The sequence below is a fragment of the Mucilaginibacter sp. genome (genome assembly GCF_964263795.1).
In the GTDB taxonomy this organism is placed as follows: domain Bacteria; phylum Bacteroidota; class Bacteroidia; order Sphingobacteriales; family Sphingobacteriaceae; genus Mucilaginibacter.
In genome coordinates this window covers 1-115,343 of the sequence record NZ_CAXVWK010000020.1, presented here as the reverse complement: position 1 = coordinate 115,343, position 115,343 = coordinate 1, and the positions used below count along the sequence as shown (strand labels likewise).

Annotated in this window: 109 protein-coding genes and 2 tRNA genes (1 of these 111 running past the window's edge); 57 read left to right on the top strand and 54 right to left on the bottom strand. The window is 43.6% G+C overall.

The genetic code is table 11. The features are described 5' to 3' along the window. Positions 1–814, top strand: partial view of a cyanophycin synthetase gene (cphA, locus tag ACE5CV_RS04415; protein WP_374948950.1) — the 3' end only. It extends 1,814 nt beyond the left edge of the window; the window shows 814 of its 2,628 coding nt (coding positions 1,815–2,628); its start codon lies beyond the left edge, outside the window; its stop codon occupies positions 812–814. A gap of 63 nt (positions 815–877) precedes the next feature. On the opposite strand, the gene ACE5CV_RS04410 is transcribed toward cphA, so the two are convergent. The 4 genes from ACE5CV_RS04410 to ACE5CV_RS04395 all read right to left on the bottom strand — a co-directional run bounded on the left by ACE5CV_RS04410 (position 878) and on the right by ACE5CV_RS04395 (position 2,977). Beyond that, positions 878–1,522: a DNA-3-methyladenine glycosylase family protein gene (locus ACE5CV_RS04410; protein ID WP_374948949.1), complete on the bottom strand. Its 645-nt coding sequence runs from the start codon at positions 1,520–1,522 to the stop codon at positions 878–880. 11 nt (positions 1,523–1,533) lie between these two features. Then, positions 1,534–2,466, bottom strand: a complete 933-nt coding sequence (locus tag ACE5CV_RS04405) for an NAD(P)-dependent oxidoreductase (RefSeq protein ID WP_374948948.1) — start codon at positions 2,464–2,466, stop codon at positions 1,534–1,536. 80 nt (positions 2,467–2,546) lie between these two features. Next, positions 2,547–2,738, bottom strand: coding sequence for a hypothetical protein (locus tag ACE5CV_RS04400; protein ID WP_374948947.1), 192 nt, complete (start codon positions 2,736–2,738; stop codon positions 2,547–2,549). Between the two features lie 2 nt (positions 2,739–2,740). Next, on the bottom strand, positions 2,741–2,977 hold the full coding sequence (locus ACE5CV_RS04395) for a hypothetical protein (RefSeq protein WP_374948946.1): 237 nt from the start codon (positions 2,975–2,977) through the stop codon (positions 2,741–2,743). 168 nt (positions 2,978–3,145) lie between these two features. Here ACE5CV_RS04395 and ACE5CV_RS04390 point away from each other — a divergent pair, with 168 nt between their 5' ends. Then, on the top strand, positions 3,146–3,703 hold the full coding sequence (locus ACE5CV_RS04390) for a hypothetical protein (protein ID WP_374948945.1): 558 nt from the start codon (positions 3,146–3,148) through the stop codon (positions 3,701–3,703). Here the strand turns inward: ACE5CV_RS04390 and rsmA are convergent. Further along, positions 3,700–4,479 carry a 16S rRNA (adenine(1518)-N(6)/adenine(1519)-N(6))-dimethyltransferase RsmA gene (rsmA, locus tag ACE5CV_RS04385; RefSeq protein WP_374948944.1) on the bottom strand — a complete coding sequence of 260 codons (780 nt, stop codon included), beginning with the start codon at positions 4,477–4,479 and terminating at the stop codon, positions 3,700–3,702. The genes ACE5CV_RS04390 and rsmA overlap by 4 nt on opposite strands. 201 nt (positions 4,480–4,680) lie before the next feature. On the opposite strand from rsmA, the gene pdxA reads away from it, so the two are divergent. The 13 genes from pdxA (at position 4,681) to ACE5CV_RS04320 (ending at position 17,187) form a co-directional block, all read left to right on the top strand. Further along, entirely contained in the window at positions 4,681–5,736 is a 1,056-nt protein-coding gene (gene pdxA / locus ACE5CV_RS04380; RefSeq protein ID WP_374948943.1) for a 4-hydroxythreonine-4-phosphate dehydrogenase PdxA, read from the top strand. Positions 5,737–5,816: 80 nt separating this feature from the next. Next, on the top strand, positions 5,817–7,001 hold the full coding sequence (locus ACE5CV_RS04375; RefSeq protein ID WP_374948942.1) for a DUF5009 domain-containing protein: 1,185 nt from the start codon (positions 5,817–5,819) through the stop codon (positions 6,999–7,001). A gap of 177 nt (positions 7,002–7,178) precedes the next feature. After that, positions 7,179–7,700, top strand: a complete 522-nt coding sequence (locus ACE5CV_RS04370) for a DUF177 domain-containing protein (protein ID WP_374948941.1) — start codon at positions 7,179–7,181, stop codon at positions 7,698–7,700. A gap of 17 nt (positions 7,701–7,717) precedes the next feature. Beyond that, positions 7,718–7,909, top strand: coding sequence for a 50S ribosomal protein L32 (rpmF, locus tag ACE5CV_RS04365; RefSeq protein ID WP_374948940.1), 192 nt, complete (start codon positions 7,718–7,720; stop codon positions 7,907–7,909). A 17-nt stretch (positions 7,910–7,926) separates the two neighbouring features. Beyond that, the gene (gene plsX / locus ACE5CV_RS04360; RefSeq protein WP_374948939.1) at positions 7,927–8,865 is read left to right on the top strand and encodes a phosphate acyltransferase PlsX; all 939 of its coding nucleotides are present in this window, start codon (positions 7,927–7,929) and stop codon (positions 8,863–8,865) included. 4 nt (positions 8,866–8,869) lie between these two features. Next, the gene (locus tag ACE5CV_RS04355; RefSeq protein WP_374948938.1) at positions 8,870–9,859 is read left to right on the top strand and encodes a beta-ketoacyl-ACP synthase III; all 990 of its coding nucleotides are present in this window, start codon (positions 8,870–8,872) and stop codon (positions 9,857–9,859) included. Positions 9,860–10,021: 162 nt separating this feature from the next. Then, positions 10,022–10,492 (top strand): acetyl-CoA carboxylase biotin carboxyl carrier protein, encoded by a 471-nt coding sequence (accB, locus tag ACE5CV_RS04350; protein ID WP_374948937.1) that lies wholly within the window; start codon positions 10,022–10,024, stop codon positions 10,490–10,492. Between the two features lie 88 nt (positions 10,493–10,580). Beyond that, on the top strand, positions 10,581–11,915 hold the full coding sequence (accC, locus tag ACE5CV_RS04345) for an acetyl-CoA carboxylase biotin carboxylase subunit (protein ID WP_374948936.1): 1,335 nt from the start codon (positions 10,581–10,583) through the stop codon (positions 11,913–11,915). A gap of 79 nt (positions 11,916–11,994) precedes the next feature. Further along, positions 11,995–12,855 (top strand): twin-arginine translocase subunit TatC, encoded by an 861-nt coding sequence (gene tatC, locus ACE5CV_RS04340; protein ID WP_374948935.1) that lies wholly within the window; start codon positions 11,995–11,997, stop codon positions 12,853–12,855. 57 nt (positions 12,856–12,912) lie between these two features. Next, positions 12,913–13,350, top strand: a complete 438-nt coding sequence (gene rpiB, locus ACE5CV_RS04335) for a ribose 5-phosphate isomerase B (protein ID WP_374948934.1) — start codon at positions 12,913–12,915, stop codon at positions 13,348–13,350. 19 nt (positions 13,351–13,369) lie between these two features. Beyond that, positions 13,370–14,935: a M28 family peptidase gene (locus tag ACE5CV_RS04330; protein ID WP_374948933.1), complete on the top strand. Its 1,566-nt coding sequence runs from the start codon at positions 13,370–13,372 to the stop codon at positions 14,933–14,935. 308 nt (positions 14,936–15,243) lie between these two features. Next, entirely contained in the window at positions 15,244–16,629 is a 1,386-nt protein-coding gene (locus tag ACE5CV_RS04325; RefSeq protein ID WP_374948932.1) for a LutB/LldF family L-lactate oxidation iron-sulfur protein, read from the top strand. A gap of 9 nt (positions 16,630–16,638) precedes the next feature. Next, complete coding sequence (locus ACE5CV_RS04320) at positions 16,639–17,187, top strand: dihydrofolate reductase family protein (protein WP_374948931.1); 549 nt, start codon at positions 16,639–16,641, stop codon at positions 17,185–17,187. Positions 17,188–17,220: 33 nt separating this feature from the next. Here ACE5CV_RS04320 and ACE5CV_RS04315 read toward each other — a convergent pair whose 3' ends face one another. Then, a complete protein-coding gene (locus ACE5CV_RS04315) occupies positions 17,221–18,075 on the bottom strand; it encodes a DUF4198 domain-containing protein (RefSeq protein ID WP_374948930.1) in 855 nt (284 codons plus the stop codon). 47 nt (positions 18,076–18,122) lie between these two features. Between ACE5CV_RS04315 and ACE5CV_RS04310 the strand changes: the two genes are divergently transcribed. From ACE5CV_RS04310 to ACE5CV_RS04300, 3 genes are read left to right on the top strand one after another with little or no spacing between them, the layout of a single operon-like run. After that, complete coding sequence (locus ACE5CV_RS04310; RefSeq protein WP_374948929.1) at positions 18,123–20,099, top strand: thiamine pyrophosphate-dependent enzyme; 1,977 nt, start codon at positions 18,123–18,125, stop codon at positions 20,097–20,099. 12 nt (positions 20,100–20,111) lie between these two features. Then, positions 20,112–20,366, top strand: a complete 255-nt coding sequence (locus ACE5CV_RS04305) for a hypothetical protein (protein WP_374948928.1) — start codon at positions 20,112–20,114, stop codon at positions 20,364–20,366. Then, a complete protein-coding gene (locus ACE5CV_RS04300) occupies positions 20,366–20,929 on the top strand; it encodes a zeta toxin family protein (RefSeq protein ID WP_374948927.1) in 564 nt (187 codons plus the stop codon). Before ACE5CV_RS04305 ends, ACE5CV_RS04300 begins: the two co-directional genes overlap by 1 nt. Here ACE5CV_RS04300 and ACE5CV_RS04295 read toward each other — a convergent pair. The 5 genes from ACE5CV_RS04295 to gcvH form a co-directional block, all read right to left on the bottom strand. Next, a complete protein-coding gene (locus ACE5CV_RS04295; protein ID WP_374948926.1) occupies positions 20,926–21,537 on the bottom strand; it encodes a SprT-like domain-containing protein in 612 nt (203 codons plus the stop codon). The two genes, ACE5CV_RS04300 and ACE5CV_RS04295, sit on opposite strands and share 4 nt — an antisense overlap. A gap of 133 nt (positions 21,538–21,670) precedes the next feature. Further along, positions 21,671–23,782, bottom strand: coding sequence for a ferrous iron transport protein B (gene feoB, locus ACE5CV_RS04290; protein WP_374948925.1), 2,112 nt, complete (start codon positions 23,780–23,782; stop codon positions 21,671–21,673). 10 nt (positions 23,783–23,792) lie between these two features. Beyond that, entirely contained in the window at positions 23,793–24,008 is a 216-nt protein-coding gene (locus ACE5CV_RS04285; protein WP_374948924.1) for a ferrous iron transport protein A, read from the bottom strand. 177 nt (positions 24,009–24,185) lie between these two features. Beyond that, complete coding sequence (locus ACE5CV_RS04280) at positions 24,186–24,581, bottom strand: VanZ family protein (protein WP_374948923.1); 396 nt, start codon at positions 24,579–24,581, stop codon at positions 24,186–24,188. Continuing rightward, complete coding sequence (gene gcvH / locus ACE5CV_RS04275) at positions 24,581–24,961, bottom strand: glycine cleavage system protein GcvH (protein WP_374948922.1); 381 nt, start codon at positions 24,959–24,961, stop codon at positions 24,581–24,583. The genes ACE5CV_RS04280 and gcvH overlap by 1 nt, the downstream gene beginning before the upstream one ends. Positions 24,962–25,105: 144 nt before the next feature. On the opposite strand from gcvH, the gene ACE5CV_RS04270 reads away from it, so the two are divergent. The 4 genes from ACE5CV_RS04270 to ACE5CV_RS04255 all read left to right on the top strand — a co-directional run bounded on the left by ACE5CV_RS04270 (position 25,106) and on the right by ACE5CV_RS04255 (position 29,799). After that, positions 25,106–25,687 carry a DUF4142 domain-containing protein gene (locus ACE5CV_RS04270; RefSeq protein ID WP_374948921.1) on the top strand — a complete coding sequence of 194 codons (582 nt, stop codon included), beginning with the start codon at positions 25,106–25,108 and terminating at the stop codon, positions 25,685–25,687. A 114-nt stretch (positions 25,688–25,801) separates the two neighbouring features. After that, the gene (locus tag ACE5CV_RS04265) at positions 25,802–28,243 is read left to right on the top strand and encodes a zinc-dependent metalloprotease (RefSeq protein WP_374948920.1); all 2,442 of its coding nucleotides are present in this window, start codon (positions 25,802–25,804) and stop codon (positions 28,241–28,243) included. Positions 28,244–28,252: 9 nt separating this feature from the next. Further along, on the top strand, positions 28,253–29,269 hold the full coding sequence (locus tag ACE5CV_RS04260; protein ID WP_374948919.1) for a Gfo/Idh/MocA family oxidoreductase: 1,017 nt from the start codon (positions 28,253–28,255) through the stop codon (positions 29,267–29,269). A gap of 35 nt (positions 29,270–29,304) precedes the next feature. Further along, positions 29,305–29,799: a TlpA family protein disulfide reductase gene (locus ACE5CV_RS04255; protein WP_374948918.1), complete on the top strand. Its 495-nt coding sequence runs from the start codon at positions 29,305–29,307 to the stop codon at positions 29,797–29,799. Between the two features lie 72 nt (positions 29,800–29,871). Here the strand turns inward: ACE5CV_RS04255 and ACE5CV_RS04250 are convergent, their stop codons facing one another. The 5 genes from ACE5CV_RS04250 to ACE5CV_RS04230 all read right to left on the bottom strand — a co-directional run bounded on the left by ACE5CV_RS04250 (position 29,872) and on the right by ACE5CV_RS04230 (position 36,023). Continuing rightward, on the bottom strand, positions 29,872–30,663 hold the full coding sequence (locus tag ACE5CV_RS04250) for a succinate dehydrogenase/fumarate reductase iron-sulfur subunit (RefSeq protein ID WP_374948917.1): 792 nt from the start codon (positions 30,661–30,663) through the stop codon (positions 29,872–29,874). Between the two features lie 74 nt (positions 30,664–30,737). Beyond that, the gene (locus tag ACE5CV_RS04245; protein ID WP_374948916.1) at positions 30,738–32,672 is read right to left on the bottom strand and encodes a fumarate reductase/succinate dehydrogenase flavoprotein subunit; all 1,935 of its coding nucleotides are present in this window, start codon (positions 32,670–32,672) and stop codon (positions 30,738–30,740) included. A gap of 97 nt (positions 32,673–32,769) precedes the next feature. Beyond that, the gene (locus ACE5CV_RS04240; protein WP_374948915.1) at positions 32,770–33,555 is read right to left on the bottom strand and encodes a succinate dehydrogenase cytochrome b subunit; all 786 of its coding nucleotides are present in this window, start codon (positions 33,553–33,555) and stop codon (positions 32,770–32,772) included. Between the two features lie 144 nt (positions 33,556–33,699). Then, positions 33,700–34,359, bottom strand: coding sequence for a ligase-associated DNA damage response endonuclease PdeM (gene pdeM, locus ACE5CV_RS04235; protein ID WP_374948914.1), 660 nt, complete (start codon positions 34,357–34,359; stop codon positions 33,700–33,702). Positions 34,360–34,484: 125 nt separating this feature from the next. Further along, a complete protein-coding gene (locus ACE5CV_RS04230; RefSeq protein ID WP_374948913.1) occupies positions 34,485–36,023 on the bottom strand; it encodes a Do family serine endopeptidase in 1,539 nt (512 codons plus the stop codon). Between the two features lie 192 nt (positions 36,024–36,215). On the opposite strand from ACE5CV_RS04230, the gene dapF reads away from it, so the two are divergent. Next, positions 36,216–37,001 carry a diaminopimelate epimerase gene (gene dapF / locus ACE5CV_RS04225; protein ID WP_374948912.1) on the top strand — a complete coding sequence of 262 codons (786 nt, stop codon included), beginning with the start codon at positions 36,216–36,218 and terminating at the stop codon, positions 36,999–37,001. Positions 37,002–37,036: 35 nt separating this feature from the next. On the opposite strand, the gene ACE5CV_RS04220 is transcribed toward dapF, so the two are convergent. Continuing rightward, complete coding sequence (locus ACE5CV_RS04220; protein ID WP_374948911.1) at positions 37,037–38,590, bottom strand: glycoside hydrolase family 10 protein; 1,554 nt, start codon at positions 38,588–38,590, stop codon at positions 37,037–37,039. Positions 38,591–38,852: 262 nt separating this feature from the next. Here ACE5CV_RS04220 and ACE5CV_RS04215 point away from each other — a divergent pair, with 262 nt between their 5' ends. Continuing rightward, positions 38,853–39,770 carry a hypothetical protein gene (locus tag ACE5CV_RS04215; protein ID WP_374948910.1) on the top strand — a complete coding sequence of 306 codons (918 nt, stop codon included), beginning with the start codon at positions 38,853–38,855 and terminating at the stop codon, positions 39,768–39,770. 251 nt (positions 39,771–40,021) lie between these two features. Here ACE5CV_RS04215 and ACE5CV_RS04210 read toward each other — a convergent pair whose 3' ends face one another. The 4 genes from ACE5CV_RS04210 to ACE5CV_RS04195 form a co-directional block, all read right to left on the bottom strand. Continuing rightward, positions 40,022–43,762, bottom strand: a complete 3,741-nt coding sequence (locus ACE5CV_RS04210; RefSeq protein WP_374948909.1) for an ATP-binding protein — start codon at positions 43,760–43,762, stop codon at positions 40,022–40,024. Between the two features lie 73 nt (positions 43,763–43,835). Beyond that, positions 43,836–44,717 (bottom strand): ACP S-malonyltransferase, encoded by an 882-nt coding sequence (gene fabD, locus ACE5CV_RS04205; RefSeq protein ID WP_374948908.1) that lies wholly within the window; start codon positions 44,715–44,717, stop codon positions 43,836–43,838. Positions 44,718–44,800: 83 nt separating this feature from the next. Beyond that, entirely contained in the window at positions 44,801–45,439 is a 639-nt protein-coding gene (folE, locus tag ACE5CV_RS04200; RefSeq protein WP_374948907.1) for a GTP cyclohydrolase I FolE, read from the bottom strand. A gap of 9 nt (positions 45,440–45,448) precedes the next feature. Further along, on the bottom strand, positions 45,449–45,865 hold the full coding sequence (locus ACE5CV_RS04195; protein ID WP_374948988.1) for a 6-pyruvoyl tetrahydropterin synthase family protein: 417 nt from the start codon (positions 45,863–45,865) through the stop codon (positions 45,449–45,451). Positions 45,866–45,942: 77 nt separating this feature from the next. On the opposite strand from ACE5CV_RS04195, the gene mqnB reads away from it, so the two are divergent. Both mqnB and ACE5CV_RS04185 read left to right on the top strand, forming a co-directional pair. Next, positions 45,943–46,608 (top strand): futalosine hydrolase, encoded by a 666-nt coding sequence (gene mqnB, locus ACE5CV_RS04190; RefSeq protein ID WP_374948906.1) that lies wholly within the window; start codon positions 45,943–45,945, stop codon positions 46,606–46,608. Between the two features lie 60 nt (positions 46,609–46,668). After that, the gene (locus tag ACE5CV_RS04185; RefSeq protein ID WP_374948905.1) at positions 46,669–47,520 is read left to right on the top strand and encodes a menaquinone biosynthesis family protein; all 852 of its coding nucleotides are present in this window, start codon (positions 46,669–46,671) and stop codon (positions 47,518–47,520) included. Between the two features lie 100 nt (positions 47,521–47,620). Here ACE5CV_RS04185 and ACE5CV_RS04180 read toward each other — a convergent pair whose 3' ends face one another. Together ACE5CV_RS04180 and ACE5CV_RS04175 are read right to left on the bottom strand one after the other, a co-directional pair. After that, a complete protein-coding gene (locus ACE5CV_RS04180) occupies positions 47,621–48,928 on the bottom strand; it encodes a peroxiredoxin family protein (RefSeq protein ID WP_374948904.1) in 1,308 nt (435 codons plus the stop codon). 56 nt (positions 48,929–48,984) lie between these two features. Continuing rightward, positions 48,985–50,124 (bottom strand): acyl-CoA dehydrogenase, encoded by a 1,140-nt coding sequence (locus ACE5CV_RS04175; protein WP_374948903.1) that lies wholly within the window; start codon positions 50,122–50,124, stop codon positions 48,985–48,987. Positions 50,125–50,591: 467 nt separating this feature from the next. Between ACE5CV_RS04175 and ACE5CV_RS04170 the strand changes: the two genes are divergently transcribed. The 7 genes from ACE5CV_RS04170 (at position 50,592) to ACE5CV_RS04140 (ending at position 57,450) form a co-directional block, all read left to right on the top strand. Continuing rightward, positions 50,592–52,649 (top strand): M13 family metallopeptidase, encoded by a 2,058-nt coding sequence (locus ACE5CV_RS04170; RefSeq protein WP_374948902.1) that lies wholly within the window; start codon positions 50,592–50,594, stop codon positions 52,647–52,649. 128 nt (positions 52,650–52,777) lie between these two features. Continuing rightward, positions 52,778–53,386 (top strand): nicotinamide riboside transporter PnuC, encoded by a 609-nt coding sequence (pnuC, locus tag ACE5CV_RS04165; RefSeq protein ID WP_374948901.1) that lies wholly within the window; start codon positions 52,778–52,780, stop codon positions 53,384–53,386. Positions 53,387–53,418: 32 nt separating this feature from the next. Continuing rightward, on the top strand, positions 53,419–53,973 hold the full coding sequence (locus ACE5CV_RS04160; protein WP_374948900.1) for an AAA family ATPase: 555 nt from the start codon (positions 53,419–53,421) through the stop codon (positions 53,971–53,973). Between the two features lie 37 nt (positions 53,974–54,010). Beyond that, positions 54,011–54,676 (top strand): RNA polymerase sigma factor, encoded by a 666-nt coding sequence (locus tag ACE5CV_RS04155; RefSeq protein WP_374948899.1) that lies wholly within the window; start codon positions 54,011–54,013, stop codon positions 54,674–54,676. After that, positions 54,673–55,254, top strand: coding sequence for a hypothetical protein (locus ACE5CV_RS04150; RefSeq protein WP_374948898.1), 582 nt, complete (start codon positions 54,673–54,675; stop codon positions 55,252–55,254). The genes ACE5CV_RS04155 and ACE5CV_RS04150 overlap by 4 nt, the downstream gene beginning before the upstream one ends. Beyond that, positions 55,235–56,572: a hypothetical protein gene (locus ACE5CV_RS04145; RefSeq protein ID WP_374948897.1), complete on the top strand. Its 1,338-nt coding sequence runs from the start codon at positions 55,235–55,237 to the stop codon at positions 56,570–56,572. The genes ACE5CV_RS04150 and ACE5CV_RS04145 overlap by 20 nt, the downstream gene beginning before the upstream one ends. Before the next feature lie 86 nt (positions 56,573–56,658). Continuing rightward, positions 56,659–57,450 (top strand): TerC family protein, encoded by a 792-nt coding sequence (locus tag ACE5CV_RS04140; protein WP_374948896.1) that lies wholly within the window; start codon positions 56,659–56,661, stop codon positions 57,448–57,450. A 168-nt stretch (positions 57,451–57,618) separates the two neighbouring features. Here ACE5CV_RS04140 and ACE5CV_RS04135 read toward each other — a convergent pair whose 3' ends face one another. Both ACE5CV_RS04135 and ACE5CV_RS04130 read right to left on the bottom strand, forming a co-directional pair. Beyond that, positions 57,619–59,892: a Tex family protein gene (locus ACE5CV_RS04135; RefSeq protein ID WP_374948895.1), complete on the bottom strand. Its 2,274-nt coding sequence runs from the start codon at positions 59,890–59,892 to the stop codon at positions 57,619–57,621. A gap of 236 nt (positions 59,893–60,128) precedes the next feature. Beyond that, positions 60,129–62,591: a TonB-dependent receptor gene (locus tag ACE5CV_RS04130; RefSeq protein ID WP_374948894.1), complete on the bottom strand. Its 2,463-nt coding sequence runs from the start codon at positions 62,589–62,591 to the stop codon at positions 60,129–60,131. 118 nt (positions 62,592–62,709) lie between these two features. Here ACE5CV_RS04130 and ACE5CV_RS04125 point away from each other — a divergent pair, with 118 nt between their 5' ends. Then, complete coding sequence (locus ACE5CV_RS04125; RefSeq protein WP_374948893.1) at positions 62,710–63,366, top strand: metal-dependent transcriptional regulator; 657 nt, start codon at positions 62,710–62,712, stop codon at positions 63,364–63,366. Between the two features lie 52 nt (positions 63,367–63,418). Here the strand turns inward: ACE5CV_RS04125 and ACE5CV_RS04120 are convergent, their stop codons facing one another. The 3 genes from ACE5CV_RS04120 to ACE5CV_RS04110 form a co-directional block, all read right to left on the bottom strand. Beyond that, positions 63,419–64,522, bottom strand: a complete 1,104-nt coding sequence (locus ACE5CV_RS04120) for an NADH:flavin oxidoreductase (protein ID WP_374948892.1) — start codon at positions 64,520–64,522, stop codon at positions 63,419–63,421. Positions 64,523–64,534: 12 nt separating this feature from the next. Continuing rightward, on the bottom strand, positions 64,535–64,834 hold the full coding sequence (locus tag ACE5CV_RS04115; RefSeq protein WP_374948891.1) for an ArsR/SmtB family transcription factor: 300 nt from the start codon (positions 64,832–64,834) through the stop codon (positions 64,535–64,537). Positions 64,835–65,081: 247 nt separating this feature from the next. Then, positions 65,082–66,065, bottom strand: coding sequence for a pyruvate dehydrogenase complex E1 component subunit beta (locus ACE5CV_RS04110; RefSeq protein WP_374948890.1), 984 nt, complete (start codon positions 66,063–66,065; stop codon positions 65,082–65,084). Positions 66,066–66,191: 126 nt separating this feature from the next. Here ACE5CV_RS04110 and ACE5CV_RS04105 point away from each other — a divergent pair, with 126 nt between their 5' ends. Beyond that, positions 66,192–68,072 carry a DUF4153 domain-containing protein gene (locus ACE5CV_RS04105; protein ID WP_374948889.1) on the top strand — a complete coding sequence of 627 codons (1,881 nt, stop codon included), beginning with the start codon at positions 66,192–66,194 and terminating at the stop codon, positions 68,070–68,072. Positions 68,073–68,080: 8 nt separating this feature from the next. Here ACE5CV_RS04105 and ACE5CV_RS04100 read toward each other — a convergent pair whose 3' ends face one another. The 7 genes from ACE5CV_RS04100 to ACE5CV_RS04070 form a co-directional block, all read right to left on the bottom strand. After that, entirely contained in the window at positions 68,081–68,767 is a 687-nt protein-coding gene (locus tag ACE5CV_RS04100) for a peptidoglycan DD-metalloendopeptidase family protein (protein WP_374948888.1), read from the bottom strand. An 8-nt stretch (positions 68,768–68,775) separates the two neighbouring features. After that, positions 68,776–69,153, bottom strand: a complete 378-nt coding sequence (gene rbfA / locus ACE5CV_RS04095) for a 30S ribosome-binding factor RbfA (protein ID WP_374948887.1) — start codon at positions 69,151–69,153, stop codon at positions 68,776–68,778. A gap of 108 nt (positions 69,154–69,261) precedes the next feature. After that, complete coding sequence (locus tag ACE5CV_RS04090) at positions 69,262–70,491, bottom strand: FtsX-like permease family protein (protein WP_374948886.1); 1,230 nt, start codon at positions 70,489–70,491, stop codon at positions 69,262–69,264. A gap of 31 nt (positions 70,492–70,522) precedes the next feature. Beyond that, positions 70,523–71,158 (bottom strand): MBL fold metallo-hydrolase, encoded by a 636-nt coding sequence (locus ACE5CV_RS04085; protein WP_374948885.1) that lies wholly within the window; start codon positions 71,156–71,158, stop codon positions 70,523–70,525. A gap of 72 nt (positions 71,159–71,230) precedes the next feature. Continuing rightward, positions 71,231–71,830 carry a gliding motility lipoprotein GldD gene (gene gldD / locus ACE5CV_RS04080; protein ID WP_374948884.1) on the bottom strand — a complete coding sequence of 200 codons (600 nt, stop codon included), beginning with the start codon at positions 71,828–71,830 and terminating at the stop codon, positions 71,231–71,233. Continuing rightward, entirely contained in the window at positions 71,812–72,603 is a 792-nt protein-coding gene (locus tag ACE5CV_RS04075; protein ID WP_374948883.1) for a shikimate dehydrogenase family protein, read from the bottom strand. The genes gldD and ACE5CV_RS04075 overlap by 19 nt, the downstream gene beginning before the upstream one ends. A gap of 86 nt (positions 72,604–72,689) precedes the next feature. Next, a complete protein-coding gene (locus tag ACE5CV_RS04070; protein ID WP_374948882.1) occupies positions 72,690–74,897 on the bottom strand; it encodes an ATP-binding protein in 2,208 nt (735 codons plus the stop codon). 447 nt (positions 74,898–75,344) lie between these two features. On the opposite strand from ACE5CV_RS04070, the gene ACE5CV_RS04065 reads away from it, so the two are divergent. After that, on the top strand, positions 75,345–76,553 hold the full coding sequence (locus ACE5CV_RS04065; RefSeq protein ID WP_374948881.1) for a glycosyltransferase: 1,209 nt from the start codon (positions 75,345–75,347) through the stop codon (positions 76,551–76,553). Here ACE5CV_RS04065 and ACE5CV_RS04060 read toward each other — a convergent pair. The 6 genes from ACE5CV_RS04060 to ACE5CV_RS04035 form a co-directional block, all read right to left on the bottom strand. After that, positions 76,540–77,388: a transglutaminase family protein gene (locus ACE5CV_RS04060; RefSeq protein ID WP_374948880.1), complete on the bottom strand. Its 849-nt coding sequence runs from the start codon at positions 77,386–77,388 to the stop codon at positions 76,540–76,542. The genes ACE5CV_RS04065 and ACE5CV_RS04060 overlap by 14 nt on opposite strands. 3 nt (positions 77,389–77,391) lie before the next feature. Further along, a complete protein-coding gene (locus ACE5CV_RS04055; RefSeq protein ID WP_374948879.1) occupies positions 77,392–78,111 on the bottom strand; it encodes a peptidase in 720 nt (239 codons plus the stop codon). Between the two features lie 17 nt (positions 78,112–78,128). After that, positions 78,129–79,103: a transglutaminase domain-containing protein gene (locus tag ACE5CV_RS04050; protein WP_374948878.1), complete on the bottom strand. Its 975-nt coding sequence runs from the start codon at positions 79,101–79,103 to the stop codon at positions 78,129–78,131. Positions 79,104–79,113: 10 nt separating this feature from the next. After that, a complete protein-coding gene (locus tag ACE5CV_RS04045) occupies positions 79,114–80,049 on the bottom strand; it encodes an alpha-E domain-containing protein (protein ID WP_374948877.1) in 936 nt (311 codons plus the stop codon). A gap of 116 nt (positions 80,050–80,165) precedes the next feature. Beyond that, entirely contained in the window at positions 80,166–81,614 is a 1,449-nt protein-coding gene (locus ACE5CV_RS04040) for a circularly permuted type 2 ATP-grasp protein (protein ID WP_374948876.1), read from the bottom strand. A 242-nt stretch (positions 81,615–81,856) separates the two neighbouring features. Then, positions 81,857–83,059 (bottom strand): glycosyltransferase family 87 protein, encoded by a 1,203-nt coding sequence (locus ACE5CV_RS04035; RefSeq protein ID WP_374948875.1) that lies wholly within the window; start codon positions 83,057–83,059, stop codon positions 81,857–81,859. A gap of 151 nt (positions 83,060–83,210) precedes the next feature. On the opposite strand from ACE5CV_RS04035, the gene ACE5CV_RS04030 reads away from it, so the two are divergent. The 7 genes from ACE5CV_RS04030 (at position 83,211) to ACE5CV_RS04000 (ending at position 89,290) form a co-directional block, all read left to right on the top strand. Then, positions 83,211–84,170, top strand: a complete 960-nt coding sequence (locus ACE5CV_RS04030) for a glycosyltransferase family 2 protein (RefSeq protein ID WP_374948874.1) — start codon at positions 83,211–83,213, stop codon at positions 84,168–84,170. Then, positions 84,151–84,933 carry a polysaccharide deacetylase family protein gene (locus ACE5CV_RS04025; RefSeq protein ID WP_374948873.1) on the top strand — a complete coding sequence of 261 codons (783 nt, stop codon included), beginning with the start codon at positions 84,151–84,153 and terminating at the stop codon, positions 84,931–84,933. Before ACE5CV_RS04030 ends, ACE5CV_RS04025 begins: the two co-directional genes overlap by 20 nt. A 59-nt stretch (positions 84,934–84,992) precedes the next feature. Continuing rightward, a complete protein-coding gene (locus tag ACE5CV_RS04020; protein WP_374948872.1) occupies positions 84,993–85,370 on the top strand; it encodes a nuclear transport factor 2 family protein in 378 nt (125 codons plus the stop codon). A 33-nt stretch (positions 85,371–85,403) separates the two neighbouring features. After that, positions 85,404–86,135 (top strand): GDSL-type esterase/lipase family protein, encoded by a 732-nt coding sequence (locus tag ACE5CV_RS04015; protein ID WP_374948871.1) that lies wholly within the window; start codon positions 85,404–85,406, stop codon positions 86,133–86,135. A gap of 78 nt (positions 86,136–86,213) precedes the next feature. Then, on the top strand, positions 86,214–87,818 hold the full coding sequence (locus ACE5CV_RS04010) for a Na+/H+ antiporter (protein ID WP_374948870.1): 1,605 nt from the start codon (positions 86,214–86,216) through the stop codon (positions 87,816–87,818). 73 nt (positions 87,819–87,891) lie between these two features. Next, the gene (gene xth / locus ACE5CV_RS04005; protein ID WP_374948869.1) at positions 87,892–88,668 is read left to right on the top strand and encodes an exodeoxyribonuclease III; all 777 of its coding nucleotides are present in this window, start codon (positions 87,892–87,894) and stop codon (positions 88,666–88,668) included. 88 nt (positions 88,669–88,756) lie between these two features. After that, positions 88,757–89,290: a lipocalin family protein gene (locus ACE5CV_RS04000; RefSeq protein ID WP_374948868.1), complete on the top strand. Its 534-nt coding sequence runs from the start codon at positions 88,757–88,759 to the stop codon at positions 89,288–89,290. A gap of 73 nt (positions 89,291–89,363) precedes the next feature. Here the strand turns inward: ACE5CV_RS04000 and ACE5CV_RS03995 are convergent, their stop codons facing one another. Then, positions 89,364–89,732, bottom strand: a complete 369-nt coding sequence (locus ACE5CV_RS03995) for a hypothetical protein (protein ID WP_374948867.1) — start codon at positions 89,730–89,732, stop codon at positions 89,364–89,366. 157 nt (positions 89,733–89,889) lie between these two features. Between ACE5CV_RS03995 and ACE5CV_RS03990 the strand changes: the two genes are divergently transcribed. The 5 genes from ACE5CV_RS03990 to ACE5CV_RS03970 are packed head-to-tail and all read left to right on the top strand — an operon-like array spanning position 89,890 to position 93,487. Then, positions 89,890–90,969, top strand: a complete 1,080-nt coding sequence (locus ACE5CV_RS03990; protein ID WP_374948866.1) for an acyltransferase family protein — start codon at positions 89,890–89,892, stop codon at positions 90,967–90,969. Between the two features lie 4 nt (positions 90,970–90,973). Continuing rightward, positions 90,974–91,345: a hypothetical protein gene (locus tag ACE5CV_RS03985; protein WP_374948865.1), complete on the top strand. Its 372-nt coding sequence runs from the start codon at positions 90,974–90,976 to the stop codon at positions 91,343–91,345. Positions 91,346–91,384: 39 nt separating this feature from the next. Continuing rightward, a complete protein-coding gene (locus ACE5CV_RS03980; protein ID WP_374948864.1) occupies positions 91,385–92,290 on the top strand; it encodes a class I SAM-dependent methyltransferase in 906 nt (301 codons plus the stop codon). Between the two features lie 51 nt (positions 92,291–92,341). Then, positions 92,342–92,923: a YdeI family protein gene (locus tag ACE5CV_RS03975; RefSeq protein ID WP_374948863.1), complete on the top strand. Its 582-nt coding sequence runs from the start codon at positions 92,342–92,344 to the stop codon at positions 92,921–92,923. A gap of 12 nt (positions 92,924–92,935) precedes the next feature. Next, positions 92,936–93,487: a DUF4256 domain-containing protein gene (locus ACE5CV_RS03970; protein ID WP_374948862.1), complete on the top strand. Its 552-nt coding sequence runs from the start codon at positions 92,936–92,938 to the stop codon at positions 93,485–93,487. A 45-nt stretch (positions 93,488–93,532) separates the two neighbouring features. Here the strand turns inward: ACE5CV_RS03970 and der are convergent, their stop codons facing one another. Next, positions 93,533–94,834 (bottom strand): ribosome biogenesis GTPase Der, encoded by a 1,302-nt coding sequence (gene der / locus ACE5CV_RS03965; RefSeq protein WP_374948861.1) that lies wholly within the window; start codon positions 94,832–94,834, stop codon positions 93,533–93,535. Positions 94,835–94,958: 124 nt separating this feature from the next. Beyond that, on the bottom strand, positions 94,959–95,834 hold the full coding sequence (gene era / locus ACE5CV_RS03960) for a GTPase Era (protein ID WP_374948860.1): 876 nt from the start codon (positions 95,832–95,834) through the stop codon (positions 94,959–94,961). A gap of 145 nt (positions 95,835–95,979) precedes the next feature. Between era and ACE5CV_RS03955 the strand changes: the two genes are divergently transcribed. Continuing rightward, a tRNA-Met gene (locus ACE5CV_RS03955) sits at positions 95,980–96,056 on the top strand. A gap of 124 nt (positions 96,057–96,180) precedes the next feature. Continuing rightward, positions 96,181–96,253, top strand: a tRNA-Met gene (locus ACE5CV_RS03950). 196 nt (positions 96,254–96,449) lie between these two features. Here the strand turns inward: ACE5CV_RS03950 and ACE5CV_RS03945 are convergent. Together ACE5CV_RS03945 and ACE5CV_RS03940 are read right to left on the bottom strand one after the other, a co-directional pair. Further along, positions 96,450–97,106, bottom strand: a complete 657-nt coding sequence (locus tag ACE5CV_RS03945) for a hypothetical protein (RefSeq protein WP_374948859.1) — start codon at positions 97,104–97,106, stop codon at positions 96,450–96,452. A gap of 296 nt (positions 97,107–97,402) precedes the next feature. Next, positions 97,403–98,572, bottom strand: a complete 1,170-nt coding sequence (locus ACE5CV_RS03940) for a hypothetical protein (RefSeq protein ID WP_374948858.1) — start codon at positions 98,570–98,572, stop codon at positions 97,403–97,405. A 451-nt stretch (positions 98,573–99,023) separates the two neighbouring features. Here ACE5CV_RS03940 and ACE5CV_RS03935 point away from each other — a divergent pair, with 451 nt between their 5' ends. After that, complete coding sequence (locus ACE5CV_RS03935) at positions 99,024–99,566, top strand: GDSL-type esterase/lipase family protein (protein ID WP_374948857.1); 543 nt, start codon at positions 99,024–99,026, stop codon at positions 99,564–99,566. A 123-nt stretch (positions 99,567–99,689) separates the two neighbouring features. Here ACE5CV_RS03935 and ACE5CV_RS03930 read toward each other — a convergent pair whose 3' ends face one another. Both ACE5CV_RS03930 and ACE5CV_RS03925 read right to left on the bottom strand, forming a co-directional pair. Continuing rightward, entirely contained in the window at positions 99,690–100,790 is a 1,101-nt protein-coding gene (locus ACE5CV_RS03930; RefSeq protein ID WP_374948856.1) for a medium chain dehydrogenase/reductase family protein, read from the bottom strand. A gap of 140 nt (positions 100,791–100,930) precedes the next feature. Continuing rightward, the gene (locus ACE5CV_RS03925) at positions 100,931–101,791 is read right to left on the bottom strand and encodes a helix-turn-helix domain-containing protein (protein WP_374948855.1); all 861 of its coding nucleotides are present in this window, start codon (positions 101,789–101,791) and stop codon (positions 100,931–100,933) included. Positions 101,792–101,916: 125 nt separating this feature from the next. On the opposite strand from ACE5CV_RS03925, the gene ACE5CV_RS03920 reads away from it, so the two are divergent. Next, positions 101,917–102,072, top strand: coding sequence for a hypothetical protein (locus ACE5CV_RS03920; RefSeq protein WP_374948854.1), 156 nt, complete (start codon positions 101,917–101,919; stop codon positions 102,070–102,072). Between the two features lie 8 nt (positions 102,073–102,080). Here ACE5CV_RS03920 and ACE5CV_RS03915 read toward each other — a convergent pair whose 3' ends face one another. Further along, the gene (locus ACE5CV_RS03915) at positions 102,081–103,175 is read right to left on the bottom strand and encodes an adenylate/guanylate cyclase domain-containing protein (protein WP_374948853.1); all 1,095 of its coding nucleotides are present in this window, start codon (positions 103,173–103,175) and stop codon (positions 102,081–102,083) included. A 136-nt stretch (positions 103,176–103,311) separates the two neighbouring features. Between ACE5CV_RS03915 and ACE5CV_RS03910 the strand changes: the two genes are divergently transcribed. The 3 genes from ACE5CV_RS03910 to ACE5CV_RS03900 are packed head-to-tail and all read left to right on the top strand — an operon-like array spanning position 103,312 to position 108,991. Continuing rightward, a complete protein-coding gene (locus ACE5CV_RS03910; protein WP_374948852.1) occupies positions 103,312–106,485 on the top strand; it encodes an ATP-dependent helicase in 3,174 nt (1,057 codons plus the stop codon). A 16-nt stretch (positions 106,486–106,501) separates the two neighbouring features. Continuing rightward, complete coding sequence (locus tag ACE5CV_RS03905; protein ID WP_374948851.1) at positions 106,502–107,596, top strand: WG repeat-containing protein; 1,095 nt, start codon at positions 106,502–106,504, stop codon at positions 107,594–107,596. 51 nt (positions 107,597–107,647) lie between these two features. Beyond that, positions 107,648–108,991 (top strand): M20/M25/M40 family metallo-hydrolase, encoded by a 1,344-nt coding sequence (locus tag ACE5CV_RS03900; RefSeq protein ID WP_374948850.1) that lies wholly within the window; start codon positions 107,648–107,650, stop codon positions 108,989–108,991. On the opposite strand, the gene ACE5CV_RS03895 is transcribed toward ACE5CV_RS03900, so the two are convergent. From ACE5CV_RS03895 to ACE5CV_RS03880, 4 genes are all read right to left on the bottom strand, one after another. Continuing rightward, positions 108,992–109,228 (bottom strand): PLD nuclease N-terminal domain-containing protein, encoded by a 237-nt coding sequence (locus tag ACE5CV_RS03895; RefSeq protein ID WP_374948849.1) that lies wholly within the window; start codon positions 109,226–109,228, stop codon positions 108,992–108,994. A 125-nt stretch (positions 109,229–109,353) separates the two neighbouring features. After that, positions 109,354–110,151, bottom strand: coding sequence for an ABC transporter permease (locus ACE5CV_RS03890; protein ID WP_374948848.1), 798 nt, complete (start codon positions 110,149–110,151; stop codon positions 109,354–109,356). Positions 110,152–110,155: 4 nt separating this feature from the next. Further along, complete coding sequence (locus ACE5CV_RS03885) at positions 110,156–111,055, bottom strand: ABC transporter ATP-binding protein (protein WP_374948847.1); 900 nt, start codon at positions 111,053–111,055, stop codon at positions 110,156–110,158. Next, positions 111,049–111,255 carry a hypothetical protein gene (locus ACE5CV_RS03880; protein WP_374948846.1) on the bottom strand — a complete coding sequence of 69 codons (207 nt, stop codon included), beginning with the start codon at positions 111,253–111,255 and terminating at the stop codon, positions 111,049–111,051. Before ACE5CV_RS03880 ends, ACE5CV_RS03885 begins: the two co-directional genes overlap by 7 nt. A gap of 218 nt (positions 111,256–111,473) precedes the next feature. On the opposite strand from ACE5CV_RS03880, the gene ACE5CV_RS03875 reads away from it, so the two are divergent. Continuing rightward, entirely contained in the window at positions 111,474–112,484 is a 1,011-nt protein-coding gene (locus ACE5CV_RS03875; protein ID WP_374948845.1) for a sensor histidine kinase, read from the top strand. 2 nt (positions 112,485–112,486) lie between these two features. Further along, positions 112,487–113,215: a LytR/AlgR family response regulator transcription factor gene (locus ACE5CV_RS03870; protein WP_374948844.1), complete on the top strand. Its 729-nt coding sequence runs from the start codon at positions 112,487–112,489 to the stop codon at positions 113,213–113,215. Positions 113,216–113,289: 74 nt separating this feature from the next. Here the strand turns inward: ACE5CV_RS03870 and ACE5CV_RS03865 are convergent, their stop codons facing one another. Beyond that, the gene (locus ACE5CV_RS03865; RefSeq protein ID WP_374948843.1) at positions 113,290–114,672 is read right to left on the bottom strand and encodes an RNA methyltransferase; all 1,383 of its coding nucleotides are present in this window, start codon (positions 114,670–114,672) and stop codon (positions 113,290–113,292) included. Positions 114,673–115,343: the final 671 nt, after the last annotated feature.

Below are 115,343 nucleotides of genomic sequence, written 5' to 3'. Positions count from 1 at the left end.
AGATGGCTGGGCGGTCTTAAACGCAGATAATAAGTATTGCTTAGAGATAGGCAAAAAGGCTGATTGCAACGTGGCCTATTTTAGCCGGGATGAAAAGAACCCGGTAATTGTAGCGCATTGCAAAAAAGGCGGCATAGCCTGCGTGCACGAAAATGGGTACATCACTATTCAAAAAGGGGATTGGAAGATCCGCGTACAGCGTACCATTGTTATCCCGCTTACATTTGGCGGCACCGTTGCCTTTATGATAGATAATGTGATGGCGGCAACGCTGGCAACATTCCTTCATGGGTTTAAAACCGAGGATATAAAAATGTCGCTGGAGACCTTTATCCCGTCGGCAGCGCAAACGCCGGGTAGGATGAACATCTTTGAGTTTAAAGATTTCCGTTTCATGATCGATTTTGCGCACAACCCGGATGGCTACAACGGAATTAAACAATTCCTGAGCCATATCGACTCACCGCTGAAGATCGGTATCATAGCCGGTACCGGCGACAGGCGCGACGAGGATATCAGGGAGCTGGGTAAGATCGCGGCAGAGATGTTCGACTATATTATCCTCCGCCAGGAAAAACACCTGCGCGGCCGTACTGAAGAGAACATCCTCGACCTGTTGATAGATGGCATCAAATCTGTCGACCATCAAAAATCTTTCGAAGTGATACCTAAAGAGATCGATGCGATTAAGCATGCAATGGGGCTGGCTAAACCGGGTGCATTTATTGTAGCGCTAAGCGATGTGATAAGCAACGCTATAGAAACCGTCCAAAACTACCAGGAGCAAGAACGCAACGGGTTGTTTAACGTATAGCGTTTTATTAACCCATACATTTTAGAAAGTTTAAAAGCCTGCCTTATTGAGGCAGGCTTTTTTTTATAATTTTTTTAAGGCGCCAGTTTTTGGTTTGCTCAGATAATAATGCCAAAGCATCATACTGGCAACGGTACGGTATGGTGACCATTGTTGGGCAATTACAACCAGATCTTCTTTGGGTGTTTCTTTTGGTAAGCCTTTAAGGATCTTTATGGCGTTGACGATTGCAAGGTCGCCAACTGGGAAATGATCCGCGCGCTGCAAGGCAAACATCAGGTAAACATCAACGGTCCAGTTGCCGATGCCTTTAAGCGCAATAAGTTGCTTGCGGATCTCATCATCGGTCATCTGCTCAAACGCTGCCAACTCTATTTGCCCGCTAATGATAGCTTCTGCGAGGTAACGCGTGTAGGCCGATTTTTGCCTGCTGAAATAGCACTCCTTTAATTCAGCATCGGTAAGTAATAGCACGCGTGTGGGCGTGATCAGTTGTACACGCTCGCGCAGTTTGTTTAATGCAGATAGGGCTGATGCCAGGGATACCTGCTGCTCCAGGATAATGTGCACCAGGCTCTCGAAAGTATTGGGCCGGCTCCACATGGGCGGGTAGCCATAAGTTTGTATGATATGGGCCAGGTTGGCATCCATCGCTGCCAGCTTATCGCAAATGGCTTCGTAATTTACTTTATCAAAGGTGTGGATCATCGGCTATCGGCTTACAGTAGCGCAACATCCTTTAATTTGAATGCCATTACTTCGCTAATTTTGCGGTAACTGTCAAAGGTCCAGCCCGCAACATGGGGGCTCAGTATTACCTTACCGCTTTGGCGTAATTCATCGAACCAGGGCTGCTCTCTAAGCGCCGGGAATTTTTCTGTTTCCAGCACATCAAGGCCGGCACCTAAAATTTTCCCTTGCTTTATGGCATTTAACACAGACTGTGTTTTAACCACCTTACCGCGCGATGTGTTGATTAAAAATATTGGCTTTTTAAAGTGGAACAGGTATTCGTCGTCCACAAGTCCGTTCGTTTCTTTGGTAAGCGGCACATGCAGGCTCAGCACATCACTTGTCCTCACAATCTCTTCCATACTCACTTCCCGTACGTATTGGTCGCTAAAGCCGGTTTTGTACTTATCATAAGCGATAATTAATACACCAAAGCCGGATAATTTTTTAGCCAGGCTTTTACCCATATGGCCGTAGCCAACAATGCCTACCGTTTTACCTTTTAGCTCGTGCCCGCGGTTGGCTTCACGCTGCCAGCTTCCCTTGCGGATCTCGGCATCGGCAGCATTTAGGTTATTCATGAGGCTAAGCAGCAAACCAATGGCATGCTCTCCTACGGCGTCCATATTCCCTTCGGGCGCGTTAATGAGCGTTATGTTTTTTGATAAAGCGTAATCTTCATCAATATTATCCATACCGGCACCTGCCCGGCAGATAAAGCGCAGGTTGGTTGCCAGGTCAAGCACCTGTTTATCTACCTGAAATTTAGAGCGGATCACCAACCCATTGTAATCAGGCAAAATACCGAATGCGGCATCGGCTTTAAGGGTTGGCTGGTAATCGCAGGTAAAACCCAGCGCCCGGGCCTGTTCTATAAAAATGGGGTGTATATCGTCAACTATTAGGATGCTGTTTTTCAAGGGCTGTTATATCTGATCAGCGCAAATCTAATAAAAGCGCTAACATACCTAAAGAGGTATTGCGCCGATAGTTCGGTTGTTTAACCGGTTGTGATCTTGTCGCCATTATATTCCGGCGGGGTTTCTGGTATCTCGGTTGTTTGCGGTTTGTTTATTTCCGGCCCTTCAACAAAACCCGTATCTGCACCCTCACCCGGTTGTTGCACTTCGGGTTGTGGCTCATAGCCCGATTCACCTGTTTCAGGTTTTTCTTCTTCGTGTTGCTTTCCCATAATTATAAAATTTTATCTAAAAGAGTTTTGATCGTTTTTTGGGAAAAAGGCGTCTTTTTACTGCCAAATTCCGATGCGTGGTTTTTCAACGCCTCTTTTAACGCATGTTTTGCCTTGTCGCGCGATTCCTGTCCCGATTTGGTCAAATATAAATAAGCAATTGCGCCAGACACCAGGGCACCTGCTGTAACCACGGCAATAAGGCCGGTATGCTTTTCATTTTTTAGTAGCTTATTCATCGTTATCTAATTAAGTTATGCAGCTGTAATACAGCCGCTATTATACAACTGCATGTAGTTGGTTTTGTTTCTGATGGTTTAAAGCTGTAGTGAGTGGTTATTTATAGGGTAATTGCCATTTTTAAAACTGGCACGTAAATAGCAATGCATTACCCATATTGTAAACCGATGATAATCCCCTTTAAAAAAGCCCGTACCAATATCAAGCAATTCACCGGTAAGTTATCACATGATGGCTTCCGTCAGATCTTTGACCATATAGACCAGCTCAGCATTAAAAAAGGAGTCGATAAGATGGGCATCGACCGGTTCATTAATCAGTGCGCTTACCTGGCTGCCGGTTCGGGCGCCATTGCAGGTACCGGCGGCATTATCACTATGGTGGTAGGCATGCCGGTTGATTTTGTGAATCTGATAACCCAGCAATTCCGCGTTACTATGGCTATTATGTATTACAATAAAGGCAATTATCAGATTGGGTTTGATGAATTTATGGGACTTGTAGCTACCTCGTTTAAAGTAGAGGCCGGTGTAGCCATGAGCAAAACCATGATGGAAGGCATTGCCGAAAAGCTGCTGCTTGCGTTTGGCGTACGTACTGCAGAGCGTTTAGTGCCCGTTATTGGCGCTGTAATAGGCGGCACAGCCAATTATATGTTTGTAAAACGCATGGCCGAAAAAGTAAAGGACCTGTACCCAGGCGGAAGGGTGTTACAGGTGAGTTAACGGTTAGCCGCAATCTCATTAGTTAGTTTCACAAAATCAGCAACGCTCAGGCGCTCGGCACGTAGATCGAGCGTTTGGTTATCGGTCATTTTCTCTTTGTTGATAAGTGATGATACCGCATTGCGCAGGGTTTTACGGCGTTGATTAAATCCGGCCTTTACTACCTGCCAAAATAATTTCTCGTCACAACCTAATTCCTGGTTTTCGTTACGCGTCAACCGTATCACTGCCGAAAGTACTTTTGGTGGCGGATTAAAAACACCGGCCTTTACGGTAAATAGATACTCTACCTTGTAATAAGCCTGCAAAAATACGCTCAGGATGCCGTACTCTTTGCTGCCCGGTTTCGATGCGCAACGTTCTGCAACTTCCTTCTGGAACATCCCTACAACCTCCGGTACCTGCCGGCGGTTATCTAATATCTTGAAAAGGATCTGCGAGGATATATTGTAAGGAAAGTTGCCGATCACGGCCAGGCTATCGCCAAAGGTTGCCTTAAAATCCAGCTCTAAAAAATCAGCGTTAAGTAAACGGTCACCTAACTGCGGGTATTTTTTCTTCAGGTAAATGGTCGATTCGGTGTCGATATCGATCAAATAAGTTTCGTAATCCGGCTTTTGCAGCAGGAAGTCGGACAAGATCCCCATACCCGGGCCAACCTCCAAAACCTGCTTATACTTGCCCTCGGGGCGCAGGCTATCCACAATTTTTGAGGCGATATTTTTATCAGTAAGAAAATGCTGACCTAAATGCTTTTTTGCCCTTACTAATGTCATTATCCGTTTTTATTTAAGCAAATTAAGGCATATTTGCGCTTTAATCGGGAATTATAACCTTAAAATCTTTTAATTTGCACTTTAAGCTATAGGCTAAAAGCCTAAAGCACAATGGTAAACGAAAAGAGCCGGCAAGGTTCGCTAAACACTTAAAATAAGTGCTAACCGCGGTAGCCGGCAAAACCAACATCAATAAGCATCATGAGCGATAAACCTAAAATAGGCATAAGTATTGGCGACATTAACGGCATCGGGTTAGAGATCATCATCAAAACCCTGGCTGATAGCAAAATATATGAGTACTGCACCCCCATTGTTTACGGGCATACTAAAGTGGCATCATTCCACCGCCGCTCTACCGAGGTAGCCGAACTTAACTTTAACGTAATCGGCCATGCCGGCGAAGCCTTGTTCCGCCGGGCCAATATGATCAATTGCTGGGAAGAAGATGTACGCATAGACCCTGGCCAGGTTACTGCCGAAGGCGGGAAATACGCATACCTGTCTTTACAACGCGCTACAGACGATCTGTTGGACGGCTTGATAGATGGCCTGGTTACCGCGCCTATTAATAAGGACAACATACAGAACGACGAGTTTAGCTTTCCGGGCCATACCGAATATTTGCAACATCGGGACAGTAAGCCCGACTCATTAATGTTTTTAGTGAGCGATACCTTGCGCGTGGGGGTGGTTACAGGGCATATCCCTATTTCAAAAGTTGCTGAAAGTGTTACTACAGATAAGATCATCAGCAAGCTAAAATTAATGAACGCCAGTTTACAGGACGATTTTTGGATCCGTAAACCTAAGATAGCCGTGCTGGGCCTTAACCCTCATGCCAGTGACAACGGGCTGATTGGTAATGAAGAGAAAGAAGTGATCATCCCGGCAATTGAAGAAGCACGTAATAATGATGTGCTGGCCTTTGGCCCTTACCCTGCCGATGGCTTTTTTGCCAATGGTACCTACCTGCAATTTGATGCCGTACTGGCTATGTATCACGATCAGGGGCTGATCCCTTTCAAACAGATCGCGTTTGAATCGGGCGTTAATTACACAGCGGGTTTAAGCTTTGTGCGCACTTCGCCAGATCATGGTACCGCTTACGATATCGCCGGTAAAAACCTGGCTTCAGAAGTGTCTTTCCGCGAGGCTTTGTTCACCGCAATACATGTAATCAAACATCGTAAAGAAACTTTAGAGTTAAACGCTAACCCGCTTGTATTCGCCAAATTAAGCCGCGACAGGGACTAATACTACCATTTGGAATACTGTTTTAAAATAATCACCGTTAAATTAAAACATTTATTTCTTAAAATACATTTGCCTGTTTGATGAGTAATTTAATTAACCGCATTAGGTCAATTGATGCGTTTCGTGCGGTTACCATGTTCCTGATGATCTTTGTAAATGATCTTGACGGAATGCCAAATACCCCTCAATGGCTTAAACATGCTGCCGTAGATGCCGATGGATTAGGCCTTGCTGATACTATATTTCCTGCCTTTTTATTTATTGTTGGCTTATCAATTCCCTATGCCTTTGAAAAGCGGTTGCGTAAGGATGATGCTAAAATTCCGTTACGCATTATTACCCGCTCGTTTGCGTTAGTTTTCATAGGGTTTTTCCACGCCAATATGGAAACCTATGATGATGTGCACACACTTTTACCAAAACCTGTTTGGGACAGCCTGGCAACCTTCAGCTTCTTTTTCATCTTCCTGGATTATAACCGGTGGACATCCTTAGCAGGCCGTTACCTTTTACAGGGCTTTGGCATAGTGCTGCTGATAGCAATGTGTGTGCTGTACAAAAGTACCGACCCCGGGCACTCCTGGCTGCACCTTACCTGGTGGGGTATACTAGGCCTTATAGGGTGGGCATATCTGCTTTGCGCGTTTATCTATTATTACAGCAACGGCATTTTATGGGTGCAGGCAGCAGCATGGCTGTTCTTTATGTTCTTTAACATCGATTTCCATTTTGGGATGCTGGGCTTTTTAAGCAACGTGCAAAAATATGTTTGGATAGCCGGCAACGGCGCCATGCAGGCCTTTACCATGGCAGGGGTGTTTGTATCTGTGCTCTACATCCGCCTGCGGCAAAACAATGAGCTTAAAATGCTTTGGGTGGCCATGATATTAATGGCAGTTATACTGTTTAACCTGGGCTTTATTGTTCGCTATTTTAGCGGCGGTATTTCAAAAGCGCGCGATACCCCTTCATGGGTATTGATATGTACGGGTATTAGCCTGGTCATTTATTCGGGTTTTGTATTTCTGGTAGATCTGAAGCAAAAGTACAACTGGTTTAAAATCATCGAGCCGGCGGGTACAGGTACGTTTATGTGTTACCTTATCCCGTTTTTGATATACCCCCTTTACCAGATGACAAATTTTGCCTACCCCGATTTTATGGATCAGGGCACGGGTGGGCTTATCCGGTGTTTCCTGTTCTCGTTCGTTATTGTATGGTTAACCGGCCTGCTGCAAAAAATCAATATCAGGCTAAAGATTTAAGTAGTAAAGAGCGGTTATAAAGTTAGAAGGGACAGGAAAATTCGTAAACGAAAAGTGTTAAAGTTTAATTGCCAGTCAGCGCTGACTTTTCAACCGTTTAACCCCTTAACTCAATATAAAAAAAACACTTTCCACATTTAGGAAAATTACCTACATTTGCGGGCTAATTGTTGCTCATTGAAATCGCTAAAGACATATTCAATCCCTTTCACCGGCCTTAAGCTGGGTAAGCATTATTTTGAATACGAAATAACGGATGCTTTTTTTGGTGAATTTGATTATTCGCTGGTTAAAAAAGCCAATCTTGTTTGCAAGGTTGAACTTGAAAGACAGGAAACAATGCTTATCCTGAACTTTGATATTACCGGCACTGTTACCGCTAACTGCGACAGGTGCCTGTCTGAATATCAACAGCCGCTGGATATTCATGAGCAGCAGATTGCCCGCTTTACCGAAGAGGAAATGGGCGAGGATGATGAAATTATTACCTTGGGCAAGAACGATCATGAGATTGATATTGCCGGGTTGATATACGAATATGTTAATGTTGCTATGCCATTTATTGCCAACTGCAGTAATGAGAGCGACAGCCGACAGTGTGACGAGGAGATGCTTGACAGCTTGAATAAGCTACAGGCTAATGATGAACAGGAAGAGAAAACGGACCCGAGATGGGACGCTCTTAAAAAATTTAAGTAACATTTAATAACAGGATTATGCCACATCCAAAACGGAAAATTTCGAAATCGAGAAGAGATAAACGCAGAACGCATGATAAAGCGTTAGCGCCTACTTTAACTACTTGCCAAACCACTGGTGCTGTGCACTTGCCACACCGTGCTTACACTGTTGATGGTAATGTATACTTCAACGGTAAAGTACTAATAGAAAAAGCAGTAGCAGTATAGTAAGTTAATTTTCTATTATGAAGATTGGCTTAGATATTATGGGTGGCGATTATGCCCCCAAAGCAACTGTTTTAGGGGCAATTGAAGCTTTTAAAGTTTTACCTGCCAACCAAAAACTGGTGCTTATAGGCGATAAAGACATTGCGCTTTCTATTCTTCAGGAAAATAATTTTAGTCCCGATCACTTTGAGTTTGTACACACAACCGAAGTGATTGGCATGGGCGAACACCCTACAAAGGCGATAGTTCAAAAACCTGATTCAAGCATTGCCGTTGGCTTCAAACTGCTTAAAGAAGATGCTATTCAGGCGTTTTCATCTGCAGGTAATACCGGTGCAATGCTGGTTGGTTCTATGTTCAGCGTAAAAACCATACCGGGCGTTATACGGCCGGCTATGACAGCCATTGTACCCAAACTTAAAGGCGGTTTGGGTATTATTTTGGATGTAGGTGCCAATGCCGATTGTAAGCCCGATGTGTTGCTGCAATTTGGCGTTTTGGGCAGCCTGCTTGCCGAGTCGGTTTACCAGATCAATAACCCCCGCATTGCGCTGATGAATATTGGCGAAGAGGAAGAAAAAGGCAACTTGCTTTTACAGGCCACTTACCCTTTAATGCGCGATACCAAGCTGTTTAACTTTGTTGGTAACATTGAGGGTCGCGACCTTTTTGAAGATAACAACGATGTTGTTGTATGCGATGGTTTTACGGGTAACGTAATACTTAAGCTTGCCGAGTCGTTTTATGTTATCTCTCTTAAGAAAAAATTTAATGACGAATTTTTTGACCGTTTTAACTACGAGCAATACGGCGGCAGCCCCATCCTGGGTGTAAACGCACCGGTTGTTGTAGGGCACGGCATATCTAATCCGGAGGCTATCAAAAACATGGTATTGCTATCTAAAAACATGATAGAAACCAAGCTGATAGATAAAATTAAACAGGCTTTTCAGTAAAAATATGAGTAAAATTCATGCTGCTATTACCGCTGTTAATGGTTACGTGCCCGATTATGTGCTAACTAACCAGGAGCTGGAAACAATGGTTGATACGAATGACGAGTGGATAACCACCCGCACCGGTATCAAAGAGCGCAGGATACTAAAGGGCGAAGGCCTTGGCACGTCAGATATGGCGGTACCCGCTGTTGAAGGTTTGCTTAAAAAACGTGGCATTAGCGCCCAGGAAATTGACCTGATCATTTTTTGCACTACCACACCCGATCTTCCTTTCCCGGCTACGGCAAACCTGCTAGCGCATAAAATTGGCGCTACAAATGCCTGGGGATATGATTTGCAGGCAGCCTGTTCGGGCTTTTTGTTTGGTTTAGCTACCGGCGCTCAATTTATTGAAAGTGGTAAGCACACCAAGGTGCTGGTTGTGGGCGGTGATAAAATGTCGTCGATCATTAACTATGAAGACCGCGCTACCTGTATCATATTTGGCGATGGCTGCGGCTGCGCCCTTCTTGAACCTAATACCGAAGGCTACGGCATCCTGGATTCTGTATTGAAAAGTGACGGATCGGGATCGCACCTGCTGTTCCAAAAATCGGGCGGATCAGTTAGCCCTGCCACGCATGAAACCGTTGCTGCCAAAGAGCATTATGCCTACCAGGAAGGCCAGGCGGTATTTAAATTCGCCGTTACCAATATGGCGGATGTTGCTGCCGAAGTAATGGACCGCAATCACCTTACTGCCGATGATATTGCCTGGCTGGTGCCGCACCAGGCCAACAAACGTATAATTGATGCAACAGCAAACCGTACCGGCGTTAGTGCCGATAAGGTAATTGTAAACATTGAGCGTTATGGCAACACTACAAACGGTACTATACCCTTATGCCTGTGGGAGTGGGAAAGCAAATTTAAAAAAGGAGATAACCTTATCCTTGCTGCATTTGGCGGTGGCTTTACCTGGGGCTCTATTTATTTAAAGTGGGCGTATTAACGGATGTACACATTATAAATGTGCAGATATGCAGATTTTTAATTAAAACATCTTAAAATTGTACCTGTTAAGTAATTAATTCATTTTAAATCAGCTGCATATTTGCATACCTGCACATTTGCATATTTATAAATACTTTTATCCAAACCAATTATCGCTATTATGGATATTAAACAGATTCAGGATCTTATTCGCTTTGTCTCCAAATCGGGAGTGAACGAAGTTTCTATTGAACAGGAAAACTTTAAGATCACTATCAAAACCAATGAAGCGCCAACCTACGTTAATGCGAGTATACCGGCACCATTGGCACAGGCAGCTGCCCCACAGCCTGCGGCTTTACCATCAGTGGCCCCAGCAGAACCTGTAACTGCAGTTGCAGATACCAGCAACTATATCACTATAAAATCGCCTATGATCGGTACTTTTTACCGTTCATCATCACCTGATAAACCTTTGTTTGTTAACGTTGGCGATGAAATAAGCACCGGCAGCGTACTATGCATTATTGAGGCAATGAAACTGTTTAATGAGATCGAGTCTGAAGTATCGGGCCGTATTGTTAAAGTGCTGGTTGATAACGCATCGCCGGTTGAGTACGATCAGCCTTTATTTTTAGTTGAACCTAAGTAATTGTTAGTTGATTAAGTTGAATGGTTACTGGTGAGTGGTTTCAACTCAATCAACCACTTAACCTAATCAACCACTAACTAAAACAAACATGTTTAAGAAAATATTAATAGCTAACCGAGGTGAAATTGCCCTGCGAATCATTCGCACCTGTAAAGAAATGGGCATTAAAACCATAGCTGTATACTCCACTGCCGATCGCGACAGCCTCCATGTGCGTTTTGCCGACGAAGCTGTTTGTATTGGGCCCCCTCCAAGCCGCGACTCATATCTTAACATTCCGAACATCATTTCTGCTGCCGAATTAACCAATGCCGATGCGATACATCCGGGTTACGGTTTCTTGTCAGAGAATGCAAAGTTTAGCGCTATTTGTGCCGAATACGGTATTAAATTCATTGGCGCCACTGCAGATCAGATCAATAAGATGGGTGACAAGGCTTCGGCTAAAGAAACCATGAAAAAAGCAGGCGTACCAATCGTTCCGGGTTCGGAAGGGTTATTGGCTGATATCAAATCCGGTATCGCAATCGCCAATAAAATCGGTTACCCGGTTATACTTAAGGCAACCGCCGGTGGTGGTGGCCGCGGTATGCGCATTGTTTGGAAAGACGAAGAATTTGAGAACGCCTGGGACAGCGCACGTGCCGAATCGGGCGCGGCCTTTGGTAACGATGGCCTGTACCTGGAAAAATATGTTCAAGATCCCCGCCATATCGAAATACAGGTAGTGGGCGATCAGTATGGCAAAGTTTGCCATCTGTCAGAACGCGACTGCTCTATCCAGCGGCGCCACCAGAAATTGGTAGAAGAAGCACCATCACCTTTCATGACCGAAAAACTGCGCAAGCGCATGGGCGAAGCCGCTATCAAAGGCGCTAAAGCCGTTAAGTATGAAGGTGCGGGCACGGTAGAGTTTTTGGTTGACAAAGACCGCAACTTTTACTTTATGGAAATGAACACCCGTATCCAGGTAGAGCACCCGGTTACCGAAGAGGTGATCAATTTTGATCTGATTAAAGAGCAGATCAAGGTGGCCGCGGGTATCCCAATTTCAGGTAAAAATTATGAGCCAACCATGCATGCCATTGAGTGCCGTATCAATGCCGAAGACCCTGCAAATAATTTTCGTCCGTCGCCGGGCCGTATAACCAACTTCCATTCGCCGGGTGGCCACGGGGTGCGTGTAGATACGCATGTTTACAGTGGTTACGCTATACCGCCTAATTACGACTCGATGATTGCAAAGGTGATTTGCATGGCGCAAACCCGTGAAGAAGCATTGGCTACCATGGAGCGTGCCCTGAGCGAATTTGTAATTGAGGGTATTAAAACTACTATTCCATTCCATTTAAAGCTGCTTAAAGACCCTAACTTTAGGGCCGGCAACTTTACTACCAAGTTTATGGAAACTTTTGAATATTAAGATTTATAAAACTTTCACGGATAAAAAGAACGTACATAGCATCGCGCAGCAAAATGCGCGGTAACGTTTAAAACAAGCAATGAGCGAAAATAAATTAATTAAGGCTATTAAAGAGAAAGGCCAGACCATGGAGGCCGAAATGTCGTTCTTTGACCACCTCGAAGCCTTAAGATGGCACCTGGTACGCTCGGCTATCGCTATTGTGATTTTTACCTGTGCTGCGTTCTATTTTTACGACTTTATTTTCGATACCGTTATCATGGGCCCGTCAAGGCCCGAGTTTTGGACGTATCGTATGCTGTGCAAACTGGGCGATTACCTGCACCGTGACGGTTTTTGTATCAATAAAATCAACATCAGCCTGCTTAACACCGATATGGCTGGTCAGTTTACTTTGCAGATCAACTCAGCCCTGCTAATAGGCATTACTGCCGGGTTCCCTTACCTGCTTTGGGAGATTTGGCGGTTTATTAAGCCTGCCCTGCATGAAAAAGAGCGCAAGGCAGCAAGCGGTTTTGTAATATATGCATCTGCATTATTCATTATTGGTATCTTGTTTGGATATTACGTCATCACGCCCGAATCAATAAACTTCCTGGCTGGGTACACCATCAGTTCTAAAATTCAAAATTTATTTACGGTAGATTCTTACCTTTCCTCCGTAGCGACGTTAACGCTGGCAACAGGTGTGGTTTTTGAATTACCTATTATCGTATACGTACTTTCATCTTTGGGTATCCTTACTCAAAAATTCATGCGCGAAACCCGGCGTTACGCGGTCGTAGTTATCCTGATCATAGCGGCCGTAGTTACACCAACACCCGATATGATGACCATGACTGTGGTAAGTATCCCGCTATTCATCTTATATGAAGTTGGTATTATGGTTGCCGGTGTTGTTGAGAAAAGAAAATTAGCGCGCGAGAACGCCGCTGTTTAGGCTTATCCAACAAAATCTTTACCTTAGTCAATTCATAATATTTATACATTTGAATTGATGAAAAAGGGATTAAAGATTGCCATTGGTGCAGATCACGCAGGGTTTGATTACAAACAGGCCATTTTGAGCATGTTTGGCGATGACCTGAGTTTTCATGACTTTGGTACCTATTCTACCGAATCTGCCGATTACCCCGATTTTGCCCATCCTGTAGCATTAGCTGTTGAAAATGGCGATGTAGACTTTGGTATTTTGCTTTGCGGCAGCGCCAATGGCGTTGCTATGACGGCTAATAAACACCAGGATATCCGCGCAGCTATTTGCTGGAAGGCAGAACTGGCTATCCCGGCACGCACGCACAACAACGCTAATGTATTATGCCTGCCTGCCCGCCATATGAGCATCGAAGAGGCGAAAAAAACTATCGAAACATTTTTGAGTGAAGAATTTGAGGGTGGCCGCCACGGTCGCCGTGTTGATAAAATAAGCTGTTAATTAACCCAATAGAAAATAAATGAAGAGATTACCATTATGGATTACTGCACTGGGCTTTGCAATGAACGCCTGCGCTCAGCAAAATCCAACCGCAGTAAAATATGCTAAGCTGATAACTGCCGATGATGCTAAAAAGCACCTGAGCATACTAGCATCCGACGAATTTGAAGGCCGCGAAACCGGTAAGGCCGGTGCCGAAAAAGCCGCTAACTACATTGCCGGCGAATTTAAAAAATTAGGTTTAGAAGCTCCGGTTAACGGATCATACTTTTTTGATGTACCGCTTTCAGAGAATACATCTAAAATAACTGCTTTTAACGTTAACGGCCAGAATTTTACCGCATGGAAAGATTTTTTTGTACAGGGTTTACTGCCGGATAAGCGCCTTACTGTCGCTAACATTGTGTTTGTAGGTTATGGTACGTCCGAAGAAATAGCAGGACTTGATTTAACTAACAAAATTGTTGTGCTTATCAATGAAGACAAATCTGTTGAGGGCCAAAAAGCAAATGTAAGCTACCGCGCAACACCGGCGCGCCGTGCCATTGTTAAAGAACTGCGCGATAAGAACCCAGCCCTTATCATTGCTGTAAACGGCGAACTGGGCCCGATCTTGAAACGTTATGGTGCAAGCCAGGGCGGTGCAAGCCTGGCAATCAAAAAAGATGCTGCTGCTACACCTGCGCCGATGTTTAACGTGACAACCGAGGTTGGCGATGCCTTTTTAAAACCATCAGGTAAAACTTACGAGCAGTTAAAAGCTGCCGCCGCAACTGCAAAGCAAACACAGGTAGTGCAAACTATTGCAACCATTGCGTTCAATACCGAGAAAAAAGACGTAAAGGCGGTTGATGTAGTTGGCTTTATGCCCGGATCAGACGCTAAGTTGAAAAGCGAGATCCTGGTGATATCTGCACATTACGATCACATTGGTTTAAACACCCGCCCTGGTGCAACCGATAAAGTAAATAATGGGGCTGATGACGATGGATCGGGCACTACCGGCGTATTGGAAATCGCCCGTGCATTTGCCCAGGCTAAAAAAGACGGCCACGGCCCTAAACGCAGTGTGTTGTTTTTAGGTAACGTAGGCGAAGAGAAAGGCCTTTTAGGTTCGGAGTATTATACCGATCATCCTATCTATCCGCTGGCTAACACTATCGCCGATTTGAATATCGATATGATTGGCCGCATTGGCGACGAGTACAAAAACAACCCGGATTCTGCCAATTACGTTTACCCTATCGGCTCTAATATGCTAAGCAGCGACCTGCACAAAATTGGCGACGATGCTAACAACACTTACACTAAGTTAAAGCTGGATTATAAATATGATGATCTGAATGATCCTAACCAGTTCTACTACCGGTCAGATCATTATAACTTTGCCCGTTACGGCGTACCGATTATTTTTTACTTTAACGGAGTACACCCGGATTACCATCAGCCTGGCGACGAAGTAAGCAAAATTAACTTCCCGCTGTTGGCTAAACGTGCACAGCTGGTATTTTTTACCGGTTGGGAACTGGCTAACCGTGCAACCCGCCCGGTGGTTGATAAGCCGGTATCAAAGGCAACCCGGTAAAAATTAACCATAAAAACATTGTAAAAAAGGCTCCATTAGGGGCCTTTTTTGCGTTACCGGGAACGGCATTTTATGTTAACCCACTATTTTCATAAAATACTAATAGTCAATTATTTAAGTTGTTTTTTCTTTAAAAAGTGTAAACCTTTGTTAACCTTTGTTACGTTTTTTAACCTGAAAAGGTCATTTGCCGCTTGCATGAGAGTGGTAAGCCATGCAGCGTTCATTGCCTGCAACCGATTCTATCAAACAGCCAAAAACAGCAGCATTTTTAACTTGGTATTAAAAACTTGTTTAATTTCGCGTAGATGGGAAACACCGCAGCCGAATTTCTGATCACCTCAGAGCATAAAGCCTTTGAGGTGGATCACCGCCGCATTATCAATTACAATATTGATAAATACAGTACAGCTGTAGAGCGGGGCCTGTCGCGTGTCATCAATCTGGACAACAATAAAAAGAAAGGCCACGTCATCAAATGGAAAGTGATGGAAAACCTGGACAAGTACCTGCCCGAGTTTGAAGCCAACTTTCAGCGCCGTGGCGGTAAGGTTATCTGGGCTAATGATGCCGAAGAAGCCAACCGCGAAATTCTGAATATTATTAACAAGGCAGGGGCAAAAACGGTCATCAAATCCAAATCAATGGCTACCGAAGAAATTCATTTAAATGAGTTTCTGAAGAGCCACCATATCGAATCGTTAGAAAGCGACCTGGGCGAATACATTGTGCAGTTGCTGGGCCAAAAGCCTTATCATATTGTAACGCCGGCAATGCATTTATCTAAAGAAGATATAGCCCGGCTATTTAATGAGCGTTTCGGCACGCCGTTAGATGCCACCCCCGAACAGCTCACCCAAAAAGCGCGCGAGCTGCTGCGGGAAAAATATCTTGCAGCGGATATTGGCGTTACCGGTGCCAACTTTATCATAGCAGATACAGGTAGCATTGCCATAAGCGAAAACGAAGGCAATGCCAGGTTAACCACATCATTCCCTAAAATACAGATCTCGATTGTCGGCATCGAAAAACTGATCCCATCTATTACCGACCTCGACCTGTTTTGGCCGATGCTTTCTACACATGGCACAGGGCAAAACCTTACCGTATACAATACCATTTTAAGCGGCCCCCGCCAGCCCGGCGAAACGGACGGGCCGGAAGAAATGTATGTGATACTGCTGGATAATGGCCGCACTAACCTGCTTGCTCAAAAAGACCAGCGGCAGGCGCTATACTGCATCCGTTGCGGGGCATGCCTTAACGTTTGCCCGGTTTATAAGAACATAGGAGGCCACACTTATGAAACCACATACAGCGGCCCTATTGGCTCCATCATTACCCCGCATATGCGCGGTATGGACGAATTTAAGCACCTGAGCTATGCATCGAGTTTGTGCGGCAGGTGTACCGAGGTTTGCCCGGTCAAGATAGATCTGCACAAACTACTGCTGCTTAACCGACGCGATGCAGTGCGCGAAAACCTGGTAACCGCCAAAGAAAAATGGGGCTGGGCCGCCTGGAAAAAGGGTATGCTAAAACGCAACGTTACCGATTTTTTTGGGGGTAAAGCCAAAAACTTTTTTGTGCGCACGTTCTTCAAAAGCACATGGGGGCATTTTAAAGAAATGCCGGAAGTAGCGCAAAAATCATTTAGCCAGCAATGGAAAGAGCAGGAGAAGACTGCCGAATAACCTAACACAATGCGAAAGATCATACTGAACCTGGCGGTAAGCCTTGATGGATTTATTGAAGGCCCTAACGGCGAATACGACTGGTGCCTTACAGATCAGGATTACGGCATGGGCGATTTCCTGGAGAATGTAGATACCATTTTTATAGGCCGTAAAAGTTATGACATGATCAGCGCCGATACCAGCATGCTGCCGGTAGAGAAGATCTATGTATTCTCGGACACACTGGCGGACGAGAGCCGTAACCCAAACGTACAACTGGTGCCTTCGGCAAAATTTAATGAAGTAGTTAATGATGTGATTAACCAGCCTGGTAAAAATATCTGGCTGTTTGGCGGCGCGCAGATCGTATCCGAGTTATTAAACAAAGGCTTGATTAATACGCTGGTGCTGTCTATCCACCCGATTATCTTAGGTGATGGAAAACCACTTTTCAAAAACATCACAGAACGGGTAGAACTGATCCTTTTAGACCAGCAAGCTTACCCATCCGGATTGTTGCAGGCTACCTACACACTAAAGCCCCGGTTTGATATGGAGATGATGAAGCTGCTTTAACCGGCCAACGTTATAAATCAACGGTTAGCTATATTAGTGCTTATCACCGAACCCAAACTCTTTATAAGTATTAGGCATTTCGTTTCTGTTGCTGAAAGCAAAGGTGAAGGATGTGCTGGTAGTTTCGTAATCGGCATCTTTAGTGGTCGATTCTTCGATATGCACGCAACGGATCATGTAAATACCATCGCGGCTCAATGTAAAGTATATTTGCCCCGAAGCGTCAGTATCTAATTTCTGAGGGTATACATTCCCGGATGCGGTTTTAATATACAGGTAAGCAGCGCTGTTTTTCAAAGGCTTGCCCTTGTAGTTGATCACCGCAGTAATATCCTCGCCGTAATTTTTCTTATATGGGTTTTGCTTCAGCATTATTTCAAAATCGTTGCCCATAAGTTTTTCATAAATGCTGCCACCAGGGTTATCAACCGTAAAAAGCGTTTTAAGGTAACGGGTAGATTTTTCAGTAAAATAAAGGCTGTTACTGTTCTTCAACTTGTCGGCCAGCGTTTCAAAACCCTGGTCGGTTAGGTAGGTGATAAACTGGTCGCGCGGAACATCATTGCTCTCCGCTTTGGTATTCAATTCAACCAGTGCAAGTCCGCTACTATTTAAAGGGTAGGTAGCCAGCGGGGAATCGTTTTCCCTGGCCGTTTTGGTCAGGTCAGTTTTCTTCGATCCCTCGTAGATGTTAAATTTAATGGTTTTGGCAGCGCTGTAACCAGCCTCACCTTCTTTTGCAAAGTTGGTACCTGTTAACAGGTGCAGGTTCAATTTTTCGCCTTTGTGTAAATAAAAGCTTTCGGGTAGCAGGAATGTATCGGGTGCAAACGCAAAAAGCGCCACTGCAGATATCATCAAAAATATTTTGGCGACGTTGTGCTTCATGATAGCTCAAACATACAAAGTTTTAAAAACTTCTTAGCTTTACAGGGATGATTTTTGACAGGAAAACGATAGATAACGATGGTTTGATCAATTTTTACAAGAAATTGCTGCTGCCTCGTCTTGTCGAAGAAAAGATGCTGATACTGCTGCGTCAGGGCCGCATTGGCAAATGGTTTAGTGGTATAGGGCAGGAAGCCATTGCTGTGGGTGCTACGATGGCTATGCATGCCGATGAGTATATTTTGCCCATGCACCGTAACCTGGGCGTATTTACGGCCCGTAACATCCCTGTAGCACGATTAATGGGGCAATGGCAGGGCAAAGCATCAGGCTTTACCAACGGCCGCGACCGCTCATTCCATTTTGGTACGCAAGACTATAAGATCATAGGTATGATATCGCACCTGGGCCCGCAAATGGCCCTGGCAGATGGTATTGCACTGGCCGATAAGATAAGTGGTAAAAAGAAGGTAACATTGGTATTTACCGGTGAGGGCGCTACGAGTGAGGGCGACTTTCATGAGGCGTTGAATATAGCCGCTGTTTGGGGCCTGCCGGTTATCTTCCTGATAGAGAACAACGGGTACGGCCTCTCTACTCCGGTAAGCGAGCAGTACCGCTGCGCAAACCTGGTTGATAAAGCAATTGGCTATGGTATGGAGGGACGGCAAATAGATGGCAACAACATCCTTGAGGTTTATCATACCATTAGCGAACTGGCTGCGGATATGCGCGAAAACCCGCGCCCCGTTTTAGTAGAATGTATGACCTTCCGGATGCGCGGGCACGAGGAAGCATCGGGCACTAAATACGTTCCTGCGCACCTGTTTGAGGAGTGGGCGAAGAAAGATCCGCTGGATAATTTTGAGCAGTTTTTGTTGCAGGAAAACGTGTTACGGCCCGAGTGGATCCCTTACCTGCGAAAAGAGTTTGCTACCCTGATAGATGCAGAAATAGAGAAGGTTTTTAATGAGCCGGAGATCATCCCGGATATAGCTACCGAAGTTGACGCTATGTACCGCCGGTACAGCATGCCGAGGCACGAACACTCGGGCATACTAAGCCATAAGCGTTACATAGATGCTATTAGCGACGCATTGCGACAAAGCATGCGTAAGCACAGCAACCTTATTATAATGGGGCAGGACATTGCCGAATATGGGGGCGCCTTTAAAATTACCCAGGGTTTTTTAGCCGAATTTGGTAAAGACCGGGTGCGCAATACGCCTATATGCGAATCGGGCATTGTTGGTGCGGCTATGGGGCTGGCCATAAACGGTTACAAGGCTGTGGTTGAGATGCAGTTTGCCGATTTTGTAAGCAGCGGTTTTAACCAGGTGGTAAATAACCTTGCTAAAACGCACTACCGATGGGGCCAGGCAATAAACGTGGTGATCAGGATGCCGGCAGGCGGCGGCTCGGGCGCCGGGCCATTCCATTCGCAAACTAACGAGGCCTGGTTCACTAAAACGCCGGGGTTGAAGGTGGTTTACCCATCATCGCCGGATGACGCCAAGGGGCTGTTAATGGCGGCTATTGACGACCCTAACCCGGTGCTTTACTTTGAGCATAAGTATCTTTATCGTAACATGGCGGGTAACGTGCAGGATGATGATTATTATGTGGAGATAGGTAAGGCGCATATCGTGCGGCCGGGTACCAGGGCAAGCATTATCACTTACGGATTAGGCGTGCTATGGGCAACTGAATACGCAGAAAACCATCCCGAATATTCAATAGAAATATTAGATCTGCGCAGCCTGCAACCCTGGGATAAAGAAGCGGTTGAAAAAACCGTCAAAAAAACATCGAAAGTAATGGTGTTACATGAAGATACCCTGACCGGCGGCTTCGGCGGCGAAATTGCGGCTTATATTGGCGAACACTTTTTTAAATACCTGGATGCACCGGTAATGCGCTGCGCCAGCCTGGATACTGCCATACCTATGCTAAAAGGTTTAGAAGATCAGTTTATGGCCAAGGCCCGATTGGAAAAGATGATGGATGCGTTGTTGAAATTTTAACTATCTTAGTATATGTTGACGTTAGAAGAAATATACGCTCAGGATCCCGATCAAAAAATAATCGATGAGGGAGCAGGGTGGGGGGCCGAACAAATGTTAAAGGCTGGTGTCCCTATATTTTATAGGGATGAAAACTATCCTGAAACAATGGATGGGAACCTATTTGTAAAGGAATACACAAGTGGTGCTAAATTTATAGTTAAGAAAGTGCTGACAGATGATTTGCGTTTGCTTGAAGAAATCATCAGACCGTTGAACGCCTTATAATGCCCACTATAGTTGTAATCGGTGGCCCAAATGGTTCAGGAAAAACAACCCTTACATCTCATTTACTTCAAAGAGGACGTATAAAAACGGATGTTATAAATCCGGATAATATAGCTTTGACCGATTTTGGTGGATACCATTTCCACATTAAAGCGGCAAAGGTCGCTTTAGAAAATCGCCATACGCTAATCAAACAAAATGCTGATCTCGCATTTGAAACAACCTTCTCCGGAAATTCAGAAATTCGCGATATTGAATCCGCCCGGTCAGCCGGATATAGTGCGGTTTTGTATTATATCGCTTTGCAATCGGTACTAGACAACGTTATACGTGTAGAAGAACGAAAAACCAACATGGGGCATAATGTTGAATTAGATGATGTTATTAGAAGATACGATAAGAGTAGAGCAAATCTAATTAAACATATTGAACTGTTTGACCGTGCTTACCTTTTCGACAATTCCGGTTCAAGCAGGTCAAGGGTTGCAATTTTTGAAAAGGGTAAGCTACTTTGGCTGAACACAAAGCATAAAGATCATCCTTTTTATAAAGGCCTATTTTAATCCTCCACCAACTCCACTTCAGCCACAGGGCTAAACAGGTAAACGCGTTTACTGCTTACCTCAACACATTTGTATCGCTTCCGCAGCTTTTCTTCCTTGCGGAAAACACGTCCGTCTTTTAACTTAAAAATGGCTTTAACAGGCAGTTTTTCAACGGTGTGGATAGACTCTTTAACAGGATCATACTTTCGGAGCGACCGGTATAGCGTAAGGTCTGAGCAACTGGATGCAGCGGGATTGTTCAGATAACTGGTAATGGCCTGCTTTACATCCGGCGGAAAAACATCTTTTTCAAAAAATGGCTGCATCATCTTTTTGAAATTATTCTTCCATTCCGTGCCGTGCGGCTTGGCCTTTTGTTTATGCTCGTTCCAGGTGTGCAGGTGGGCAAACTCGTGTACAGTGGTTACCAAAAAAGCATATGGGTTAAGGTCGAAATTTACAGAGATGCGGTGGCCTTTGCCATCGTACGGCGCGCGATAGTCGCCAAATTTGGTGCCGCGGTTGCGTGAAATTTTAAATTCGCATTTAAAGTAATCTATCCAGCGGCCAATCAGCGGGGCCGCATCCGGCGGAAGATACTGTTCTAAAACTTTTACTTTATCCAATGTTTACCTCTGTATCAAAGATAAGGGTTTTGAGTTTGAAATAATATTGATCAGTGAATTTGAATATGAGATGATGAAGTAAAGACTTTTGCATTCCTTATTTAGGATTTGGTTACCCTTTATACAGACAGTATTATTTCAAAAGGTGATAAACCAAAAAAGCAGCCCCGTATGCCAGTACGGTCATATAGGCAAACTGGGCGGCGGGCCAGCGCCAGTCTTTAGTTTCGCGGTAAACTACGGCCACGGTACTGGCGCATTGCATGGCAAAGGCGTAAAACATCATTAATGAAAATGCTACGGCTAAGGTAAATACCGGCTGCCCCTGCGGATTTTTGGCATTACGCATTTTATCCTGCACAGAGTCTATCCTGTCTGCGTCGCCTTCCACACTATATATGGTAGCCATGGTGCCTACAAACACTTCGCGTGCGGCAAATGATGTAATAAGGGCTATCCCTATCTTCCAATCGAAACCTAAAGGTTTAATAACCGGCTCTATCACATGCCCTAATATACCAGCGTAAGAATTTTCGAGTTTTTCGCTGGATATTACGCGGGTCAGGCTATCTGGTTTCATGGTTCTGGTGAACGCCGGTTGCTGATATTTCTGTTCTATTTTTTCAAACCGGTTGCCGGGCCCGTAAGATGATAGCACCCAAAGGATTATGGATACAGCAATTATCACTTTGCCTGCCTGGAGCACGAACGCCTTTGATCGCTCGTACATGGAAAACAAGACGTTGTTCCACCGGGGCATGCGGTAAACGGGTAACTCCATAATAAAGTAGCCGCGCTCCCGTGCCTTTAAAACAAATTTCATTACAAAGGCTACAATTACTGCCGAAAGCAGGCTGAGCACGTACATGCCGGTTAAAGCCAGGCCCTGCAAATTAAATATCCACCATACGTTACGGTTGGGTACTACCAAGGCTATCAGCAGGGTGTAAACAGGTAAACGTGCCGAGCAGGCAACCAACGGGGTTACCATAATGGTGATCATCCTGTCCTTCCAGTTTTCGATGGTTCGGGTACTCATGATAGATGGTACCGCGCAGGCAAAGCCGCCAATCAATGGCACTACCGATTTACCGTTAAGCCCTACTTTGCGCATGATCTTGTCCATCATAAACGTAACGCGCGACATATAGCCGGTATCTTCCAGTATGGATATAAAGGCAAATAAAATGGCAATTTGAGGTATAAAAACCATCACGCCGCTCAACCCGGCAACCACACCGTCAATAAGCAGATCGGCAAGCGGGCCGGTAGGTAAAACATTACGCAGCAAACCTTCTGCCCAAACAAACAAACCCTCTATCAATGACATGGGATATTCTGACCAGGCAAATATCGACTGGAACATGAACAGCAGCACAGCCATGAAGATGATAAACCCAAACACGCAGTGGGTAAGTACTTTATCTATTTTGTTGCTGATGCTCTCGTCATGAGCGGTGGCCGGCGTTTTAACCGTATCATACAATATATCATTAATATAGTTGTACCGGGCAATGGTTTCTGTAGCCTGTGCTTTTTGCGAGTGAAAGGAGTGCAGCTTTTCTAACTGCTCAATACGTTCACTTTGTGCTGGCGTTAAAAATTGGAGTGTTTCATGCTGATGCGCCAGCTGCAATGCGAAATATGGGTTATCGGTAGCTATAAGATCTTCTATATCGGCTATCAGCAAGGGGGCAATGGAACGTACGTCGATGCTTTCAACCTGTAATGCGTGTTTATTTGTAAAGGAGATGATCTTCTTCAGATCGTCCACCCCTTCAACCTTACGGGCGGATACAGGAACAACCGGCACGCCCAACCTGCTTGATAGAAGATCGATATCAATCTTGATGGCTGCCTTTCCGGCCAGGTCCATCATATTAAGGGCGACAATTACGGGGATCTTTAAGTCGGCAACCTGCGTGTAAAGCAACAGGTTCCGCTTCAGGTTAGTAGCATCCAGGATCACCACAACCAAATCAGGCGTAAGTTCAGTGTCCTTTTCGGCTAAAACCGAAAACACGATGGACTCATCCTTACTTTTAGGGTATAAGCTATAGGTACCGGGAAGGTCGATGATTTCGGCACGGCGGCCATCAGGTAGTTGGCTGTAACCTATCTTTTTATCAACAGTAACACCCGGGAAATTGCCTATTTTTTGGTTTAAGCCCGTTAAGGCGTTAAAGAGCGTGGATTTACCGGTATTGGGATTGCCTACAAGTGCTACTCTGATATCAGATTTCAATGCTTAACTACTACTGCAAAATAATGGTTGATGCTTCGAATTTGCGCAAACTTAGTTGATATCCTGATACATGTATGGCGATAGGATCGCCCAGAGGAGCAATGCGGGATACCCTGATTTCTTCGCCGGGAAGGCAACCCATTTCCATTAACTTAACAGACATTTCCAGGTCGGTAAATTCCTTAACTATCCCTGTTTCTCCTATCGAAAGTTGTGAAAGTGTCATCTGCGCTTAATTTGAATACAAATGTAAGCTTATTTATATTAAATCCAAATAATAATTGGATAGCTAATATAAAATTTAGGAGTAGGTTTTAACTTGCTGAAATGCGGGCAACTACAATCTTTTTTGAACAATCCGCATGATGATAATGACATCAACAAAGCAGCAGTAATGAGCAGTTTAAACTTTTTCATGTTTGATAGCATTAGCTGTTACTATAACACCGAATATCCCGATACATGTACCAACACAATCGGCAAAAAGATCGTCCCAGTTACCGCTGCGCCAGGTAAAAAAGTACTTCTGAGTCATTTCTATAAATGCGCCAAAACTGATCAGCACGATTGTATTTTTAGCGGCAACGGCAAACCTTAACGATGCGCTGTCCCACCGACGGATGCTGCCTTCGCAGTACAGGATAGCCAGTACGGCAAACAGCCCGCAGTGCACCAGTTTATCAAATCCCGGGAAAAACATATGCGATTCACCAACCTTACCCATTGGGACTGCGCAAATAATCAAAATAAATAAGGCCCACAAAATAGCAGGCCTGTAATATCTAAATTTAGCGGTCATTAAACGCCAATTACGCCTTTATAAGCATCTGCAGATAACAGGTTGTCAGCATCGGCTAAATCAGCCACGCTTATCTTAACCATCCAGCCATCGCCATAAGGGTCAGAGTTAACCAGCTCGGGCTGGCTATCAAGCATTTTGTTAACTTCTAAAATAGTACCGTTCAACGGCATAAATAAGTCAGATACTGTTTTAACAGCCTCGACTGTACCAAACACCGCTTCTTTAGCTACGTCCTGCCCAACGGTGTAAATATCTATGTAAACAATATCCCCTAATTCGCCCTGAGCAAACTCAGTTATACCAATATAAGCTTCGTTACCTTCAATTCTTATCCACTCGTGGTCGCTTGTGTATTTTAATTCTGCAGGGAAATTCATCGTGTTTAATTTATGTGTCCAAAAATAATAAAAGTTTAAGGTATAACAATAACTGCATAGATTAAAACTCCGCTATAAAAATGCCGGCGCTAAAACTAATTTGTTAATACATTGTTAACTATAAAAACTAAAAATACCTACAAAATGAAAAAATTAACCTTCATGGCAATGATAGCAGTTTCGGCACTATCATTCCAGGCTTGTAACAACGCAGCCAAAGACAGTAAAGAAACAGCCGACAGTGTAAATGCGGTTAAAGACACAACAACAAACGGATCTACCGGTATTGCTGTTGATGATATGGATTCAAAATTTGCCACCGAAATTGCCAATGCCGGTATGGCAGAAGTTGCCGCAGGTAAACTTGCATCAGAAAAAGCGGTTAGCGCCGATGTTAAAGAATTTGGCAGCATGATGGTAATGGACCATACAAAAGCCAACGAAGAACTGATGGCTATCGCCAAAACAAAAAACATTACTTTACCAACTGCACCGGACGAAGAGCACCAGAAAATGGCTGCAGACCTGGCTGCAAAATCAGGTAAAGATTTTGATAAAGCTTACGTTGACGCAATGGTTGACGGCCACAAAAAAGTAGCTTCTAAATTAGAAGATGGCAGCAAAAACTGCAAAGACGCTGATTTAAAAGCTTTTGCCGCTAAAACTTTACCGGTAGTGCAGGCGCATCTGGCTAAGATTGAAGCTATCCAAAAAGCAATGAAATAAGCTTAGGCTGACAAGTAAAAAAGGGGATGGGCGTTTGCCTATCCCCTTTTTTTATTGCAGGTACTTGCATAAGGCTGGTTAAAACAATATTTTTAGGCTCAACGCCTTAACTTCATGAAAAAACAACTCCTGCTCGTTTGCTTACTCCTGCTTGGCTGCTGCGAATTAAAAGCTCAAAAAACCGATGGTACCATCCAGGCTAAAGTACAGGGCCTAACCAAATACACAGGTTATTTTAACTTTTATTGGGATGATAAAACCGGCAAGGTGTTTTTGGAAGTAAATGATTTTAACAAAGAGTTCTTGTATGTTAATTCGCTCCCGGCGGGTGTAGGCTCCAACGATCTGGGATTAGACCGCGGGCAGATAGGTAATAGCCGTATAGTAAAATTTATTAAGATAGGCCCCAAGGTGCTGCTCATAGAGCCTAACTACAATTACCGGGCTAACAGTAACAATGCAGATGAGCGCAAATCTGTAGAAGAGGCATTTGCGCAATCAGCAATTTATGGTTTTACCGCGGTAGCGTCAGACGGCGACAAAACGCTGATAGACATTACCTCATTTTTACTGCGCGACAGCCATCGCATTGCCGACAGGCTGACCAATGGTAACCAAGGCAGTTACAGTGCAGATGAAGCACGTTCGGCTGTGTATTTGCCCAATACCAAAAGCTTTCCTGATAATAGCGAGTTTGAAGCAATTGTGACTTTGGCTGGAAAAGGCCGTGGTGCTGAAATCAGCTCGGTTACACCGGATGCCAACGCCGTTACCGTCAGGATGCACCACTCCTTCATTAAACTACCCGACGATAAATATAAATTGCGCAAGTTTGACCCCCGCGCCGGCTATTTTAACATCGATTATATGGATTACGCCACGCCGATCAATGAGCCGATAACTAAGCGCTTTTTAGTGCGCCACCGTTTAGAAAAAAAAGACCCAAAGGTTGCAATGAGTGAACCGGTTAAGCCGATCATTTACTACGTTGACAGGGGCGCGCCTGAGCCTGTACGCAGTGCCCTTATTGAAGGCGCATCATGGTGGAACCAGGCTTTTGAGGCAGCGGGATATAAAAATGCATTCCAGGTTAAGCTACTGCCTGAGGATGCCGACCCGATGGACGTTCGTTATAACATCATTCAATGGATCCATCGCTCTACACGCGGTTGGAGTTATGGTGCTTCGATATCCGATCCGCGCACCGGCGAGATCATTAAAGGCCAGGTGTCATTAGGCTCGTTACGAGACCGCCAGGACTTTTTAATTGCCGAAGGTTTTGTGCAACCCTACGAGGATGGGAAACCCGTGAGCGATAAAATGATGAAGCTGGCCATAGCCCGCTTACGGCAGCTATCGGCACATGAGGTAGGGCACACTTTGGGTTTACAGCATAACTTTGCGGCGAGTGTTAAAGACCGCTCATCGGTAATGGATTATCCGCCACCATTGGCTACGCTGGCTGCCAATGGGACAGTAGATTTAAGTAATTCTTACAAGCAGGAAATAGGCCCGTATGATAAGCGTGCTATTTTATATGGTTACCAGGATTTTGCTGATGGCACTAACGAGGACGCTGCTTTAAAAGGCATCGTTACCGAAACGATTAAGCAAGGATTCCAGTTTATATCAGATGAGGATTCCCGGGCTTCCGGCGGTGCGCACCCTTATGCACACCTATGGGATAACGGCGCGGATGCACCCGACGAGCTGAACCGCCTTATGATACTGCGCAAACATGTATTGGATAATTTCTCTGTCAAAGCCATTCGCCAGGATGCGCCAATGGCAACTTTAGAAGAAGTGCTGGTGCCTATGTACCTGCTGCACCGCTATCAGGTTGAGGCAACATCTAAGGTACTGGGCGGCTTATATTATACCTTCGCTTTAAAAAACGACGGCCAAACCGTTACTAAATTCATTTCACCTGCCGAGCAATGGAAAGCCTTTGATGCCTTGATGGGCACCATTAAGCCGGATGCGCTGGCATTGCCGGAGAGGCTTATTGCCCAGATACCACCCAGGGCTACCGGTTACCCGCGCACCCGGGAAACGTTTAAATCACGCACCGGTTTAACATTCGATCCGCTGGCTGCTGCAGAGTCTGCCGCGGGCACAACCTTATCGTTCATGCTGCAGCCTCAACGTGCTGCCCGTTTAATAGAGTATAACGCGCGAGATAACAGCCAGCCGGGGTTATTGCCGGTTCTAAACAAACTAATTGCCCAAACCTGGAAAGCCCCGCAACCCGCAGGTTACAAAGGTGAATTGCACCGCCTGGTGAACAATTTAACTTTAAAGGCATTACTTACTTTGGCAGCTAATAACAATGCTGCCGAGAATGTAAGGGGCATTGGCCTGTTGCAGGTAGATGAACTGAAAAGCTATTTAACAACCGCGTCTAAAACGGCCGCGGGAAGCGTAAAGGCCAACTACCTTTTTGGGCTGTCACAAATAAAAATGTTTGAGAACTCTCCTGATAAATTCCAACCGGTACCAGCAATAGCTATGCCCGATGGATCGCCAATTGGTGCTGATGAGGACTTTGATAATTAACACGTAAATATGTCTAAACCAATAGTTACAGGCTTGATGGCCTACGGAATGTCGGGCAGGATCTTTCATGCGCCGTTTATTAGCACCAACCCCGGCTTTACTTTAAAAGCAGTTGTAGAGCGCCATACCAAAAAGGCGGCAGAGATCTACCCGGATATTGTTAGTTATGACAATGTTGATGAGCTGCTGAACGATGGGGAAATAGAACTAATTATTGTTAACACGCCAAATAATACCCACCTGGAATATGCTATCCGTGCAATGCGGGCAGGTAAACATGTACTGATAGAAAAGCCAGCGGCAGCCACCTCTGCAGAAGTGAAACAATTGTTTGACTTAGGTCGTGAGTTAGGGAAACACGTAATGGTTTACCAGAACCGCCGTTACGACAGCGGATTTTTATCGGCTAAAGAGGTAATAGAAAGCGGACGGCTGGGCGACCTGATAGAGGTGACTTTCAGGATGGACAGGTATAAGATGGCTATTAATGTTAAAACCTTCAAGGAATCTAAAACTATACCTGCCAACGGACTGGTTTACGATCTGGGGCCGCACTTGATAGATAACGCCATTGCGTTATTTGGCAGGCCGCTTACATTTCATAAAACTACCGGCATTTACCGGGAGGGTTCTGAAGTGCCCGATTATTTTCACTATCACTTGACTTATCCAAACCAATTAAACGTTTACCTTACTTCAGGTTTATTGATAGCAGGTGAAACGCCTGGCTTTGTGGTTAATGGCACCCTTGGCAGTTTTATTAAAAACCGCACAGATGTGCAGGAAGCCCAACTGGACAAAGGCATGATGCCAACCGACCCGGACTATGGCGTTGAACCAGCCGGTAACGAAGGCCAGTTAACAACAGTTGCTATCGACAATAAGAAGTGCACCGAAGCGGTACCTTCGTTAAAAGGCGATTACATGCATATATTTGATGCGGCTTATCATACAATACGGGATAATGCGTTATTCCCTGTAACGGAAGAGCATATTGCCTGGCAAATGGAAATGTTAGAGGCTTAATATTATTTATCTTAGCAATGTTTACAATTAAAGAAATGAAGAGATTATTATTTGCGTTGAGCTTAATTATTGTTGCAGGTTGCTCAAGGGCGCAAAATATTCCAACGGTTATACCGGCCTATAAAATTTTAACGCCGGACAGTACTTATAAAACTTATGCTGACCTTAAGCGCGATAAGCCGGTAATGATCATCTATTTTTCGCCGGATTGCGTTCACTGTCAACATTTGATGAATGAGCTGAAACCCAAAATGGAAGCCCTTAAAAAAATGCAGGTTGTGTTGATCGCCTTTACCAGGACCGAGTACCCATACCTGCGATTGTTAAAAGATTTTAAAAAGACGTATAACCTGGCTAAGTACCCTAATGTGACGATCGGCACCGAGTACCCAACCTATAAGGTGCAGCAGTACTATCAGATCCGTACTACGCCGTACATTGCTATTTACGATCACGATGGCAAACTGGTAAAAGCCTATGCTAAGGTGCCATCTATGGATGAATTAATGGCTACTGTTAAAAAAGCGTAATTAAAGATATTCAGCATAAACAAGAAAGCCTCATCATTTAGGTGAGGCTTTCTTGTTTATATGGTTATAAGATTATTCTCCGCCTGTTTGGTCATGGGCGTGTTCTTCTCTAAACAACTTGGCGCTGAAGAAATCGTTATTCATGAATGCAATGTTATTCAGGGTGATTTCTTTGGGGCATTCTGCCTCGCAAGCGCCGGTATTGGTACAGTTACCAAAACCTTCTTCATCCATTTGGGCAACCATTGCCTGCACACGGCTGTAACGCTCTGGCTGTCCTTGTGGTAACAAGCCTAATTGGGTTATCTTAGCAGATGTGAACAGCATAGCTGATGCATTTTTACAGGCCGCAACGCAAGCACCGCAACCAATGCAGGTAGCCGAGTTAAAAGCTTCATCGGCGATAACCTTAGGGATAGCAATTAAGTTAGCATCGGGTACGCCACCGGTATTCACCGATACGAAACCGCCAGCCTGCTGGATCCTGTCGAAAGCCGAACGGTCTGTACCTAAATCTTTAATTACCGGGAATGCAGCAGCGCGCCATGGCTCAATAGTAATGGTTTCGCCATCGCTAAAGCTGCGCATATGCAACTGGCAGGTGGTAATAGCGCGCTTAGGGCCGTGCGGGCGTCCGTTAATATACAGCGAGCACATGCCACAAATACCTTCGCGGCAATCATGATCAAAATATATCGGCTCTTCATTTTTCTTGGTAAGGCTTTCGTTTACAACGTCCAGCATCTCTAAAAACGACATATCCGGCGAAATGCCTTCTGCCTTATAAGTCACAAACTTGCCGGCAGTTTGTGTATTTTTTTGACGCCATACTTTCAGCGTCAGGTTCATGTTTCCAGTACTCATATTTTTGAGTTTTGAGTTTTGGGTATTGAATTTTGAGTGGTCTTAGCTAAGCACCCGGTATTCAATACTCACCACTATTTATAGCTTCTCTGTGTTAACTTAACATTTTCAAAAACCAGTTCTTCTTTATTTAACTCTTCTTCCTGGTTTTCTCCCTTAAACTCCCATGCAGCAACAAATGCATAATGGTCATCGTCGCGCAGGGCTTCGCCTTCCGGTGTTTGTGATTCTAAACGGAAGTGGCCCCCGCAAGATTCACGGCGCATTAATGCGTCAGTAACCATTAGTTCGCCCAGTTCAATAAAGTCGGCAACGCGGCCGGCGTTTTCTAATGCGGCGTTAATTTCCTCGTTCTCGCCGGTTACAATGGCGTTCTTCCAAAAGTCAGCTTTTAGCTCTTTGATCATGGCCTTCGCTTTGGTCAAACCTTCTTCGGTACGCGCCATACCGCAATACTCCCACATGATGTGGCCAAGTTCGCGATGGTATTCCGAAACTGTTTTATTTCCTTTAAGAGATAAAAGCTTGTTGATGTAGGCTATAACATCCTGTTTGGTTTGTTCAAACGCCGGGTGATTTATATCAACCGGTTTTGGGCCTATGGTTGCCAGGTAATCGCCAACAGTGTAAGGAATAACAAAGTAACCGTCTGATAATCCCTGCATCAGTGCAGATGCACCTAAGCGGTTTGCACCGTGGTCGCTAAAGTTACATTCGCCCAAAGCATATAGGCCCGGTACATTTGTACTTAAATTATAATCAACCCAAAGGCCACCCATGGTGTAATGCACTGCAGGATAGATACGCATTGGCTGCTTGTACGGGTTCTCATCCGTAATTTGCAGGTACATATCAAACAGGTTACCATATTTGGCACGTACCGTGTCTTCACCTAAACGTTGTATCGCTTCGGCAAAGTCAAGGAAAACTGCAAAGCCCGAGCCACCAACACCTTTACCTTCATCAACAACCTCTTTGGCGTTACGTGAGGCCACGTCGCGCGGAACAAGGTTACCAAAAGATGGATATTTCCTTTCCAGGAAGTAATCGCGCTCATCCTCTTTAACCTGGTCGGCAGTGATTTCTTTTTTACGCAGTTTTTCTGCCACCTCAACCGTTTTAGGCGCCCAAACACGTCCGTCGTTACGTAACGATTCAGACATCAGCGTCAATTTACTCTGATGATCGCCGGAAACCGGGATACAGGTTGGGTGTATTTGAGTGTAACATGGGTTAGCAAAAAAAGCACCGCGTTTGTGCGCGCGCCATGCTGCTGTTACGTTACTACCCATTGCATTGGTTGATAGATAAAATACGTTACCGTAACCACCTGTACATAATAATACAGCATGGCCTGCATGCGTATCAATTGCACCTGTTTTCATGTTACGGGTAACAATACCTTTAGCGTGGCCATCAATGGTCACCACATCCAGCATTTCGTGGCGGGTGTACATTTTTACCTTACCCAGGTGTATCTGTCGGTTTAATGCCGAGTATGCACCTAAAAGTAACTGCTGACCTGTTTGGCCGCGTGCGTAAAAAGTACGTGATACCTGCGAACCACCGAAAGAACGGTTATCCAGCAAGCCACCGTACTCACGTGCAAATGGCACGCCCTGTGCTACGCACTGGTCAATAATATTAACAGATACCTCGGCAAGGCGGTAAACGTTACCCTCGCGGGCGCGGTAATCACCACCTTTAATGGTATCGTAAAACAAACGGTAAACACTGTCACCATCGTTCTGATAATTCTTTGCAGCATTGATACCACCCTGTGCAGCGATAGAGTGCGCACGGCGCGGGCTGTCCTGAAAGCAAAATGCTTTAACGTTATAACCCAGCTCGGCAAGTGATGCAGCAGCCGAAGCGCCAGCCAATCCCGTACCTACAACAATAATATCGTACTTACGCTTATTAGATGGGTTAACCAGCTTTAAGTTAAATTTATGCTTGCTCCATTTTTCGGCTAATGGGCCTTGCGGAATTTTAGCATCTAAACTCATTCTTTTCTTTTATTTATTTAGTGAGTAGCTGATTGTGCAAATATCAAGTGGGTTTAACCGCTGCTATCTGCCTATCAACTTATTCTAACTTAATCAACTACTTATTTAAACTCTGTATGTAATACACAACCGGCATTGCAGCAAATAGTAACGGTATCAGCACGGCAAAAAACCAGGTGCCGAAAAAGTAAATGATCGGCTTGTATTTACGGTGTATCCAACCCAGTGTATGGAACGCACTCTGGAAACCATGCAGTAAGTGAAATGATACAGCGCCCATGGCAATCACGTAAAATACAACGTACCATAAATGACTAAAGCTTGATGAGATCCGCGCGTGCAGATCTTTCACTCTCACGATCTCTACATTGTTTTCGGTTGAGTATGAACGCTCAAAATCCGGGTTAGACGGGGTAAAATCACTAACTACAGTTTCGCCGGTTATCTGGTTTGTTTTGTACTCTTTAAAGCCTAAAATGTTATTGTATTTATAGGTAAACCAAAAATCGCCCATGTGTATAACGATAAAAAGCAGCAGGATTGATCCCAGCAGCCCCATGTTTTTGGATGACCATGATGCCGGCGACTTGGTATGCACCGCATAACCAACCGGCCTTGACCTGCGGTTGCGTACAGTTAGTACCAGTGCGTAAACACTATGCACTATGATGGCTAAGTATAGCAGGTAAGCTACAACTTCAATAGGTGGAAAATGGGTTAAGAAATTTGCATAACTGTTAAATGCAAAACCCTGGTCGTTTTTAAACAACAACAGGTTACCACCAACGTGTACAATTAAAAAAGTACACAAAAACAAGCCAGTCAAAGCCATTATCAGCTTCTTTCCCAGTGATGAGTTAAAGGTTTGTTTAAATTCGCTCATTATTGATCAGATTATTTGTCAGGCAAAAGTATTTATTTAAAGCCAAAAGATATAAATGGATTTGCCTTTAGCTAGTGTTAATAACTATTTAGAAACGTTCTAAAGGAAACTCGATTTTCTATGTGATATTTAAGCGCCTTGACATTATAAGGCGATCACCTTATCCTTCAGCACGCCAAAAACATGATCAGCTTTACGGCTGACAATGGCGACTTTTCCGGTAAAACTTCCAAATGACGGTAAGATGGCCTGGTGCTTGCCAAAAGCAAAACAGGGTAGCGTAACACTTTGCCTGCCGCGCCCTACCAGGCTAACCCCGGGATGTATGTGCCCGCAAAGCACATAACCCTCCCTTTGCTGTACGCCGTCGCTTAATGGATGGTGCAGCATTAAAAACGGACCAACATGCAGCTCTTTATGCAGGAGGATGCCCAACTGATTGTAATGCAGGTCGTTGATTATATCGTGATTTCCCTTTATCAGGATGATCTGCAATTTTGGGAACTGACTGCGCCAAAGTACAAACCAGTCCCAATCATTATTCATATCACTATGGAAAAGGTCTCCTAAAAAGTAAATTTTCTCCGGCTTATATTCATATATCAGGTCCGACAGCATAGAGAGGTCCTGCTGCTCCATATTGCGCGGGATAGCTATCCCGGCCTTCCGAAAATGGCCTACCTTTCCAAAATGCACATCGGTAGCAATTAACGCTTTTTCCTGCTGCCAGTAAATAGCTTTTTGAGGTAATAGTAAAAGGTCCTGGTTTAAAAAATGGAAAGGGGTACCCGCACTTATCGTCATATCTGGCAGCAAAGATAAGGCTCATTAAGGGATGGTACAAAAAGCCCGATTACAATTTATTTATTATGTAAAAACAAAAGCCCGGCTTTTGGCCGGGCTCTGTTTAAAATTAAATCAATTACTGATTATTGTACATCAAAAACGTTGCTGAAGCTACCACCGTCAGGATAGTATCCTGTGATGATAAGGCGTCCGTTACGTAAGTTAGTGATCACTTTATCCATATCAGCAATGCTGTTTATAGGCAATTTGTTGATAGAGGTAATGATAGAGCCTACAGGTATTTCGGTATCATCAAAAATACCGCCCGGCCTAACCTGGGTAACCAATACACCAGAATTTACCTTGAATTTAGCTTTTTGCGCTTGTGTTAACGGCTGGAAGCTTGCCCCAAGTTTATTGAACAACTCTGACGCTGATTTAGATACCGCTGCGGTTTTAGGTGCAGGTGCATCAGCTTTAAGTGTTACGTTAAAGTTTTTCTCGCTGCCATCGCGTAAAACGGTGATGTTGATCTTATCGCCCGGCTGTAAACGGCCAACACGCTCCTGCAGGTCAGATGACTCATAAACTACATTGCCTTCAACCTTGGTGATGATATCGCCAGGTTTAATACCTGCCTGCTCTGCACCGCCGCCTGCTACCAGGCTGTTTACGTAAAGGCCGTTAGTTTTATCGGTTTTAATGTTTGCTGCAACCTCGGCATCGCTCAGGTCGGCAAAGCTTACACCAATGTAGCCACGTTTAACGCTGCCGTATTTCTTGATATCGTTTAACACCTTTTTAGCCAGGTTAATAGGGATGGCAAAACCATAACCCTCATAAGAACCGGTGTGCGATGCAATAGCCGCGTTGATACCGATCAGTTCGCCGTTGGTATTAACCAGGGCACCACCACTGTTACCGGGGTTAATAGCCGCATCAGTTTGGATAAAAGATTCGATACCTTTTCTTAACGACGGCTCTTGCTGCCTAACCGGGAACGGGCTGTCTTCGTCATCATTGTTACCGCGCCCAACAATGCCTAAGTTACGGCCTTTTGCACTCACAATACCTGCAGTTACGGTAGAGTTAAGTTTAAAAGGGTTACCAACAGCTAAAACCCACTCACCAACCCGTACTGCATCAGAGTTGCCTAATTTTACTATCGGCAGGTTATTGCCTTCAATTTTGATCAGGGCAAGATCGGTGTTAGGATCTGTACCGATAACCTTGGCCTGAAAGCTGCGGTGATCATTAGTAACGATGGTGATCTTTTCAGCCTTTTCAACAACGTGGTTATTGGTTACAATGTAACCGTCGGGAGAGATGATTACGCCCGAACCTGACGCCATTTGCGGGCCTTGCGGGCGCATGCGCTGACCAAACATCTGTCCGAACATCTGCTCGAACTGGTCCTGGCTGCCACTGCTTTTTGCCGCGTACGTAGTACGGATGTAAACTACCGCCGGGGTAACGTCGGCTGCTGCCTGTGTAAAATCGACAGAACCTGCCGATGATACCACTGACGAAGGGTTTACAGCGCGATTATTTGCAAAATATACTTTTTGCTTATCTTCAATGGTCATGTTATCAGCGTACTTGTTTTCGATAACCTTGTACACGCCCAACGCCATTGCACCGCCCACAAAGGCGGTTAATAATGTTAAACCAATTTTTTTCATATTTTTATTCACTTTCCTTTTTTACAGTTTATCTGTTTTTACAAACTCAAATTTAATACCATATAGACGATATAATCAACGATAAGTTATAAGCTATTTTGTTAAAATTTGTTAAATTGAAATAACTGTTGCCGCTTTTTTGTTACAGGCTGTTTTGTTTACTTTTACCAATTACTAATATACCAAACTAACGTGCATTTAAAATTTTATAAATACCAGGGCGCAGGTAATGATTTTGTACTGATAGACAATAGAGAAAATATTGTAAATCAGTTAGATAAAGAGCGGGTTGCGTTATTATGCGACAGGCGCTTTGGCATTGGTGCCGATGGCCTGATGCTGCTTGAAGAATTAGCCGGGTATGATTTTAAGATGGTATATTATAATGCCGATGGTAATGAAGGCAGCATGTGCGGCAATGGGGGCCGTTGCATTGTGGCTTTTGCCAAACAATTGGGTTTGATAACAGATACGACAAAATTTCTGGCTACAGACGGTGAGCACCATGCCAAAATTTCAGAAGATGGTAAATGGATAAGCTTGCAGATGATAGACGTTACCGAAATAGATAAAGACGGCGACGCCTACGTGCTGAACACCGGGTCGCCACACTATGTGAAACTGGCGGCAGACCTGGCCATTAAAGATGTTTATAACGAAGGGTACGCAATACGTAACAATGCTACCTATAAAGAAAACGGCATCAATGTAAACTTTACAGAAAAAGATGGCGAAGGATATTTTGTACGCACTTTTGAGCGCGGGGTAGAAAACGAAACCTATGCATGCGGCACCGGTGTAACGGCAGTGGCGTTGGCAATGGCCAAACACAATTCGCAATTTGGTACCATAAATACGCCTGTTAAGGTATTAGGCGGCAACCTCAATATCCGCTTCGATTACGACGGCGAAAAATTCAGTAACATTTACCTGGAAGGCCCGGCAGAACTGGTATTTGAAGGTGATATAACTATTTAGCAACCTGCATAATGCATGCTGCCTGTTACAAATTCCTATTTAACCGTAATGGCAATAGTTGGCGTTCGGTCGCTTTCATTTTTTAGCCTGTCCAGGGCGGTTACTACGTAAAAATATGTTTTACCGGGCTGCACATTGGTATCTAAATAAATCGGTTCAGTATCGTATTGAATATGGAGGATGTTCTTAGGATCAGCCATATCAAACTTTTCGCTTTCGGTAAAACGGTAAATCACATAGCCGTAAGTTTTCTCATTATCTTTTGCAGGTAACGGCGTGTCCCATTTCAACAGTACCGCATTTTTTTCGAGCTTGCCCAAAAAGTTCTGGGGTGGCATTGGCGGTACCGAATCCAGCCATAGCATTGGCGGCGGCAGGGCCGGGTAACGGTAAAAATTGGCCTTCAACGAATCTGACAAGTGGTTGGCATTTGCTACCAGGTTTAACGACCGGAAATAAACGCTGCCTTGTACCCGTGGGTTAGCCCTTATCAGCCGGAGTTGGTTAGGTATTTCTGACGGGTTTTTATATGCCGGGCTGCGTGCCTCGTAAAAACGGTAAGGTGCCTGGCCAATGTACAAATGCCGGTTATAAGTATTTAAACTCCACCAGTTCACTAATTTGTCAAAAGCTGCCTGGCGATGGTTTATCTGCCAGTAAATTTGGGGGTTAATGTAATCTATCCAGCCTTCCTGTACCCATTTGCGGGTGTCGGCAAAATTCTCATAATAAGATGACCCGCCTGCGGTTTCAGATCCATCCGGGTGCTGGCGGATGTTGGCCCAAATGCCGAACGGACTAATACCGAATTTCATGTTGGGCTTATACTTATGAATACTATCGCCCAGCATGTGGATCAGCTTATCCACATTATCCCGCCGCCAGTCGCGTATGTCGTCAAAACCCTCGCCGTACTTAGCATAAGCGTCGGCATCATTTATCACCTGTCCTTTAACCGGGTAAGGATAAAAGTAATCGTCCATGTGTATGCCGTCTACATCGTAGTTTTTTACTACATCCAAAATCACCTGTACAATGTATTCCCGTACTTCGGGCAAGCCCGGGTTAAACAATTTAATGCCCTCGTATATAAAAAACCACTCTGGTTTAGTTCGGGTGATATGATTTGGCGCAAGGGTGCTAAACTTACCATCAAATGTTGCACGGTAAGGGTTGAACCAGGCATGCAGTTCCATGCCGCGCTTGTGCGCTTCGGTAGTAGCAAACTCCAATGGATCGTAAAAAGGATTAGGTGCCTGGCCCTGTACACCCGTTAGATATTTTGACCATGGTTCGCGGCTTTTAGCGTAAAAAGCATCGGCAGCGGGCCTTACCTGGAACATGATGGCGTTAATACCCGTTTGCTGGTGCGAATTTAGCTGATTAATTAAATCCTTCTTTTGTTGTTCGCTGCCTCCACGTGCATTTTGCGGCCAGTCCAGGTTTACTACGCTGGCAATCCAAACCCCCCTGAACTCGCGCTTAGGCTCGGTTTGGTTAAGCGGTTGGGGGTTAGCCGTTTGGGCGAATGCTTGTGAAAGTAAAAGGGTGAAACAAACTATGAGGAAGGAGTATTTGAATAGACGCATTAAGCAGATGTTTTTATTAAAAGTCGCAAAGATATAAACTGATTGTTTAGCAGTTTTATTATTAATATAATAAATAGGGGCATTTTGTGTTTTAACCATATTGTACTTATTTTAGCCCGCAGCACGTTATAAACAACCGTTAAGGCAGTTTTTTGGATTATTAGTTCAATTTTGCCTACTTTTATTAGCATAAACAGAGAAACCATAGTTGATCAACAGGTGTAAGCCTTTGATGCTATAATTAAACTTTAATTATTACCATATGGAATACCAACCCCAGCCAGATCAAGCCCCAAAAAAGAATTCGAACGTTATTTATTTTTTGATAGCCGTAGTAGTGGCGCTTTTAGGTACCGATGTTTACCTGTATACTCAGAAAAATAAATCTGATACTAAAATAGTTTATCAAAACGATGAGAAGACCAGGCTGCAAACCGAGTTGGATAGCCTTGAGGCGCAAATAGAGCAGGTAAACTCTGGCCGGGCTAAAATGACTGTAGCCATGCAGGCAAAAAATGATTCACTAAAAGCTAAAATAAAAGTATTACGCAACGAACTGGCTAAAGGCAAGCTTACTGTTGCCGAGATAAGTAAAGCCCAGGAGGATATTAAACAGTTACGTTATTTTGTTACCAAATACACCGCAGACATTGAAGAACTGAAAAAGCAAAATGTAACTTTAGCTACCGAACGAGAAACGCTAAAGAACAACCTGGCTACTGTAAGCGAAAAGGCTACCACGCTGGAAAAACAAAACCAGGAGCTGGATACCAAGGTTAAGGTTGCATCGGCATTAAAAGTGGGCAGTGCCGATGTGGTAGCTTATAAAATTAAGAATAGTGGTAAAGAAAGTGATGTAACCAAGGCTAAACAAGCCCAAAAAATAAAGGTGAATTTTACTGTTGCAAGCAATTCTGTAGCAGAGAAAGGCCTGCATGATATTTACGTACGCATCATAGACCCAACAGGCAACCTGATCACTCCACCAGATGCTGGTACGTTCAATGCCGATAGCCAGGACTTGCAGTACACATATAAAACAGCTATCGACTTTAAGGATGATGGCAGCGGCTATACGATAGAGTGGGTTAACCCGATGCCATTCCAGAAAGGTACTTACACCGTACTGTTATATGCCGATGGCTTTACAATGGGTAAAACAGGCATTACGCTGAAGTAGTAACTTGATGATATGATAAAACCGGTTAAGCTTTTAACCGGTTTTTTTGTGTTATAGAAATTTGTAATACCAAACCATAGTGTGCTTAGTGGCGGTTTAACTATTCGTTTTGGCAAAGCAATCCATGGTTAGCTGCATGCTATCAAAGTAATAAGCTGCGATAAATTGTTACTATTGTTCTTTTATTGACCGATGAATAACACTGCCGGAGTTGACCTGACTTCGTACGCAGCTATTGCAAGCTTAGGTATTTACGCGATGTCGGCAGCAGGGAAACTCAAATAGAATGTAGTGCCGATACCGATAGTGGTTTCGAACCATACCTTGCCGCTGGCATTTTCGATAGAGTTTTTAACAAAAGCCAAACCTAAGCCAGTGCCAGAGCTTTTAGTGGTAAAGTTAGGTTCAAAGATCTTCTCGCGCATGTTCTCCGGGATGCCGTTACCGTTATCCTTTATCGTAAGCAAGATATTTTTGCTGGTGATCAAAAAGTTGATTTCGATAAGGCATTGGGTGTTATCCGGCGTAGCTTCAATAGCGTTTTTGAGCAGGTTGTTAAAACAGCGCAGCAGCTGGTCGCGGTCGGCTGCTATATCAAACGGTTTATCCGGCTGTACAAACTGAATGATAACGTTATCCATATGTTTAAATATGGTAACGGCCTGGTTAAGCATTTCAAAAATATTGATCCGTTCTATCCGTGTATCGGGCATTTTGGCGAATGCCGAAAACTCCGACGCGATGGATGATAAGCTTTCTATCTGCTCCACAAACGATTTGCTGAAACGCTCAAACTTAGCGTCGAACTTAGGGTCTTTATCCTTCCATGATTTATCCAGCAGCTGCAAGCCCAGTTTAAGAGGGGTTAGCGGGTTTTTAATTTCATGTGCAACCTGCTTGGCCATTTCGCGCCAGGCGCTCTCCCTTTCAGATTGTGCCAGCTTGATTGCGCTTTGCTCCAGCGCTGCTATCATGTTGTTATATTCTGCAACTAGCGCGCCGATCTCGTCATTACGTTCCCACTTAATGGGCTCATTCTTTTTACCGTAAATGGTTTTACTTAAATTGTATTGGATAAAATTAAGCGGAGCGGTTATCTGCCGCGCAATAATTACGGCAAACAAGCCTATCGCTATAAATACCAGCGCATATACATTGATCATGATGTTTAGCAATGAACCTATCCGCTCGGTGGCATCGCTTTCATTACTAAAGTAAGGCAACTGCAGGTAACCGATAGTTTCATGCTTGATGTTGCGTAATGGGGTATAGGCTGCCTTATACTTTAGCTTACCGATCTGCTCGTTATTTACTACCTCTGATTTTTGCTGTGCTTTAAGCGCTACAAACGCGCGGGAGTTCATTCGCCTGTCTAGCAAGCCATCTTCATAGATCTTGGGCTGGGTAGAGATAAGCGGAACGCCCTCCAGGTTAAACAGCGTAATATCAGCCGAGTAAGTGGCCGAGATTTGATCGAAAGCTACGCGGTTTTCTTCCGTTACGCTATTGGTAAAGTTCTTTAAAGGCCCTATTTCCAGTGCCGACGAGATCTGCATGATTTTAGTGCGGATCAGCTTATCCTGCTGCGACTCGTACTGGGTGCTTATAGATACAAAGGTGATGATACCTACCATTACCAGGGTGATTACCACTGCAAAGATCATGGAAAACTGAATGCGCGTTTTGTACAATACCCTGTCGAAGGTAATGTTGAAATTCCAGTTGATGCGGTCGTTACTTAAGTTGAAGAACTTAACCCTGATCCACAGCAAACGCACCCCGATAACCAATGCGCTAAAGACCAGTAATACAACAAAGAAGAAAGTTAGCGCCGTGAGTGTAGCCAGCACCTGGTTTTCGCGTTTGCTTACTACAATCAAATTGCGTTCGCTGGGTTTATATAATAAGTGGCTATACCGTGTAAACTGGTCAAAACCAATGGAATCGACACCCCGGTTTGATTGTGTGCTATATTTGCGGAGCTGGCCTTTAAAATCCCTGTTCACCACACTATAAACGTAGCTGCCGGTTTGGCCAATGAGTTTATTGTCGGTATAGAATGCGTAAGAGTAATCCTTAAACTCCGCTTCGGGCTTAATGTCTTTATCTATCAGCAGCTCGGGAAAAGTACCTGCCGACTGGAATGGTTTTGACCGCAGCTCGATCACAATCGTGCCCAGGTTTTTGCTGCCATCTGCAACCGGCAGTATGGCAAAATAGCTCTGAATACCGAAAGAATCGTTTTCCCGGTAAAAATGATCAGACACCTTCATGGAACTGTAAACTACCAGGTCCTTAAAGTTCTCGAGCGAGTAATTCTTATCAGCAGATACCGGACGGTTTTGTGTATCAAATTCGTGTACCTTAAAGTCGTATTTCGAGAGGTACCTGTCAAAATATAGCTTTTGCAGGCGGATCTTCAGGTAATCGTTGTCATGATCGTTAGTAATAAAGTACTGAACGATATAGCGGTCTTTTATGATTTGCTTCTCTACCTTTTTAAACAGGATGTCGGCCGTTAGGTCATCCGGGATCTCCAGGCGTTGGATCAATACCTTGCGGTTGTTATTCTCTTTTACCGATTCAAAGTAATTTAGCTTTATAGCCGCAATAACCGCGCAAATCAGCACAATAACCAGGAACGAACTGGCGGTAAACTTCTTTTCGTAAAACACATACGCGTAACCGCGAATAATTACCAGCGTACCCCAAAGCACATAAAATAAGGTAAAATTGCTTAACCAGGCGGCAACAGCGGTGGCAACTAAAATAGTACATACCAATAAAACAAGCTGCTGTAACGGGGCGATATCCAGTTTGGCGTAAACGGTTAACACGACTTCGGTAAGCAGCAAAAATATCATGAAGCTTAAACACAGCATCAGCACGCCTACCAGGCTAAAAGCGGTAAGGTTAAGCACATTATTTACATCAAAGTTGATCTTGGAATTGATGACCAGGCCATAAAACAAGTTAAGCAAGGTTGTTGACGTAATAAAGAGTATGGCCAGCCCTGCAAAAAAGATGATATAGCTAAATGCCCTGCCCGGTACATTGCGGATAAGCTTGCTGCGCTGGGTGTACATGAAGCTTACAAACCAGCAAATAGCGGTGATATTTACACACAGGTCACCAAGTGAAGGGTAAACACTACTGGATGCGTAAAATATTGGGTTAAATATAGGCAGCTGCTGCGCAAATGCAGGCCAGCCATAATACAGGTTTACAAACCGGAATGCTACAATAAATACCGCAAGGACCAGTAATGATAAATACGGCCAGTTTTTTTTGTTAGCCAGCCAGGTAACGATGCTGTGTATAAGAATGCAAAGGGTAAAGACGGTTAAAATCCAGATAAAGATCTCGAAAGAAAAGAAGTGGTTGTTGACCAGCCCTTTGATAAGCTTTAAGGAAAACAGGTATTTGCCGTTCAGATCATGGATGGCGAAAACGTCCTTATCGGTAAAATCGGCAATATCAATATTCTTATCATTGCTGATACCTTCGTAAAAGCTGTTTTCCAGGTATTTATTCTCAAACGCATATTCGTTTTTTACCGGGATAAGGAACAATACCTTTAGGTTGCCTTCGGTTCTCTTAATAACCTCGAAGTAGGCATTGGGAAAACGCAGGAACGAGTTGCCTTCCTTTATCTTTTTAGCATTGGGCAGGGCTTTAACCCCGGTCCAGAAATACAGTTCATCGTTTTTGTAAAGCAGTATCCAAACCCGGTTATTGATGGTGTAATTATTGATATACTGCAGCGCAGCGGGCGAGTTAAAGGTAAGCGCCTTTACGGCGTTAAAGCTGTTTTTGTTATTAATGATGTCATAAACCAGCTTTTCGCGCTTGTGCAGGTTGCCTTCAAGTACGTTTGCTGTCTGCGCAAGATTGTTTGCAGGGGTATAGGTCTTCTCAACAACTATTGCTGTAAATAACAAACTGGCAAAAAGGAGCGCCAGCAACAAACGAATTTTTCCGGCGGTAGTCACTCGGTTTATATTTACTTTAAAACATCCATAAAAACTAAAGCCATTCGTTGTGAACAGGATGGCTTTAGTACGATTATATTACAGCGCTTGCTGTTTCAACCTCTCTGTTTACCTTTTTTACCAGGCCCTGTAAAACTTTACCAGGGCCAACTTCTGTAAAGGACGTGGCACCGTCTTCCAGCATATGCGTAACGGTTTGCGTCCATCGCACAGGGCCGGTAAGCTGTGCTATCAGGTTATGTTTAATGTGGTTAAGATCCGTATATGGTTTGGCATCAATGTTTTGATACACCGGGCACACAGGCTCTTTAAACTCTGTTTGTACAATAGCTGCTTCCAGTTCTACCCTTGCCGATTCCATTAGCGGCGAATGGAAGGCACCACCAACGTTTAGTTTTAACGCACGCTTTGCGCCGGCTTCGGTCATTTTTATGCAGGCAGCTTCAATTCCGGCTATCGAGCCCGAAATTACCAGCTGGCCGGGGCAGTTATAATTTGCAGGTACTACCACATCGGTTAAACGCTGGCAAATATCTTCAACAGTAAAATCATCTAACCCTAAAATAGCAGCCATGGTTGATGGCTGTAGTTCGCAGGCTTTTTGCATGGCGTTGGCGCGTGCAGCAACCAGGCGCAGGCCGTCTTCAAATAACAAGGCACCCGCCGCCACAAGCGACGAAAATTCGCCCAGCGAGTGGCCGGCAACCATGTCCGGCTTAAAATCGCCGCCCATAACTTTTGCCAGGATCACCGAGTGTAAAAAGATTGCAGGTTGGGTAACATTGGTTTGTTTCAGGTCTTCTTCGGTACCGTTAAACATTACATCAGTAATGCTGAACCCTAAAATCTCGTTTGCCTTTTCAAAAAGTTCGCGGGCTTGCTCGCTTTGCTCATAAAGGTCTTTACCCATCCCCGGAAATTGGGCACCCTGCCCTGGAAAAATGTATGCTTTCATCTCTTTAGGTTGATTAGGTTAATTAAATGAGTAACGAATGATTATTGTTGCAACCAAATACTCACTTAATTAACCATTCACTATTAACTTAATCTGGCTGATATCAGGTTTAAAAATTCTGTCCTGGTTTTTTCTTTTAAAAATTCGCCGGTAAACGCCGATGTGGTGGTTGCCGAATTTTGTTTCTGCACCCCGCGCATGCTCATGCATAGGTGGCGGCATTCAATAACTACACCTACACCAATAGGGTTAAGGGTTTCCTGGATACAATCGCGAATTTCATTGGTTAATCGCTCCTGCACCTGTAAACGGCGGGCAAAAACATCAACTATGCGGGGGATTTTACTTAGGCCTACAACGTAGCCGTTTGGTATATACGCCACATGCGCCTTACCGAAAAACGGCAGCATATGGTGCTCGCACATCGAGTAAACTTCAATGTCTTTAACAATTACCATCTGGCTGTACTCTTCCTTAAACATAGCCGAGTTAAGGATCTCTTTAGCATCCAGATCATAGCCGTGGGTTAAGTATAGCATGGCTTTGGCAATACGCTCGGGCGTTTTCAAAAGTCCTTCGCGCTGTGGGTTCTCGCCTATTTGCTTAAGTACATCCAGGTAATTTGCCGACAGGTTTTCAATCAGTTCGGGGTTATAGCGATCAATTTTCTGATAGCCATTTATACCCTCATCCCTGTCAGGAATATTGTTATCGTTGTTCATGGGTTAGGGTTATCCGCCAAAGTATTCGGCAGAGTTGTTTTCTGTTTCGTACAGTTTAACGGAGTGTAAAAAAACACCCTCATAGGCTTCTATAGGTGCTTTTAACTGGTTAAATATTTCAATGGTCAGCAATTCTGTCGATGCCATTTTGCCTTTCATAAAATCAACATCCAAATTGATGTTCTTATGATCCAGTTTTTCTATAACGTACTGGTTTATAATCTCTTTTAGTTCCTTTAAGTCTATCAAATAGCCGGTTGCGTGGGTAACCTCGCCCTTTACGGTTACAAATAAATTGTAATTGTGGCCATGCCAGTTAGGATTGGCGCATTTGCCAAAAACCTCGAAGTTTTTTTCTGCGCTCCACTCGTCGCGGTACATCCGGTGTGCCGCATTAAAATGTTCTTTGCGCGTTATGTGTATCATCATAGCAGTTAATGGTGCAAATATACAAAACAAAAACAGGCCAGTTGTTTTATCTTAGCTGTCAAAAAAGGTGTTATATGCGCATATTATTTGTAGCGGCAACGGAGTTTGAGGTTGAAAGCCTAGTTGAAAGTAAAAAGTTAAAAGTTAAAAGTAAAAAGCTCGGCTTCGACAGCTCTTCACTCACTACTCCCCACTCACTGCTCATAACCGGCGTTGGGATGGTAGCAACCGCATATGCTTTAGGGCGCGAGCTGGCTAAGAATCAATATGACCTTGCCGTAAACCTGGGTATTGCCGGCACTTTCGACCGCAATATTGCACTGGGGGATCTGGTAGAAATAACTGAAGATACGATAGTCGAATTAGGCGCCGAGGATGACGAAACGTTTTTATCCATAAGCCAGATGGGTTTTGGCAAAGAAAGTTTTGCGGCAACATATAGCCTTACCGGCCTTACCGCCACGGCTAATATTAAACCAGCCACTGCTATTACCGTAAATACGGTGCATGGTAATGAGGCATCTATTCAAAAAGTGCAGCAGCGCTTAAATGTGCAGATAGAAAGCATGGAAGGCGCGGCATTCTTTTATGCCTGTAACGAAGCAGGCGTGCCTTGTATGCAAATCAGGGCTGTGTCAAATTACATTGAAAAACGCAACCGCGAGGCTTGGCAGATAGGGTTTGCCATTAAAAATCTGAATAAATTTGCGGTGGAAATAGTGGAAAGTTTTGAGTTATAGGTTTTGAGTTTAAATCACTCGGATAACTCTCTACTCATCACTTAAAACGCACAACTACATATGAAATTAACCATTGGCTTTTCGCCCTGCCCTAACGATACCTTTATTTTCGACGCGCTGATCCACCATAAGGTAGATACCGAAGGCCTGGATTTTGAGGTGTTTTATGACGATGTAGAAACGCTTAACCAAAAGGCATTTCGTGGCGAGCTGGACATAACCAAACTGAGCTACCATGCCTTTGCCTACGCTGCTGATAATTATATCTTACTGGATTCGGGCAGTGCACTGGGCTTTGGTGTGGGGCCGTTGCTCATTTGCCTGGGTAACGCTGAGGAACTCCAAACAAAACTCTCCAAGGTTAACTCCCCGGTTAAAATTGGTATTCCCGGCAAATACACCACAGCAAATTTTTTACTGAGCCTGGCTTTCCCGGATGCTAACAACAAACAGGAACTGGTTTTCTCAGACATTGAGAATGCGGTTTTAGATGGCCGGATTGATGTAGGCCTCATCATCCACGAAAACCGGTTTACCTACCAGGACAAAGGCCTCCACAAGATCCTGGACCTGGGTGATTATTGGGAGAAACGTACCGGCTGTGCTATCCCGCTGGGGGGGATTGTAGCTAACCGTAATTTACCGTTAGACGTTCAGCAAAAAATAAACCGGGTAATCCGTCGCTCTATAGAATTCGCCTTTGCCAACCCCAAGTCAGGACTGGAGTATATCCGCTCGCACGCACAGGAAATGAGTGAAGAGGTGATGTACAAGCACATTGATTTGTATGTAAACGATTTTTCAATCGATTTGGGTATTGAAGGCAAAAAAGCGGTAAAGCTGTTATTTGATACCGCGCTCGAGAAAGGCATCATCCCGCAAATTAGCGAGAATTTGTTTTTGAATCCATAAAGCATAGCTGATTCATTATTTAACAGAGAGTTATAGATGATAAACGCCGTCGCCCGGCTTAAACCAAGTGACGGCGTTTATACGCGTGCCGCAGAAACGTTTACGCCTTAGGCTTCTCTGCTAAAAGATCATCCGTTAACTTCTCAAACTCACTGATAAACTCAGTATAGTGCGCACCTGTGCCCGGCCCGCTAAAACCGGTGTGGATTTTTCTTACATCGCCGGTTTTATCAATAATGATTGTTGTTGGAAAACCAACCACCTTTGTTAATGCAGGCAGGCTTTTGGCTGTCTCTGCTTTGTTATTTGTGAAACCGGTTATCAATAATGGATATTTAATGTCGAACCGGTTTTTAAGCTGCAGCAGTGTTTTTTGCGATTTGGTAAAATCGGTAGTGCGCTCGTAAGCCAGGCCCACAACTTCTACTCCCTTAGGCTGATATTTTTTATAATAGTTTACCATGTAAGCGGTCTCATCCATACAGTTTGGGCACCACGACCCGAGGATCTGTACGATTACCACTTTGTTTTTAAAACGCGCATCGGTTAACGACACCGGTTTGCCTGCAAGGTCTTTAAATGTAAAATCGAGTTTTTTGTAACCGGGTTTTAAGGCTGTTAACGAGTACGCATCCGGCAATTTTGCGTTTTCATCCCTGGTAGCTATCCAAACATCTTTCCCGGTTGCGCCCGAAAAGAATTTGCCGTTAGCAATGGTTTTGTCACCGGAGATATCGGCGGTAAATAAAAACGCGTGGCCGCCGTCAAAGCAGGACAGGTAAAGCTTATTGCCCGCAACAGTGCCTTCTAAAAAGCGGTAATCGCCGGTGGTAGTTAAAAAAGTACCGGTAACCTTAGCGCCGGTTTGTTTAAACTCGCCCACAGTGGTATCACGCCCTTCACCTTCACCAATTATGGCCGACCAGCGGCCGCTTACATTATATTGGGGCTTTTCGGCATCTTTAAAGAAACGGTAAGGGGTTGCGGCGGTGGCGGTAAAATCCATAGGTACATCCTTTTCGCCCAGGTGTTTGATAAAATGCCCCGATAGCGTGTTGCCGGTTTGCTTTAACCTGAATTCCGAATCGAACAGCGGCATTTTTATAAATACCGAATCGCCTTTTAAAACAACATCGGTTACTTTGAACCGCTCGTTACTATTAATAATAGTAAGTTGTTGCTTATCGCCAGCGTTTCTAACTTCAAAATTAAAAGGGATAGTGGCCCTGAACTTCCCGAGTGTGTTAATTGAGGTTGAATCATTAACCGCAATAACAACCTGCATTATTTTGCCGCCATCAGTTTTCAACGCGCCGCGCCATATACCAGTTTGTAATTTTGTTTGCGCGGTGCTTATTTGGGTAAGCGCAGCAACAAATGCCGCGCTTAAAAGAATTTTCCTAATCATGGATAAAATAGTCTACTAAGTCTATATACTTTATCAAAAGTAATAAAAGCAGCTAACTATTTCAATACTTCGCGGGATATGACAATACGCTGAATTTCAGACGTACCTTCATATATCTGGGTTATCTTGGCATCACGCATCATCCGCTCTACGTGGTACTCTTTTACAAAACCATAGCCGCCGTGGATCTGTACTGCCTCTACAGTGGTGCGCATGGCAGTTTCTGATGCAAACAACTTAGCCATAGATGCCGCTTGTGCATAAGGCAGCCCTTGATCTTTTAACCAGGCCGCGCGGTGGCAAAGTAACCGGGCCGCCTCAATTTCGGTAGCCATATCTGCCAGCTTAAACTGGATAGCCTGCAGGTCGGCAATGGTTTTGCCAAAGGCTTTCCGCTCTTTTGCATATTGTACCGATAGCTCATAAGCCCCGGCAGCAATTCCTAAAGCTTGCGATGCAATGCCTATCCTACCGCCTTCCAGCGTTGCCATAGCGAATTTAAATCCAAAGCCATCCTCGCCGATACGGTTGGCCTTAGGCACTTTAACATCGGTAAACATCAAAGAGTGCGTATCTGACCCGCGAATGCCTAATTTATTTTCTTTGGCGCCCACGGTAAAGCCTTCCATTCCTTTTTCAACTATCAGGGCATTGATACCACGGTGCTTTTTACTGGCATCCGTTTGCGCCATTACAATATATGTAGATGCGCTGTTGCCATTAGTGATCCAGTTTTTTGTGCCGTTTAACAGGTAATAGTCGCCCATATCGATGGCGGTAGTGCGCTGCGATGTAGCGTCAGAGCCGGCCTCGGGCTCGCTCAGGCAAAATGCGCCGATAACTTCGCCTTTAGCCAGCGGTACCAGGTATTTTTGTTTTTGTTCTTCGTTGCCGTATTTCTCCAGCCCAAAGCATACCAGCGAATTGTTTACCGATACCAATACCGATGCCGATGCATCAACTTTAGACAGCTCTTCCATTACCAGCGAATAGGATATCGCGTCCATACCGCTGCCCCCATACTCAGGCGATACCATCATGCCCATAAAACCCAGTTCGCCCAGCATCTTAACTTGTTCGGCAGGAAATTTTTGGTGTTCGTCGCGTTCAATAACGCCGGGTTTTAGTTCGGTTTGCGCAAAGTCGTGCGCCGCCTGGCGTATCATCAAATGTTCTTCTGTAAGTTCAAACTGCATGGCTGATAATTGAAAAACTAAAGGTATAAATATTATGCATGCATAGCAAAATTGACGGTACAAAAAAAGAGAGCCTTTTGCGAAGCTCCCTTTTCCCCTAATTAATTTAAACTATTGATTAAACCCAAAATAAAAGAACATGTTCATCTCAACTTGGGCAACTGAGAATTCAATTTTAAGCCTGGATCATCAATAAAAAGTTTTTCACAGGTAGATGAAATGTTTTTAGATGGATGCAGGACCATTTACACTTGAACAAAACTTACGCCATATTTTACAACCCTGGCGGGTAGGGGCGGGTGCAAGTATTGGTATCTGGATTTTTTCAGAAAAAAATTTCAAATTTTTTGTTTTAGCCGCGCTTTAAGCTCACTTTTAAAAAATATTACGGTAAAACAGATGTATAGAAAAAATACACAGTCTGTTTTTCAATACAAGTGCTGTATTTATTTTAATACAAATTCAAAATGATGATCAAAAACATCCAATCGATAGCACTTGCGACTTGCGCAGCGCTGGCCTTATTTACAAGTTCCTGCAAACAGGATATGGCTAAAATTTACGAGGCTAACGACCCGCTGATTAAGAATATGGACGCATCGGCAAAACCCGGCGATGATTTCTTTTTATACGCAAACGGAAAATGGCTCAAAGAGAACCCAATACCTGGCGCGTACTCGTCATGGGGCATTGGTAACCTGGTGCAGGAAGATCTGCGCAGCAAACTAAAAAAGATCAACGAAGACGCGCTGAAACAAAACGCTGCCAAGGGGAGCAACACCCAAAAGATAGGCGATTTTTACTATAGCGGCATGGATACCGTAACGATTGAAAAACAGGGCATCACACCGTTAAAGGCCGAGCTTGCCCGCGTGGATGCTATTAAAGATGTACCCGGCCTGGTAAATGAATTTGCCTACCTGGAAACCATTGGTGTACAAACGCCCATAGGTGCGTATGCGGGTCAGGACGACCGCAACAGCGCAAAGATAATTTTGCAACTTTCTCAGAGCGGGATAGGCTTACCTAACCGCGATTATTATTATAACAAAGATGCCCACACGGTAGCCGTTCGTAACGATTACCAGCAAAGTCACCTGCCTGCGTTATTTAAATTTTTGGGATATGCAGATGCCGCAGCAAAAACCGCAACCCAAAAAACTTACGAACTGGAAAAATTCCTGGCAGATAGCTCACGCAAATTGGAAGACCTGCGCGACCCGTACAAAAACTATAATAAAATGCCGCTTGCGGGTTTAAGCAAGCTGGCGCCTTTGGTTAACTGGAAAGCCAGCTTCGAAAAAATGCAATACAAAGGCGTTGATACGGTAATAGTAGGCCAGCCGGAATATTACAGGGCGGTAAATACGGCGCTTACCAGGTTCAGTATCGACGATTGGAAGAATTACCTCCGCAAAAATATCATCGATGAATTTAGCCCATTTTTAGCGAAGGCTATGGCCAACGAAAGTTTCCGTTTTTATGGAACGGTGATCTCCGGTAAAAAGGAGCAATTGCCGCGCTGGAAACGGGTGATAGATATGGAAAACGGACTGATGGGCGAAGTACTGGGGCAGATCTTTGTAAAGGAATATTTCCCCGAGCCTACCAAAAAACGTTACGAAGATATGGTAGAGGCTGTACGCGCTTCATTCAAAGACCATATCGAAAAACTTGACTGGATGAGCCCGAAAACTAAGGAACGTGCTTACGATAAGTTGAAGAAGGTGAACCCGAAAGTGGGCTTCCCTGATCATTGGAAAGATTACTCCGGGCTTGAAATTGACCGGTCATCTTATTTGAATAATGTTATCCGCGGCACCCAATTCGCGCATAAATTTAACGCGGATAAATTGGGTAAACCGGTAGACCGTAACGAATGGGGGATGACGCCGCAAACCTATAACGCCTACTACAACCCATCTAATAACGAGATTGTATTACCTGCCGCCATATTTATGGTGCCGGGCACAACCGATGCTAATATTGACGATGCGGTGGTTTACGGTTACGGCGCGGCATCAACAATCGGCCATGAAATTACCCATGGTTTTGACGACCAGGGCCGCCAGTACGACGAAAAGGGTAACCTGAAAGCCTGGTGGACAACGCAAGACTCGGCCAAATTTGCTCAACGAGCCCAAATGCTGGTAGATCAGTTCAATGGTTATAAAATAGGCGATCAGCATGTGAACGGTAAAGCTACCCTGGGCGAAAATATCGCGGATCTGGGTGGCATCGTTATCGGCCTGGATGCCTTCAAAAAAACACAGCAATATAAAGAGGGCAAACTCATTAACGGCCTCACGCCAACCCAGCGCTACTTTATGGGTTTTGCTTTAGGCTGGTTAGGGCAAGATCGTAAAGAGGCGTTAGCCAACCAATTAATGGTTGATGTGCACTCGCCCGGGTTTATGCGGGTTAATGGGCCGTTTACCGATGTGCCGGAGTTTTATGAAGCGTTTAAAATTAAAAAAGGCGATAAAATGTGGTTAGACCCGGCTAAAAGGGTCAAGATCTGGTAAGCAGCCCCACCCAACCCTCCCCGGAAGGGAGGGCTTTTTAAAGTCTCCCCTCCGGGGGAGATTTAGAGGGGGCTGCTACCGACGGAGATTTGAGGAGGCACTTTAATGCGGCTTTTATATATTTACCAATGCAAATAATCCACATGCTGCACGATTGGTGGCAGCATCAAAGCTGGCTGGAGGTAATTGGGGTTGTTACCGGGTTGCTTTGTGTTTACCTGGCGGCTGTAAACAATATCTGGAACTGGCCCTTTGCGGTTGTTAGCGTCACTATTTACATCTTTATTTTTTTTGAAGCAAAGCTCTTTGCAGATATGGGCCTGCAATTTTATTTTTTTGTGGTAAACCTTTACGGCTGGTATTACTGGAGCCAAAAACCCGCTACCGAAGCAAAGGCACCTGTTGCCCGCATCACCCGTATAGAACTGGTGCTGGCTATCCCGGCAATCATCTTGTTTACCGTTATACTGGGGTCACTCTTAAAATATACTACTGCATCTTATCCTTACCTGGATAGTTTTTGTACGGCCTGCAGTCTGGTAGCGCAGGTTTTTTTAGCACGTAAGGTTTTAGAGAACTGGCTGATATGGATCTTTGTAGACGTTATTTACGTTGGCGTTTATACGTATAAAGATCTGCACCTTACCGCGGTAATGTATGCCATTTATGTAGCCATCGCTATTAAGGGTTATGTGGACTGGAAACGCGACTGGAAAGTGCAACAAATAGACATATAAGGAAGGTATTATTAGGAACAAATTGGAGGGGAATGACTAAATCTGAAATCGAAAATCCGAAATCCGAAATTATAAAGATCGCCGTTGTAGGGCCGGAGTCTACGGGCAAATCCACCATGTCGGCTTACCTTGCTGCGTATTACAACACGGTTTGGGTGCCAGAGTTTGCGCGTGGCTATTGTGAAAAGCTTACCGAGCCGCCTACCTGGCAGGATGAGATCAATATGTTTTATGGGCAGGTAGCCCTGGAAAAGGAGATGGCCCCACAAGCTAATCAGCTGCTTATTTGCGATACTACCTTTATTACGGTAAAGATCTGGAGCGATGAGATGTTTGGCCGCTCGCCGCAGGAAGTACTGGACGCATTGCCCAAACATATGTATGACCTTTACCTGCTGTTAAACATCGACCTGCCCTGGCAGGACGACCCGCTGCGCGACTTCCCGCACAAGCGCGAACATTTTATGGCTATCTGGCACAAAGAGCTTGCCGACCTGAACGCCAATTATGTGCTGATTAACGGTGCCGGCCCGGAAAGATATGAAAGGGCCATAGCCGCTGTAGACATTTTTTTGAACCGTAATTAGTCGTTCCGGTCACGCTCGCCCCATATTTTGCTAAGATTTGTACGCATCTGCAGACGAAAAGCCCCTTAATAAAAAAATTCCGGTACACTTATGCAACGTTGTTGAATACCCTGCGTCATTTAACCTGAAACCTGTCATTAATTTGGAAGCTGTATACGTAGATAAGCATTATAACCTGGTGGTTGAGTGCAAGCAGGGAAGTAAAAAAGCCTGTTACGAATTGTACCGTCTGTATGCTAAAGCGATGTTGAACGTCGCCTTTAGGATAGTGGGCAACGTTGGCGAAGCAGAAGATGTTTTGCAGGAAGCATTTACCGATGCTTTTAACAGGCTGAAAGATTTTAGACAGGAAACAACGTTTGGGCTTTGGCTTAAACAAATTGTGGTGCACCGCTCTATTAACCTGCTGCGCAAACGCAAGCTGGAATTTGTAGAGATTGAAGATGGCCATCTGGACAATGTGCCTGATGAAGAGGCCTGGGATGATGAGGATATACAGTACCAGGTAGCGCAGATCAAAGAAGCCATGAAAGAACTGCCGGAGGGCTACCGGGTGGTTTTATCCCTTTACCTGTTAGAGGGTTACGACCATGAAGAGATAGGACAAGTGTTAAATATTAGTGAAAATACATCGCGTACACAGTTTTTGCGTGCAAAGCGCAAACTAGGCGAAATATTAGTTAGGAAAGGAATAAAGAAATGAGCAAGCGATTAGAAGATTTTATCAGTAACAATAAGGCGGAGTTTGATGATTTGGAGCCCGGTGCCGATATATGGAATAACATTTCAATGGAGCTGGATGCCTGGGATAAGGAGCAGCAATTGCCAAAAAAGCGCGAAGCAAAAACATTCTCGCTTGGTTTCGTACTGAGGGTGGCCGCAATGATAATAGTAGTAATGGGCATAGGGTTTGGCGTTTACGTACAAAGCCAAAAAACCGCGGGCAACGGCGGCGTTGACCTGGCCTCTATCAATCCAACGTATGCTAAACAGCAAAAGCAATACGCAACCCTGATAGCTACCAAACGTACCGAACTTAAACAGATAGCAAAGTTTGACCCGCAACTTTACAAAGAGTTTGATGCCGAACTGGCCAAAATGCAATCAACTTATAAAAAACTAAATAGAGATTTAGCCACCAGCCCTAACCAGGAACGTGTTTTACGTGCAATGATCCGGAACTTGCAAATACAAACAGAGGTGCTTAATCAGCAACTGAGTGTAATTGAACAATTTAATCAAAGTAAAAAACAACAGCAAGATGGAAACCAGGATATTTAAGGGGCTATTTGCCTTCATTGCCATATTTACCTTAAGCGCGGCAGCGTTTGCCCAGGATACTTTACCGGCACCACCACTACCACCTGAAAATATCAGGTTAAATAACGAGTTTAAAAGCGATAAGGTGTTTGATGCCAAAGCCCTTAAGCATAACTTAAAAATGAACTTTAACAGCAAGACGTTTAACAAACAAATGCTGGCATTGAACAACAGGATCAACACAAAGGTATTTGTGAAGATGAAGGGGTTTGATAAAAAATTTAAAACTGAATTTAAAGATTTTGGTAAAAACTTTGCCGGCAGCTTTAGCGGCATGGTGCCCGATGTTGATGTAAACATCAACAATAACATCAGCCGTAATCTAAACGATGAGGATTACAAAAAGCAACTGGCCAGCGGCGAAATTGTTGAAAAGGTACGTAATTACAGTAAATCCTATTCGGTAGATGGTAATGACGTACTGCAGATCCACAATAAATTTGGCAAGGTAACCGTAAACACCTGGAACAAAAATGAGTTTAAGGTAGATGTGCAGATGAAATTCAGCTCGGACCGTGAAGACGCGGTGAATGATCTGTATGAAAATTCCAGCATTAGCGATAGTAAAACAGGCAACGTAGTATCATTCCGTACCAACCTGGCAAACGGCAAGTCGCAATCAAGGGGCAATAACCATCAAAACATGTCTATCGATTACACGGTATATATGCCTGCCGGTAACGCACTGGATATTAATAATCAGTTCGGCGGGATAACGCTGCCGGATCTGTCTGGTAAAACAACTATCAAATTATCATTCGGTAACCTGGTAGCGCAGCAGCTTACCAATACGCAAAATGATGTCTCTATAAACTTTACGTCGGATAATACATCAACTATCGAAGTGTTTAACGGTGGCAAACTAAAGGTACAATACAGTAAGTTTAAAGCCGGTGTATTAAATAATACCGATGCAACATTTGGTTTCTCTACCGTAGATGTTGAAAGGTTTAAAGGCACTGCAGATGTTGATGTGAAATTTGGTAAAGGCCTTCATATCGGATCAATAGATAAAAACGCAAAGGATATCAATATTAAAGGGCAATTTGCTAAGATTAGGTTCGATCTTAAAGACAGCGATAGTTTTATGTTTGATATTACTACCAAGATGGGTGGTTTTGACAACAGCAACGGCAAAGCAAAAATTACCGCTAAAACACCTACAGATGAAGACCGTGGTTATTCGTCAACCAAAACATACAAAGGTTACATTGGCAAAAGCAACAGCGATAGTAAAGTTACCATCAGCACCAACTTTGGCGATATAAGCTTTAACTAAATAACCGCTCAAAAGCATATTAATAAAACCCTTGCCATATCGGCAGGGGTTTTGTTATTTTAGGGCACACTAACATTCTGCCCATTATGCTGGAAATTTTTACCGACCCGGAAGCCTGGTTGTCGCTTGTTACCTTAACCGTTCTGGAAATTGTACTAGGTATAGATAATGTGATTTTTATTTCCATTTTGGCAGATAAACTGCCAAAAAACCAACAGGAACGCGGCCGTAAAACCGGACTGGGCATGGCCATGATCACCCGTATCCTGTTACTGTTATCAATCAGCTGGGTAATGACGCTTACCGCCCCTTTGTTCAATATTTCGGGCGTGTTGAATATCAACGATAGCGAATGGGTTGAAAAGCTCGCCATATCCGGCCGCGACCTGATCCTGATTATCGGCGGTATGTTCCTGATCTATAAAAGTACTGCAGAGATCCATCATAAAATTGAAGGAGATGAAGACGACGAAACCAATGTTAAACCACACTCTTTTTGGGGCACCATTATACAAATCATGCTGCTGGATATTGTATTCTCGCTCGATTCGGTCATTACCGCGGTAGGTATGGCGCAGCACGTCGAGATCATGATCGCGGCAGTGGTTATCGCCGTTGGCATAATGATATGGGCATCGGGCGCTGTCGCGGGGTTTGTGAACAAACACCCAACGGTTAAAATGCTGGCGTTGTCCTTTCTGCTGCTAATAGGTGTATCGTTATTAGCCGAGGCGTTTGAGCAGCACATCCCTAAAGGATACATCTATTTTGCGATGGCATTCTCTATTTTGGTAGAAATGTTAAACTTAAAAATGCGCGCTAAAAGAGCTAAAGCCGCACAGGCGGCAGCTAAAAAAGCAGCCGTTAAAAAGCGCTAAGGGCATTAAAAATGCAAATCTACCGACGACTGTAAGGCTTCATAAAATCAACTAAATAATTAGTTTTTATGTTAACCCACTGTTTTTACAAGATAGTGATTAACAGCTAATTAGCCATTTTTTTAAGAAAAAGTGTAAACCTTTGTTAATAGTTGTTACGTTTTTTGGCTATTTGAATTTGCTTTTTAAAGCCGCTAATTTGCTCATCATATCCAGCTCCGGTTCGGGGGCCGGCTTACCTGCCGGTTTTTGGTTCATCGGCCTTTGGGCGGGTTTCTGCTCGCGTGGTTTCCCGGCAACGGCAGGCTCGCGCTTCTCGCTCTCTTTCATTGATAGGGAGATGCGCTTGCGGTTCACATCCACTTCGGTAACGGTAACCTCTACCTTTTGATGAACCTTTAATACCTCGTTAGGGTCTTTGATAAACCTGTTGGTGATCTGGCTCAGGTGAACCAAACCATCCTGGTGTACACCTATATCTACAAAGGCACCAAAGTTGGTTATGTTGGTTACAATGCCCGGCAGCTTCATTCCTGGCTTCAGGTCGTTAACAGAATTAACGCCTTCGGTAAAGCTAAAAGCTTCAAACTGCTCGCGCGGGTCGCGGCCGGGCTTGGCCAGCTCTGCCACAATATCCGTAAGCGTAGGCAAACCAACAGAATCAGACATATACTTTTGCAGGGGGATAGATTTGCGCAGGCTGGCATCGCGCATCAAATCCTGCACGCTGCATTTAAGATCCTTAGCCATCTGCTCCACCAGGGCATATCGTTCCGGGTGCACTGCGCTGGTATCTAAAGGGTTTTCTGCCCCGCGGATGCGTAAAAAGCCCGCGGCCTGCTCATAGGCCTTATCGCCCAGGCGGGCAACTTTTTTAAGTTGGTCGCGGCGTTTAAAGGCGCCGTTTGCGTTGCGGTACTCCACTATATTTTGCGCCAGCTGCGGCCCCAAGCCCGATACGTAGGCCAGAATCTGTTTAGATGCTGTATTAAGTTCGACCCCAACAGCGTTTACACAACTTGTTACCGTATCGTCCAGCGAGGTTTGTAATTTGTTTTGATCCACGTCGTGCTGGTACTGGCCCACCCCGATAGATTTCGGGTCTATCTTTACCAGCTCTGCAAGCGGGTCCATCAACCGGCGGCCGATGGATACGGCCCCTCTTACAGTAATATCTTTATCCGGGAACTCCTCCCTTGCCACATCTGATGCGGAATAGATGGATGCACCGCTTTCATTGACCATCACAATAGTAGCGCCGGCCAGGTTAAGGTTTCGTACAAATACCTCGGTTTCGCGACCAGCGGTTCCGTTACCAATGGCAATGGCCTCTATTTGATAGCGCTCAAATAAATGCCTGACTGTTTTTTCAGCCTCTTTGGCTTGCCCGGCACCGGTATGCGGGTAAATAGCCGTGTTCTCTAACAACTGCCCCTGCTCATCAAGCACAACCAGTTTGCAGCCCGTACGAAAGCCGGGGTCTATTGCCATAATGCGTTTTTGGCCAAGCGGCGCACCTAATAGCAGCTGACGCGCGTTTTCGGCAAATACGCGGATAGCCTCCTCATCAGCTTTCTTTTTGGTAAGCAGGCGAATTTCTGTTTCCATAGATGGTTTAAGCAATCGTTTGTAACCATCGGCAACGGCTAAACCAACTTGTGCCGATGCGGAATTGCGGGCGGTAACAAACTCTTTCTCCAACAGGGAGATAGCATCTTCTTCTGCCGGCTTAATATCCAGGTACAGGATCTCTTCTTTTTCGCCGCGGCGCATAGCCAGGATGCGATGCGACGGTGCCGATTTAACCGGCTCCGTCCACTCAAAATAATCTTTATATTTGATACCGTCCTGCTCTTTACCCGGTGCTACCTTAGCTTCAAAAACACCTTTTTCAGTAAACAGGGTGCGCATTTTGGCGCGTACATTGGCATTCTCACTTATCAATTCGGCAATGATATCCCTTGCACCTGCCAGTGCTTCTTCGGGGCTGTTCACACCTTTTTCACCGTCGACGTATTTAGCGGCTTCCAGCGCGATATCAAAATTCTTTTGTGCCATTATCAAATCGGCCAGGGGCTGCAAGCCTTTTTCCCGGGCGGCGGTTGACCGTGTTTTCCGTTTAGGGCGGTAAGGCAGGTAGATATCCTCCAGGGCAACCATGGTATCTGCAGCATCGATCATTGCTTTTAATTCAGTAGTTAGCTTGCCCATATCGTTAAGCGATTTGAGGATGGCCTCGCGGCGTTTATCCAGGTCGCGCAGTTGCTGCATGCGGTCGCGGATGGCGGCCACCTGCACTTCATCTAAACTGCCGGTAACCTCTTTACGGTAGCGGGAAATAAATGGAACGGTGGCGCCCTCATCAAGCAGGGCGATAGTGGCACTTACCTGTTTGCTGCCAATGGCAAGTTCCTGAGCTATTTTGATGTTGTATGATTCCATAGTGATCGTTTCTGATTACACCAATCAGAGGCTGCGAAGTTGGCGGTATTTAAGGAGAAATCAAACGGATTTGCGGCAAAATTTAAATGCTCCTGGCCACCGTTAATCAAATGATGACCAGGCAAAAGTGTTCACGTTCACGGGCATGACCACCATGAACAAAACATGAAACACCTCATTATCAGAAAGATGTAAATGCGGTATTTGTAACATTTACATTTTTACGAAAAAATCAGTTAAAATGGCACAATTACCTTGAAGCTTAAATTACGGCCAATGTTGTAAATGCCCAAACGCCCGTTTGGCGACGATTGGTAGTACTCAAAGTATTTTAACCGGTTAAGGTTACTTTGGTAAGCTACATCAAATAGATTATCGGCCTGCAAAAATAGCTCGCATATGGGTTTACCAGATTTATGAACAAGCGTAGACCCTATCCCGGCATTGATGAGCGTGTAACCCGGTGTTGCGGTCTCGGTATCATTTAAAGCATAAAATTTGTTTTGTGCAGAATAAATATCCGCCTCGGTGCGGAAGTATACTTTGCTGAAACTGCCGTACGTACCCGGCAACTTTACTTTTACTTCCGACCTAACATGTACCGGGGGAATAAAAGGCAGGTATTTTGCCGCCCCGTTACTTTGTTTGATCAGGGCATCGTTTTGATTAATACCTACCACGTAAGCTAAACTGTTATTAAAGGCCAGCCAATTCATTCCCTGCGGATGCAAATTCAATGTTAATTCGGCACCATAAAGCCGCGCTTTTGATTGCCGGTACTGGTAGGTAGTATTATCCGGCACAATGATCACCGGGTTGCCGTTGGCATCATCCAACCGTGATTGGTAAATGTAATTCTGGATATGGTTATTAAACGCCTCCACCATAAAATCAGCATCTTTTAGGTAGGCGATAAAGCCAAGATCCTCCTGCAGGCTAAACTCGGGGCTGAAGCTTCGGTTACCCAGGTAAACAATATGGGCACCCGGATCCAAGCCATTACTGCCAATTTCGGTGATATTTGGCGCACGGTAACCACGGGCGATATTAGCCTTAAGCAACAACCGCTCACTGATATTGTAGGTAAATCCCAAACTGCCGGAGATACCATGATAAGTATGTTTGAAATTGGGGAACTGCAATTTAGCGCCGGCATCCGTCTTACTTAGCCGTTTATCAAAACCGTTAGCCGGGTTGGGGCCAACATAGAAATCATTCCAGCTGATATCGCGGGTATCGTATCGGACCCCGCCGGAAATATTGGTTTTGCCAATGGTTTTTTTGGCAAAAAAGAACCCGCCAATGTCGAAAAGGTTGTAATCAGGGATAGGGAAATCAGTAGCATCTTTACTGCGGTTGGTTTGATAAATGCCGTTTACACCAAAGGAGGTCTCCAGCCCGGCAAATATTGGCGGGCTATACCTTGCATCGTAATTGAGTGTATTAAGGGTTACAAACAAGCCGGCTTGTTGTGGCCGGGTTGGGTGGTTGTATTCGCGCCGTATACTTTGCTGCCAGCCCAGTGCCGTATTAAACAGCCCATCGCCAAGCTTTATTTCCGTTTTGTTATATAAGCGATAATGCTGTATGTGCTGATGCAGCGGCGTAACCCCATAATCGATCAGGTATTTAGCAGAGGCTACCGGCCGGTTCCTGATATCGTCATTTGCCGCTTCGGCAACCTGCACAGTAGATTTGCGGGTAAGCGAATCGCGGCTGCCATCGGGTATTTCCTGCTTGTTTTCATAAGTAGTACTTACAAATTGGGTGTATCCCCATTTCTTATCAACCCTGGCCATGCCCGATAATACATACTCCTGAAAAGAAGAGTTATAAACCGGCCCATCAATTTTATTGCGGTAATTGTGCGCCATTTTACCCGTAGCACGAAAGGCATATTTCCAATCACCTTTTTTGTAAGATAAGCCCAATGATGAACCGATTAATCCGTTATTGGTATGGTAATCGGCAATAATATCACCGTTGAGTTTACCATCGGCCCCATTAGGTATGTAAGGTATCAGGTTGATGACACCGGCTAACGCATCCGAGCCATAAGTTAAGCTTGCCGGGCCCTTTATTACTTCGGCACGGGCAATGCCGTATTGATCAATCTCTATACCATGCTCATCCCCCCATTGCTGGCCTTCCTGGCGGATACCATCATACAAAGTAAGGACCCGGTTATAGCCTAAACCTCTTATAAAAGGTTTCGAAATGTTAGGCCCGGTGGTAACTGCAGTAACGCCAGGGATGCCTTTTACAATGGCATCAATGATGTTGTTGTTTACATTCTGGTCTATCTCTTTCTTGCTCATTACTACAATAGGCACCGGGTTGCTGCGTAATTCAGTAGCGCGGGATACACCCGTTACCACCACTTCGCTTAACCTGGAATTGCTTTCTTTCAATTCTATATTGAGCACGGTAGGTATAGCACTACCTGCCAGTGTAATCTTAACCCGGTTACTTTGGTAACCAACGCTGGAATATACGGCAACGTAATCCCCCGGCGTAATATTTTTAATCTCGTACATGCCCTGCGCATCTGTAGTGGTTCCATGCCTGGTGCCTGCAAGTGCTACGGTTGCATACTCAAGCGGGTTGTTGTTAATAGTAACCTTGCCTTTAAGTATTACCTTTTGCGCAAAAGTTTGCAGCGCAATGTTTAGTAGAATAAAAAGTAGTATAGGGCGCATAATTAATTTGTACAAACGTATGTATTAAATTTTATTAACCAATTAAATAAAATTAGTCTTACCTAATTTTATTTATAACTGTGTTTATTTGTTTATGTTTGTATAGCCCAATAATATTATGCACACTTTATCTGAAGAGAATTATTTAAAATGTATTTACCGGTTATGGCAGGATAAGGGCCAGAAGATAACGCCTACTGCCATTGCCGAGTCGTTAAGCAACAATCCTGCATCGGTTGTAGATATGATACGTAAGCTTACTGATAAGCAGCTAATCAGCTACGATAAAAAAAAGGGGGTTGAACTTACCGCCCAGGGGCAAAAGGATGCAACGCTGATCGTTCGCAGGCACCGGCTTTGGGAGGTTTTTTTATTAGAAAAGCTGGGCTATCATTGGGACGAGATCCATGACATTGCCGAAGAGATGGAGCATATTAAGGATGCCACACTTGCCGACAGGCTGGATAAATTCCTGGGTTTCCCGGAATATGACCCGCACGGCGACCCGATACCTAAGGCGAATGGGAAGATGGCCAAACGCTACTCAACCACTCTTGCCGATTTGAAGGCTGGTGGTTATTGCCGGGTTGCTGCGGTTAAGGATACCACCAGCTCATTTTTACAATACCTGCAAAAGCTGGATATCAGCATCGGCACAAAAATCCAGCTGGTAGAGAAAATTCCTTTCGATGGGTCGCTGGTGATCAGCATTGATGGCGGCGAGCACAAAACGGTTTCGCAAAAGTTTGGGGAGAGTGTGCTGATAGATATGTAAAAGGATATGTAAAGCAAAAAGGGCTATCCGTTAAGATAGCCCTTTGTTATTATTACACCACCAGCTCGCCAAGGGCGGCGGGTGTAAAACCTTTTAATTCGTCATTACGTCCTTCATGTATCTTTTTGGTCCATGATGGATCTGACAGTAGCGGGCGGCCTACGCCAACCAGGTCAAAGTCGCCACGGTCAAAACGCCGTAGTAATTCATCTAATGAGCTAACCTGTGAGCTTTCGCCGGCAAATGCGCCGAAAAAATCGCCCGATAAGCCAACTGATCCAACGGTGATAGTGGTTTTACCGGTAAGTTTTTTTGCCCAGCCTGCAAAGTTCAAATCGCTGCCATCAAATTCCGGTTCCCAAAAACGGCGCTGCGAGCAATGTAGAATATCAATCCCGGCATCAACCAACGGTGTTAACCAGGCTTCCATTTCCTGCGGGTTTGTTGCCAGTTTATTGGTATAATTAGATGGTTTAAATTGAGAAAGGCGGATGATCACTGCAAAATCTTCGCCCACACGTTTGCGCACCTCTTTAATTACCTCAACAGCAAAATGAGTGCGCTCGGGCAGGGTTTTGCCACCGTAGCTATCTGTACGGTGATTAGTTTCGTCCCAAAAGAACTGGTCTATCAGGTAGCCATGTGCACCGTGAAGCTCCACACAGTCAAAACCTAACGCTTTAGCATCTGCAGCTGCCTGTCCAAAAGCGGCTATGGTATCTGCAATATCACTATCTGTCATTACCGTACCGCTATCTGTACCTAATTTGTTGATGCCGGATGGGCCTTCAAAAGGTACAGGAGGCAGCCAGCCCGACTGATGATTGTTTAGTATCCCCATATGCCATATTTGCGGCCCCATAGCACCACCTTCGGCATGTACACCATCTATAACGTCTTTCCAGCCATTTAGCGCACCGGTGCCGTAAAAGTGTGGTACGTTGGCATCGTTAGATGACGAAGGGCGGTTAATAACGGTACCTTCTGAAAGGATCAATCCTACTTCTCCTTCTGCACGTTTGCGGTAATAAGCAGCAACCTGGGGCGTAGGTACACCATCAGGCGAGAATGACCGCGTCATGGGTGCCATAACAATGCGATTTTTTATGTTTAACGATTTCAGGCTAAACGGCCTGAATAAGCTATCTGTGTTCATATAAGTATGCAATTAAATTTCTGATTCGATGATTTTGGTAAGTGCGGCAAAAGCTGCTTCGTTCCGCTTATAATAAGTCCATTGCCCGGTACGGGTAGCAGTGATCAATCCGGCGCGCTGCAAACTGGTTAAGTATTCGGATACGGTTGATTGTGTAAGCCCGACTTTGGCTTGTATTTGCCCGACGCAAACACCATTAACAAACCCGGCTTCGGCCTGCTCCGGAAAGTGCACTTCCGGATCTTTAAGCCAGGTTAAAATTTGCAGCCTGCTCTTATTAGCCAGGGCTTTAAATATTTCTACCTGATTCATTGTGCAAACTTACATCGGTTTTTCCCGATATACCAATTAGAGCCTGGGATATGACATTGGGTTGATTGAAAGGCTGTTTGGACTAATCTCAATACCTGCACAAAGTTGTCATGGTAAGCCTGTCGAACCATCAGCAAATTGGAAAGGTCTTGGACAAGATCAGCCTGACACGCTTTGTGAAAAAGAAAACAAAAAAAGCCGCTTCAAATTATTGAAGCGGCTTTGCTAATATTTATATGGATGTTACCTATTTGGCAACGTACATTACATCTTTAACCGCTTTAACAACACGGTCCGCATTTGGCAGGTATTCCTGGATAAGGGTTGGAGCGTAAGGCAACGGAACGTCGCCACCGGTGATGCGCAATACAGGTGCATCAAGATAATCAAATGCATCTTTTTGCACTTTGAATGCAATTTCGGTAGCAATTGATCCTAATGGCCAGCTTTCTTCAACAATTACCAGGCGGTTAGTTTTTTTAACAGACTCGATAACGGTAGCATAATCGATAGGGCGTACAGTACGCAGGTCTATCACTTCGGCATTAATGCCTTCTTTTTCTAATTCGGCAGCCGCGGCGTTAACCACCTTCATGATCTTCCCAAAGCCTACCAAAGTTACATCGGTACCTTCTTTGGTAACCTTTGCCTTACCAATTTCAATGTAGTAAGTTTCTTCAGGCACTTCGCCTTTATCACCGTACATCAATTCTGACTCCATGAAAATAACCGGATCAGGATCTATAATGGCTGATTTTAATAAACCTTTAGCGTCGTAAGGGTTTGATGGTACTACCACCTTTAAGCCCGGGCAGTTGGCATACCAGTTTTCGAAACACTGGCTGTGCTGCGAGCTTAACATACCCGCGTTACCTGTTGGGCCGCGGAATACGATTGGTACCGAGAACTGACCACCACTCATTGACATGATCTTGGCAGCGCCGTTAATGATTTGATCAATAGCAACCAGTGAAAAGTTAAACGTCATGAATTCGATAATAGGACGAAGGCCGTTCATTGCCGACCCGATGCCTATACCGGCAAAACCTAATTCAGAGATAGGCGTATCAATAACGCGTTTAGCGCCAAATTCATCAAGCATACCCTGGCTAACTTTGTAAGCGCCGTTATATTCGGCAACTTCCTCACCCATCAAGTATATATTCTGATCGTTGCGCATTTCTTCCTGCATGGCTTCCCTTAGCGCTTCCCTGAATTGTATTTCTCTCATTATGTTATTTAAATGAAGTTTTTCGATGGCAAATATAAGCACTAATGTGTAAAATGCAATTGGGTTATCATACAGATAGCTATTTATCTATTATTTGTTACATTCGGTTAATTAAGCCACACACGGATGAAATTCCCTTCCCTTAAAAACCTGGCCGATAGCGCGCTTGTCACCATTAGAAGATTTCCGTTCGAGGTGCTTTTTGCGCTGGCCGGTACCATTGCCGCTACCATAAAGGTAGAACTTACACGCCTTAACCGTGTTGACGAAAGCTGGTGTACCCGCAGTATTATGATAGCCAACCTCGGGCTGCTGTTAAGTTTATCGGCAACGCTGTTTGCCGAAAGCAAAAGCATCCGCGGAAGCAGGAAAATGTTTATTAGGCTCGCAGCCGCGGCTATAAGTCTGGCTTTGATTTTTGCAATAAACCCGGCCACACAAGCCGCCGACTATGTGCGGTTCCTGCTGTTCAGTCTGGGTTTCCATTTACTGGTGGCGTTTGCAGGTTTTACCGTGCCCGGGCACATACAGGGCTTTTGGCAATTTAACAAGGCGCTTTTTCTGCGGTTTTTAACCAGCGCTTTGTACAGTGCTGTTTTATTTGCAGGCCTCGCTGCCGCTATTGGCGCCATGAACTTTCTATTCAATTTTAAGTTTGAATGGGATACCTTTTCCATATTGTGGATATGGATAGTCGGCATGTTTAGCACTGTTTTCTTTTTAGCGGGCGTGCCGCCGCACCTGCAGGAGCTTGATCAGGATTTTAGCTATCCCAAAGGCTTAAAGGTATTCACTCAATATGTACTTATTCCATTAGCAACCGTTTATGTGGCAATCCTGCTGGCCTATGAGGTAAAGATCCTAATTCAATGGTCTTTGCCTAAAGGGCTTGTATCCAACCTTATACTGGGTTACGCGGTATTTGGCATCTTGTCGTTATTGCTGGTTTACCCAATTCGTGATAAGGAGGAAAACAGGTGGTTAAAAACCTATTCGCGCAGTTTTTACTTTCTGCTTATTCCACTTTTAGGGTTACTATTCACAGCTATGGGTACCCGCATTTTTCATTATGGGATTACCGAGAAACGTTATTTTTTGCTGCTGCTTGCCTGCTGGCTGCTATCAATTACTGTTTACTTCCTTTTTACAAAAAAGCAAAACATCAAACTGATTCCGATATCCTTATCCATTTTAACACTGTTATCAATATACGGCCCGCAAAGCGCTTTTTCGGTTTCGGAATTTTCTCAACAAAGGGTACTTGTGGCGGTATTTAAAAAGAATAATGCTTATCAAAATGGCAAACTAATGCCGGTAAGCAGTCAGAAGGTCAGCCGGGAAGATGGGCGCCACGCCGTTGCTACTTTGTACTATCTTATAACCAATCATGATCTGGCATCTTTACAGCCTTATTTTAATGATGACCTGAATAAGGTGAGCGACTCGTTATCTGCTATTAAACCTAAAGGCGAGAACAGATTAATGACGGACTATCAGTTGCAGTACGAAAAGCTGGAATGGGCAAAAAAACGCCTTAATCTAACAAGGTTCGACCGGTTTGAGACGGATCCGGATGTGATTGTTAACCCAAACTTTACTTTACATACAAGCGATGGTAATGCAGCTGTAGTAAAAGGATATGATTACCTGCTTGACGAGGAAACTTCTACCGATACTGTCACTTACCAGGTAGATGGGATAACCGTACGGCGTATTAAAAACAGTACCGGGCGGTATATGCTAAAGCTTGATAGCAGTTTGATAACATTTGATTTGAAACCGGAACTTGACAAGCTAACGCAACCTGCCGCGCTGGATAACTATAAACAAGACGGCCATGACTATGCCAACTTTTACACTGTCCCTGCAAAATCCATGATGTTTACAAGCGAGAATGATCAATTGAAGGTAGTATTGCTGGTAGAGCGGATCGTATTTCAAAAGGATGAGAAAAAGCAATGGGATATAAACTTTATGACCGGCCGTTACCTGATCCGCAAAAAGTAAAAGGCAAGTTAAAATCCCAACACTAATTTCGGATCGGCGATGTTTTGCAAAAGCATGTCTTTTTGAGTGAATTTGCCAACACCAAGGTAATCGCCCCTGGCAGCGCCAATAGCCAGCATCAACTGAAAGTGGAGATGCGGCGGCCAGCTACCGTTTTCGTGAGCGGTGCCAAGGGTGCCTATTTGCTGATTAACCGCAATAGATTGCCCGGTCTGCAAACCTGTTAGGCTGGCGCGGCTTAAATGGCCATACAAGCTATATAGTGTTAGTCCCCCTAAATCGTGTTGTAGAATAATTGTAGGGCCATAGTCGCCAAAGTGGTTGTTGTCGGCAAAACTGTGTACTGTTGCATCAAACGGCGAGTACACCGGTAGCCCTGCATCGCCCCATATGTCTGTACCCAAATGGAGGCGACGTGGCTCATCAGCGGTATCGAAAAGAGCGCTGCGGCTATACACAGTGCGGTGCTCCATATAACCGCCAATAGCGTAGCGATAGTTGCCGGTAAGCAATTGCGTATTGATATAAACACTGAACGCGGCGGTATCTGCAACCATCTCCGCGGTTAGTTCCGTATTGGCAGCGGTAAGGTCAAGAGGGTACAAACTATCTGCCGATGCATTATAATCAACTACCTTGCCGGGCAAAATGTGATGTTTATTAAGGTGGTTAGCTAAGATAGCGGTAGCATCCATTGGCTTGGTTAGCTCTCTTCTATATCCGGCTGACGGTCTTCTTTACTGATCTTGTCGAAGATCTTGTCCATCCGCTCCACGTATTCGCTGGTATCATCAACAAAAAATTCAAGGGAAGGAATTACCCTTACCTGGTCTTTAATACGGGCGCCCAGTTTGTAACGAATCTCGGATGCGTGCGACTTTATGGTTTGCAGCGCCTGCTGATTATCTGCAGTGTTAAAAAAACTCAGGAATATACGGGCTATAGCTAAATCGGGAGTTACCCTTACTTTAGTTATTGTAACCATTGTGTGCGGCAAGTAATTCATACCCTCGCGTTGAAATATCGTGGCCAGGTCCTGTTGAATTACTCCGGCAAATTTTTGCTGACGTTTTGATTCCATAGTATTTTAATAACGCCGGTTAGGCTAATGAGTTTGATGCTGAGCGGTAATTGTTAAAGCTAATGATTTGCCAACGCCCTGCAAATTGTGTTAATAATATTTGAGTTGCTAAAGATCTTTCTTCATATCATCCAGACCTTGTACACTTAGCCTTGCGCTGATACCCGATGCAATGATGGCAATAACGATCACCGTTAAAAATACCAGCCCAAAATCGGCAGGGTTAAAGGCTACCGGGTAAGCATCCAGTACAGATGTTTTAGAGCCCATTTTAATAAGGCTAAACTGCTGCTGCACCAGGCAAATAATAAAGCCAATAACAATACCGGTAATGCAACCCACTAATGAGATCATCATCCCCTCGAAAAAGAAGATGCCTTGTATCAGCGTTTTGTTTGCACCCAGGCTGGTAAGTATAGCTATATCCTTACGCTTATCCATAACCAGCATGGTTAACGACCCGATGATGTTGAAAATGGCGATGATCATTACAAAAACCAGGATCATAAATATCGACCAGCGCTCGTAGTTAATGGTTTTATATAACTCTGTATTTTGCTCCTTACGGTTTTTTATTACAAAGCCCGGCCCGGCTTTTTCAGCAATCTCCTCCTGCATGTCATCTACATCTGTTCCTTTCTTCAGGTTGATCTCTATAGACGATACGTTCACCGGTTGTTCTAACAATTCACGGGTAAAATCAAGTGGTGTTACTACAATGTCGTCAAAATCCTGCTGGATGCCGAACACGCCTGATGGCTGTATCGAGCGCGACACAAAATCGTTCATCGGTAATGATGAGTTGCTGGCCGTACGTTTAGGCGAAAAGATCTGTAATGAATTAAGCTGGTTTTTAAGCGCGATGCCCAAACTAATTTGAATGGTAGAACCAATTACCGCATAACGGTTGCCGCTTTTGTCATTTAATGTAAACGAACCCGACTGGATGGTGCTATCCAATTGCTTATTCTTTAAAAAATCATCGCTTACGCCTTTAACCGTACCAATGAACGGCCTGCCGGCATATTCAATTAAAGCCTTTTCTTCGAGCACCTGGGTATAAGATACTATGCTCTTATCATTTTTAAGGAGTTTAAAATAAGCGGTATTCGGGTCGAAAGTTTTGCCTTGCGCAGGTTCAATCTTTAACTCGGGCGTAAAGTTGCTGTAAAGCGAAAGGATTACCTTCTCTAACCCGTTGAATACAGAAAGGATAATGATCAGCGCGGCACTACCTACCAATACGCCCAGCATAGATATGCCCGAGATGATGTTGATGGCGTGTGTCTGCTTTTTACTGAACAGGTACCTTTTAGCTATGTAGATAGATGTATTCAACCAGTAGTGTTGTTAGTACTGCGTGTATAACTTATAAATACGGATTATGTTGTTTTTCATACCCGATAGTAGTTTCGGGGCCGTGGCCTGGATATACCGTACAATCATCGGGCAGGGCAAAAAGTTTTTCCCCGATGCTTTTCACCAGCGTGCTGTAATTACCGCCGGGTAAATCGGTCCGGCCAATGCTGTTGCGAAAAAGCACATCACCGCCAACCAGTAAGTTAGCATCCCTGTCGTAATAGCATAAATGCGCAGGCGAATGTCCCGGTGCAAAAACCAGTTCTAACTGGGTGTTGCCAAAACTAATGGTTCCGGTTTCCGACAGGTACTCGTCTGGTATTGGCGATGCGTCGTACTTAAAACCCATGGCGGGTGCATAAGCAATCACAGCTTCCAATACTTCGCTTTCACCTTTGTGAAATTTTGGTTTTAACCCATACTGGTCAAACACAAACTTATTGCCCAGAACATGGTCTACGTGGCAATGCGTGTTAAGCAGCAGCACCGGTTTTAAACCTTTTTCCTTTATAAAGTTTACTACTGCGTTTTGCTCGGCTGCGGTGTACATGCCCGGGTCTATAATGGCGCACTCTAATGTGTCGTCATATAAAATACAGGTGTTTTCCTGATACGGGTTGTTCTCAAAAACTTTAATAGTTGCCATAGCACAAAGCTAAGTTATTAGGCCGAAAGCAAAAGGTGAAACCTGAAAGCTTTTGTACCAGCCACATCAAACTTACTTCCACTTCAGGGTTTTGATCATCACGTCTACATCCTTTTTTAAAAAACTTAGTACCGGCTGGATAGAATCCAAACGGGGTTCCGAATTAAAGTAAAGTGCCCCGCGCAGATAGTGGCGCGTACTATCGGTTAAATAAAATTGTGCAGATGAAGCGGCGTTACCTTCTATTGTATAGTAAATTCCGTATAACTTACGGTCTGGGTAGCTGATCACGCCCTCGTCTATCGATGTGGCTTTAACCGTATGCTTAAAGCTTAATTTATGGGCATCCTCAATTAATTCGTTAAATTCTTTTTTTGATGCTACCTGCTCGTAAGTTAAATGTAGTGTTGCATTAAATGCCGGGAACTGCATATTTACCCAGCAAGGTTTGGCATTGGCAGATCTGTCGGCTTCTAAACGGGCGTATTGCGGAAATTCAAAATTAAAGGGGCAGCCCCCGGTATAGGCCTGATAAGTTTTCTCCGGAAAAACAATGCGGAAATACCCGCGTGGTTTAGGCGAATAGTCCTGATTGCCACCACAACCAGCCATAATGATTACAGCTGCTGCCGCAATTAGAATTTTAAAACCGGCTAATCTTTTGCGTTCCATATTTCCCAGGCTTTTTCTGCCTGCAATACTAACATTTCATATCCATTTTTTGTAGCAGCACCTCGCTCGGCGCCTTTTTTTAAAAACTGCGTCTGTTCAGGGTTGTAAATTAAATCAAAAAGCAAGTGCTTGTCCGTTATTGCTTCGTAAGGTATGGGCGGGTATTCATCAACATTTGGATAAGTGCCCAATGGGGTCGTATTAATAATTAGCTTGTGGCTGGTAATGTGCTGATGGGTAAGATCGTTAAATAAAATGCCGTTGCGTACCGGTTTACGCGTTACAGATATATGATCTATCCCTTTGTTTTGCAAAACACACTTTACCGCCTTGGCTGCACCGCCATCGCCTAATATCAATGCTTTATCATGGTCGCCGGTTAGCAGCGGACTTAAAGATCCGTCGAAACCGTAAATGTCGGTATTATAACCTTCCAGCCTAAAATCGTGTCCGTTTATCCCAACCTCACCGGAAAATGCCGCCGATACCGGGCTTTCGGAAAACACTTTAATACAATTTACTGCCCCGGCATTTTTAGCATCGTGCTCAATCCAATCTAAATGCTGTAATACATTAACCTTGTGCGGAATGGTTACGTTTAAACCGCACAGGGTGGGGTTTGCTTTAAGCAGGGCAGGCAGGTCGTCGATATTTTCAAGGGAATAAAGGTCATACCGGGCATCACTAATTTTTTCTGAATTAAATTTTTCTGTGAAATATTTTTTTGAAAAGGAATGCGAAAGCGGATAACCGATCAGTCCGTAATGTTTCATGGTAGTGCCTTTTAAATTACCGCAGCCAGCACAGCTACTTTATATAAAACGCTAATATTAGCAACAATGTGTGGTGATTTATAATTTTATTTAACGGCTAACGCCTGTGACAGCGCAGTATGCAGGCGCTCAATTTCTATCGGTTTGCGCAAAAAGCCGTCAAAATAACCTTTGTACTCATCATTATTTTCGGCAGTGATATCTGCAGTAAGCGCAAATACCGGCGTTTGGCAATTAGGGTTATCACCGCTGCGGATAGTAGCTGCCGCATCATACCCGTTCATTTCAGGCATGTGGATATCCATCAAAATAAAATCAAATGCTTTAAGCTGTGCTTTTTCAACTGCCTGTAAGCCGTTTAAGGCATGCTCAGACACCATACCCCAGTTGGATAGTAGTTTGCGGGCTACCATGGCGTTGATCAAATTGTCTTCGGCAAGCAAAACGGTTTTACCTTTCAGATCGGCTTGCGCCGGGGGAGTTGTTACAGGTGTGGAATTGCCACGTTTTAGTACCAAATCAAAGCTAAACATTGAACCCTCACCCAGCTTGCTTTGCACTTTAACCTCGCTGTTGTAAAGCGCGGTGAGCCTTTTTACGATAGCCAGCCCCAGGCCACTGCCACCCTGCTTACGCGTGGTGATAGATTTTGGCTGCGAAAAAGTTTCAAAGATCTCTTCAAAAAACTCTTCAGGGATGCCTGTACCGGTATCTGTTACGCTAAAACATAAGGTATCGGCACTGGTGCCGGCCAGTGTTTTTTTAACGGAAACCGTTACACTGCCACTGTCCGTATATTTTACGGCGTTGCTAATGAGGTTCCCTAATATCTGTGATAGTTTAGTTTCGTCCAGATCGTAACAGTCGCACAGGGTAGGGTCGATATTTAATAAAAGTTCTATTCCCTTTTTATGCGCAAGTGTTTTGTAGGTTTTTATGATCCGGTCGAGCAAACTGCCAAAGGGGCAAGGCTTATTTTCTATCTCCACTTTACCGGTATCGAGCTTTGTGAAATCAAGGATATCGTTTATTACGAGCAGTAAGCTATTTGATGCATATTTTAATGATTCCATCAATTCATCATCATACGCTTCTTTTTCGGTAATCAATGATGTGATGGTGGTAACAGCATTAAGCGGCGTACGGATCTCATGGCTCATGGTCGACAGAAACTCCTGCTTCATCCGGGCAGATTGCTCGGCACGTTCCTGCTTTTCAACAATGGCGGCTTTTTCCTTCTGCAGGCGGGCTTCCTGCTCCATCGATTCCATCCGGGTGATCAGCTCGTAATTTTCTATCACCTTTAAGGTTTGCGTATTAATAACCGCTTCTTTCTGGTGCAGGTATAGTTCCAGATACTCTAACGATTTCTCAACATCGTTCTCCAGTTTGCTGATCTGGTAAAGCAGATAATTGCACTTGAATTTAATAATAGCGATGTTGTACCTATCACTAAACTCAAGGCCTTTTTTAAGCATTTCTTTAGCCCGATCATACCGGCCCATTGCAATATAAAGGGCACCCATTTTATGATAGGCCATTCCCTGCCCAAGTTTTTCGCCGGCGTTAATATGTATCTCTATCGCATTTTTAAAGTCGTTCTCTGCTTCTTCAAAGCTGCCCATATGGGCATGCACCTTTGCACGGCCATAAAACGCAAAAGCCAAACCGCGAATATCACCGGTTTTGGCTTTCATAGATATCGATTGCTCTATCACCCGCATGGCTTTTGCCACCTTGTTTTGCTTAAGATAAATGCCCGATAAGGGGTTATAAACGTTTGAAATAAGGTTATGGTCGTTTACTTTCTGAGCGGCGGTTATAGCGCTTTCATATGATCGTAAGGCGTTCTTAGGATCACCGAAGTATTCATAGATGGTGCCAAGTGATTTATGGGCACGCGCCTGATTGTGATAATCGTTAAACTTTTGGTAAGTGGCCAAGCAATCAAACAGGTGGATAAGTCCCAGGTGATAATTGTCGGTTTTATAATAAACCCCGGCTATACTGTATTTGGCATCGGCTATGCCTTTTTCGTCGCCCAGTTCGGTAAAACACTCAATGGCTTCTTTAGCCATTGCTACAGCCCGTTTATAGGCGCCACGGATCATATAGAACAGGGATAGCTGGTTAAGACTTTTGCCAATAAGGGCAGTGTTATTGCCTGCCCTGCTTAATGCCAGTGCCTGGTTAGCCAGCTTTACGCTATAATTTAGGTTATGAATACGGTTTGCATAAGCATCATCAAGCAGGGTTGATATAGCTGTAATGTTTGAAGGGCTTCTGCTTTCCATTTATCAATTTATACGATCTTAATATAGCAATTGTTCAACAAAAAAATATTAGTGTTTAAACATTATTGTTTTGCTTTTTGTGGTTACGTAGCAATTCCTTAAATGGTTTTTGTTTCTGCAGAATTTTATAAATTATTTATCGCCTATAATTTAATCACCAGGGCCAGCGCTTCTATTTCAACCAATTTAAATATTTGGCCGACAGTGTCATTGAACTTGCACTTATCATCCGCTTTATCAGCCGGATTAATGCCTCTTGGTAATGCTTTTCGTCTTTGTCCGTATCAGACATTCAGTGTCAATTGAGGGCTCATATGTGTAGGGTTAACACTTAATTATTTAACGGAATATAACGTTTACTAACACTTTTAAACTATTAGCATTTTTTAATTGATAAACGTTTAAAATCATGCTGTTATGTACTACTTTAGCGACAATATATCAGGTATGTTAAAAAACCGAAATTTATTGTGCATTAGTGGTACCGAGTGGCACGGCAATTATATTAAGCCGGTTGTAGAATTGATGAAAGTATTATCGGCTACCAATAAAATACTGTTTGTTGATAATGCCCATACCTACAAAGACGCTTTAGCCGGCGTACAAAACAAACCACCTGTTGATTTCAAAATGGTGTTCGGTTTAAAAAACCGGTTAAAAGAAATTAAGACCGAGAATGGCGGTATTGTTTATATGCTCACCCCGCCGCTTGCCTTCCCCGTAAGCTTCTTGCCAAAGGGTGTCGCTTACGATATGATGATTAGGTACAACGCGATGTTGCTGCGTATTGCGGTGCGTAAAGCGTTACGTAAACTGGATATGAACCATGATCTGATCAACTTCACATCTTTTAATCCGGCTATGGGGGTGATGACCGCACGTGACTTTAAAGAGCGGGTGCTGATCTATCATTGTTACGATGAAATTAAAGGTGCAAACTCCTGGCTGCGCCGCCATGGCGAACGCATGGAGGAGCAATTTTTACCGATGGCAGATGCTACGATAGTTAGCTCGAAAGGTTTGTATGAAAGCAAGAAGCCATATACCAAGCGCTGTTTTATTGTAAAGAATGCCGTTAAGGCCGAACTGTTTGCCAAAGGGCAAAACAGCAATATTGATACGACAAAAAAAGTAGTGGGTTTTGTTGGTACAATTGATTACCGGATGGATTATGACATTGTAACCTATTTGATAGAGAACATGCCCGATGCGCAATTTATATTTGTAGGGCGGACGCTTAAAGAAGAAGGCGCCGAACTGCTAAATAGCTATCCTAACGTTACCTTAGCCGGCCCCAGAAACCCTGAGGAACTGCCATCATACCTGAAAACTTTTTCGGTGGCCATTATTCCGTATGTAAAGGATAAACTTACTGAGGGGATTTACCCGATGAAGATCAACGAATATCTTGCCGCAGGGTTACCGGTTATCAGTGCCAATTTTGGGGATATGACCGATTTTAAGCAGATCATTAAGTTAGCGGACACTAAAGAGGATTTCCTGGAAAGCGTTAAAGCTGAGATAGAAGGTAATACACACGAGAAGCAGCAAGCCCGTATTGCTGTAGCGAATGGAAACACGTGGCACCATCGGGGCGAGGAGTTATCTGCAGCCATTCTGCAAACCGAAGCCGAGCTTTATCCTACAGGTAAGTAACGCCGTCAAATATCGACCGGGTATAATAAATGGGCTTAAAAGGCTGCTCATCTACGTACGTGCAGGCTGCCCTGATGTTGGTGCAAAATACATCGCCAAAAATGCTGGCAATTGCCGCGTCTGCAGCATCGCGGCCGGTAGCAATCTTTACCAATCCATTTAAAGGAATTAGCCGGGTAGCATCAAACAGCACCCAGTCGCCACCTAAATAAGCCTCAAAACAAGCATGAAAATCGGGCGGGTTTAGCTGGTAAGCATAACCGGTAAAATAGCGTGCGGGTATCGTAAGTGCGCGGCACAGCGCTATACCCAGGTGGGCAAAATCGCGGCAAACCCCTGCCTGCTGGGTTACGGTATCATAGGCCGATGTTTCTGAATTGGTAAACCCGCTCAAATACTCTACATTTTTATGGATCCAGTCTGTAACAGCAAAAACCTGTTCAAATGACGTACGGATATTGCCGAATGTATTGTTGGCCAGGCGGTACAGCTTGTCGCTTTGGCAATACCGGCTGGGGTTTAGGTAAGTTAAAACAGACGGATCAAACTTGCTTACGGGGATCTCATCAACGTTAGAGTGGTTTTTTACTTCGTAATAATTATCAACCGTAGCTTGATACCGTATGCTGATAGGGCCAGTATTTGGTATGTCCAGGCGGATAAAGCGGTTCTCGCCATTGGTTGCAGCCAGTTCGTCTACCCGTACATCCGGGCTTATCTGTAATTGCTCATCCAGGATGTTTTGGTGGCCGGTACGTAAAGCATGTACGTTTAATATCAGCGTGCTTGGCGCTTTCACTTCGTAATCAATCTCGGCCGATACGCTGAATTTCATCTTCTAATGTAGTTTGTTAAACGCTTTTTCCATCCATTCGCCTGGGATGTTCATGAGTGCACTTTTTAGTTCTTCGGCCCATTGTGCCGATATATCTTCCAGATCCTTTTGTGTATAACGTTGCTCTACAATCTCAAAGCTATCCTTTTTATATAGTGCTACATCTATCGGAAAATCGACATTGTTGCTGCTCACCCTGGTAGAATCGAACGATAGAAAGCCGGCCTTCAAGGCAAGTTTCATATCCGAGTCCTCGTCAATCGTACGGTTCAATATGGCCTTGCCATGCCCGGAGTTGCCTATTACTACAAAGGGTGCGCCAAGGCCCAGTTCAACCCAATTGCCTTCCGGATAGAGCAAAAAAAGTTTGTGCTCGTCATCATCCTTTAACTGGCCGCCAATGATGGTGTTCAGGTCGAACTTAAAGCCGGCTTTTTCTAAGATCGCCCTGTCCTCATTGGCAACACGGCGTACTTGCTGGCCAAAAGCGTTCACTGCCTGGTAAAGCTTACTGAAATCGGAAGTTTCCAATAGCTCATCAAAGTAAACTATCGCTTTGTCGCGCACCGAACGCAACCCGCTTGTCATGATAAACATTGCCGAATTTTCGCGCTGCAAAATGCTTATCTTTTTTTTAACGGTAGTATCTGTGCCAGTGGTGATGCGGGTATCGGCAAGGGCTATCAATCCTTCTTTAACTTTAATTCCTAAACAGTACGTCATGTTGCTTTATATAACCGTTATTGCTGCTGCTGTTGTTGCTGCTGCACAATTTCCATGTACCTGGCGTAACTGTTTCTTGATGGTGTTGCAGCCGGTTTACGAAAGGTCGATTCGGTAAATATATCTTTTTCCTGCGGCAAATGATTGTCCTCATAACCTACCGAAACAGATACCTCCAGCTTATGATTTGCTGAGCCCTTATATACGCCCTTTACAGGTGAGCAATCAGAAAAATTGCGGCCCACAGCCAGCCGCACGTGCATTTCATTAGCAACACAATTGTTGGTTGGGTCTATCCCTAACCAGCCGTATCCCGGTATGTAAGCTTCTGCCCATGCATGGGTGGCGCCTTCGCCTCTCATGCCGTCGCGGTTAGGGCAAATGTATCCGCTTACATACCGGGCGGGGATACCCACCAGGCGCAGCATCACCATTAGCAGGTGTGCAAAATCCTGGCAAACACCGGCTTTTATTTGCCATATCTCGTCGAGGGTGGTTTCAACGGTGGTTACGCCCTTTATGTATTCAAAATTTTTGTATACATACTGGCAAAATTTAAGGGCGGTATGATATGGTGTATCTTCGGTTTTGCGCTCGTTCTCAACAACGGGCTGCAATTCAGTTAGTCCTTCAAAATATTCCTGCTTCAAAAAGTCAATGTAAGGTACAATGTAGCGCAGGTTATACAGTTCGTTCCACTGTTCGGCTGCAAACATATTATCAACGGGCAGGGGCCTGGCATGGGTATTTACAAGTAACTGCGAATTAATAATAAGCTGGTTGTGCCGTTCGGTGTAAGTAAAGCTGCCTACCTCGTTGCCGTAATAATCTACATAGGTATCAACCTGCGGGTTGCCGGTTATGGTTAAATCATGCTTCACCACATCCTGGTAAATATCAACAATAGGGAACAGGATAATCTTATTGGCGCTATCACGCACAAAATTATCGTAAGAGTATTTGGTAATATGCTGTATTTTAAATTCGGGCATGGTGTTTGAACTAAGAGTTGGCGAAATAATATTCATTTAATTGGTTACCTATCTGGTACAGATCATCCTTTACGCGGATAAGGTACTGGTGCAAGCCCTCCTGACTAATACTTTTTACAGAACTGTACTTAATGTTGCTTTGTAGTTTGCCAATTTGGAAAGAGATTTCCCGATAGTCATTCACATTACTGTTATTCTTTAGCCTGTCGAAATACCGCTGGATGTTGTTTACCGAGTAGATCACCGACCGGGGGAAATCATTATTCAGGATAACCTGCTCCAGTACATTCTGCGCTTCCAAACCATCCCTATACGTTTTCTGATAAAGTTCATAGCCGCCTATCGACAGAAGCAGGTGCTTCCAGTAGGTAATGTCGGTAAGCAGGTTAGGGTTGGCGTTTAGCGGCCCGTACTTAACATCTAAAATATCTATCGATTGGATAGCGCGCTCCAGATATTTGCCAATATTCATGAAACTGCGGCCCTGGCCGCGCTCCATCGTTATTTCGGCTGTACCGTAGTAAAGCATAACCTGTTTTATTAATATATCAAGCACGCCTATCGGGTCATCCTTTTTAAGCCCCGATGCTATGCGCGGTTCTTTTACGGTATGATAATATTCGTTAAGGCACTGCCAAAGATCCTTCGGGATATGCTCCTGTACGCTGCGGGCATTCTCGCGCGCCAGGGTGATGATGTTGAGGATGGAATTGTTATTCTCCCTGTCGATCACCATATACTTTAAAACCGACCGGCTGTCGTTGTTTAACCGTTTCATCAACTCTTCATCAGGCCCGGAAAAAATCCGGATCACGGGTTCCCACGAAAATCCCTCAACCGAATCCTGCGATGAAGCGTAGTTAATCTTTAGCATCCTTAGGATACCATCGCTCCGCTCGATGTAACGGCTTAACCAATAGAAACTTGCAGCTACCCTACTTAACATTATCTTGAATTAATTGCTAACATTTAACTTTCAATGTCGACTTGGAAAATCTATATCCCGGATATGATGGCAACTTAGTGTTGATCATTCCGCATTCACTGTTCATTAGTATTTACTTAGGTCAGCACCCATGTATCCTTGCTGCCCCCGCCTTGCGAACTGTTAACCACCAGCGACCCTTCTTTAAGTGCCACCCGGGTTAGGCCGCCCGGCACAATCTCGATACCATCCGGGCCGCATAGGGCATAAGGCCTTAAATCGATGCGCCTTGGCTGGAGTGCCCCACCAATATAGCATGGCGCAGCCGATAGACTGATGGTTGGCTGCGCGATAAAATTTCGGGGGTCTTTTAAAATTTCCAATTTGTATTTTTCAATTTCTTCTTCGGTTGAAGCATGGCCCATTAACATTCCGTAACCACCGCTTTCATTGGTTTTTTTAACCACCATGGTATTAATGTTCTTAAATACATGGTCGCGCTCGTCCTTATTGCTCAGGCGGTGCGTAGGTACATTTTTAAGCAGCGGCTCTTCGTTCAAATAATATTTGATCATGTCGGGCACATAAATGTATGTGGCTTTATCATCTGCAACGCCGTTACCAATAGCATTTACTATTGCTACGTTACCCTTACGGTACGCACCCATAAGCCCGGCCACGCCTAATACGCTTTGAGGATTAAACACCAGCGGATCCAGAAACTCATCATCTACCCGGCGATAAATAACATCCACTTGCTGCAGGCCTGTTGTGGTTTTCATGTAAACCTTGTGGTTATTTACAACCAGATCGCGGCCCTCAACCAATTCTACACCCATAAGGCGGGCAAGGGTTGTATGCTCAAAATATGCGGAATTATAGATACCCGGACTAAGCAACACGATAGTCGGGTTACTTATTTGCCTGGGCGATAACGAAAGCAGGTTTTTATAGAGGATGGAGGGGTATTCAGTAACGCTCCTGACGCCGCAATTTGGTAGCAGATCCGGAAAAAGGCGTTTGGTTATCTCACGGTTCTCCAGCATATAACTTACGCCGGATGGTGTACGCAGGTTATCTTCCAGCACATAAAAAGTACCATCGTGATCACGTATCAGGTCGATGCCGGCAATATGGACATAAACGTCATAGGGAACATCTAACTGATACATCTCACGCAGGAAATGCGGGCAGGAATAAATAATGTCTATCGGTACGATACCGTCCTTAACAATAAATTGGTTATGATAAATATCTTTAAGAAACAGATTAAGAGCTGTAAGCCTTTGTTTAATGCCTTTTTCAATAAAAGACCATTCGCTGGCAGTGATAACGCGTGGTATGATGTCAAAAGGGAATATTTTTTCGATCCCTTCGCCGCTATTGTACACCGTAAAGGTAATCCCTTGCGTCATAAACAACCTTTTTGCCAATTCTTCTTTTTTTCCAAGGTCATCCGGGGATTCCAGAGATAAATATTCCATTACCTTCTTATAATGATCACGTACAATGCTGCTTTCGCTATACATCTCGTCCCATACACCGCTTATTGAATTGTAATTTTCAAAATGTTGCGATTTATACATAGAATTCTAAGTGTTTTTTAAATTTATATGCATTTATAACAGAAATGTATACAGTTGGAATTAATAATGCTGATATTTTGGTAATTTATGAAAAATATTACGCAATTAATGACAATATCATTAACAAAAACCAAATGTAATAGGTTTGATAAGGTTTAGGCCAACGAAAAGTAATATCCTTTTAACTGCTGTCAGTTGATTGCGCTATAGTAACAACTGTTAGTAGCCGATGTTCATATGTTTTATTGTTTAATACCAGCCTTCTGCCACGTTACATCAATTGAATCGACAGGGATATCATCTGTCAGGAAATTTTTAAACAACAACTCATAGCTTAGGATAACCCATATAATTATACACGGCCAGGCTTTGATAGCATAGTTTTGCATAAATACCCTTGCCGGGCGCGGGAAGGCGTCTGAAGGTCCAAGTCCGGTTATTACCAATAATAAAACCAGCATTACGATATTGAATGTTGTAAAAGGTTTGCGCTGCATCATGATATAAATAACTGCGCCTGCCGTAGCAATAATAAAGGTAGGATGCTCGGACCCGGTGCTGAACAGTACTACCATTAGTAGTGCCGAACACATTACCTGGAGCTGGAATTTTAACGAAGCATATTGCTTAAACCTAAGCAGCGCCCCGCCGAAAATAGCAACCCCGAATAAGAAAAATGGCCAGTTAGGCAAGGCGGCATTTTGCGTTAAGCGACGGGCAACACCCATTATGCACCAGTCCTGCCCGCTGGTTAAGGTTTCATTTAAATTGCTTTTGGCAGTTAGGGCAGTAAACCAATCGTGATAGCTTTGCAGCAAAAACTGCGGGCCCGAAATAATTGCCGGCAACACCAGTAACACACCCAGCCAAACTACCGACCAGCCTATAAACTTTAGCTTGTTTTTAGAGAAAACGAAGAAAGCCAACCCGGCTATTGGGTAAAGTTTCATTAGTGTTCCAAACACGGTAAGCAGGGTAGCGTATTGCTCCTTTTGCTTTTTAACCATTACAAAGCTGATAATTATGATTGCCGCTATAATGGGGTTAAATTGCATATAGTGCGATGCATTTGCAAACTCGATAACGCAAAGCAATAGGATGGACGTTTTTATTTTATTGTTGAATGGCAACAGGTGTATTGCCAGCAGAAATGCTGCCGCATTACCCACTTCCCAAAAGAAGAAACCCCAGCCTTCGGGCATTAGTGCCAAAGGGGCTATCAGCAAAGTAAAAGCAGGGCCATAAATGAATATATCATAATATTCTTTGGGGTATTCCAGGTAAAGGTTCAGATGATCTTTAAAGTGATAATATGAGGTGCGGAAAATAAGGTAGTTATTATCTATATGCTTGAAATATTTTAGCTGCCAGCAAAAAAGGGCAACGGCAAAATACAAGATGCAGGTCCAATGGTAACCGCTTAACCGGGCGAATTTTTTAGTCATTAATTATTAAATAGGTAAGGATTTATCCTTTAATTAATATTTGTTACAAATCTGTAAAGTTATACGTTTCTGTAACAGAAATTTGACAGTTATTGAAAATATGTATTAATATTGTAACATAACTATTACAATCATTTCCAGAATTAATTTAATGAAGCGAATATCAGTTGTTATACCTGCACATAATGAGCAGAATAACATTCATCCTCTTGTTAATGAACTTCAAAAAGTACTGGCATCAACCGACTATTTTTATGAATATATTTTTGTTGACGACGGCAGTAAAGATAACACCCTTAATGAAATAAAGATACAGGCAGAGATCCATTCATGCGTAAGGTATGTGGAGCTTTCGCGCAACTTTGGGAAAGACCATGCTTTACAGGCAGGAATTGAAGTTGCTGCCGGTGATGCGGTTATTACCATGGATGCCGACATGCAACATCCGCCGGAAATGATCAAAGAGTTGATCCGTTACTGGGAGATGGATTACGATGTGGTTTACACTTACAGGGCAGAAGCCAATGCGCACGTTAGCAGTTACCAGCGTTTTTCGTCAAAAATGTTTTATAAAGGTATCAACATGCTGTCGGATATCGAGCTGGAGAACGGCATTGCCGATTTTAGGCTGCTGGACAGGAAAGTAGTTGATGAATTGAAGCAGATGGACGAGCACGAAATATTTTTCAGGGGGATGGTTAAATGGGTGGGCTTTAAACAAAAGGCAATTCCCTACATTCCGTCAGAAAGGTTAACAGGCGATGCAAGCTATTCATTTTTCAACCTGGTTAAGCTGGCAGTGAATAGCATGATGTCTTTTAGTGTAAGGCCACTTTATGCTGTTACAGGGATAGGTTTATTCTTTTCGTTGTTTTCAGTATTATATATTCCTTACGTGTTCATCAGCTATTTCTTTTTCGGCTACACAACCGCATCGGGTTGGGCATCCATAATTGCAACAGTAGCATTTTTTGGCGGGCTGCAGCTGTTTGTATTGGGCGTTATAGGCATGTATCTTGGCAAATTATTTATGCAAGCCAAGCAACGGCCTAATTATATCATACGCTCAACTAACTTTGTAAAAACCGGGAATGATCTTATTAAGCTTTGATGTAGAGGAATTTGATCTTCCGCTCGAGTACGGAAAGCAAATACCTTTTACAGAGCAATTATCCATATCTACGGAAGGCACATTAGCAATACTGGAACTTTTAGCGCGTAATGCTATAAAAGCCACTTTTTTTATAACAGCTAACTACGCGCTCAATCAGCCGGATGTTGTTGCCAAAATTGTAGCCGCCGGTCATGAAGTTGCCTCACATGGCTATTACCATTCAGCATTCGAGAACCGGCACCTGCTGGAGTCGAGAGAGGCATTAGAGAAACTTACGGGCTTGCCGGTAAAAGGCTTCCGCATGGCGCGGATGATGCCTGTCGACGTGCTGGAGATCAAAAAAAGCGGCTACAGTTACAACTCATCAATCAACCCAACATGGTTACCAGGCAGGTATAATAACTTAAACGTATCGCGAACCTTTTATCATGAGCAGGGTGTACTGCAGTTACCGTCATCCGTATCACCGGTCATAAGGTTCCCGCTGTTTTGGCTTAGTTTTCATAATTTGCCTATGACCATAATAAACTGGCTAAGCATTCGCACCCACAAAAAGGACGGATACTTAAATATCTATTTTCATCCCTGGGAGTTTACCAATCTGCATAATAAAGAGCGTTTTGGTATTCCCGGCTATATCTCGAGAAATTCGGGCAAGCCGTTTATCAATCGCCTTGACGGCTTTATTCAAAATGCGCAAAAACGTGGTTTAACATTTGGCACCATCCAGCAATACTTCGCTGCGGAACTGGCTTCCTGATATTCTTTTAAATTAAGTGAAGCTATTGCAGTAATTATTATTTTTGATCAACACAAAGTATGGATCAGAAAGAACAAATTGTTACAAGCTATATTGATGCCTACAACAAAATGGATGTAGAGGGCATGGTATTTCATTTACATCCGGATATTGTCTTCAAAAACGTGAGCAATGGCAATGTGGATATGACCTTGAATGGTTTAACCGAATTTAAACAGCAGGCTACTAACGCTCTTCAAGTTTTTACCAGCCGTAAACAAACGATAACTGCTGTAAGCCATTCGGATAACAGTGTAACCGTTGATATTCATTACAAGGCCACCCTGGCTGTTAGTTTGCCAAACGGCTTAAATCCGGGCGATATACTGGAAATGACCGGGAAGTCAATTTTTAAATTTGAGGCCGCTAAGATCATCGAACTGACAGACGTTAGCTAAATTCCTGTAACTTGCCGCACCAACTTGTTTATTATGAAGTTAGTGATCCTGATCCCCACGCTATTATTTTGTGTTTCTGCTTTTGCACAGCAAAAGCCCGATTCGGTAAGGCAAACAACTATTGTAAAGGAAGATTTTAAAGACGACTGGGCAAACCTGCATCATTACGCTGCCGAAAATAAAGCGCTCCCCGCTCCGGGCGCAGCAGAAAAGCGCGTTGTGTTTTTAGGCAGTTCAATATTTGAATTCTGGAAACAAAAAGTGCCGCAATATTTTGCAGATCACCAAAATTATTTGGATAGGGGCATTGCCGGGCAGCTTTCTCCTCAACTTCTGGTCCGCTTTCGGCAGGATGTGATCGACCTGAACCCCAAGGTTGTTATCATACTGGCGGGGAGTAATGATATTGCCGGTTCAACCGGCCATGTTACCAATGAGGCGATAATGGATAACATTAAATCGATGACAGAACTGGCGCGGGCTAACCACATAAAAGTGATCTTGTGTGCTTATTTGCCTGTTTTTGAATATCCATGGCGCAAAGAGCTGCGCCCGGCACAGAGCATTATCGCTTTAAATAAGTTGATAAAGGCTTATGCGACTAAGCAGCACCTTATCCTGCTGGATTATTTTACGCCTTTTGCCGATAGCCGCGATGGCCAGAAAGCCGAATTAACTACCGATGGCGTACATCCCAATGCGGCCGGCTATCAGGTAATGGCCAAAATTACTGATGAAGCAATTGCCAGAGCGCTAAAACCCTGATAGCTCATGGTCTTTTATGTATATTTACTTTAATGAACATTTATTGCAATGTTCAGTTGAATTAAAAAGAGCCGTTACATGCATGAAATTTTGATGCTTTGCCTGGGGCTTATCCTCAGCGTATCCTTCCTGGTTTTGGTAGCCAATAAGCTAAAGATAGCTTACCCGATATTTTTGGTGATAGCCGGATTGGGTGCAGGTTTTATCCCCGGTATTCCGGGTATTCATATCGACCCCGACCTGGTGTTCCTGGTAATATTACCGCCAATACTTTTTGACGCCGCCCAAAACACCTCATGGAAAGCCCTTTGGAAATGGCGGCGCATTATTACAGTAATGGCACTTGGCTATGTTTTACTTACCGCAACAGCTGTTGCTTTTGTAAGCTATGCGCTTATCCCTGGCTTTACATTGGCGCAAGGTTTTTTACTCGGTGCCATTATATCCCCTCCCGATGCTGCTGCAGCCACATCGGTATTACAATTTGTAAAGATGCCAAAAAGCATGGTGTCTATTTTAGAAGGCGAAAGCTTGCTTAACGATGCAACCAGTTTAACGCTGTTCAGGTTTGCACTGGCTGCTATCATCAGCAGTAACTTCAGTTGGTTCAATGCCGCCTCGGGGTTTATCTTCGTAACTGTATCAGGTATTGGCATAGGCCTGATATTGGGCCTTATATTTTATGCTATTTATAAATGGCTGCCCACTACATCTAACCTGGATATCGCATTTTCACTGGTATTGCCTTACATCATGTATATAACGGCAGAGGAATTACATTCATCCGGTGTATTGGCTGTAGTTACCGGTAGCTTATTTATTTCCTACAAAAATCATTTTGTGTTAACCCATAGCAGCCGCCTTCGCTCCAACGCTGTGTGGCCATCTATCGTGTTCATACTCAATGCTGTTGTATTTTTTGTGATAGGGCTGCAACTGCCAGACATTGTTAGTGGCATTAAAAGTGAATTTCTTTTAGATGCTTTTAAAATAGCGTTAATCATTACCGCAGTGGTTATAGTGATAAGGATGCTATCGGGATGGTTCTCGTCGTGGTTCACCAGCTTTATCAGCAAATATATCACGGTTGCGGCAAGCAAACCCGGATGGCGAAATCCAACTATTGTAAGCTGGGTAGGTATGCGCGGTGTGGTTTCACTGGCTTCGGCCTTATCAATACCGCTTCTTGTAAACAACCATGCGTTCCCTAACCGCAACCTCATCCTGTTCATCACCTTTATTGTAATTGTTGTAACACTGGTTTGCCAGGGGCTTACGCTGCCATGGCTCATCCGGCGCCTGAAGCCCGAAAACATCACCGACGAAAAGGAAGACGACCAGCAAACCCTCGAAATAGAGCTGCAGTTACTTACGGTAGCCGTAGATAAAATTAACAACGATTATCCTGCTGATTTAAAGGTAAACCGCCTGCTGCAAAATAAATTAGAAGTACTTAAATATAAAGTTGAGTTGTACGGTAGTTCGGTTAATAATACACGGAAAAAGGTAAGCGCTAATAAACTGATAGAACGTTTTAAGTTAGTGATGACAGACGTAATTGAGCATGAACGCTCAAAACTTCACACCTTTCGCAAAAAAGATGAATATGATGACGATATTATTCGCCTGATAGAAAACCGCTTAGATCTTGAAGAAGAAGGGTTGAAAGAAGACAGCGAATAAAAATCAGGCATTACGGCGCATCTTTAATAAAAAAACAATTGCTAATTTACTCAAACTTTAGGTTTAACTAACAATGAAGATAGCAACTTATAATGTTAATGGTGTAAATGGCCGCTTACCGGTGTTATTGCGCTGGCTTGAAGAAACGCAGCCCGATGTTGCCTGCCTGCAGGAGTTAAAAGCCCCGCAGGACAAATTTCCGGAGCAAGCTATAAAGGATGCCGGGTATAACGCTATATGGCATGGCCAGAAAAGTTGGAACGGCGTAGCTATTCTCGCAAAGGATATGCCTATCCAGGAGTTGAGGCGCGGCCTGCCTGGTGACCCTGATGACGAGCACAGCCGCTATATTGAGGCTATTGTAAATGACGTGATAATAGGTTGCCTGTACCTGCCTAATGGCAACCCGGCACCTGGCCCTAAGTTTGATTATAAACTGAACTGGTTTGAACGCCTTAACCAGCATGCATCAGATTTATTAGCCCGGGAATTGCCTGTGGTGATAACCGGCGATTACAATGTTATGCCTACCGAACTGGATGTTTACAAGCCGGAGCGGTGGGTAGACGATGCCCTGTTTAGGCCGGAAACACGACTGGCCTTTAAAACGTTGGTTGAGCAGGGATGGACAGACGCCATTCGTAAACTTTACCCGGATGAAGTTATTTACACATTTTTTGATTATTTCCGTAACGCTTACGGCCGCAATGCGGGTTTAAGGATAGACCACTTTTTACTAAGTCCGCAGTTGGATAAAAGGTTACTTGCCGGCGGAGTTGACCGTGAAGTGCGTGGCTGGGAAAAAACCAGCGATCATTGCCCGGTGTGGATAAAACTGGCCGATATTTAACTTCTGCTGATAAATAAAATTAGTAGTATACGAACCATAAGTTGTAAGCGCTCTCAAACAAAATTTTGCCTCACTGCCTTATTTAAGCATGAAAAAGGAAAAATGGTTAATAGCAGCTGCCGCCGGCGCAGGTGTAGCGGCACTTGCATATACACTATTGTCTAAAGACGATATCCCTAAAGGGGCACAGTCAGTGCAGCCATTTAACAAAAATCTTTACATGGGTAAATGGAATGAAGTAGCACGCCTGCCTAACCGGATAGAGAAAAACCTGATTCACATTACTGAAGATTACTCCCTGAATGAGGATGGAACTATTAAGGTAATTACTAAAGGGTATAATACAGAAAGCAATAAGTGGATAGAAACTTTCGGTAAAATTAAATTTGCCGGTGCCGAGTATGTTGGGATGCTTAAGGTATCTTATTTTGGGCCGTTTTACGCGGCCTATAATATTCTTGACCTCGATCCTGACTATAAATATGCTTTGGTATCATCAAATAATCTTGATTATCTGTGGGTGCTGTCTCGCGAGGCTGACGTGCCGCAGCATATCCGTACACAATTTTTAGATACAGCTTCAAAGATAGGGTTTGATATAGGCAAGCTGGAATGGGTCTGATAACCTGAAGATAAGCTCTCATAAAAAGCGCCTATTGCATGTAGCAGCAGGCGCTTTTTTATTTTGCTAAGTGTTATTTTACACGTACACCTGCAGCATCAAACATACCCATAAGGCTGCCCGTAACGTTATCATCGTCTTTTTTGGCAAGCGCCAAAGAAAGATCATATTGCTGAATGGTGAAATACAAATTCAGTTTGCCATCTTTCAATTCCGTTTTAGTTAATGGCATTTCTTTGTTAGATTCCGGGTCGGTGTAAGTACCTTTGATAGTGCTTGCCGAGTCAGCAAGGGCAAATTTCAAGTGTACATCGCCTTGTGGCGTACCCTTTACCAGCACATCCCATTTGCCTGCATAAAATGCAGATGTTTGCGCTTTAGCTTGTACCGAAAACAGCAGAGTGGCTACTACGATTGCTGCTAATAGTTTTAAAGACCTCATGTTTAAATAGTTTAATTTTTAGTGTTTGTGTTAATTGGCCGGCCGTTTTGCGGCACTGCACTAACTTACAAAATTACCTCAAGCTAAAAAAGGCTTCAAATAGAAGTTTTAAATTATATTTTTGAGGCTGACACCGGGTTACCGTGTATACCTGATTATGGAAAAGAACGTTTCTGCTATCCTTAAAACTAAACAACATTTTGAAATTTTAGACGGCTTACGCGGCGTAGCTGCTTTGGCTGTGGTAACCTTCCATTTTATGGAGGTAGCTTATACTGATTACAGCAAGAATTTTATTGGCCACGGGTTTTTAGCGGTCGATTTCTTTTTTTGCCTATCGGGTTTTGTTATCGGTTATGCTTATGACGACCGCATTGCCAAAATGGGTATCCTTGAGTTTTTTAAGTCCAGGCTAATAAGGTTGCACCCGCTGGTGGTGTTAGGCTCTATACTTGGGTTGCTTGCCTTTTTGTTCGATCCGTTTGCAACACAAGCCAACACCTACAGCGCAGGCAGGCTTGCGGTTATTTTATTGAGCTCGGTTTTAATGATCCCTATGCCAGTGATGACAGAGCGGGCCTTTAACTTGTTTAGCTTCAATGCGCCTGCATGGTCGTTGTTTTGGGAGTATATCGCCAACATTTTTTACGCATTGGTACTCTGCAAAATTAACCGCAAATGGCTGCTGCCTTTGGTGGTTGTAGCGGCCCTTGCTATTTGTGTAGTGGTTACCCGGTCAACCAATTTGATGGGTGGCTGGGCCGGCGCTAATTTTTGGGATGGGTGCGCCCGTATCAGCTACTCGTTTTTGGCTGGGCTGCTAATTTATCGTTTCAACTGGATAGTTAAATCAAAGCTTGGCTTTGGCAGTATGTGCATGTTGCTGATGCTTGCCTTTGTAATGCCTTTTTCCAAATGGAATTTTATATCTGAAACCGTTGTAGTGCTCATCTATTTCCCACTGCTTGTTTCATTAGGTGCAGGGGCCGTTTTAAAGCCGGGCTTAAAGAATTTGTGTACATTCTCGGGCAATATCTCCTATCCGCTGTATATGACACATTACGCCTTTATTTGGGCGTTTGCCAACTACTATACATCACACAAGCCGGGTTCAGGGCAATTAGCCGTCATTATTATTGTAAACTTATTTATTTTGGTATCTATTGCCTGGATTGTGCTTAAGCTTTATGATATACCATTGCGCCGATATTTAACAAACAAACGCAAACGGGTGTAATTTAATGGTAATAACGGCGCTATTTGCTATATTGCCAATGATGATGGAGTACCTTACAATGCTAAAAGATTGGGTGATTGAACTTGGCGAAAAGCACAGTGTCGATCCGCTGGTCCTGGGTAGCCTTTACCTGGTAAGCAAGCTGTCATTCTTCACCTTTATCGGCTTCCTACTCAAAAATTTAAAGGATAAAAAGCCAATACTTACACTAATTCTTTTCGCTGCTGCCAGTTTCAGTTTGCCCTATATGTACCTGATCATTGCCGGGCGTAATATTCCGTTTTGGGTTTATCTTTTTATTGTGGTAATGTTTTTTTACGGCGGCTTTACTATTTATAAAAAAGTAACCGAGAAGGTTCCGCCTGCCAACGTTTGATGTCATATTGCTCAGGTCATTATCTTATAGCTAACAACAATGGATAACGGTTTAGTAAATGATATTGCAGCAATAAACCGCGAAATAGATAGCATAGCAAATAATAGTGAACTTTTTGTCGCGTGCAATTTCTGCGAGAGGGCCGATGCTATAGATCACCTTGAATTCTGGATCACAGGAAGAGTAGATGGTATGTTGGCTCAACATGGTAAATACCATGACCTGTTGCTGCTTCAAACCAAAAATGAGCAGATCAAAGCTTCGCTTGAGTTGGTAGACAAATGTCTTTTTCAACAATTAAAAGCAGAACTTATTAACGGCCTTTACAGGGGCGAGGACTTTAAAAATCTGGTAGGCCAATACATCGATTTAACTAAAGGTGAGCCGGATGGCAGATACGACAACCTGGATTTGTTTGTTAATAGGTTATTGCCCGCATCAGACTGGCCTGCACAATCCATCGACCTGGAGCCTGAAATGGTTTATTACCAAAAAACGCCTGCCCGCGTAGTTTTTGAAATGGCGCAGCAGTGTGGTTTGATCACCACTGACGTTTTTTTTGATATTGGTTGCGGTTTAGGCCAAGTTGCTATTTTGATCAGCCTGCTTACCGGCGCACAAGTAAAGGGTATAGAAATCGATCCGGCCTTTTGTGCTTATTCGGTGGCTTGTGCAGGACAGCTCAACTTAAATAATATTGAATTTCTCACTACGGACGCCCGCGACGCAGATTACACACAAGGTACCTGTTTTTTTATGTATAGCCCGTTTACAGGTGTGATGCTGGATAGCGTACTCGAGAGGATAAGACGGCAAACTGCGGACAGGCAGATCCGGGTGATTACTTACGGCCCTTGCACAGCCCAGGTAGCAAGGCAAAGCTGGCTTACCATGGTAAGCGGCAACGTTGAAAATAATTACCGGTTGGCGTTGTTTAGCAGTTAACTTATTTAGAGTTTCTTTATAACTTTAATGGCCTAACCCGATATCTTCCAAATGAATCCTAAAGTTGATTTTTATTTCCAGAAAGCAAAAAAGTGGCAGCACGAGATCATACAGCTGCGTGCTCTTGTGCTTGAATGCGGGTTGACCGAAGAATTGAAATGGGGCTGCCCCTGTTACACACTGTATGACGCCAATATTGTGCTGATCCATGTGTTTAAAGAATATTGCGCCTTGCTGTTTTTTAAAGGAGCGTTACTAAGCAACAGTGACGGCTTGCTCGTTCAGCAAACAGAAAATGTGCAGGCAGCCAGGCAACTTAGATTTACAGACAGCGCCCAGATAACCGTACAGAAAGCTGCTATTAAAGCCCATGTATTTGAAGCGATAGAGGTAGAAAAGGCCGGACTGCAAGTTGAGTTGAAAAAGACAACAGAATTTGTAATGCCCGAAGAATTACAATTAAAGCTGAATGCCGACAATCAGTTACAAGCGGCATTCGAAGCCCTTACACCCGGTCGGCAACGCGCCTACCTCCTTCATTTTGCCCAGCCTAAACAAGCAAAAACCCGCGAAGCAAGGGTTGAAAAGTGTATTCCGCAAATAATGTCCGGCAAGGGCCTTAACGATCTATAAAATATCCCTGGTATGCAATTATCTTCCGAGCATCAAATCTTATTGCTGGATAAACTGAAAATCCGTTTTAAGAAAAACATGCAGCGCCACACCGGCATTGAATGGGAGGCAGTGCAACGCAGGCTAACATCGATGCCCGGCAAGATGTGGTCGCTAGATAGTATGGAGATTACCGGCGGCGAACCCGACGTAGTTACTTTTGATGACCACACCGACGAATACATATTTTATGATTGCTCGGCAGAGAGCCCGGCCGGCCGGCGCAGCACTTGTTACGACCGCGAGGGGCTGGAATCTCGAAAAGAACACCAACCTGCAAATAATGCGTTAGATATGGCTTCTGAAATGGGTATTGAACTTTTGACAGAAGAGCAATACAGGCACCTTCAAAAGATTGGAAAGTTTGATTTAAAGACGTCGAGTTGGCTGGTTACACCGTCGGCTATACGTAAATTGGGTGGCGCGCTGTTCGGCGACCGCCGTTATGACCATGTTTTTACTTACCACAATGGCGCACAATCTTATTACGCTGCCCGTGGATTCAGGGGTTTGTTGCGGGTGTAAGGTAAAGCTATAAATTTCCCAAGCAATCAGCAGTAAGAATATGATTTATTTCTGCCTGAACCAAACCTGTATTGGTGCGCCGGAAAATTCAAAATTTTCGCGCAACTGGTTTTCGATGAAACGGTAATAAGGTTCTTTTACATACTGCGGAAGGTTGCAAAAAAATGCAAACATTGGCGATTGCCCTGCAATTTGAGTGATGTATTTAATTTTTACGTATTTACCCTTTAACGATGGCGGCGGATAGTTCTCGATGATAGGCAGCATTACCTCGTTCAATTTTGAGGTAGGGATTTTGCGGGCACGGTTCTCATAAACCTGGTTAGCTACGTCTATCACTTTTAATACGCGCTGCTTTTCTGTAACGGATGTAAATACAATAGGTACATCGGTAAACGGTGCTATCTTCTGACGTATCTGTTCTTCAAAAACCTTAATAGTTTTGTTGTTCTTTTCTATCAGGTCCCATTTATTCACTACAATTACTACCCCTTTTTTATTCTTTTCTGCAAGGTGAAAAAGGTTTACGTCCTGGCCCTCTAAACCTTCAACGGCATCTATCATCAGGATCACCACATCAGCCTCTTCCAAAGCCTTTATGGTACGCATTACCGAGTAAAACTCGATATTTTCCTTCACCTTGGTTTTCTTACGCATCCCTGCTGTATCGATCAGCATAAAATCATGACCGTACTGGTTGTAATGTATATGGATCGAATCGCGTGTAGTGCCGGCTATAGGCGTAACAATATTACGGTCCTGCCCGATCAATGCATTAATAATGGATGATTTGCCAACATTGGGGCGGCCAATAATAGCATACTTGGGGCGCTCATTCTCTTCAAACGGAACATCCTCAAAATGTTTCACTACCTCGTCCAGCAATTCGCCGGTACCCGAGCCTGTCATTGATGATATGGTAAATATTTCGCCTAAGCCAAGGCTGTAAAACTCGGTAGCATCAGCTAATTGGGCATTGTTATCCAGTTTATTTACTACTACAAAAACCGGTTTTTTACCTTTACGCAGTAAACCGGCAATCTCGTCATCTAAATCGGTAATGCCTGTAGTAACATCAACCATAAACAAGATAACCGATGCTTCTTCAATTGCTATCAGTACCTGTTCGCGGATGGCTACCTCAAAAAGCTCATCAGAATTGGCCACATAACCACCTGTATCTATAACGGTAAACTTTTGGTATGTCCACTCAGACGTACCGTAGTGCCTGTCGCGGGTTACGCCGCTAAAATCGTCAACAATAGCTTTACGGCTTTCGGTTAAACGGTTGTATAAAGTTGATTTGCCAACGTTTGGCCTGCCTACTATCGCTACTATATTACTCATGGAATTTTATTTTACGTTAAACGAAAAACGTTTACGTGTAAAGAGCATTAGCTCTTGTGTATTAATTACTTGCAAAGATAAACGTAAAACGTATTAAGTACTACGTTAAACTCTTGTACTGTTATTATTCGTACCCGAATTTTTTCAGGTAATTTTTTTTGCTCCGCCAGTCGGGAATAACCTTGACAAACATTTCAAGGAAGATCTTTTTCTGAAAAAATTCCTCCATATCCCGGCGGGCATATGTACCTACAATTTTAAGCATTTCGCCTTTATTGCCGATAATGATATTTTTTTGAGAGTCGCGCTCTACAATAATCTCGGCACTGATACGGTGTAACTTTTCACCTTCAACAAAGGCGGTCACAATCACTTCGGTACTATATGGGATTTCTTTTTTGTATTGTTTAAAGATCTGTGCACGGATCATTTCTGAAGCGAAGAAGCGGTCATTCCGGTCCGTTAATGCATCCTTTTCGTAATAGGCGGGGTGCTCTGGCAAGCTATCGACAACAAAATCCATAATGGCTTTAATGTTATGATCATGCAGGGCAGATATGGCGAAAACCACCTTAGGGTTTAATTTTACCTGCCAGTAGGCTACTTTCTCTTTCACCTCTTCTTCGGTAGATAAATCGATCTTATTGATCAGGATAGCAAGCGGCGCGGTTGAATTCTGTAATTTTTTGAGCACGTCCTGCTCGTCATACTCTTCATGGATATCGGTAACCAGCAAAATCAGGTCGGCATCTACAATAGAACCGTCTACCTGGTGCATCATACTTTCATGTAATGCGTAATGCGGTTTGATGATGCCAGGGGTGTCTGAAAATACGATTTGGTAGTCGTCAGTATTTACAATACCTAAAATGCGGTGGCGGGTGGTTTGAGCCTTCGGGGTGATAATAGACATTTTTTCGCCTACCAACGCATTCATAAGGGTTGATTTACCCGCGTTGGGCTTACCAATTATACTTACAAAACCTGCCCTGTGTGCCATAAAAAAATAATTAAAATATTATTTGGACTGCAAAGAAACGAATTATATCTTTGCAGTCCAATAAAAACGGAGCGTAATTTGCTTTTTGACAATTGGAAACAAACATTACGGAGTTATGCCCGTTATGGATAATACCAAAAAGTAGTGCGGGATGGAGCAGTTGGTAGCTCGTCGGGCTCATAACCCGAAGGTCGTAGGTTCGAGTCCTGCTCCCGCTACCCAAAAGAGAAAGCCTTGATTGAAAGATCAAGGCTTTTGATTTCTAAAACGGGACAAAGTAATCCCCTGCCTTTGCTAAAAGGCAAACGTTGCAGATGTTATGACTGCGGCGAATATTTAAACATAGTGCGGGATGGAGCAGTTGGTAGCTCGTCGGGCTCATAACCCGAAGGTCATAGGTTCGAGTCCTGTTCCCGCTACCTCAAGTAAAAAGCCTCAAGTCGAAAGATTTAAGGCTTTTTGCGTTTAGAAAATATTGGCCCGGGTCGCATTAGCTGAGTTGGTCATAGGTTATCACCCTTTCAACATACCTAATTGTTAAATGGATGCAAAATTAGCATGTTCAAACCGAGATACTCATAAAAAGGCTTATCCGCAGAGCATCCGGCAGGCTTATTACATTTTTCCGCCCTTTTTCAAACCATCTAAAAGTATACTTGAATAATTGGTGTCACCATCTATAGGTAAATCTATTGTGCAATTCTTTGAATCATTGCTCCACTTAACTATAGGCTGCCCTTTTCTGTTTAGGGTATTAATAGTTATAGCAATATTTTTCGCAATTGGTCTCCATCCGTTGGCAACCCCAACGCCTCTTTCAGGATTTAAAAACTCCCCTATAGTGGTTATGGTCGTCATGCTGAGTTCGTAGCTATTATCTGTTAATTTAGTACCACGTGCATTTAATGTTATGTGCAATTTACCTTTGATTTTAGCAATTTCTTTTGCGCATGCAGCTTTTTGTTCAGCTGTTGTGTTTACGGCTGTTTTTTCTGCTGAGTTTAATATATCAGTGCCATAAACCTTATCATAGTACTTACCTAAGTACACACTCGAATAAGAAAAAGTGGAAATGTCAAAAGATCGCTTATCAGACTTGATCCTGGTAAACATTTCCGCCGGACCGTTAATAGTAATACTTTCTTCTATAACCTTAGCCCTTGCCCAACCATACCCTTGTTCAAGAGTTTGAACAATATCGGCAGTTGTTTGTGCCTTCGTGTAAATAGGGGCGGCTATAAAAAATATAGCGCAAAATAAAAATAGTCTCATTTTTTTACTTTTTTTGATAAATGTTATTTAATGCTTGACGGTTAACAAAGCCCATACCAACGTAATCATTCCTTGCTAATTTAAATTATAACCGTAGTTAATAAAGCGTATGCTAAATGTAAGGTCTCATTCTTCAAAATCTTGAGTCCAATACAAATTTTGTACTAGCGTTTCAATAATAGTCATTGTTGGGGCTACCACCGGACAAGCATGATTTCAAGTTCGTCCGATTTTTTTGCTCTTAACTTTTTACTTATCGGGTAGTTCAAAGTGCACATGCCACATCCAGCGAGTATTTAAACCTGGTAGGATGAGTTGCTGGCAACATCAGTAAGTAAATCCCTGATAACTTCCAATCCGCTGTTCCAGCGTTTTAAACGGTTGGTCTCTTTTATATCTTGTCTGTCTTTAATGGTTTGATCGGTGTGGTAATAATCCTGCATTAAAGCTTTCATCGCATCATGTACCTCTTTTAAGCTTCCGTTAACCATTAGATCCGGATCTGACACTACTATATCGGCTAAGGCATTTGTCATGCTGGTTACGTAATACGGGCAATCCCAGTCGTGCCGGTAAGGGTTATCGCCCTTAACGTTTACTTTTTGCAAAGGGTGCGACAGATCTTCAATCACTTCGCCAATTGCTTCGCCAAACACATTAGCATATTCAGCAATAAAATGGTTCCACCAACGCGGATGATTAGGCAGATCTTTAAGCAAAGTGTCGCAGACTAATACCCGTATTGGAAAATGTGGGTTCAACGGATCCATGATTACTAACGACGCTCCAAAATGACCCTCTTTTGGAGAATGCCGGCTGCAGATTACAAAATACTGGTACCCCTGCGCGCCAGCCTCATGTAATGCTATCATGCGTTGTTTAATATCATGAAGGCGATCTTCCAGAAAGCCCCTTTCAAATATTACATTTAAGTTGCCGGCAGACTTAGCAACACATTGTTTGCTGTTTTCGTCAAATACATTGCCATTTGCGGGACGGCTGGTAAAATGGTTGCCGCTATTATACCGTATAGTTTCTGATTCAGCCGGATAGGTAGCAATGTCGGCTGTATCGCCTGCCTCGGTCTGTTTGACGGGCTGTACCGAACGAAACGGAACATGCATTTGTTCGCTGTCCATCCGGTGAGCAAGGTTATAAATCCGCTGTTCTGCCGGTGCCAATAGCGGATCCCCGCTGGTTGGATCGAAATAAACTTCATCAGCACATCTTCCCAGATGGCACGCAATAGCATTTTGTTGCAATAATTGCTTTAACGGATGCACTGAATGCAGGAAAAAATCACGTAACGCATTATTTGACACGTACTCGTCTAAGGATTGATCGAACCGGAGTAATGTTTCGCCCTGATTTTGACAAATCCAGTTACGTAAAAACCCTTGCACTTCAAGTTCAAAATTAAAGTTGGCAGCTTCTGCCTTTTCACGTGTACAAATAAGTTGGTGCATAAACCTGTTGTGCTGTTTTAATTTAATAGCTGATAAACTGTAGTACCCTGATTGCTTAACCAATAACGGCTGTTTTGAACAGTTATGCCATTAAGGTTATAAGCCCTAATCCTTCGGATAAATCGAAAATAATTATGATATGTTGAACCATATTTACTGTATATCATGCAAGAAGATTAGTAAATTGTGCAAAGGATTTGACACATCCAAAATAGTCAAAAAAATAAGATTTTAGTAGATATTAAAAAATAAATGAATAAAAAATTGTTGTTTAAGTTAATATGACCAATCTATTATATTGATGTTAAAAAATAGTGCATTTAAGTACTTGTGCTTGTTTTGAATGTTTAATGGATTTTTAAAAATCATTTAGTTAGGTTTGGCATTTAACCAGATTTATATGCTTTGGTACGAAGAAGAAATACAGCGTTTAGAAACCCAGCGCGCGGAGTTGAATTACAAGCCCGATACCTTATTTTACGGAAGTTCTTCGATCCGGCAGTGGACAAGCCTTGCCAGTGATTTTAAAAATTTACAGCCGGTAAATTTGGGTTTTGGTGGTTCTACCCTGGCTGCTTGCGCTTGGTTTTTTAACCGTGTAACAGATGGATATCAGCCCGACAGAATAATTGTTTATGCCGGAGATAATGATCTGGCAGATGGGCGCCATCCTCAGGAAGTAGCGATTTCGTTTGAATACTTAGCCAAAAGAGTAAAAGAGAGATACAGCCAAATACCTTGTTATTTTGTTTCCTTAAAGCCAAGTATCGCTCGTTGGGGCCTTGTGGAGCAGTTTAAGTATACTAATGAACTAATAGCTGCGGATATTAAAAACAACCATCAGAATTGGCATTGGGTGGATATTTTCACGCCAATGTTAAATAATGATGGCAAACCTGATCCCGGTCTTTTTATTGCCGACGGTCTTCATCTTAATGAGAAAGGCTATCAACTTTGGAGCAGCATTTTACACAATGCATTAAATTTAAAATAAAGGTACGTTAGCCGCTGTTATATATATATCCCTGTCGGCGTCACTAAAAGAATAAAGAGGCATAATCCAGTTTATGCCTCTTTATTCTTTTAGTGGTAACAACTTCCGTTGTTGACCCGTTGTTCAAGGTACAATCACAACCTTGCCATAGGCTGTCCGTGATTCGGCCAGTTTCATGGCAGCTGTAATTTCATTCAAGGTAAAACGGGCAGCAATTTGTGGTTTTAGCACTCCGCTAGCCAGTAAAGTGGTAAGCTGCGCAAACGTTTCCCTTAATTGTTTCTGAAAAGCTTCTGTACCTTTTCCGTCCCAAATGTTGTAGAAATAAGCCTTACGGCCGTTAGGCATCGTGTTCCACCAGGCCAACTGTACCAGTACTTTTAAAAACGGAATCAAAACATTGCAGGTGTCTTTCAATGCCGAGGCAATTGCATAACATACCAGCACGCCGCCTTTAGCAAGCAGATTAAAAGATCTGGAAAAGCTTGGTCCGCCCAAATGGTCAAATACTGCGTCTACGCCGCCCGGTGCAAGTTTGAGTACGCTCCCGGCCAAATCAACGTCGTTATAATCTACCGGCTGCACACCCTGTGCCCGTAAAGTATCATGGTGACGGGGTGAAGCTGTTCCAATTACCCGGACGCCGGCATGAAGGGCCAGTTGCGTAAGAATTGTTCCAACGCCACCATTGGCTCCGTGAACCAGTATCGTTTGCCCACGCTTGATCTGCGCTTTGAGGTGGAGCATTTGCCAGGCCGTAATGCCATTAACAATTAACGTCTCAGCTTCCTGCGGGTCAATGTCTTCAGGGACAGGTAACAGATCGCTGGCCTGGAGTAATACATAACTTGCCCAGCCACCAGTTTTAGTCATGGCAGCCACACGTTTGCCTACCAAAGCTGAGTCAACCCCAGAGCCTATTGCAACCACTGTACCGACCAGGTCATAGCCGGGAACGAAAGGGAACTTGGGCTGCTCGTAATACCTGCCACGGCGCATGGATTGCTCGGCAAAAGCTACACCACTGGCTTCCATTTTTACAATTACCTGCCCGGCAGCAGGATTATTTAATACGCGGTTTGTAAGTAATAATCCTTCCGGCTCAACTATGCCTGGCATAATTACTTCTGTTGTATTAAAGTTGGTTTGATCTGAAAGTTTTGCGTTCTGGTGATTTCCAGTATTAACTGTAATACTGTTTTCGGTTGTTGTAACTGTTTTCATGTTTTCTGCTGTTTAGTTTGATTGAACAGTACAAATGTACAGGCGCGGATTTTGGCTAAATTGTAAGAAAACGAAATGGCTGGTCAATAGGGCTGATCATCCGTTAGTTTACGAAAGTGTGCTCTGCACGACTGTAGTATTTATGGCTGAGATGGATAAGTATCTCCAACTACGCAGAAACTTCCATTATTTAAGTTCTTGATAAACTGCTGAGGGGCAAGGCCAAGGAAATACTGGAAGTCTTTGATGAGGTGGCTCTGGTCATGATAATCGTGCCTGCCGATGAGATCAAAAATAGCTATCTGCTGATTGCTCCGGGCAAGGATATAAGCTATAACTTCTTTAAAGCGCAAAAAGCGGAGCAGCTCTTTAACAGAATAGCCGGTATGCTTTTGAAACTTTAGCTGAATACTTCTTTCCGAAAGACGGGTATCAGCAGCTATGGCCTTTACCGGGTCAACACGGGGGTTGAAAAATTTGGCCAGGTTGCTGATTACCGTTTGAAATACCTGATCGTTTTCTTTTAGTAAGCCACTGGCTGATTGCTTAAGTAAACTCACTCTTTGTGCTGCTGTAGGTAGGGCTTTTAATTTTTCCCAAAGGCTATCAAAACGATCTTGATCCGTTAAAATTTCGGCACCTGTCCCTTCCTCACCAGTCAGCCCTGTTAATGGCATACTAAACAGGCGCTGAAAACCATTAAACTTAAAGTTGACAACCAACGCGTCTGCACCGGGCAGCAGTTCATAATTCAGCATCTGGCGGAGTGGGCCAATTACAGTAGTACGCCGGATAATTTCGGTTTGTAAGGGGTTGTTATGAAAGGAAATGCGTATAGGAACTCCAAAATTAAATATCAACATCATTTCCAAATTGGGACAAACATGCCTGGTGACGGGCTCTCCGTCTGAAGCAACCGACATATGATAGAAACTATTGATTACCTCTTCTAAAGGTGCCTCTACTAAAAATAGCGCTTCGTTTACATCCGTTTGTTCCATTACTATTTTTCGTTTTCTTACAATACCGGCGTTTGCCAGCGAACTAAGTTTGCCTTATCAAATTTAATGAAATCATTGATCAACTATCAGTTTATTAAACCTAAAAACATCACAAATTCAATACTATGAAAACGATCTGCCTAATTAACTTTCTATCCTCGGCATTTGTAATTGCCTGCAATTTCGAACTATCAGACCTTCCTTATTTTAACGGCATATTTCAAAATGCTTACTTCAATTCAATGGCGGCTTTAAAACTTCTTTTAAAAGGTTTGTCATAACCGCTTAATTAAACAGAGATGGAAATGGTGAATAGTTCCATCGGCTTACTTCGGCCTTTAAGCAGGGTTTCACCCACTGATGTCAGTACGTAACCTGCGGGAAGATGAAGTACGCTGATCAAATCCGCTGATACTAAAAGCTCCGCGCCAAATTGATTACACAGGCCTTGTATCCTTGCAGAAGTGTTTAAAACATCTCCTGTAAATATGATCTCCTTTTTTAGCGATCCTATTTCCCCGGCAGTGACTGTGCCGTAATGCAGCCCCGCTTTGAACTTTGGTAGTAAACCAAATTTATTGTTATACTTCTCTCCCTGATTTTCGAGCGCGCGTTTCATAGCAAAGAAGCAATCAACACTGTTATTATTTTTTAATCCGTCCTTAAGCTTCCAGCTAACGATCATCTCATCGCCGGCGTATTGATAAATTGCACCGGCGTGATCAATTACCGCACCAGACAGGTCTACGAAGTATTCTTTTAACATTTTAAAGTACTGAACATGTCCTAATCTTTCTGCAATTGTTGTTGATGATGCCATATCCACGAACATAAAGATCCTTTCTTCCTCTACCGGATGGTGATACTTTACCAGGAAAAAGTTGTTCAAAGTATTTAGTCCGATGCTTTCCCTGAACTCGGTATAAAATTGTGTGATTACTACTATGGCAGCAATGTATAGCAAAATGCCTACTACAGAGTAATTCGTGAAAAATGTCCAGACGGGTGACGATAATTTAAAGAAAGATTGCCCATCATGCGTAGATAATGCATTAACAAACGAGATGATGATCAGGAAAACAACAATGATGACCAAATAAAAAATCGACTTAAATGCAATCTTACTGCCGAAGCTGTTTTTACTAAACCTTTTATTGAAATAACTAATTTCCAGAATACCTGTCAATATACCCATTATTAAGGCAGCGGCTGGTATTACCAGGGCGTTTCTTGCGAAATCATACTTAACGCCGGATGAAGGGTAATGATCGAGATTTGCAACGAGACTTTTTTCGAGTACAACATATATTATACTAAACACAAACCATAGCATTCCGAAAGGAATGATACGTGCAATATCTCTTCTGATTTTCGGTGACAGCATAAGAATGGATGTAATAGAATGTCCTCTCAAAATAACATAAAATTTCTACATTAGGTTAGTCTGTTATTTGCTAGTCTGGGAAAGAGAAATTTGCAACATTTAGGCAGCCAAAACAATCCTTATCTTTACATTTATAATGACGCAAACTTCACTCAACAAGTATAATATTAAATTTCAGGAGGCCCTAGCAGGTTTAAATCCCGAGCAATTGGCGGCCGTTAACAAAATGGATGGCCCTGTTTTAGTTGTGGCAGGGCCCGGCACAGGCAAAACGCAGATACTGGCTGCCCGGATAGGTAAAATACTAACAGATACCGATGCCCAGCCTAATGAGATCCTTTGCCTTACCTACACGGATGCAGGCGCGGTTGCCATGCGCAAGCGATTGTTTGAGTTTATCGGCCCGGATGCTTATCGCATCAATATTTATACTTTCCACGCTTTTTGTAATGAGATCATACAGGAAAACCTGGAGTATTTCGGCAAACTAAATCTGGAGGCGTTGTCTGACCTGGAATCGGCCATGTTGTTTAGGGAACTGGTTGACGATTTTGACAACGATCACCTTTTGAAGCGTTTTACCGGCGATATCTACTACGACGCGCCACGGTTAAAAAGTTTGTTCAGCACCATGAAGCGCGAGAATTGGGATGAAGACCTCATCGCAAAGGCTGTAACCGAATATCTGGACGATCTGCCTAACCGGGACGAATTTATTTATAAGCGGGCCAACCCAAAAGCGGGTATCAAAATAGGCGACCCTAAGCAAAAGGATATCGATAAGGCTAAAGAAACCATGGGTAAAATGCTGGCTGCTGTACGCGAATACAAGCGTTACGATGCCAAAATGAAATTGCGCGGCCGTTATGATTATGACGACATGATCATCTGGGTACTCCGGGCCTTTCGCGAAAATGAAGAGATCCTCCGCAAATATCAGGAACGTTACCAGTACATACTTGTAGATGAATTTCAGGACACCAGCGGCTCGCAAAACGAACTGCTTAAGTTCCTGCTGAATTATTGGGAAACGCCTAACGTATTTGTAGTTGGCGATGACGATCAATCGATCTTCAAATTCCAGGGAGCCAACATGAAAAATATCCTGGATTTTGCCGGCGATTATGTGGAGACGCTACACACTGTTGTACTGAAACACAATTACCGTTCTAATCAGCACATACTGGATATTTCCAGGGCGCTTATTAACAACAATAACGAGCGTTTAACCGCACAGCTAAGGTTAGATAAAAACCTGCAGGCATCACACCCGCGCTTTGCCGACATGGTGGTTGAGCCGGTGATTAAAGAGTATGAAAACCCTGATCAGGAGTTGGTTGACGTTGCCTTGCAAATAAAGGAGTTGATAGATAAGGGCACCGAGCCCGGCGAAATTGCGGTAATATACCGTAACCATAGTCAGGTAGAGGAATTACTGCATTACCTGGATGCGCAAAAAATTGCGGTAAACACCAAACGGAAGATCGATATACTGACGATGCCCTTTGGCGAAAAAATAGTGAATATTTTGCGCTATCTGGCCATGGAGCTTGATTCTCCGTATAGCGGTGACGAGTTACTGTTTGAAATATTGCATTACGATCTGTTTGATATCGCCCCTATTGAAATAGCCAAAGCCAGCATAGCTGTATCTAAAGAAAATTTTGCAACGGTATCAAATAATCAGCCCAATACATCGCTGCGCAGGTACATCAGCGAATTGAAGGTTTCGGCCCAGCCTGATCTGTTTAGCAGGCAGGATAATACATCAATGAAGTTTTTGGCCACTTATATTGATGATTTGCTAAAGGATGCCGTGAGTGTAACCCTGCAGCAGTTCTTTCAGAATGTGATTGCCAAGATGGGGATACTTAAATATATCATGCAGCAGCAGGATAAGGGCATGTATATGCAGGCGCTTACCAGTTTTTTTGACTTTTTAAAGGATGAGAGCCGTAAAAATCCGGAGATAAAATTGGCCGAGCTAATTGCTACTATCGACCTGATGAAGAAGAACAACATCAGGATGGATCTTAACAAAGTAATATTTTCTGATAATGGGATCAATTTTTTGACAGCCCATGGGTCTAAGGGGTTGGAGTTTGAGCATGTTTTCTTTATTGGTTGCGATAAAAAAACGTGGGATGCCAAGGGCCGTAACCATGGCTTTAGTTATCCTGACACGCTTACCCGGTCGGCATCTGATGATATCGCCCAGAAAGAAGAAGCGCGGCGTTTGTTTTACGTAGCCATTACACGTGCTAAGCAGTGTCTGAATATATCCTACTCTGGTAAAGACAAAAAAGGAAAGGATCAGGAGCCCTCGCAGTTTATTGGCGAGATACTGGCCAGTACACACTTGCAAGTCAAGTATCCTAAGGTAAGCAATGATGATATGATCGGATTTATTGCCACACAGTTCAGTGAAGCAGATAAGCCTGTGGTAGAATTGCTGGATAGAAATTACATCAGTCAGTTACTGCAAAACTATACTTTATCGGTTACCCATTTAAGTAATTACCTGGACTGCCCGCTGCGGTTTTACTTCCAGTGTTTAATCAGGGTGCCGTCTGGTAAAAGCCCGTCAGCAACCTTTGGGCAGGCGGTACACTGGGCGCTTAATAAAGCGTTTCGTAAGCTGCCGTTCTACGATAATGAATTTATGCCTACCGAAGAGTTTTTAAAGGAATTTCGCTGGTATATGTACCGTAACCGCGACTCGTTCACCAAAGAAGAATTTAAACTGCGTGTTGATTACGGGGAAAAGATATTGCCGCCTTACTATGAACAGAACGTTGCCGGTTGGAATAAGGTTGCTCAAACAGAGCGCAGCATAAAAAATATTGAAGTGAAGGGCGTGCCTATTAAAGGTAACCTTGATAAAATTGAATTTGACGGTAAGCAGGTAACTGTGGTTGATTATAAAACCGGCCGCGTGCGCAACGCTAAAGATAAGCTGATGCGCCCAACTACAGAGCAAATGAACGGCGGCGATTATTGGCGACAGGCGGTTTTTTACAAGATACTGATTGATAATGACCACACCAACGATTGGGAAGTGGTTAACACCATTTTTGATTTTGTAGAGCCGGTGAAAGACGGTGAATATTATAAAGAAAAGATCATCATATCGCCGGATGATGTAGAGGCGGTAACTGAACAGATAACTACTGTTTATCAAAAAATTATGAAACACGATTTTAGCACCGGCTGCGGCAAAAAAGAATGCGATTGGTGCCACTTTGTAAAAAACAACTTTAAACAACCTGAAGGGCTTTTAGCGGTTGCCGAAGGTGATGATGAAGAGTAAGTAAACTAAATAAACTATGAGGACACTCTGTTTCGTATTTTTTATAATGCTGACCTCAGGGTATGTATGTGCGCAAAAAGATAACAAGTGGTATCGCTTTATCGATACTAAAACAAACTTAACCGGTTATAAAGATGCGACAGGAAAAATTAAAGTGTCGGCAAAATTTGGACCACTAACAAGGGCAAGTGTTTTTAGAAATATCATTGCCATAGATGAGGAAGTTAGTGAGCGTAACTTTGCAAACTATTACTTACTAAAAACGGGTAAAAAGGTAGGGGTTGACAGCACTTATATCTGGGATTTTACTTTTCCTTTTGAAAATGAAGAGAAAATCATTTTTCGGGATAAAAAAACAGATAGAGTTGGGTTTTTTGATAAAAACGGGATAATAGCGATACCTGCTGTTTATAACGATGCCATGCCCTTTCACAATGGATTAGCCTTAGTTATTCGTAATGCAAAGCGCATTTGCTGGGAAGGAGGCGAGGCAACAAAATCAAATCCATGTGAACACTGGAGCTGGAAAGGCGTGACATCAATTATCAATGCTAAAAATGATATATTGGTTGACAGCTTAGATTTAGACAGCATTCCGCTCATCAATTGGTACTCCCTTAAAATAGGTGATAATCCGCTGGATAATTCGTTGTATATAAATCTTAAAGGGGTAAATGGCCGTGTTTATAGTTTTGTAGATTACAAAAGAGAGTTTCAGCAATGGTTCAGTAGCAAATTTTTGACCATTAAGAATGCGAAACAATTACGGCAGTGCTGTTTTAAAGTTTTTTCGGCTCAAATCAATAGACGGAAATATAACGACAGGCAAATGCTTAGTAGTGACTTTGCAATGGTGAGCAATTACTTAAATAAGATAAAAAATAATCGTTTACAAAGTGATACGGAGTCTGACGATCTTTACAGTGACGTTTACGGAAAAAAAGGCTTTGAAATGTTTTACAACGATATAGGAGAACACGATAGATTCAAGTATCCTGCATTTGTAGTTTATGTTGGTAACAAGAAAAATTTGAATGAAGAATCTTTTAGGTTTTTACGAACAGATTATGGTTATAAACTTATTTCAATGGTTCTTAAAAAACGAAACTGAGGCTTTTTATCAATTTCAACTTTTAATTCTTATAAAATTATAAATTGCGGTATGAAATACCTTAGCCTGCTCGCGTTATCACTTTTAACCCTTACCGCATCTGCGCAAACTGTTCTTAAACAGGATGCTTCCATTAAGCAAATGGTTGACGAGGTGTCATCAAAAAATATCGAGGCGATAGTCCGCAAACTGGTAAACTTTAAAACAAGGCATACTTTAAGCGATACGGTGAGTAAAACTGAAGGTGTTGGCGCTGCCCGCAACTGGATCAAGGCCGAGTATGAACGGTATGCTGCCGAGTCTGGCGGCCGTATGAAGGTAGAATTTGATGCCTTTATTCAACCTAAGGGCAACCGCGTGGATAACCCAACCCCAATGAAAAATGTAATGGCTGTTTTGAAAGGGACTGATACCGCTGATAAACGTATTTATATTGTATCCGGCCATTACGATTCAAGGGTGACCGATGTTATGAATGTCAAATCATTTGCGCCGGGAGCGGTAGATGATGCATCAGGCACGGCTGTATCTATGGAACTGGCAAGGGTTATGGCCAAAAGAAGCTTCCCGGCTACCATTATATTCATGGCGGTAGTTGGCGAAGAGCAGGGCCTTTACGGATCGACTAACGTTGCAAAACGTGCTAAAGCCGAGGGATGGCAGATAGATGCCATGCTGAATAATGATATTGTAGGTAACACTTATGGTATGGAAACGGGACTAAAAGATAACCGTAGTGTGCGTGTATTTAGTGAAGGTGTGCCGGCTGGCGAAACGGAAAAGCAGGCGGCGACCCGCAACTCTGTAGGTGGCGAAAATGACAGCCCCGCCCGTGAACTGGCCCGTTATACCAAAGAAATCGCTGAACGTTATGTGGAGCAGTTGGATGTGAAACTGATTTACCGCCGCGACCGTTACCTGCGAGGAGGCGATCATACACCGTTTTCGCAGCAGGGGTTTACCGCTGTTAGGATCACCGAAATGAATGAGGATTTTAACCGTCAGCACCAGGACATCCGTAAAGAAAACGGGGTTGATTATGGCGACCTGCCAGATTTTGCAGATTACGACTACACCCAAAAGGTTGGCCGCATGAATTTATCGGTATTGGCAAACTTGGTTATGGCACCGCCGTCACCTCAAAACGTTGTGATACAAACAAGCGGCCTTACTAATAAAACTAATTTGAAATGGGATGCACCAAAGGGCAAAGCACCGGCAGGTTATTACATTTTGATGCGCGAAACGATTAGCCCTTACTGGGAGAAAAAGTTTTTTGTAACAGGCACAAGTGCTGCTATTGGCTATTCAAAAGACAATTATTTATTTGCTGTGCAGTCTGTTGATGCTGGCGGGCACGAAAGCTTGCCGATATTCCCTAAGCCGGGCAGGTAATTAAATGTGAAATGTTTGTTTGCTGTTGCGGCCAATGGCCAGGTAGGATATAAATCCTATCACCGGTATCAAAAGGATAATGATGGCCCAAAGCGTTTTGTCGTTAGGTTGTTTTGCCGAGCGTACAATATCTAAAATACAGATCGCCCCAATCAACGGATAGCACATAGCAAGCAGCCAGATAAATATCATAACCAACTGAGGCGATGCAAGTCCGGTGGTCTGTAATAGGGTCATTAATAAGGGTTTGTATAAAGATAAACACTTTTATATTTCCTTACAATACCCTGCTGTTAAATTATTTAGGAATAATTGAATAGATAAGGGGTGTATTATTATCCCTTAAAGAATAATTAGATAGTCTATTTCACGCTTTTTCTTCGCACAATAAAGTAGCCGGCTACAAATACCACAACAGCCACCCCCAGGCTCACAAACACATCTTTAGTAAAAACATCTATCTGGAGGTCTCTCACCGGGCCTTTGTTTTGTTTGATCATGCTGCGCAGGGCTGCCATGGGGTGTGAGTAAGGGAACAGGTAAGCATACTCCCAATTGTTAGATGCTGCAATTACTCCGGCAATAGTAGCCACAAACCCAATACCCATCGGTTTTAAAAAATCTGCCCAAAGCAGGCTGAACAGAAATTGAATAGACAATATGCCGAGCGATGCCAAAAACAGTTTAAAGTAGATAAGCAGTAATTGCTGCTCCATGTGATAACCGCCAAATTTAAGTTCGGGTTTTAGTACGCCTAATAGGTTACCAAAGGCAATGGTGAAAACGCCGAACAAGGCGAGCGATAAAAAGATGAGGAATACGGCGTAGAAGAATTTAGCCCCATAAACCGACCAGCGCGACAAGGGCAAGCTAAACAACGTTTTCCAGGTATCGGCCTTATGCTCTACACTGTTAACTGAGTAAGCGATAAATATAATGTACATGGGCAACAGTAAGGTGCCCATGATGCCCAGGCTAACGGTAGCAAACTGCGACCATAATGCCATCGACTGCATGGAGGCAAATTTGTCGCTTTTTGTGTAAAAAATGGTAAAAGCAAGCAGGCTGATGAGTAGCGGCAATAAAATTGAGCACCAAAAGCTGAGCGTTTTGCGGGTCTTGTAAAATTCAGACCAAAATGATAGTAGAAATCCTTTCATAAGGTTAATTGCTTTTGGTGATATCTAAGAAAAGCTTCTCCAGATCTTTGTGCTGTTTATTAATACCGTAAACAGTGATCCCGTTTTGTACAAGGAGCGTATTAATATCGCCTATTTGCTGCTTTGAAGTAAAGGGAACAAATAAATGTTCATGGTTAATATCGTTTACCGTGTAATTATTGCGCTTTAAAAGATTTGCGGCATCTACCGTATTGTCGGCTTCGATATGTACCTGCGGCTGGCTGATACTTTCCAGGTCTTTAACGCTGCCCTGAAACAGCAACGCGCCATTGTTTATAATGCCTACGTGTGTTGCCATGCGCTCAATCTCGCCCAACAGGTGGCTGGAAATAAAAACCGTTTTACCCTGTTGTTTAACCAGGCGGATCAACAACTCGCGAATCTCGATGATGCCGTTAGGGTCGAGGCCGTTGGTAGGCTCATCTAATATCAAAAGTTTTGGGTCGCTTAATAAAGCAAGGGCGATGCCAAGGCGCTGTTTCATGCCTAATGAGTACTGGCCTGCTTTTTTGTGGGCTGCGTTGGTAAGTTGTACCAATTTCAGCATCTCATCTACCCGGTTGGTATTTACCTGCAGTAGCATTGCACGGTTTATCAGGTTTTCTTTACCGGTAAGGTGGGCGTATATAGCAGGCTGCTCTATCAACGAGCCAATTTGTGATAGTATTTGGATGCGGTTGACTTGCAGCTCTTTATCAAAAATGTGAATGCTGCCATCCTGAATCTTTAGCAGGTTGAGCAGCAATTTTATAGTAGTTGTCTTGCCGGCACCGTTGGGCCCTAAAAAACCATAAATGCTTTCTGTAGGTACCTGCAGTGATAGGGATTTTACCACTTGCTGGTTAGCAAAACTAAATGACAGGTTATCGGTACGAATTACCATACGTTATCCTGGGCGATAGATGCAACAGTTTTTACCAGCCCTACACCTTTAAAAAATAATGATGTTGCCTGTACTGCAGATGCGCTGCTGTTATTTTGTTTCTTTTGTTCAAACTGGTAGCTAACACCCATAACAATGGCGAATACTACCGGGGCCAATAATAAAATAAATGGATTTGAATTTGAAACTAACTTTTTCATTGTGTTGTGATTTGATAGAACAAAGGAATACTAAATACACAACCTGCTAAAATGAATTAGACCAACGGGCAGCATTTGTAGATGAACGGGTATTTACAACTACTAACCTGTTCGTCGGTTTAAAATGGCTGTTCATCTAAAAAAGCAGTAACTACATATAAAGGGTAGCTGCGATAAACTCCAAAACGTTACTTTAGATGCAGAAGTTTATAACATTAATGAGAAAAAGCTGGCAGATTTTCTGGCATACCCTGTTCTGGACGAGTATCATCTCCTTCTTTATGTTTATAGCATATAACGGCGGCCACACTGGCCTAACAAGCCTTTTGGTGCTGTTTGTTGTTTTTGGCATTATCAACATCGGGCTGTTTTACCTGAACTACCTGGTGCTTATCCCTAAATATCTGGATAAGAAGAAATATAAGCTTTATGCGATATACGTAATTGGCGCATTGGTTGCCATTGGCCTTGCTAAATACGGTACTGCAATAATTACCAAGCCCATCACGCTTACCAGGATGGGCAAAACCATTAGCTTTTGGCAGTACACATTCAGTACTACGTTCACCAGTATCATCTTCATATTTTTGAGCACGGTTTTGAAGTTTACAGTAGATTGGTTCCTGAATGAACGCATCCAGCGTGACCTGGAAAACCAGCGACTGAGTGCCGAGCTTTCATTTCTTAAATCGCAGATAAACCCACACTTTTTATTTAATTCTCTTAATAGTATTTATTCCCTGGCTTATCAAAAATCAGATACCACACCGGATGCTATCCTTAAACTGTCAGAAATTATGCGCTACATGCTGTATGAGTGTAATGATAACAAGGTAGATTTGAGTAAGGAATTGCAATACCTGCAAAACTATATCGACCTTCAGAAGATTCGTTTTGGTGATAACGCCTTTATCCAGTTTGAGGTGAACGGCGAGGTAACCAATCAGCATATTGCACCCCTGCTGCTGATCTCTTTTATTGAGAATGCCTTTAAGCACGGCATTACAAATGACCCAAAGGTGCCTATCAGTTTGCGAATTAATTTAGCGGATGGCCAGTTTTATTTTTTCATTCAAAATAAGAAGAGCTCGCACAACAGGGATGCATCGGGAGGGATAGGGCTCGTGAATGTGCAGCGCCGGCTCGACTTGCTTTATCCCGACAAATATAATTTAGATATTCGTGACGAAACGGATACATACACAGTGCAATTATCCTTAGTTTTATAGCCATGATCAAGTGCCTTGTAGTTGATGATGAGCCCCTGGCTCTGAATATACTGGAAGATTACATTTCCAAAATGCCTTTCCTGCAACTGGTAAAAGCTACCACCAACCCAATCGAAGCATTAACTTTGGTGCAGGCAGGCGGCATCGACCTTGTATTTTTAGATGTACAAATGCCAGAGCTTACCGGTATACAGTTTTTAAAAATTGCCAACGGCAAGGCTAAAGTGATCCTTACAACTGCCTATCCTCAGTATGCGTTAGAAGGGTATGAATTGGATGTGGTAGATTATTTGCTAAAACCTATTGCATTTGACAGGTTTTTTAAATCGGTACAAAAAGCACAGGGCGTTTTGCAGCCGGCCGCCCCGGCAGCAGTTACCGCTACCCATGCGGAAGCTAAAGACGATTTTTCAAACGATTTTATATTTGTAAAAACCGAACATAAAATACAAAAGGTGTATTTGCACGACATACTGTTTATTGAAGGCCTTAAAGATTATATTTCAATTTTTACACCTGCAGAGCGTATCATCACGCTGCAGAATATGAAAAAGATGGAGGACGCCCTGCCACCGAAGCACTTTATCCGGGTACACAAATCATACATTGTATCCATTAATAAGATAGACAGTATTGAGCGTAGCCGCATTTTCATAGGCGAAAAAGTTATTCCCGTTGGTGATACCTATCGGGACGAATTCTTTAAGATTGTCGATGGGAAAAATATATGATCGGTTCGCAGTTTTAGCATTATCAATACGGTAGCAATCATTGCAGTTGCCAACCACTAACCGCTGCAATTTGTTTACTGCCCATCTGGCTGTTGCGTCATTATCCTAATCTCTTTAGGGTAATAGTTATTGATCCGATTGGGTAAAAGTTTTGCCCAGCCTAAAGCCAACCCTTCGTAGGTCATTAAACTCCAGCCCTTGCCGGTTATAGCGATGTCAATATTGTCTCGGCGTAAATATTGGATGGCTTGTTCTTTGGTGAGTTCGGTGGCTAATACTGCATCCTTATTAATAGCGAGGCTCAAGGCCAGTTCATGGTCGGGTATCAAGTCATTACCTGCAAGTTTCCCAATTCTTACACCCGATTTTTTAATATAAAGGTGGCGGTGCAAAATATTCAAGCTCTCCTTGTGTTCGCGATTGATGGCCAGCCAGTCGTCGTTAACTTTAAAAAAGTAAAAGTCGTCGGGCTCGTTCAAATAGCCTTTTACAATATCCATCTCTTTTGCCGGTAATTTTTGCTGGCCGTTGTTTTTGTAGTTAGATGCGCCGCCGCTGCTCGCTTTTTTACGCAGGCAACTCGCAAATAGTCCCTCGCCCTGTACCTTGCCGGGGTAAAACCGGTAGCCCCATGCTTTTTTAAGCGGCGACTCTGTCTCAACAACTCCCCACTCCTTATATATAGGTATACGTACACTCTCCAGGTCAAATTCGGTACAAAGCCAATCTAAAATATCTTCGTTTTCCTGGTGCGAGTAACTGCAGGTACTATATATAAGGTAGCCTTCATCCTTTAGCGCCGGGTAAATATCGGCCAGAATGCGTTCCTGCCTTTGGTGGCAAAGGTTTACGTTGCCCTCGCTCCACTCATTCATGGCAGCGGGGTCTTTGCGGAACATGCCCGATCCTGAGCATGGGGCATCTACCAGTATCATATCAAAAAAGCTGTGGATGCTATTAAAATCCTTAGGGTCGTTATTAGTAACAATTACATTCGATGTTCCCCAGCGGTCAAGGTTATCTGTTAATATAGGTACCCGCGTTTTAACTATTTCATTGGCTACTAATAAATCGTTTTCAGTTAAAGCAGAATTAAGCAGGGTGCTTTTGCCGCCCGGGGCAGCACAAAGGTCCAGTACCTTAATAGGATCTTCCTTTTCCGGGCGGATGGTTCTTATTATATGGTCAATAAACATAGATGACGCCTCCTGAACATAGTAGGCACCTGCGTGAAAAATCGGGTCAAATGTAAAAGACGGACGAGTATTCAGATAAAATCCCTCCCCGCACCAGGGAACAGGTGCATCTGTTTTTACCGGCGATGGCTTAAAAGGATTAAGGCGGATGGAGGTTACTGTCTGTTCGGATTGATGCGAATCTATAAAACTTACTCGGTCAAACCCCGGTTCGTGGTCCAATAATGATAAAAAACCAGATGGAAAATTATTAACATTCATATCTATTTCAAATTTACATAAAATTTTTCGGCATAGATTTGACGCTTTTCACAGTTGAGTTGAACGATTAGAAAGGGCTAAGAAGATTTTGCATGTAAAGTTTATATTAATTTTAGGTTAGCTATCAGTGAGTTATGTTTTTGTTTTAATTATTTGAGATTTTTTTTGTGTCGGTGAGGGTTTTGTTGTTACATTTGTGGCCGCTCAAATAGAAGGGGCGTTGTTTTTTGAAGGTTTAGCAAATATAATAAGTTTAAAAAAAGTGAATTTTTCACTTGTCAAAAACAAAAAGAATTTGCACCTTTGCAGCCCGCAACAACGAAAGGAATTGCGGTTGTTAATTGAAATAAAGCGAAGAAAATAAAGTTCAAAAAAAGTGAAAATAACACTTGACACGAATTAAAAATAATCGCATCTTTGCAGCCGCTTCGGTAACGAAGAAAAAGCATTGAAAATGAAAGCCACGAGGGTTTTCGCAATAAAATCAGAAGGTTTAAGCCGCAATGGCAGACAACATAAAGCAGATCCGCGAGGTGAAGCGCAAAGTTCTTAAAAGAGATAGAGAATAAATTATGCAGCGTAACATCAGCTTTCGATCCGGAGGCTGACAAGTTATAAGCGAAGCTTAAGGAGTGGGATATTGTAAGAGAATATTTTTTTTACAAGTTTCT

Coding starts and splice junctions, on each gene's coding strand:
- ACE5CV_RS04410 (WP_374948949.1), bottom strand. CDS start 1,522: ATGATCCACACCTTTGATAAAGTAAATTACGAAGCCATTTGCGATAAG.
- ACE5CV_RS04400 (WP_374948947.1), bottom strand. CDS start 2,738: ATGGGAAAGCAACACGAAGAAGAAAAACCTGAAACAGGTGAATCGGGC.
- ACE5CV_RS04395 (WP_374948946.1), bottom strand. CDS start 2,977: ATGAATAAGCTACTAAAAAATGAAAAGCATACCGGCCTTATTGCCGTG.
- ACE5CV_RS04390 (WP_374948945.1), top strand. CDS start 3,146: ATGATAATCCCCTTTAAAAAAGCCCGTACCAATATCAAGCAATTCACC.
- rsmA (WP_374948944.1), bottom strand. CDS start 4,479: ATGACATTAGTAAGGGCAAAAAAGCATTTAGGTCAGCATTTTCTTACT.
- pdxA (WP_374948943.1), top strand. CDS start 4,681: ATGAGCGATAAACCTAAAATAGGCATAAGTATTGGCGACATTAACGGC.
- ACE5CV_RS04375 (WP_374948942.1), top strand. CDS start 5,817: ATGAGTAATTTAATTAACCGCATTAGGTCAATTGATGCGTTTCGTGCG.
- rpmF (WP_374948940.1), top strand. CDS start 7,718: ATGCCACATCCAAAACGGAAAATTTCGAAATCGAGAAGAGATAAACGC.
- plsX (WP_374948939.1), top strand. CDS start 7,927: ATGAAGATTGGCTTAGATATTATGGGTGGCGATTATGCCCCCAAAGCA.
- ACE5CV_RS04355 (WP_374948938.1), top strand. CDS start 8,870: ATGAGTAAAATTCATGCTGCTATTACCGCTGTTAATGGTTACGTGCCC.
- accB (WP_374948937.1), top strand. CDS start 10,022: ATGGATATTAAACAGATTCAGGATCTTATTCGCTTTGTCTCCAAATCG.
- accC (WP_374948936.1), top strand. CDS start 10,581: ATGTTTAAGAAAATATTAATAGCTAACCGAGGTGAAATTGCCCTGCGA.
- tatC (WP_374948935.1), top strand. CDS start 11,995: ATGAGCGAAAATAAATTAATTAAGGCTATTAAAGAGAAAGGCCAGACC.
- rpiB (WP_374948934.1), top strand. CDS start 12,913: ATGAAAAAGGGATTAAAGATTGCCATTGGTGCAGATCACGCAGGGTTT.
- ACE5CV_RS04330 (WP_374948933.1), top strand. CDS start 13,370: ATGAAGAGATTACCATTATGGATTACTGCACTGGGCTTTGCAATGAAC.
- ACE5CV_RS04325 (WP_374948932.1), top strand. CDS start 15,244: ATGGGAAACACCGCAGCCGAATTTCTGATCACCTCAGAGCATAAAGCC.
- ACE5CV_RS04320 (WP_374948931.1), top strand. CDS start 16,639: ATGCGAAAGATCATACTGAACCTGGCGGTAAGCCTTGATGGATTTATT.
- ACE5CV_RS04315 (WP_374948930.1), bottom strand. CDS start 18,075: ATGAAGCACAACGTCGCCAAAATATTTTTGATGATATCTGCAGTGGCG.
- ACE5CV_RS04310 (WP_374948929.1), top strand. CDS start 18,123: ATGATTTTTGACAGGAAAACGATAGATAACGATGGTTTGATCAATTTT.
- ACE5CV_RS04305 (WP_374948928.1), top strand. CDS start 20,112: ATGTTGACGTTAGAAGAAATATACGCTCAGGATCCCGATCAAAAAATA.
- ACE5CV_RS04300 (WP_374948927.1), top strand. CDS start 20,366: ATGCCCACTATAGTTGTAATCGGTGGCCCAAATGGTTCAGGAAAAACA.
- ACE5CV_RS04285 (WP_374948924.1), bottom strand. CDS start 24,008: ATGACACTTTCACAACTTTCGATAGGAGAAACAGGGATAGTTAAGGAA.
- ACE5CV_RS04280 (WP_374948923.1), bottom strand. CDS start 24,581: ATGACCGCTAAATTTAGATATTACAGGCCTGCTATTTTGTGGGCCTTA.
- gcvH (WP_374948922.1), bottom strand. CDS start 24,961: ATGAATTTCCCTGCAGAATTAAAATACACAAGCGACCACGAGTGGATA.
- ACE5CV_RS04270 (WP_374948921.1), top strand. CDS start 25,106: ATGAAAAAATTAACCTTCATGGCAATGATAGCAGTTTCGGCACTATCA.
- ACE5CV_RS04265 (WP_374948920.1), top strand. CDS start 25,802: ATGAAAAAACAACTCCTGCTCGTTTGCTTACTCCTGCTTGGCTGCTGC.
- ACE5CV_RS04260 (WP_374948919.1), top strand. CDS start 28,253: ATGTCTAAACCAATAGTTACAGGCTTGATGGCCTACGGAATGTCGGGC.
- ACE5CV_RS04255 (WP_374948918.1), top strand. CDS start 29,305: ATGAAGAGATTATTATTTGCGTTGAGCTTAATTATTGTTGCAGGTTGC.
- ACE5CV_RS04250 (WP_374948917.1), bottom strand. CDS start 30,663: ATGAGTACTGGAAACATGAACCTGACGCTGAAAGTATGGCGTCAAAAA.
- ACE5CV_RS04245 (WP_374948916.1), bottom strand. CDS start 32,672: ATGAGTTTAGATGCTAAAATTCCGCAAGGCCCATTAGCCGAAAAATGG.
- ACE5CV_RS04240 (WP_374948915.1), bottom strand. CDS start 33,555: ATGAGCGAATTTAAACAAACCTTTAACTCATCACTGGGAAAGAAGCTG.
- pdeM (WP_374948914.1), bottom strand. CDS start 34,359: ATGACGATAAGTGCGGGTACCCCTTTCCATTTTTTAAACCAGGACCTT.
- ACE5CV_RS04230 (WP_374948913.1), bottom strand. CDS start 36,023: ATGAAAAAAATTGGTTTAACATTATTAACCGCCTTTGTGGGCGGTGCA.
- ACE5CV_RS04220 (WP_374948911.1), bottom strand. CDS start 38,590: ATGCGTCTATTCAAATACTCCTTCCTCATAGTTTGTTTCACCCTTTTA.
- ACE5CV_RS04215 (WP_374948910.1), top strand. CDS start 38,853: ATGGAATACCAACCCCAGCCAGATCAAGCCCCAAAAAAGAATTCGAAC.
- fabD (WP_374948908.1), bottom strand. CDS start 44,717: ATGAAAGCATACATTTTTCCAGGGCAGGGTGCCCAATTTCCGGGGATG.
- folE (WP_374948907.1), bottom strand. CDS start 45,439: ATGAACAACGATAACAATATTCCTGACAGGGATGAGGGTATAAATGGC.
- ACE5CV_RS04195 (WP_374948988.1), bottom strand. CDS start 45,865: ATGATACACATAACGCGCAAAGAACATTTTAATGCGGCACACCGGATG.
- mqnB (WP_374948906.1), top strand. CDS start 45,943: ATGCGCATATTATTTGTAGCGGCAACGGAGTTTGAGGTTGAAAGCCTA.
- ACE5CV_RS04185 (WP_374948905.1), top strand. CDS start 46,669: ATGAAATTAACCATTGGCTTTTCGCCCTGCCCTAACGATACCTTTATT.
- ACE5CV_RS04180 (WP_374948904.1), bottom strand. CDS start 48,928: ATGATTAGGAAAATTCTTTTAAGCGCGGCATTTGTTGCTGCGCTTACC.
- ACE5CV_RS04175 (WP_374948903.1), bottom strand. CDS start 50,124: ATGCAGTTTGAACTTACAGAAGAACATTTGATGATACGCCAGGCGGCG.
- ACE5CV_RS04170 (WP_374948902.1), top strand. CDS start 50,592: ATGATGATCAAAAACATCCAATCGATAGCACTTGCGACTTGCGCAGCG.
- pnuC (WP_374948901.1), top strand. CDS start 52,778: ATGCAAATAATCCACATGCTGCACGATTGGTGGCAGCATCAAAGCTGG.
- ACE5CV_RS04160 (WP_374948900.1), top strand. CDS start 53,419: ATGACTAAATCTGAAATCGAAAATCCGAAATCCGAAATTATAAAGATC.
- ACE5CV_RS04150 (WP_374948898.1), top strand. CDS start 54,673: ATGAGCAAGCGATTAGAAGATTTTATCAGTAACAATAAGGCGGAGTTT.
- ACE5CV_RS04145 (WP_374948897.1), top strand. CDS start 55,235: ATGGAAACCAGGATATTTAAGGGGCTATTTGCCTTCATTGCCATATTT.
- ACE5CV_RS04140 (WP_374948896.1), top strand. CDS start 56,659: ATGCTGGAAATTTTTACCGACCCGGAAGCCTGGTTGTCGCTTGTTACC.
- ACE5CV_RS04135 (WP_374948895.1), bottom strand. CDS start 59,892: ATGGAATCATACAACATCAAAATAGCTCAGGAACTTGCCATTGGCAGC.
- ACE5CV_RS04130 (WP_374948894.1), bottom strand. CDS start 62,591: ATGCGCCCTATACTACTTTTTATTCTACTAAACATTGCGCTGCAAACT.
- ACE5CV_RS04125 (WP_374948893.1), top strand. CDS start 62,710: ATGCACACTTTATCTGAAGAGAATTATTTAAAATGTATTTACCGGTTA.
- ACE5CV_RS04120 (WP_374948892.1), bottom strand. CDS start 64,522: ATGAACACAGATAGCTTATTCAGGCCGTTTAGCCTGAAATCGTTAAAC.
- ACE5CV_RS04115 (WP_374948891.1), bottom strand. CDS start 64,834: ATGAATCAGGTAGAAATATTTAAAGCCCTGGCTAATAAGAGCAGGCTG.
- ACE5CV_RS04110 (WP_374948890.1), bottom strand. CDS start 66,065: ATGAGAGAAATACAATTCAGGGAAGCGCTAAGGGAAGCCATGCAGGAA.
- ACE5CV_RS04105 (WP_374948889.1), top strand. CDS start 66,192: ATGAAATTCCCTTCCCTTAAAAACCTGGCCGATAGCGCGCTTGTCACC.
- ACE5CV_RS04100 (WP_374948888.1), bottom strand. CDS start 68,767: ATGGATGCTACCGCTATCTTAGCTAACCACCTTAATAAACATCACATT.
- rbfA (WP_374948887.1), bottom strand. CDS start 69,153: ATGGAATCAAAACGTCAGCAAAAATTTGCCGGAGTAATTCAACAGGAC.
- ACE5CV_RS04085 (WP_374948885.1), bottom strand. CDS start 71,158: ATGGCAACTATTAAAGTTTTTGAGAACAACCCGTATCAGGAAAACACC.
- gldD (WP_374948884.1), bottom strand. CDS start 71,830: ATGGAACGCAAAAGATTAGCCGGTTTTAAAATTCTAATTGCGGCAGCA.
- ACE5CV_RS04075 (WP_374948883.1), bottom strand. CDS start 72,603: ATGAAACATTACGGACTGATCGGTTATCCGCTTTCGCATTCCTTTTCA.
- ACE5CV_RS04070 (WP_374948882.1), bottom strand. CDS start 74,897: ATGGAAAGCAGAAGCCCTTCAAACATTACAGCTATATCAACCCTGCTT.
- ACE5CV_RS04065 (WP_374948881.1), top strand. CDS start 75,345: ATGTTAAAAAACCGAAATTTATTGTGCATTAGTGGTACCGAGTGGCAC.
- ACE5CV_RS04060 (WP_374948880.1), bottom strand. CDS start 77,388: ATGAAATTCAGCGTATCGGCCGAGATTGATTACGAAGTGAAAGCGCCA.
- ACE5CV_RS04055 (WP_374948879.1), bottom strand. CDS start 78,111: ATGACGTACTGTTTAGGAATTAAAGTTAAAGAAGGATTGATAGCCCTT.
- ACE5CV_RS04050 (WP_374948878.1), bottom strand. CDS start 79,103: ATGCCCGAATTTAAAATACAGCATATTACCAAATACTCTTACGATAAT.
- ACE5CV_RS04045 (WP_374948877.1), bottom strand. CDS start 80,049: ATGTTAAGTAGGGTAGCTGCAAGTTTCTATTGGTTAAGCCGTTACATC.
- ACE5CV_RS04040 (WP_374948876.1), bottom strand. CDS start 81,614: ATGTATAAATCGCAACATTTTGAAAATTACAATTCAATAAGCGGTGTA.
- ACE5CV_RS04035 (WP_374948875.1), bottom strand. CDS start 83,059: ATGACTAAAAAATTCGCCCGGTTAAGCGGTTACCATTGGACCTGCATC.
- ACE5CV_RS04030 (WP_374948874.1), top strand. CDS start 83,211: ATGAAGCGAATATCAGTTGTTATACCTGCACATAATGAGCAGAATAAC.
- ACE5CV_RS04025 (WP_374948873.1), top strand. CDS start 84,151: ATGATCTTATTAAGCTTTGATGTAGAGGAATTTGATCTTCCGCTCGAG.
- ACE5CV_RS04020 (WP_374948872.1), top strand. CDS start 84,993: ATGGATCAGAAAGAACAAATTGTTACAAGCTATATTGATGCCTACAAC.
- ACE5CV_RS04015 (WP_374948871.1), top strand. CDS start 85,404: ATGAAGTTAGTGATCCTGATCCCCACGCTATTATTTTGTGTTTCTGCT.
- ACE5CV_RS04010 (WP_374948870.1), top strand. CDS start 86,214: ATGCATGAAATTTTGATGCTTTGCCTGGGGCTTATCCTCAGCGTATCC.
- xth (WP_374948869.1), top strand. CDS start 87,892: ATGAAGATAGCAACTTATAATGTTAATGGTGTAAATGGCCGCTTACCG.
- ACE5CV_RS04000 (WP_374948868.1), top strand. CDS start 88,757: ATGAAAAAGGAAAAATGGTTAATAGCAGCTGCCGCCGGCGCAGGTGTA.
- ACE5CV_RS03995 (WP_374948867.1), bottom strand. CDS start 89,732: ATGAGGTCTTTAAAACTATTAGCAGCAATCGTAGTAGCCACTCTGCTG.
- ACE5CV_RS03990 (WP_374948866.1), top strand. CDS start 89,890: ATGGAAAAGAACGTTTCTGCTATCCTTAAAACTAAACAACATTTTGAA.
- ACE5CV_RS03985 (WP_374948865.1), top strand. CDS start 90,974: ATGGTAATAACGGCGCTATTTGCTATATTGCCAATGATGATGGAGTAC.
- ACE5CV_RS03980 (WP_374948864.1), top strand. CDS start 91,385: ATGGATAACGGTTTAGTAAATGATATTGCAGCAATAAACCGCGAAATA.
- ACE5CV_RS03975 (WP_374948863.1), top strand. CDS start 92,342: ATGAATCCTAAAGTTGATTTTTATTTCCAGAAAGCAAAAAAGTGGCAG.
- ACE5CV_RS03970 (WP_374948862.1), top strand. CDS start 92,936: ATGCAATTATCTTCCGAGCATCAAATCTTATTGCTGGATAAACTGAAA.
- der (WP_374948861.1), bottom strand. CDS start 94,834: ATGAGTAATATAGTAGCGATAGTAGGCAGGCCAAACGTTGGCAAATCA.
- era (WP_374948860.1), bottom strand. CDS start 95,834: ATGGCACACAGGGCAGGTTTTGTAAGTATAATTGGTAAGCCCAACGCG.
- ACE5CV_RS03945 (WP_374948859.1), bottom strand. CDS start 97,106: ATGAGACTATTTTTATTTTGCGCTATATTTTTTATAGCCGCCCCTATT.
- ACE5CV_RS03940 (WP_374948858.1), bottom strand. CDS start 98,572: ATGCACCAACTTATTTGTACACGTGAAAAGGCAGAAGCTGCCAACTTT.
- ACE5CV_RS03930 (WP_374948856.1), bottom strand. CDS start 100,790: ATGAAAACAGTTACAACAACCGAAAACAGTATTACAGTTAATACTGGA.
- ACE5CV_RS03925 (WP_374948855.1), bottom strand. CDS start 101,791: ATGGAACAAACGGATGTAAACGAAGCGCTATTTTTAGTAGAGGCACCT.
- ACE5CV_RS03920 (WP_374948854.1), top strand. CDS start 101,917: ATGAAAACGATCTGCCTAATTAACTTTCTATCCTCGGCATTTGTAATT.
- ACE5CV_RS03915 (WP_374948853.1), bottom strand. CDS start 103,175: ATGCTGTCACCGAAAATCAGAAGAGATATTGCACGTATCATTCCTTTC.
- ACE5CV_RS03910 (WP_374948852.1), top strand. CDS start 103,312: ATGACGCAAACTTCACTCAACAAGTATAATATTAAATTTCAGGAGGCC.
- ACE5CV_RS03905 (WP_374948851.1), top strand. CDS start 106,502: ATGAGGACACTCTGTTTCGTATTTTTTATAATGCTGACCTCAGGGTAT.
- ACE5CV_RS03900 (WP_374948850.1), top strand. CDS start 107,648: ATGAAATACCTTAGCCTGCTCGCGTTATCACTTTTAACCCTTACCGCA.
- ACE5CV_RS03895 (WP_374948849.1), bottom strand. CDS start 109,228: ATGACCCTATTACAGACCACCGGACTTGCATCGCCTCAGTTGGTTATG.
- ACE5CV_RS03890 (WP_374948848.1), bottom strand. CDS start 110,151: ATGAAAGGATTTCTACTATCATTTTGGTCTGAATTTTACAAGACCCGC.
- ACE5CV_RS03885 (WP_374948847.1), bottom strand. CDS start 111,055: ATGGTAATTCGTACCGATAACCTGTCATTTAGTTTTGCTAACCAGCAA.
- ACE5CV_RS03880 (WP_374948846.1), bottom strand. CDS start 111,255: ATGAAAAAGTTAGTTTCAAATTCAAATCCATTTATTTTATTATTGGCC.
- ACE5CV_RS03875 (WP_374948845.1), top strand. CDS start 111,474: ATGAGAAAAAGCTGGCAGATTTTCTGGCATACCCTGTTCTGGACGAGT.
- ACE5CV_RS03870 (WP_374948844.1), top strand. CDS start 112,487: ATGATCAAGTGCCTTGTAGTTGATGATGAGCCCCTGGCTCTGAATATA.
- ACE5CV_RS03865 (WP_374948843.1), bottom strand. CDS start 114,672: ATGAATGTTAATAATTTTCCATCTGGTTTTTTATCATTATTGGACCAC.